Source organism: Massilia rubra, from assembly GCF_011682065.1.
Taxonomy (GTDB): domain Bacteria; phylum Pseudomonadota; class Gammaproteobacteria; order Burkholderiales; family Burkholderiaceae_D; genus Telluria_A; species Telluria_A rubra.
The window spans coordinates 1-89,772 of the sequence record NZ_VUYU01000028.1 but is presented as its reverse complement, the minus strand read 5'-3'; the positions used below and the strand labels follow the sequence as shown (position 1 = coordinate 89,772).

Below are 89,772 nucleotides of genomic sequence, written 5' to 3'. Positions count from 1 at the left end.
GTCGGCGCGATGAATGTTTTAGCGCGAGGACATCGCGTCTTAGCCTGTGGAGAGTCGGCGCAGTCAGGCCGCTCGATGAAGCAGGAACCCACCGAAGCGACCCGTAGATCATCACGCGGCGCCGTAGAAATCCCCTTCCTTTAGGGAGGGGAGGATGTCAAGTCCGGCCAGCGCGCACGCTTGCGCTGAACAGCGGCCTTGCCCACCGCGGCGGGTAAGCTGATCCTCCGGCATGCCGCCGCTGCAAGAAAAATAGCATCCACACCAGTCGTCTTCGTCATCATGTTGTCATTTATCACAACTATGATGAAATTTACTATGGAAGAATACTTTTTGCTAACATAGAACACCAACGTCCGTAGTCGGCATGACAATGACGACTCCACTCTACTCCCTTCAGGAAGTTTCGATGAAAAAGCCCGTAGCAACCATCCACGTTCCCGGCCGGCTTACCGTGCTGGCCGCACTGATGGCAGGTCTTGCCGTTCCCGCCATGGCGGCCTCGCCCGACCTCGTGATCAGCCAGTTGTACGGCGCCGGTGGCAATGCCAACACCACGTTCTTTACCCACGACTACATCGAAATCTTCAACCGCGGCAGCGCCCCGGTCACCGCCGAAGGGTGGAGCCTGCAGTACGGCTCGGCCACCAGCACCGGCGCCTGGAGCGGCAAGTCGGCCCTGCCGACCTTTACCGTCGAGCCGGGCCAGTACATCCTGATCCAGCAGCAGAGCGGCGGCACGGGCCAGCCTTCGCTGCCAACCCCGCTCATCGCGCCGCAAAGCGGTTTTAACATGTCGGGAACCACCGGCAAAGTGGCCTTGGTGCGCGACACCGTCACCTTGAGCGGCGCCACCCCGGCGGGCGCGAACATCGCCGACCTGGTCGGCTTCGGCACCGCCAACGGCGCCGAAGGCACGCGCGCGCCGGCCATGTCGGCCTCGCTGGCCTTGTTCCGCGCCAACGGCGGCTGCGCCGACACCGACGACAACAGCGTCGATTTCGCCACCGGCGCGCCGGCCCCGCGCACCAGCGCCTCGGCCCGCAATACCTGCGGCGCCACCGTGCCGCAAGCCAAGCCGATCGTGCCGGCCTGCCCGGCCAGCCTGGCCATCGAACAGGGTAAGCCGGGCGCGGTCTTGCTGCGCGCCTCGGATGAAGACAGTATCGTCAACGGCGCGGCGATCGCCAGCGGCGCCGTGCCCGGCATCAGCCTGGGCAGCCTGACGGCGGCCAGCGCGAATGGCGCGTCCGCCAGCGTCAACCTGCAGGCCGGCGCGACCCTGGCATCGGGCAGCTACCCGCTCGTGATTCGTTTCACCAACAATGCCGGCCAGGAAGCGACCTGCCCGGTCAATGTCAGCGTTTCGGGCGCGGCCACGATTCCGCAAATCCAGGGCGCCGGCGCGGCCAGCCCGTTCGCCAATGTCAGCGTGAGCACCGAAGGCGTGGTCACCCACAAGGTGTCGAACGGCTACTTCATCCAGGATGCCAACGGCGACGGCGATCCGGCCACCTCGGACGGCCTGTTTGTCTTCACCGGCGCCGCGCCGACGGTGGCGCTGGGCGACCTGGTGCGCGTGAAAGGCACCATCGTCGAGTACAAGCCGACCGGCGCGCTGCGCACCTACACTGAAATGAAGGATGTCACCGGCACCGATGTGCTTGGCGGCGGCAATAGCGTGACGCCAGTCAATATCGCTTTCGAGCCGGGCATCGACCTGGCGCGCTACGAAGCGATGCTGGTCAATATCACCAACACGCTGACCGTCAACCAGACCAGTTACCTGGGCGACCGCGGCGAACTGACCCTGTCGGTCGGGCGCCGCGAAACCGCGACCAACCGCTTCCGTCCGGGCACGCCGGAGGCGCTGGCGCTGGCCGCGTCGAATGCGGGCAACCAACTGGTGCTCGACGACAGCTGGTTCGTCGCCCCGCCGGCCGCCACCCCGCCGTGCGCCGATGTGGTGGCCTGCTCGGGCATTCCTTACCTCGGCCAGGATGGCACGGTGCGCGCCGGCGATACCGTCGACAAGCTCGTTGGCGTGGTCGACTTCGGCGCCATCGGCGGCGGCGGCACGGCTTTCAAGATCCAGCCGACCGCGGCGCCGTCGTTCACGCGCAGCAACCCGCGCCTGGCCGCACCGGAACTGCCGGTCGGAAATGTCAAAGTGGCCAGCGCCAACGTGCTCAATTTCTTCACCACCTTCCTCGACGGCGCCGACGCCTGGGGCCGCACGGGGCAGGGCTGCAAGGTCGGCTCGACCACGCGCGCCTCGAATTGCCGTGGCGCCGACAACATGCCTGAATTCGTGCGCCAGCGCGACAAGATCGTTAATGAACTGAAGGCCATCGACGCCGATGTGGTGGGCTTGATGGAAATCCAGAACAACGACGACATCGCGGTCGACTACCTGGTCAGGCAGCTCAACGCGGCCATCGGCGTCGACACCTATGCCTACGTGCCCAAGCCGGCCGCCACCGGCACCGATGCGATCCGCGTGGCCATGATCTACAAGCCGGCCAAGCTGGCGCTGGTCGGCGGCGCGCTGTCCGACGGCGACGCCGTCAACAACCGGCCGCCGATGGCGCAGACCTTCAAGGCCGGCAACGGCGCGAAGTTCTCGCTGATCGTCAATCACCTCAAGTCGAAGGGTGGCTGCGGTAGCGGCGCCAATGCCGACCTGGGCGATGGCCAGAGCTGCAACAACGCCACCCGGGTGCTGCAGGCGCAGCGCCTGTCCAGCTACTTCATTCCGCAAGTGGTGGCAAGCGCGGGCGACCCGGACGTGCTGGTCATCGGCGACATGAATGCGCACGGCTTCGAAGATCCGATCCACCTGCTCAACCAGGCCGGCCTGGTCAACCAGCTCGAGCGCTTCGTGCGTCCGGCCGGCATTCCTTACTCCTACGTCTTCGACGGCGAAAGCGGCTACCTCGACCATGCGCTGGCCAGCACCTCGCTCGACGCCCAGGTGGCCGGCGCCACCGAATGGCATACCAATGCGGATGAACCGACCGTGATCGACTACAACACCGACGCCAAGAGCGTCGCCGCCCAGGCCCTGTTCAAGAATGACGCCTTCCGCTCCTCGGACCACGATCCGGTGGTGGTCGCGCTGAACCTGGCGCCGACCTATGCCGACGTCACGTCCAGTTTCGGGGTGACGGGTTCCGGCCTGCGCGTGGATATCTTCAAAAATACCTTCAGCGGCACCCTGACCATCACCAACACCAGCAAGGCGCCGATTACCGGGCCGGTCCATGTTGTATTTTCTTCACTGACTCCTGGCGTAACTGTTGCTACACGGACTGGAATGTTGGGAACAGAACCATATATGACTGTTAACAATGGTACAATACCAGTTGGCGCCAAAGTCACCCTTTCCGTTGTTTACAGCAGTCCCGCCCGTAAAGGCGTTGGTTTCGTCACGAAAATTTTAAGTGGTTCACTCTAAGGGAAGAAGAATGTTCGATATCAAAAGAATCATCACGAAAGCATTGCTCGCTGTAACGTTTGCATTGGGTGCAAGTACTGCCTGGGCTATTCCGACCTATCACGTCAACATTGACTCCAGTCAATTTGTCGGCAAGGGCGGCGCCATGTTGCTTAGTTTCAATAGCAAGCAAGCTGCCACCTCGGCCTTTGCCGATGTGAGCAATTTTGGCGGGATCTTCGAGTATGAACTGAGCCGTAGTGGCGCTGTCACCGGCGCGATTCCCGGTATGGTCAATTTCGCCAACAGCGGCAATCTCAATTACCTGATGCACAAGGTAACGCTCGGCGGCATGCTCAGTTTCGACGTTACCTTCCATGGCGACTTCGAAACCATTCCTGGCTCGTTTGGCGCCTTGTTCGGCGTGGCGCTGGTCGATCTCGATACGGGCGACTATCACGGCGCTGAGAATAACCTGATCGAGTTCGATCTCAACCCGCCGTCGGACGATGGTGGCACGCCAACCATCAAGATCGACAATCCAACCCGTATCGTGACCGTGACCACGAACGCGGTTCCGGAACCGTCCGACCTGCTGCTGGTCATGACCGGCCTGGGCCTGGTTGCCTTCGTGCGTCGTCGCACCAGCAAGGCGACGCGCTAAGCGACGCGCAAGCACGCTTGAGGCGGGCCACGGTCCGCCTCCATAAATCGCACATTTTCCGGCAACGGCGAGTGTGCTTTTTTTTCGCCTGCGCGCCCCGAAAAACCTTGCTCTAAAGCATGCTAAATATCCCCGCGCCCGCTATGAAAGAATAGTTGTCGCAACCGTCGGCGGCATGGTAGCCTTGCACGCCAAATTGAGCATTGAGGAGTCGAACGGATGTTTGCAGCAACAAAAATCAACCACTCCCGGCGCACGCGCCACGCGGGCTTCACCCTGCTTGAATTACTCGTCGTTATCGTCATCATCGGCTTGCTCGCCGCTTACGTGGGGCCGAAGTATTTCGCCCAGCTCGGCAAGTCCGAAGTGACGGTTGCCAAGGCCCAGATCGAAGCGTTCGAAAAGTCGCTCGACACCTACCGCCTCGACGTCGGCCGCTATCCGACCACCGAAGAAGGCATGGCCGCTTTGCTGGTCGCGCCCGCCACCGCCGGCGCCAAATGGAACGGTCCTTACCTGAAAAAGGCCGTGCCGCAGGATCCATGGGGCCGCCCGTACCAGTACCGCGCGCCGGGCGCCAAGGGGGACTACGAAATCGTGTCGACCGGCAAGGACGGCCAACCCGGCGGCACCGGCGAAAACGCCGACATCACGTCCCAATAGTTTCCTGACCCCATGGTTTTACCTTTCTCCGCAAAGGCCTCATGCAGTTTGCTGTCCGTACCCTCGCGCCCGATCTGAGCATTAGCAGCCAGGTGGTCGACGCCCAGGATGAGGCCGATGCCCGCCGCCAGTGCGAGGCGCGCGGGCTGTTCGTCAGCGCGGTCGAACCGGTGCGCGCCGCCGGCCTGCGCCGTAGCCGCGGCGCCAGCCTGTCGCTGGTGCTGTTCAGCCAGGAACTGCTGGCCTTGCTGACGGCCGGCCTGGGCATCGTCGAAGCGCTCGAAGCCCTGCTCGAAAAAGAAACCAGCGTCTCGACCCGCAACGTGCTCGAACGCCTGCTCGGCGGCTTGCGCGAAGGCAAGCGCTTTTCCAGCGTGCTGGCCGACCAGCCCGACCTGTTTTCGCCGCTCTACATCGGCATCGTGCGCGCCGCCGAAGGCACCAGCGACCTGCCGCGTTCGCTCGCGCGCTACATCGATTACCAGCAGCGCATCGACGTGGTGCGCAGCAAGATCGTCAGCGCCGCCATTTATCCGGTGATCCTGTTGGCCGTCGGCGGCGGCGTGAGCATGTTCCTGATTACCTACGTGGTGCCGCGCTTTGCCGAGGTCTACCAGGGCGCCGGACGCAACCTGCCGTGGATGTCGCAGATGCTGCTCGGCTGGGGCCAGTTCGCCAGCGGCCACACCAGCGTGCTGCTGGGCGGCCTGGCCTTGCTGGTCAGCGCGCTGGTGCTGCTGTGGCGCCGCCTGGCCGGCAATGGCGGCCTGGCGCGCCTGGTCACGCGCCTGCCCGGCATCGGCGAACGGGTGCGCATTTACGAACTCTCGCGACTGTACCTCACGCTCGGCATGCTCAGCGAAGGCGGCATCACCATCGTCAACGCCATCGATACCGTGCAGGCCATGGTGTCGAGTTCGATGCGCGCTTCCTTGAGCGCGGCGCGCATCAGCATCGAGTCCGGCCTGCCGCTCTCAAGCGCGTTCGAGGCCAACAGCCTGACCACCCCGATTTCGCTGCGCATGCTGCGGGTCGGCGAGCGCACCGGCGACATGGGGCCGATGCTGACCCAGTCGGCGGCCTTTTACGACGGCGAAATCAGCCGCTGGATCGACCGCTTCACCCGCACTTTCGAACCCTTGCTGATGGCCGCCATCGGGCTCGTCGTCGGCGCCATTGTGGTGCTGCTGTATATGCCGATTTTCGACCTGGCCGGAGACATGTCTTGAGTACCGCCGTGCCGTCTCCCATTCTCGACCCAAGCCTGCTGGCCGCCGCGCGCGCGCGCAGCTTGCAGACGCAACGCCCGCTGGTGGCCGAACTGGAAGCGTCCAGCGGCCTGGACGCGCGCCAGATCGTCCAGGCCCTGGCCGACCCGTTTGGCTTGACGGTGATGGAAACGGCCGAGATGCTCAGCTGCGCCACCGCGTTCGACCTGCTGCCGCTGGCCCAGGCGCTGGCGCGCCACTGCGTGCTGCTGCGCGAGCCCGGCGGCCAGGTGCTCGGCGTGATCGCCGACCCGTTCGACGTCGACCTGCAAACCTGGCTGAGCACCCGCGCGCGCGCCACGCCCGCCGCGCCGCTGCATGTGCGCCTGGCGCTGCAAGCCGATATCCAGGCTTACCTGTCCAAGCAGGAAGAATCGGCGCGCGCGGTCGACACCCTGGTGGCCAACGTGGGCGACGCCCGGCGCGACGGCAAGACCGCCGCCGTGCTGTCGTTCGCCTCGGTGTCCGAGGCCGCCAGCCCGGCCGTCAAGCTGGTCAACTCGACCCTGTACGACGCGCTCAAGGCCGGCGCCTCCGACATTCACCTCGAAAGCACCGCCGGCGGCCTGGCCGTCAAGTACCGGGTCGACGGCGTGCTCGATCACGCCACCTCGGTCGGCGGCGTCGAAGTGGCCGAGCACATCATCTCGCGCCTGAAAGTGCTGGCCGAACTCGATATCGCCGAACGCCGCGTGCCGCAGGACGGCAGCTTCCGGGTCGAATCGGGCGGACGCGAAATCGACCTGCGCGTGTCCATCATGCCGAGTATTCACGGCGAGGACGCGGTGATCCGTATTCTCGACAAGCGCGCCATGATCGAAGCCTACGGCGCGCTCACCTTGGAGGCGCTCGGTTTCGACGCGGCCTCGCTGGTGTCCCTGCGCATGCTGGCGCAGGAAGCCTACGGCATGCTGCTCGTGACCGGCCCGACCGGCTCGGGCAAGACCACGACCTTGTACGCGGCCCTGACCGAAATCCATAACGGGCGCGAAAAAATCATCACCATCGAAGACCCGGTCGAATACCAGCTGCCCGGCATCTTGCAAATTCCGGTCAACGAAAAGAAGGGCCTGAGCTTTGCCAAGGGCTTGCGTTCGATCCTGCGCCACGACCCCGACAAAATCATGGTCGGCGAAATCCGCGACCGCGAAACCGCCGAAATCGCGGTGCAGTCGGCCCTGACCGGCCACCTGGTGCTCACCACCGTCCACGCCAATAACGTGTTCGACGTGTTCGGCCGGTTTACCCACATGGGCATCGACCCCTACGCCTTCGTCTCGGCCCTCAACGGCATTTGGGCGCAGCGCCTGGTGCGCATGAACTGCCCGCACTGCGCGGAACAATTCACCCCGAGCGACGCCGAACTCGATGCCGTCAACCTGGAACGCGCCGACGTGCACGACTATCTTTTCATGCAGGGCAAGGGCTGCGGCGATTGCCGTGGCACCGGTTACAAGGGGCGCCGTTCGATCGCCGAAATCCTCACCCTGAACGACGAAATCCGCGAACTGATCGTCGACAAGCGCCCGATCCGCCAGATCAAGGCGGCGGCCCACGCCAACGGCACCCGCAGCCTGCGCCTGGCCGCGCTCGACCTGGTCAAGCGCGGCGCCACCACGCTCACCGAAATCAAGCGGGTGACCCTGCATGCGTAGACGGCTCGGACAATCGCTGCGGGTCGGCATCGCGCCCGGCGCCGTCGCGCTCCTTAAAACCAGCCGCTTTGGCGGCAACGCGCCCGAATTGGTGGCCGAACTGGCCTTTGACGGCGGCAGCCATCCCGAGTCGATCGCCGGCGCCCTGCGCCTGCTGCTCGAAGGCGCCGGCAGCGCCAACTGGCCCGTCACCATCGTGCTGGCCGATGAACTGGTGCGCATCTGGCAGGTGACGCCGCCCGCGGGTGCTGCGCGCCTGGCCGACCTGGAAGCGGCCGCCGCGCTGCGCTTTCAAACGCTGTTCGGCGAGCCGACCGGGGCCTGGCAACTGGCCGCCGGCTGGGATGCGGCGCAGCCGTTCCTGGTCGCCGCGCTGCCGCGCCATTTGCTGGCGCTGATCGAACAGGTGTGCGCCGCCCAGCGCGCGCCGCTGGTGGAACTGGCGCCGCAATTCGTGGCCGGCTTTAACCAGTGGCGCGGCGCGCTCAAGGCCGGCGCCTGGTATGGCCTGGTGCAGCAGCGCGTGCTGACCATTGCCGCCATCGAGGATGGGGCGATCCGCGCCGTGCGCGCCGCCGCGTTGCCCGAGGGCGCCGATCTTGACTGGCTGGCCGCGCATGTGGCGCGCGAAGCGCTGCGTCTGAACCTGTCCGTGCCGGCGCGCCTGTGCATATCGGGACACGCGCCGGCCGCCTGGAGCAAGGGCGCCGCCCATCCCGCGCTGGCTTGCCATCTGCTGGGACAGGGGCAGGGCGCCGGCTGGTCCGACTGCGCGCGCCTGGCCGCCACCGGGAGTCGCTTGTGAAACCAGTGCGCATCGATTTCGCGCCGCCCTCCGTACAGCGCACCTTGCACCGCGCCGGTCCTGGCGCCTGGGCCGTGGCCGTGCTGGGGCTGGCGCTGTGCGCCGGCGCCGCCACCCTGGGCTTTCGCCTGGTAACGCAGCAGCGCGCCGACAGCGCCGAATTGAACGCGGCTCGCCTGCGTTCGCGCGCGCCGCTGGTGGTGGCGCCCGTGGTGCAAGGCCCGCGCATTTCGGAAGCGCAGGCGGCCGGCGTGAACGCCGCCATCCTGCAACTGAACCTGCCGTGGCGCGCCCTGTACGACGCCATCGCCGCCGCCACGCCGCCCGGCATCGGCATGCTGGCGCTGGAACCGGACGCGCGCAAACGCAGCCTGAAAATCACCGCCGAAGCGAAAAGCAGCGATGCCATGATCGAATACGTCGAACTGCTCAAACGCGAGGAACTGTTCGCCGGCGTGACCCTGATCCGCCACGAAATCAACGAGCAGGACCCGAACAAGCCAATCCGCTTCCAGCTCGAAGCCGAATGGGTGGCGCCATGAGCGCGCCGACCTTAGCCAAGCTGGCGCTGCGCGCGCGCCTGGGCGTGGCCGCTGGGGGGCCGTTTTTCTGCGGCGCTTGCGTGCTGCTGCTGGCCGGCGGCGCGGCCGTCGCCTGGCTGCTGCCGCAAGGCGCGCTGCAGGCGCAGCGCCACGCTGTCGCGCTCGGGCTGGCGCGCATGCCGCCACCGGTCGACAAGCCGGCGCCCGTCATCGCCAACGAAAACCTGGCCCTGTTCTATGCCACCCTGGGCGAGAAGCGCTACGCCGAACAGCAGGTCAAGACCCTGTTCGGCATCGCCGCCAAGAGCGGCCTGTCGCTCTCGCAGGGCGACTACAAGGCCGCGTACGACCGCAACGCGCGCCTGCATACCTATCAGGTGACCTTGCCGGTCAAGGGCAGCTATGGCGCCATCTGGAAGTTCACCATCCTGTCGCTGCGCGCCATTCCCTTTGCCTCGCTCGACGAAATCAGCTTCAAGCGCGACAACCTCGGCGAGCCGGCGCTCGAAGCGCGCGTGCGCATGACCTTTTACCTGCAAGATGCGCCGGGAGCGCCGCAATGAACCCACGCCACCTCGTCATGGGCGCTGCCGTGCTGGCGGCCGCCGGCCTGCTCATCTTCGGCGACAACAAGCCCGAATCGGACGTGGCCGAAGCGGTCGAACGCGGCGCGCCGAAGGCCGCCGTGGTCCGCGCAAGTAGCGTCGCCGCGCGCGCCGAACCGGCGGAACCTGCGATCCTGCGCCTGGCCGCGCGCGACACCCTGATCGGCGACGACGACGACGACGCCTTCGGCGCCGGCGTGTTCGGCAGCCAGAACCTGAACCCGCCGCCCGCCGCGCCGCCGGTGGACAACACGCCACCGCCGCCACCGCCGCCGCCAAGCGCGCCGCCGCTGCCCTTCGTCTTCATCGGAAAAGCGGTGAGCGAGGGCGCGTGGGAAGTGTTCCTCGCGCGCGGCGACAAGACCTATATCGTACGTAACAAGATGGTGATCGACGGCGTGTACCGGGTGGACGCAATCGCGCCGCCCACATTGACCCTGACCTATCTGCCTTTGAACCAGGTTCAACAGCTCAACATTGGAGTCTTCGACTGATGGCTAGTCACCGGATTGGCACACGTTGCCTGAATTTGCCACCCTGGCGCCGCCTTGCGCGCGCCGCCGCCGCGCCGCTGATCGTGTTGGCGTTAGCTGGCTGCGCCGGGCAGGCCGCTTACCTCGAAGGCAATTCGCTGGTCGAGAAAGATGAAATCGAGGCGGGCTTGATCAAGTACCGCCAGGCAGTCGACGCCCAGCCCGAAAACCCGGTCTTTCGCGCCGCCTATCTGCGCGCGCGCGACCGCGCCGCCACGCGCCTGCTCGACCAGGCCGACCGCGCGCTCGCCGCCGGCAGGCCGGCCCCGGCGCTGCAGGATTACCAGCGCGTGCTGGGGTTCGACCCGGCCAACGAGCGCGCCCGCGCCGGCCTGCGCCTGATCGAGATGGACCAGCGTCACGCCAGGGCGATGGAAGAGGCCACGGCCGCTTTCGAGCGCAAGGAATACGAGCCGGCGCGCGCGCGCGCCGCCGCGATCCTGATCGAGCGTCCGCAGTACGAACCGGCGCGCCAGCTGCTCTTGCAGGTAGCCGAAAAGACCGCCGCGCCGGTCGCCGAAACAGGCTTGTCCGCCGCCTACAAGACGCCGATCAGCATCGAGTTCCGCGACGCCCCGCTCAAGCAGGTGCTCGATGTGATCGCGCGCCGCTCGAACCTGAACTTCATCTTCGATAAGGACGTCAAGACCGACCAGAAGACGTCCATCTTCCTGAAAAACAGCACGGTCGAATCGGCCATCTACTACCTGATGGTGTCGAACCAGCTGGACTACCAGGTCATGGATGGCAATACCCTGCTGGTGTACCAGAACGTGGCCACCAAGCTCAAGGAATACCAGGAAATGACGGTCAAGACCTTCTTCCTGGCCAACGCCGACGCCAAGGTGGTGGCCAACACGCTCAAGACCATTTTGAAGTCGCGCGATGTGGTCATCGACGAAAAGCTCAACCTCGTGATCTTGCGCGACAACCCGGAAGCGATCAAGCTGGCCGCCAAGCTGGTGGCCCTGCAGGACGTGGCCGAGCCGGAAGTCATGCTCGAAGTCGAGATTTTGGAGATCAAGCGCAGCCGCCTGCTGGAACTGGGCGTCTCGTGGCCCACCACCTTGACCCTGGCGCCCCTGACCACGCCCGGCGGCGGGCCGCTCACGCTCGACACCGTGCGCGGGCTGGGGCGCGCCGACATTGGCCTGTCGTCGCTGTCGACCACGATCACCGCGCGCAAGACCGACGGCGACTCGAACACCCTGGCCAATCCGCGCATCCGCGTGCGCAACAAGGAAAAGGCCAAGATCGTCATCGGCGACAAGGTCCCGAACATCACCACCACCTTGTCGTCGGGCGGCGTGGCGAACGGCTTTTCGCAGGAGTCGATCACGTATCTGGATGTCGGCCTGACCCTGAACGTGGAGCCGACCATCTATTTGAATAACGAAATCGGCATCCGCGTCGGCCTGACGGTGAGCAGCCTGCTCGACACCATCACCACCGCCTCGGGCACCACGGCGTACCGCATCGGCAACCGCGAAGCGTCGACCATGCTGCAACTGAAGGATGGCGAAAACCAGGTGCTGGCGGGCCTGATCAACAATGAAGACCGCAGCAACGGCACCAAGATTCCGGGCGTGGGCAACCTGCCGGTGGTCGGGCGCCTGTTCGGGCGCACCGCCGACGGCGCCGACCGCACCGAGATCGTGCTGTCGATTACGCCGCATTTGATCCGCAACATCCAGCGTCCGCCGGCCAGCGCGTCCGAGTTCAGCGCCGGCACCGAGACCAGCTTCCGGCGCCGTCCGGACACGACGCCGCGCGCGCCGGTGGTCATGCCGCCGTCGCCAGGCGTGCGTGCGCCGACCCCGGCCCCGGTCCAGGCCCCGGCGATTCCGGAAGCGCCGGCCGCCGCCGTCACCCCGGTGCCGGTCCCGGAAACCACGCCCGCGCCGGAGCAATGATGGCGCAGGGGCGGGGCCGCGGCTTCACGCTGATCGAATTGCTGGTGACCCTGGCGATTCTGGCCCTGCTCGGCACCCTGGTGGTGCCGGTGACGCAAGTGACCATGCAACGCCAGCAGGAGCAGGAATTGCGCCGCTCGCTGCGCGAAATCCGCCAGGGGATCGACGCCTACAAGCGCGCTTACGACGAGGGGCGGATCGCGCGCGCCTTGAACAGCAACGGTTACCCGAAATCGCTCGATCAACTGGTCGAAGGCGTGCCCGATGTGCGTAGTCCCACCCGCGCCAAGATTTTTTTCCTGCGCCGCGTGCCGCGCGACCCTTTCAGCGCCAGCGGCGATGTGAATCCCGCCCAGACCTGGGGCAAGCGCAGCTACGCCAGCGAGGCCCTTGACCCGCGCGAAGGCGAGGACGTGTACGATGTGTATTCGACCTCGGACCGGGTCGGCCTGAACGATGTACCGTACCGCAAATGGTAAAGAGGATGCAAGCACGAATGCAAGCAAACCAAGGCCGCCCGGCGCGCGGCTTCACCCTGATCGAACTGCTGGTGGTGCTGGGCATTGTCGCGCTACTGCTCACGCTCGCGGTGCCGCGCTTTTTTCCGAGCATCGACAGCGCCAAGGATACGATCCTGGCCGACAACCTGCGCAACACGCGCGCCGTGATCGACCAGTACTACGCCGACACCGGGCGTTATCCCGATTCGCTGGAACAGCTGGTCGAGAAAAAATACCTGCGCAATATTCCCGTGGACCCGGTGGCCGACAGCAGCACCAGCTGGATCCTGGTGGCTCCCGAAGACACCACCAAGGGCAACCTGTACAGCATCAAGAGTGGGGCGCCCGGCAATGACCGCAACGGCAAACCGTATCTCGACTGGTAGGGCCGCGCCGCGCCGCCAGCGCGCGCACGGCTTTACCTATCTTGGGCTGATCATCCTGGTCACCATCATCGGCCTCGTTGGTGCGGCCAGCCTGAAAGTCGGCTCGCTCATGCAGCGCGCCGCCGCCGAAGAAGAACTGCTGGCCATCGGCGCCGCCTTCAGCGATGCGCTGCGCAGCTACGCCGCCGCCACGCCGCCGGGCCAGCCGCAGCAGCCGCCCACCTTGCAGGAACTGCTCAAGGACCCGCGCTTTCCCGGCATCCGGCGCCATCTGCGCAAGATTTTCGTCGACCCGATCACCGGCAAGGCCGAATGGGGTGTGATGTACGTGGGCGACAAGCAGGGCGTGCTGGGCGTGTACAGCCTGTCGGACGCGCCGCCGCTCAAGGTCGGCAATTTCGACGCGCGCTTTCTGAACATGGAAAACAAGAGCAAGCTGTCGGAGTGGAAGTTCACCTTGTCGACCTTGACCATGGCGCCGCAGGAGCCGATGGCGGTGCCCGGCCAGAACCAGCCTGGCCAGCCGGCGCCGCTGTTTCCGCCGGTGGAAGGCGCTGCAAAACCGGCGGACCAGATGTCGCCCGCGCCGGTTCCTGCGCCAGCCCAGGAACCGGCTGCGGACGCCGCCACGCCGCCGCCCGAGGAAGCGCAGCCTGAGAAGGCCGAGCCGCCGGCGGACAAGCCTGACGAACCGGCAGAGCCGCCGCAAGAAGATCAGTCGGGCAAGGAGAGTGCCGGGCAGGACGAGCGCCAGCGCGACGAAGGCCGCCGCAACGAGCCCAAACGCGAGATGTAAGCTTAACGCCCGCTGCGCTTGAAATCTTTGAAGCGGAAACCCAGCCCGAACAGCACCACAAAGTAGGCCAGGCCGCTGCCGGCAACGATGGCGAACAGCGACCCGGCGCGCAGCCATGGACGCGCTTGCAGCGCGGTCCAGTCGAGCTGGATCTTGCAGTAGTACGCGATCAGGCCCATCACGGCCACGGCGATGACCAGCTTGGCGAAGAACATGATCCAGCCCGGCTGCGGCACATAAATGCCGCGCTTGCGCAGCATGGTGTACAGCACGGCGGCATTGATGCAAGCGCCCAGGCCGATCGACAGCGCCAGGCCCGCCACTTTCAAATACGGCACGAACACCAGGTTCATCAGCTGCACCGCGACCAGCACGCCGATAGCGATGCGCACCGGCGTGCGCACATCCTGGCGCGCGTAGAACGCCGGGGTGAGCGTCTTGACCAGGATAATGCCGACCAGGCCGGCGCTGTACGCCATCAGCGGCATGGCCGAGGCGTGGACCGCCTTGGCGGTGAACGCGCCATAGTGGAACAGGGTGGCGATCATCGGTTCGGCCAGCATGGCCAGGCCGACCGAGGCGGGCAGGGCCAGCAGGAAGGTCAGGCGCAGGCCCCAGTTGAGCAGGGCCGAGTACTCGGAGGTATCGCCCTCGGCATTCGCCTTGGCGAGGCTGGGCAGCAAAATGGTGCCGAGCGCCACGCCCAGCATCGCCGTGGGGAATTCCATCAGGCGGTCGGCGTAGGTGAGGGCGGACACGCTGCCGGCGCCCAGGCGCGAGGCGATGCCGGTATTGACCAGCAGGCTGATCTGGGCGGCGGAGACGGCGAACACGGCCGGTCCCATCTTTTTGAGCATGCGGTGCACGCCGGGGTCGCGCAGGGCGGCGATGGGATTGATCGAAATGCGCGGCAGCATGCCGATTTTCATCAGGGAGGGAATCTGGATGCCCACCTGCAGCAGGCCGCCGACCACCACCGCGAAGGCCATCGCGTAAATCGGTTGCTCGAGGCGCTGGGCCAGGAACAGCGACGCCAGGATGAAGGAAATATTCAGCAGGACAGGCGTGAAGGCGGGAATCTTGAACTGGCGCCAGGTGTTGAGAATGCCGCTGGCCAGCGAGACGAAGGCCATGCAGATAATATAGGGGAACATCATGCGCGTCATGAAGACGGCGGCCTGCTCGGCCTGCGGCGTCTGCTTGGACGTGTCCATGATCCACATGATCAGCATCGGGGTGGCGATGATGCCGGCGATGGTGATCAGGAGGGTTGACCAGATCAGCACGGTGGCGACGCTGTCGACCAGCGGGCGCGTGCCCTCATCGCCGTGCTGGGTCTTGACGTCGGCCAGGATCGGCACGAAGGCCTGGGCGAAGGCGCCCTCGGCGAACATGCGGCGCAGCAGGTTGGGAATACGGAAAGCGACGTTAAACGCGTCGGTGAATTCCGAAGCGCCGAAGGCGCGCGCGAAAAGGCTTTCGCGCAGCAGGCCGGTGACGCGGGATAGCATGGTCATGCTGGAGATGGCAGCCAGGGTTTTGAGCAAGTTCATGGGCCGGGATTATAGCCCGGCAAGGGTGATGCGGACGGGGGTGGCCGACAAATGTTGATTTTTGAATTGCCCTTACCGGAACTTTTCGCTATAATCGAAGGCTGTACAGAATTCTGTTACGCAGACACTAATGTTTGGCAGGCACTGGTTTGACACACAAGGTGTAGAAAAAACACTGGTTTGACAGACGCTATTGTTTGCAAACGCAACTTGACCCCGATTTAGGAAATTCCATGGCAAATACCGCACAAGCACGCAAGCGCGCTCGTCAAGCAGTTAAGCAAAACGCTCACAATTCGTCGCAGCGTTCGACCCTGCGTACCGCTATCAAAGCAGTGCGCAAGGCTATCCAGGCTGGCGACAAAGCCGCCGCAGCGTCGATCTTCCAGGCATCCGTGTCGACCATCGACAGCATCGCCGACAAGAAAATCATCCACAAGAACAAAGCAGCGCGTCACAAGAGCCGTCTGGCTGCTGCTCTGAAAGCGCTGGCTTAATAGCCATCGCCGCCGGTGGACTTCGGTCCGCCGGTTGAGCTTGTGAGCATGTTCAAAAACCCGCCTGGCTTCGGCCCGGCGGGTTTTTTTCGTGTGCAGTTTCCAAGTCGCAATTCTTAAACCGGGGTCAGACCCCGGTGTTGCCTGCCTGGGGTCTGACCCCGGTTTGAGAATTGCGACTTGGAAACTGACTGATTCTCCTTTTTCGCCAAACCGGGCTTGTTTCTACACCGGGGTCAGACCCCAGGCAAGCAAAACCGGGCTTGTTTCTACACCGGGGTCAGACCCCCAACAAGCAAAACCGGGGTCTGACCCCGGCGTAGAAACAAGCCCGGTTCTGGCTACGCTTCAGATTTTCTTCATGTCCCCGGCCGGCACTTCCACCCATTCCCCCGGCATCAAGGGGTGCGTGGCCAGCGAAAACGGCCCGATGCTGCTGCGTACCAGCCGCAAAGTCGGCAATCCCACCGCCGCCGTCATCCTGCGCACCTGCCGGTTCTTCCCCTCCTGCAAAGTAATCGCGATCCAGCTGGTCGGCTTGTCGGCGCGCACCCGGATCGGCGGCGTGCGCGGCCACAGCCAGCCCGGTTCGGCAATCTGCACCGCCTTGCACGGCTTGGTGACAAAGTCGCCCAGGTCGAGCGGCGCCTGCAGCCGCGCCAATGCCTCCGCACCGAGCGCGCCGTCCACCTGCACCAGGTAGGTCTTCGCTTCCTTGTGGTCCGGATGGGCGATGCTGTGCTGCAGGCGGCCATCGTCGGTGAGCAGCATGAGCCCTTCGCTGTCGGCGTCGAGCCGGCCGGCCGGATAGATCTCGGGCGTGCGCAGGTAGTCGGCCAGGGTTTCGCGTCCGTCCTGGGCCGAGAACTGGCACAGCACCTGGAACGGCTTGTTAAAGAGAATGAGGGGCATAATTGAGTCGCTGGAAAGATGTTCGGCCCGCCGTTCGCCTGGCGGGCCATTTGTTAGTGTCGCAAAACCGTAGCGCCTAGTAAAATACTGGTGCATAATATGAAACGCGCGTCTTATGTCTTATAGAAGACTACAACTCTCGTCGTATTTATAGTAACCAATTCAGATTGCAGACCATGCCTGACAGACGCAACATTGTTGTCGCCTGCTATGCGTCCACTTCGGAGATCACGATGTATCAACATATCAAAGTACCTGCTGACGGCCAAAAAATCTCGGTCAATGCCGATTTTTCGCTGAATGTACCAGATAATCCAGTCATTCCCTACATCGAAGGCGATGGCACCGGCGTCGATATCAGCCCGGTCATGATCAAGGTCATCGACGCAGCCGTGGCCAAGGCCTACGGCGGCAAGCGCAAGATCAGCTGGATGGAAATCTATGCCGGCGAGAAGTCGACCACCGTGTACGGCCCGGACGTGTGGCTGCCGGAAGAAACCCTGGAAGTGCTGAAGGACTACGTTGTGTCGATCAAGGGACCGCTCACGACCCCGGTCGGCGGCGGCATCCGTTCGCTCAACGTCGCCCTGCGCCAGCAGCTCGACCTGTACGTCTGCCTGCGCCCGGTGCGTTATTTCACCGGCGTGCCTTCGCCAGTGCGTGAGCCAGAGAAGACCGACATGGTCATCTTCCGCGAAAACTCGGAAGACATCTACGCCGGTATCGAATACCAGCAAGGTTCCGAAGGCGCCAAGAAACTGATGGATTTCCTGATCAAGGAAATGGGCGTCACCAAGATCCGCTTCCCTGAGACTTCGGGCCTGGGCATCAAGCCAGTGTCGATCGAAGGCACCGAGCGCCTGGTGCGCAAGGCGATCCAGTACGCCGTCGACAATGACAAGCCTTCCGTGACGATCGTTCACAAAGGTAACATCATGAAGTACACCGAAGGCGGCTTCCGCGATTGGGCGTACGCACTGGCACAGAAAGAGTTCGGCGCCGAGCTGATCGATGGCGGCCCATGGTGCAAGTTCAAGAATCCGAAGACCGGCAAGGACATCATCGTCAAGGATTCGATCGCCGATGCGTTCCTGCAGCAGATCCTGTTGCGTCCGGCCGAGTACAGCGTCATCGCGACCCTGAACCTGAACGGCGACTACATCTCCGACGCGCTGGCCGCACAAGTGGGCGGTATCGGCATCGCGCCGGGCGCCAACCTGTCGGACTCGGTGGCCATGTTCGAAGCGACCCACGGCACCGCGCCGAAGTACGCAGGCAAGGACTATGTGAACCCGGGTTCGCTGATCCTGTCGGCTGAAATGATGCTGCGTCACATGGGCTGGCTGGAAGCGGCCGACCTGATCATCTCGTCGATGCAGAAATCGATCGCCTCGAAAAAGGTTACCTACGACTTCGCGCGTTTGATGGAAGGCGCGACCCAAGTGTCGTGCTCCGGTTTCGGCGATGTGATGATCGAGCAGATGTAAGATTGCATGAATGCCGCTGCGCCCAGGTGCGGCGCACACAGCCCCGTTCTCGCAGGAGAGCGGGGCTTTTTGTTGTGCGGCTTGCGGCGGCATGCATGGTGCATGCGTCACGTTTCACCCCCGCGCTGGCCTTTACGAGGGATCGCGGTGCACATCCTTGTAAATCAGCATATCGACCAGACGCTCCTCCTTGTCCGCATCGAAGCCGCAGCTCGCCTCGAAGCGCGCCGGATTCTCGTACGTCCCGAACAGCATGTCCCACCACACGATATCGCCGTAGTTGTTCTTGTGCCGTCCGTACTGATGGTGAATGCGGTGCATTTCCGGGCGCTGGAAGACGTAGCCGATCCAGCGCGGCGTGCGCACGCTGGTGTGATAAAAGAACTCGCCCAGCGCCGTGCAGAGGGTGTAATACGCGCCAGCCTCCGGCGACAGTCCCAGCAAGGTGTACACCAGCAAGCTGCCGATGACCGAGTTCACCAGCATTTCCCCCGGATGTTTATAGAACGAGGTAATCACCTCGATGCGGCGCGGGCTGTGGTGAATCTGGTGAAAATGCAGCCACAGCCAGTCGACTTCATGGCGCCAGCGGTGCCACCAGTAAAACACGAAGGTGGCGATGAAGTAGGCCAGCATCCCGCCCGCGACCGGGTTCAGGTAATGCGACAGCCGGAACACGGACACGGCCGACAGCCAGCGCTCCCAGCTGATCCCGGCCAGCACCACGATGCCCAATTGGGCCGCGTTGATCAGCAACACCCGCAGCGGCCAGGTGCGAATTTTCGGCAATGTCCAGCCGGGTATGATGCGTTCGAGGACGAAGCACGCCGCGAACACGGCGAAGATGATGGGTAGCATAAAGAACTCCTGTGCGGGTCGGGAAGGCAGTTTTGCACGCCCGGCTGCGATGTAAAGCCGGCATGCTCCCGGTACTGCCACACGGTGCCGTTGGTATCGCGCCACGATGCTGCGCTGCGCCCGCCCGGTGCTGGATATCCCCGTTTCCTGCCGCCTTGCGACGCCTGCGGCAGCCTTTTTTCGGCTTGCCAACCCGTGCCGATGCAGCCGTCATGCGCAGCGACATGCCCCGTGCATAGCTTCGCCATCCTCGCTTCCACAGCAATAATTAATTTTCAAAATGTTAATAATCTTTGACCAATACTTACGTTACACTTGTGTCGTTGTTGATATTTATGCAACGCATTCTGCATATTCGCACTCGTGGATGTGCTAACCAATACAAGGAAGAAAATGACAAGAGCAATTGGTAAACGTATGTGTGCGATCGTGATCGGTGGCGTGGTCGGCGCTGCGGCGCTGGCGGGCGGCGCCAGCGCCCAGAACGGCGGCGCTGCGCCGGGCCAGCCGGCTGGCGCTGCGGTGCTGCGGCAAGCCCCGGCGGCATTGCAGGCGCCGATCCGCAACGAAGCAGGTACCATCCGTTACATCGTCCTGTTCGCCGACACGGCCGCGCAGCGCTATTCGGCCAAGGCGCTCAGCGACCCGCGCTTCGGCGCCGAACACGACGGCAAAGTGATGCGCCTGCTGCACGAGGTCGAAGCCGCGCACCGGCTTACCGCCACCCATGCCTACAGCCACACCTTGCAGGGCTTTGCCGCCTATCTGACCGAACAGCAAGTGACGGCGCTCAGGCGCGATCCGCGCATCAAGTCGGTGTCTCCGGACATCGAGGCCGAGGCCAGCGCGAGCGCCGTGTGGACCGACGTGCAGGTCGGCGCCGGCACCTTGCCGTGGGGCGTGCAGGCCGTTGGCGGTAGCGCGGCCAGTACCGGCGCCACCACCGTATATGTGATCGACAGCGGCATCGCCAACCACGTGGACGTGCCGGTCAGCGCGCGCTGGAACGCCCCTGGCGCTTGCTCAATCGGCAAGTATCCGCATGCGACCTTCGTGGCCGGCATCATCGCCGCCAAGAACGACAACGCTGGCGTCACCGGGGTCAACGCGGGCGCCAAATTGGTCTCGCTGGCCTACGGCGACCCGACCTGCGCGGTGGGCAGCAACAGTTTTGCCAACGTGATCGCGGCCCTGGACGAAGCCAAGCGCCGCATCCTGGCCGAGGGACGCATGGGCGTGGTTAATCTGTCGAGCAATTTCCAGATGGTCAACCTGACACCCGACCGCATGCCGCTGGTCGCCGCTTTCCAGAAGAGCGTGCGCACCTTGATCACACCGGACAGCGCCAGCGGCTATCGCGGCGCGGTGTTCGTGCAGTCGGCCGGCAACCGCTACAACGACGCCTGCTTCTACAGCTTCAACGACAAGCTGCCGTCCGACGGCGCGCTGGTCGTTGGCGCGATCGACAGCAACGGCCAGCCGGCCCAGCCCCTCAACGGCAGCGGCGCCTTTGCGCCGCTCGACCCCAAGGGCGTGACCGAGATGGGTTCGAACTTCGGCGCCTGCGTCGATGCCTGGGCGCCTGGCAAGAACGTCAGGTCGACCTGGATGAACAGCTACGCATCGACCTACGTGGTCAGTTCCGGCACCTCGTGGGCAGCGCCCCACGTGAGCGCGCTGGCGGCGCGCCTGATCGAAACCACGCCCACCCTGCGCACGCCGGGCGAGGTGGAAAACGCGATCCGCGCGCGCCTGGTCAGCGGTGGTGCGCTGACCCAGGGCACGCCGTTGCGGGTGGCCAGCATCGCCGGCGCCGCGCACAAGGCCAAGCCGACTGTCGAATTCAAGATCGGCGGCCAGCGCTCGAGCCCCAACCCGGCCATGCTCGGTGTGGCGCCCAACCCGGCGCTGACCGCCGCCACCCCGTTCGAGTTGCGCTATGAGGCGCTGGGTGCGCAAAGCTGCGATATGCGTGCCTATGTCGACGGCAACCTGGTCGAGCAAAAGCTGGCCGGTCCGACCAGCTTCAATTGGGGCAACGTGACGCGCGCCCCGGGCGTGCACCGCTGGGATGTCGACTGCCGTTCCGCCAACGGCGAGACCAATAGCGCCAGTGCGTCGGCGCGGGTGGCGCGCGGCCTGGAGCCGGTCATCACGTTCAGCGTCGACGGCGTGCCGACGACCAATGGCGTGCCGCCTGTTTCAACCAGCGTCCCCGTCACCGTGTCCTACCAGGTGACGAACGCAACATCGTGCACCGCGCAGGCCTACCGCCGGCTCCCGGTGGAGTTCTTCGAAACGTGGTACGACAACAAAAACGCACCCACCTCGATGCGCTGGGCGCCGCTGACGCTGGTGAGCGGCGGCGAGTACTACTGGCGTGTCGTTTGCGTCAATCGCAATGCGCCGGGCGCGCCCGAGTCGCAGGAGAGCGTGGGACTGCAGGCCTTCTGATCGGTCGATGAGGCGCGCCGCCGCTGGCGGGCGGCGCGCCCGACGGCCAGAACGGTTTATGATCCGGAATCAAGATCAACTTTCCGGAGAATCCCGCCATGCCGACGATCAGTGCCTTCCAATACGTTCCTCCCTTCGCCCAGGGCGTGGTGCGCGATCTGCGCGTGCGCTGGGCGCTCGAAGAAGCCGGCCTGCCCTACGACGTTCGCCTGATCGGGCGGGCCGACCAGGGCGCGCCCGATTACCTCGCCTTGCAACCGTTCGGCCAGGTGCCGATGCTGCAGGATGGCGACTTTGCGATGTTCGAATCGGGCGCGATCGTGCTGCATATCGCGCAGCGCAGCGGCGCCCTGTTTCCCAAGGATGAAGCGGGCAGGGCGCGCGCCGCCAGCTGGATCTTCGCGGCCCTCAATACGCTCGAGCCGCCGATCCAGCAACTGGCCGCGATCGACCTGTTTTTCGCCGGCGAGGAGTGGGCCGGGCTGCGTCGCCCCGGCGCGCTGGACGACGTGCACGTGCGCTTGCGACAGCTGGCCGCGTGGCTTGGCGAGCGCGACTATCTCGACGGCGCCTTCAGCGCGGGCGACCTGATGATGACCACGGTGCTGCGCCTGCTGCGCCACACCACCATCATCGACGAGTATCCCACGCTCAAGGCCTACCAGGCGCGTTGCGAGGCCCGTCCCGCGTTCCAGAAAGCCTTGAGCGACCAGATGGCCGCCTTCGTACAGGCCTGATCAAGCGCTCTTGCGCAGCACCCACTGCACCAGTGTGTCGCCCTCGGCGTCGACGACGGTGGCGCCAGGCTCGAAGCCGAGTTTGCCGACCACGCGCAGCGAGGCCGTATTGCCTGGTGCGATCTGCGCCAGCACGCGCTCGACCGCGCCGCTGGCAAAGGCGATGCGCGCCAGTTCGGCCACGCCCTCGGTGGCGATGCCTTGCCCATGCCAGTCGGACGAGACGGCGTAGCCGATTTCGACCTGGCCGTCCTGTGGCTCATCCTTGAAACCGCAGGCGCCCACCACCATCTGGTCGCTCACGCGCAGCATGACAAAGGTGGCGCACCAGGCGGGGCTTTTGCCGGCCTCGATCAGCGCCAGCGCGCGCTGGGCGACAAAGGGGGGTGGCAGGGCGCCGGGGGCGGCGTGGGTGGTGAGGTGGCGTGGAATGCGCGCCGCGGCAAGCGTGCGCAGGTCGGCAAGGCTGAGAAGCTGTAAGATGATCGTCATGGAATGTGTAGCGGGGATAAAAAAGCCCCGCTCGAGAGCGGGGCTTTTTACATCGGTGAGTGCTTAAGCAGCCTGGATGTTGGAAGCTTGCTTGCCTTTAGGGCCTTGCGTGACTTCGAATTGAACTTTTTGACCTTCTTTGAGGGTCTTGAAACCGTTCATGTTGATTGCGGAGAAGTGCGCGAACAGATCTTCGCCGCCGTCATCTGGAGTGATGAAGCCAAAACCTTTGGAATCATTGAACCACTTAACTGTACCTGTTGCCATAAAAGAACTTTCAAAATTATAACCAATCACACGAGCCATAAAAGCAAGAAGCTTCTGCCCCCTCCTCAGCCTGCTCACTTCTTATCAACAAGTACATAAGTACAAGTCGATAACCGCATTGTTGGTTGAAAAAATATTCAAGTCAAGCGCTTTTGCATTGGAATTGCCAATTTCTTCACACTCTGCGAAAAAGCAACTCTTGATTTACCGAATTGGGGTCCCATCTGCGCATAGATCGGAAAACGCGTAAGATGGAAAACAAATGTACATGCCCTGATATTTACCCATAGCATCATCGTCGAAAGCATTAGAATAAGCGTATGGCCACTAAGCAAGATACCGAACAACTGCTGGAGCGGCAGACGGTCAAGCCGCCGCCGCTGTACCAGGTAGCACTACTGAACGATGACTACACGCCCATGGAGTTCGTGGTCGCCGTCATCCAGGAATACTTCAACAAAGACCGAGAGACGGCCACGCAGATCATGCTGTCCGTCCATCGTCATGGCAAGGGAGTGTGTGGCGTGTTTTCCAAAGATATAGCGTGTACCAAAGTGGAGTTTGTATTAACGCATGCGCGCAAGGCGGGGCACCCCCTGCAGTGCGTGATGGAGGAAGTATGATTGCGCAGGAATTGGAAGTCTCTTTACACATGGCCTTTGTCGAAGCTCGGCAAGCACGGCATGAATTCATCACCGTTGAGCATTTGCTGCTGGCGCTTCTGGACAACCCATCGGCCGCGGAAGTGCTGCGTGCCTGTGCCGTCAACATTGAAGACCTGCGCAAGACGCTGACCAATTTCATCGGCGACAACACCCCGACCGTGCCTGGCACGGGCGAGGTCGACACGCAGCCGACGCTTGGTTTCCAACGTGTGATCCAGCGTGCCATCATGCACGTTCAATCCGCCTCCAATGGCAAGAAGGAAGTCACCGGCGCCAACGTGCTGGTGGCGATCTTCGGCGAAAAAGACTCGCACGCGGTTTACTACCTGCACCAGCAGGGCGTGACCCGCCTCGACGTGGTCAACTTCATTTCGCATGGCGTGCGCAAGGACCAGCAGGTCGACTCGCAAAAAACGTCCGAAGGCGTGGAAGAGGCGCAAGTCGAAGGCCAGGCCAAGGAAAGCCCGCTCGACCAGTTCACGCAGAACCTGAACAAAGCCGCCGCCGAGGGCAAGATCGATCCCCTGATCGGGCGCGAGGACGAAGTCGACCGCGTGATCCAGATCCTGTGCCGTCGCCGCAAGAACAATCCGCTGCTCGTCGGTGAAGCCGGGGTCGGCAAGACCGCGATCGCCGAGGGCCTGGCCTGGCGCATCACGCAGGAAGAAGTGCCCGAAATCCTGCAGAATGCCATCGTGTATTCGCTCGACATGGGCGCGCTGCTGGCCGGCACCAAGTACCGTGGCGACTTCGAACAACGCCTCAAGGCGGTCCTCAAGCAGCTCAAGGAAACCCCGCACGGCATCCTGTTCATCGACGAGATCCACACGATCATCGGCGCCGGCTCGGCGTCCGGCGGCACGCTCGACGCGTCCAACCTGCTCAAGCCTGCGCTCGCCAACGGCCAGCTCAAGTGCATCGGCGCGACCACCTACACCGAGTTCCGCGGCGTGTTCGAAAAAGACCACGCCCTGTCGCGTCGCTTCCAGAAGGTCGACGTCAACGAGCCGACCGTCGAACAGACCATCCAGATCCTGCGCGGCCTCAAGTCGCGCTTCGAAGAGCACCACGGCGTGAAGTATTCGTCGTCGGCGCTCTCCACCGCGGCCGAACTGGCGGCGCGCTTCATCAACGACCGTCATTTGCCCGACAAGGCGATCGACGTCATCGACGAAGCCGGCGCGGCGCAACGTATCTTGCCCAAGTCGAAGCAGAAGAAAACCATCGGCAAGGCCGAGATCGAGGACATCATCGCCAAGATCGCGCGCATCCCGCCGCAAACGGTCAACCAGGACGACCGCAGCAAGCTCCAGACCATCGACCGCGACCTGCGCAACGTCGTGTTCGGGCAGGAGCCCGCCATCGATGCGCTGTCGTCGGCGATCAAGATGGCGCGCGCCGGCCTGGGCAAGACCGACAAGCCGATTGGTTCCTTCCTGTTCTCCGGGCCGACTGGCGTCGGCAAGACCGAGGTGGCCAAGCAGTTGGCCTTCATCCTCGGCATCGAGCTGATTCGCTTCGACATGTCGGAGTACATGGAGCGCCACGCCGTCAGCCGCCTGATCGGCGCGCCGCCGGGCTACGTCGGTTTCGACCAGGGTGGCTTGCTGACCGAAGCCATCACCAAGAAGCCGCACGCGGTGCTGCTGCTCGACGAGATCGAAAAAGCGCATCCGGATATTTTCAACATCCTGCTGCAGGTGATGGACCATGGCACCCTGACCGATAACAACGGTCGCAAGGCGGACTTCCGCAACGTGATCATCATCATGACGACCAATGCCGGCGCAGAGAGCCTGACCAAGCGCTCGATGGGCTTTACCGACTCCAAGGCGGCGGGCGACGAGATGGCCGACATCAAGCGCATGTTCACGCCGGAGTTCCGCAACCGGATCGACGCCACCATCAGCTTCCGCGCACTGGACGAAGAAATCATCCTGCGCGTGGTCGACAAGTTCCTCATGCAGCTGGAAGAGCAGCTGCACGAGAAGAAAGTCGAAGCCATCTTCACCGAGAAACTGCGCAAGTTCCTCGCGAAGAAAGGATTCGATCCGCAGATGGGAGCCCGGCCGATGGCGCGCCTGATCCAGGACATGATCCGCAAGGCGCTGGCCGACGAACTGCTGTTCGGCCGCCTGGTCAGTGGTGGCCGGGTCACGGTCGACATGGACGACAAAGATGCGGTCACGCTCGAATTCCCCGAGTCCGACGCCGCGCCTCCACCGGCGGCACCGGAAACGGTCGAAATCGAATAAGCACTGGCAGCAAGCAAAAAGCAAAAAGCCCGCAGACGATGCGGGCTTTTTTTATGTCCAGCGCGACAACAACGCCGGTGTCAGGTCTGACATTCGGACACGGCCTCGGCATTATTGCGGCAGGGCTCGTGTCCGTTTGTCAGACCTGACACCGGAATGCGGACACCGGAATGCGGGATAAACAAGCACTCTGCATATTGCATGCCAGCCAATGGCTGCGAACATCGTCCGGATTTTCTTCCACGAATGTCAAGCCGATTGCGCAAGTCTATTGCCGAGTCCGCCTGTTCCATTGACAAATGTCAAAGATATCGTTTTCAAAGCGCATCTAATAGCTATGTCGCCGCAATTTCATGCGGCCGTGAATAGACGAATGAAACAGGAGATCCCATGCATGCCGCAATAAGCTACGCCAGCACCGTGACCGAGCAGCTTCGCACAGCCGTGCACCCGATAGCCGGTGTGGCCACCGCAATCACCGCGTTCGTCGGTCGCGCCTTGCGCGGACCGGTGGATGAACCAGTCAGCATCGCCAGTTTCGCCCAGTTCGAGCGCCTGTTCGGCGGCTTGTGGGAGGGCAGTGCGCTCGGCTTCGCGGTGCGCGATTTCTTCCTCAATGGCGGCATGCAGGCCGTCATCGTGCGCCTGTACCGCGCGCCGGCGCCGGTCGACGGCGTGGCGCCCAGCCACGCCATCCTGCGCGCCGGCGCATTGACCCTGCAGGCGCGCGACCCCGGCACATGGGGCAACGCGCTGCAGGTGCGGGTCGACCATGAACTGCTCTCGGGCGACCCTGACAGTTTCAACCTGTCGGTGCGCGACAGCGGCACCGGCCAGGTCGAACTGTTTCGCAACGTCTCGCTCGGCGCGTCCCATCCGCGCCGGGTCGACCTGGTCTTGCGCAGCATCTCGCGCCTGGTGAGCGTGAGCGGCAAGCTGCCCGCCCAACGTCCCGCCAGCCATCCGCGCGCGCCGGAGCATGGTGACGCCTGGGAGTGCGGCGCCGCCAGCAACGCCGGCGTGATACAGGCCGACCGCGCCGCCGACGAACTGCCGCTCACGCTGGCGGACTTCATCGGCAGCGGCAAGATGGCGCGCAAGGCCGGCCTGTACGCGCTGGACCGGGCCGATTTGTTCAACCTGCTGTGCATTCCTCCTTACCTGGACCACGGCGGCGACCTGCTCGACGCGGGCGTGCACAGCGCCCTGATGGCAGAAGCGGGCGCTTACTGCGAACTGCGGCGCGCCATGCTGCTGGTCGATCCGCCGCCGGCCTGGCGCAGCGTCGACAACGCCCTCGAAGGCGTGGCCGCACTCGGCACCAGCAGCAGGAATGCGGCGCTGTTCTTTCCGCGCCTGCTGCAGCCGGTCGACCAGCGCGGCGGCCAGCTCACGCGGCTGGCCCCATGCGGCGCGGTGGCCGGCATCATGGCCCGCACCGACCAGCAGCGCGGCGTCTGGAAGGCGCCCGTCGGCATGGACGCCACCCTGATCGGGGTGCCGGAACTGAGCGTGCCGGTGTCCGACAGCGACAACGGCATCCTCAACCCGCTCGGCATCAACTGCCTGCGCAGCATGCCGGCGGCCGGGCGCATCGTGTGGGGCGCGCGCACCCTGCACAGCGACGACCCCGATGGCGCGCAGGGTAAATGCATCCCGGTGCGGCGCACCGCCCTGTATATCGAAGAAAGCCTGGTGCGCGGCACCCGCTGGGTCGCCTGCGAGCCGAACGACGACCAGCTGTGGGCGCAGGTTCGCCTGTGCATCCACGCCTTCATGGTCGGCCTGTTCCGCCAGGGCGCCTTCCAGGGCAAGGCGCCGCACGAAGCGTTTTTTGTCAGCTGCGGACCGGAGACCACCAGCGGCGACGATGTCGAGCACGGGGTGCTCAACATCACCGTCGGCTTCGCCCCGCTCAAGGCTGGCGAATTCGTGCTGGTGCACGTGCAGCAGGCGGCGGGGCAGGTGCGCAGCCACTGAGCGGTATGGTGGCGCCTGTCCGGCGTGAGCCGGTCAACAGGCGTTCAGATGGCCGCGAGCGCGGCGCGCAGGTCCTCGCGCAGGTCTTCCACGTGTTCCACGCCGACCGACAGGCGAATCAGGCCATCGCTGATGCCGAGCAGCGCGCGCTGCGCCGGCGGAATGGTCGCATGCGTCATCAGGGCGGGATGCTCGATCAGGCTCTCGACGCCGCCCAGGCTCTCGGCCAGGGTGAATACCTCGCAGCGTTCCAGGAAGCGGCGCGCGCCGGCAAGGTCGGTGTCGAGCTGGATCGAGATGATGCCCCCAAAACCATTCATCTGGCGCCTGGCCAGTTCGTGCTGGGGATGCGAGGCCAGGCCCGGATAGTAAACGCGGCCGACCTTTGGCTCTTTTTCCAGCCACGCGGCCAGGTCCAGGGCGCTGGCGCAGTGCCGTTCCAGGCGCAGCGCCAACGTCTTGATGCCGCGCAGGACCAGGAAACTGTCGAACGGCCCCTGGATCGCCCCCACCGAATTTTGCAGGAAGCCGATCTGCTCGCCCCACGCCGCCTGGTGCGGCTCGGCGCCGATCACCGCAATACCGCCGATGACGTCCGAATGCCCGTTCATGTACTTCGTGGTCGAGTGGACCACGATGTCGATCCCCAGTTCGAGCGGACGCTGGACGATCGGGCTGGCGAAGGTGTTGTCGCACACCGAGATGATGCCGCGCTCGCGGCAGATGTCGCCGATGGCTTTCAGGTCGGCCAGCTTGAGCATCGGGTTGGTCGGCGTTTCGACCCACACCATGCGCGTCTCGGGACGGATCGCCGCCAGCAGCTTGGCCGGATCGGTCAGGTCGACGTAGGTGAAGTCGTGGCCCGCGCTGCGCCGGCGCACGCGCTCGAACAGGCGGTAGGTGCCGCCGTACATATCGTCGCCGGCGATGATGTGCGAGCCGGCGTCGGCCAGTTCCAGCACGGTCGAAATGGCGGCCAGCCCCGAGGCGAAGGCGAACGCCTGGGCGCCGCCTTCCAGGTCGGCCACGCAGCGCTCCAGCGCCCAGCGGGTGGGATTGTGCGAGCGCCCGTAATCGAGGCCCTTGTGCACGCCGGGGCTCTCCTGCACGTAGGTGGAGGTGGCGTAAATCGGCGGCATGACCGCGCCGGTGGACGGATCGGGCGACTGGCCGCCGTGGATCACGCGCGTGGAGAGGTGTTTCTTGGTATTCGAATCAGTCACGGGTTTGTTCACGATAAGGTCCTGCGCAAGTGGTTGAGAAGGTCGAAGCGGGTAATCAGGCCATAAAAATGATTGTCTTCGCTGATCACGGCGGTCAGGCCGCGGTCGAGTATATCGCGCAGTTCGGCCATGCTGGCGGACGGACGCAGGGTTTGCAGTTCGGACGTCATGGTCGTGCCGACCGGGTCGCGAAAGCGCGTGGCGTCGCCCGTCACATGCAGCAGCAGGTCCGATTCGTCGACAATGCCGGCCAGGCGGCCATTTTCGATCACCGGCAGCTGCGCCAGGTCGGCGCTGCGCATGCGGTTGAAGGCCGTGAGCAGCGTGTCGGACGGCGCCACGGTCACCACGTCGCCATCGTCGAAGCGGCGGCCGATCAGGTCGCGCAGGTCGCCCAGGGTGGGGCGCTGCAGCAGGCCCTGGTCGACCATCCAGCCGTCGCTGTAGACCTTGGTGAGGTAGCGCGTGCCGGTGTCGCAGACAAACGTCACCACGTTTTTCGGCGTGGTCTGCGCGCGGCAGTAGCGTAGCGCGGCGGCCAGCAGGGTGCCGCTGGACGATCCGGCCAAGATGCCTTCTTCGCGCAGCAGCATGCGCGCGCTGCCGAAGCTGTCGGCATCGCTGATGGTGTAGGCGCTTTTCACGCGCGACAGGTCGGCAATGGCGGGAATGAAGTCTTCGCCGATGCCTTCCACCGCCCACGAGCCGGCGTCGTCGCGCAGCACGCCGGTGTTGATGTAGTCGGCCAGGATCGAGCCTTGCGGATCGGCCAGCACGAATTCCAGGTCCGGCTGCACCGTCTCGAAATAGCGCGACAGGCCGCTCAGCGTGCCGGACGAGCCGACGCCGACCACGATGGCGTCGAGATCATGGCCGGTCTGCTCCCACAGTTCCGGGCCGGTGGTGTTCTGGTGCGCCAGCGGATTGGCCGGGTTGTTGAACTGGTCGGCGAACCAGGAGCCGGGAATCTCGCGCGCCAGGCGCGCCGCCACATCCTGGTAGTACTCCGGATGGCCCTTGCCGACGTCGGAGCGGGTCAGGTGGATTTCGGCGCCCAGCGCTTTGAGGTGCAGGATTTTTTCGATCGCCATTTTGTCGGGCACGACCAGCACCACGCGGTAGCCTTTCAGGCGCGCCACCAGGGCCAGGCCGAGGCCCGTGTTGCCGGCGGTCGCCTCGACCACCACGCCGCCCGGTTGCAGGCTGCCGTCGGCTTCCGCCGCTTCGATCATGGCGCGCCCGATGCGGTCCTTGATGGAGCCGCCGGGATTTTGCGATTCGAGTTTGAGGAACAGGCGGCACGGGCCGGTGTCGATGCGGGTCACTTCGACCAGCGGGGTGTTGCCGATCAGGGAAAACAGGGCAGGCTGCGGTGCGGATGACATAAGAACCTCCGAAAGCCGGGCGTGGCAGCCTTGTGGGCAGCCGCTGCGGCGGAAAAAGGGCGGATCATAGGCGTGCGATAAGGGCAATGGAACGAATAATTCTATGCTTTGATATATGAATCCTGATCCGGTTTGCTCAAATGCGCTACGATTCTATACCTCGTCGTTCCCGCCCGGGCGGGAACCCGATTTCAGCTTGCGCCACAAGGTGGTGCGGCTGATGCCCAGGTGCGCCGCCGCCTCGTCGCGCCGGCCGCCAAAGCGCGCCAACACCTCGTCCACCGTTTCAAGCACGGGCGCCTGTACTGGCGGCGGCTGCATTGCCCGGCCCAGTTCCGGCGCCACCGACAGCACGAATGCCGGCGTCAGCGCCTGCAAGGGCTCGGCCGCCAGGAACAGCGCCACCCGCTCCATCAGGTTGCGCAGTTCGCGCACATTGCCCGGCCAGCCGTAGCGCTCGAGCAGCGGCGCGCAGCCCGCCATTTCCGCATGCAGATTGGGATGCGGGCGCGCGCCCAGCGCCGCCAGCGCATTCTTGAGCGACCACTCGGCCAGCCCCACAACGTCGCGCGCGCGCTCGCGCAGCGGCGGCAGCGACAGCCGCAGCACCGCCAGTCGGTAAAACAGGTCGGCCCGGAAGCGTCCCTCGCGCACCCGCTGCTCCAGGTCGCAGTGGGTGGCGCTGATGACGCGCACATTGATCGCGATCGGGCGCGTGCCGCCGACCCGCACCACCTCGCGTTCTTCCAGCACGCGCAGCAGGCGCGTTTGCAGCGGCAGCGGCATTTCGCCGATCTCGTCGAGGAACAGCGTGCCGCGGTTGGCCGCCTCGAACAAGCCCGCGTGGCCGCCACGGCGCGCCCCGGTGAACGCCCCTTCCTCGTGGCCGAACAGTTCCGATTCCAGCAGCGACTCGGCCACCGCGCCGCAATTGACGGCCACGAACGGCCGGTTTGCGCCCAGGCTGCGCGGGCTTTCGCGGTGAATCGCCTGCGCCACCAGCTCCTTGCCGGTGCCGGTTTCGCCTTCGATCAATACCGTGGCGGGCGAGCGCGCATACAGCACCACCGCCTGGCGCAAGGTCTCCATGGCTTGCGACTCGCCGCGCAAGTCGTTCAGGCCATGCCGCGTGCGCAAGGTGTCGGTGACCACCGGGCGGCGGCCGCTGTTCGATTCGAGCTGGGTCAGGCGCGCCAGTTCCAGCGCATCGTCGAAGGCCTGGCGGATCGACGCCGCCGAATACACGAACACGCCGGTCAGTCCCGCTTCTTCGGCCAGGTCGGTAATCAGGCCGGCGCCGACGATGGCTTGTATGCCGGCCGCCTTCAGGTCGTTGATTTGCGCGCGCGCGTCTTCTTCGGTGACGTAGGTGCGCTGGGCGATATGAAAGCCGAAGGTACTGGCAAATTCGGCCAGTTCGGGCAACTGCTGCTGATAGGTGATCACGCCAATGCGCTCGGCCACGCGGCGCGCGCGCGCCAGCGCCTGCATTACATCGAAGCCGCTGGCCTTGGCGATTACCACCGGCACCGACACGCGGCCCTTGAGGTAAGCCGCATTCGACCCGGCCGCGATCACCACGTCGCAGCGCTCGCTGGCCATGCGCTCGCGGATATGGCGCGCCGCGTCGTCGAAGCCCAGGTTGACCGGCTCGATCGACGCCAGGTGGTCGTATTCGAGCGTGATATCGCGGAACAGGTCGGACAGGCGCGAGACGGACACGGTCCAGATGACCGGCTTGTCGTTGGCGTCGGAAGCGGTACGGGAAGAGTAGGGCATGTTTCAATTTTACTCCAGTTGCGTTTCAGGTGTTTCACTGTGAAACGTAATGAAACATGCCAGGAATGGCGGGGCTTGTTTCAAATCCGCGCAAGGCATTGAATATAAAGATGTTTAGGGCGCGGCCTTGGGATGGTGGGGCGTGGCACGCCGCTTGCAATGCACCCAGCATGGCATTCCAACGCATCACCCGAGGAGAAAACGCAATGAGAGAATCACGAGGCGCGATGTTCCGCCGCGCAGTCCAGGAAGAGTCGCCCTTGCAGGTCGTCGGCACCATCACCGCCTACACTGCGCGCATGGCCGAGCAAACCGGCTACAAGGCCGTGTACCTGTCCGGGGGCGGCGTGGCCGCCAACTCGCTCGGCATGCCGGACCTCGGCATCAGCACCATGGACGACGTGATCACCGACGCCCAGCGCATCACCGACACCTGCGGCCTGCCGCTGATGGTCGATATCGACACCGGCTGGGGCGGCGCCTTCAACATCGCGCGCACGATCCGCCACATGATCCGCGCCGACGTGGCGGCGGTGCACATGGAAGACCAGGTCTCGGCCAAGCGTTGCGGCCACCGCCCGGGCAAGGAAATCGTCAGCAAGGAAGAAATGGTCGACCGCATCAAGGCCGCCGTCGACGCCCGTCATGACGAAAGCTTCGTCATCATGGCGCGCACCGATTCGCTCGCCGTCGAAGGCCTGAACGCCGCCATCGACCGCGCCTGCGCCTACGTCGAAGCGGGCGCCGACATGATCTTCCCGGAAGCGATCACCAAGCTCGAGATGTACAGCCAGGTGCGCGATGCGGTCAAGGTGCCGATCCTGGCCAACCTGACCGAATTCGGCGCCACGCCGCTGTTTACGCTGGACGAACTGCGCGCGCACAAGGTCGATATCGCCCTGTACTGCTGCGGCGCCTACCGCGCCATGAACGCGGCGGCCCTCAATTTCTACAAGACGCTGCGCGCCGAAGGCACGCAGAAAAACGTCGTATCGACCATGCAAAGCCGCATGGAGCTGTACGACTACCTCGGCTACCACGAGTACGAGCAAAAGCTCGACTCGCTGTTCGCCCAGGGTAAAGAAAAGTAATCACACAAATTTAGAAGAATCGCGGAGCCTCACATGACTGACATCACCACCCCGGCCGAAGCCGTCCCGTTCAAGCCGAAAAAATCGGTCGCCCTGTCCGGCGTCACCGCCGGTAACACCGCACTGTGCTCGGTCGGCAAAACCGGCAACGACCTGCACTACCGCGGCTACGACATCCTCGACGTCGCCGACAGCTGCGAGTTCGAAGAAATCGCCTACCTGCTGGTACACGGCAAACTGCCCAACGACGGCGAACTGCGTGGCTACAAGGCGCACCTGAAATCGATGCGCGGCCTGCCGCAGGCGGTCAAGAACGCGCTCGAAGCGCTGCCGGCGTCGAGCCACCCGATGGACGTGATGCGCACCGGCGTATCGACCCTCGGCTGCGTGCTGCCGGAAAAAGACGATCACAACGTGCCGGGCGCGCGCTCGATCGCCGACCGCCTGATGGCGTCTTTCGGCTCGATGCTGCTGTACTGGTACCACTTCAGCCACAACGGCCGCCGCATCGACACCGAAACCGACGACGACTCCATCGGCGGCCACTTCCTGCACCTGCTGCACGGCTTCAAGCCGCCGGAAGCCTGGGTCAAGGCCATGCACACCTCGCTGATCCTGTACGCGGAACACGAATTCAATGCCTCGACCTTCACCGCGCGCGTGATCGCCGGCACCGGTTCGGACATCCATTCGGCTATCACCGGCGCCATCGGCGCGCTGCGCGGACCGAAACACGGCGGCGCCAACGAAGTCGCGCTCGACATCCAGAAGCGCTACGAAAACCCGGACGAAGCCGAAGCCGACATCCGCAACCGCGTCGCCAACAAGGAAGTCGTGATCGGCTTCGGCCACCCGGTCTACACCGTGTCCGACCCGCGCAATAAAGTCATCAAGGAAGTGGCGCGTTCGCTGTCCGAAGGCGCCGGTTCGACCAAGATGTTCGATATCGCCGAGCGCCTGGAAACGGTCATGTGGGAAGTCAAGAAGATGTTCCCGAACCTGGACTGGTTCTCGGCAGTGTCGTACCACATGATGGGCGTGCCGACGGCGATGTTCACGCCCTTGTTCGTGATCTCGCGCACCTCCGGCTGGGCCGCCCACGTGATCGAGCAGCGCATCGACAACAAGATCATCCGCCCGAGCGCCAACTACGTTGGCCCGGACGACCTGACCTTCGTGCCGCTGGCCGAGCGCAAGTAAACAAGCAAGGATCTGACATGAACACGAACCACCGCAAAAACCTGCCGGGCACCAAGCTCGATTACTTCGACGCGCGCGCCGCGGTCGACGCCATCGCGCCTGGCGCCTATGACAAGCTGCCGTACACCTCGCGCGTGCTGGCCGAGAACCTGGTGCGCCGCTGCGACCCCGCGACCCTGGACGCCTCGCTCGGTCAACTGATCGAACGCAAGCGCGACCTGGACTTTCCGTGGTTTCCGGCGCGCGTGGTCTGCCACGATATTCTGGGCCAGACCGCGCTGGTCGACCTGGCCGGCCTGCGCGACGCCATTGCCCTGCAGGGCGGCGACCCGGCGCTGGTCAACCCGGTGGTGCCGACCCAGCTCGTGGTCGATCATTCGCTGGCGGTCGAATGCGGTGGTTTCGATCCCGACGCCTTCGACAAGAACCGCGCCATTGAGGATCGTCGCAACGAAGACCGTTTCGACTTCATCAACTGGACCAAGAAGGCCTTCAAGAACGTCGACGTGATCCCGCCGGGTAACGGCATCCTGCACCAGATCAATCTGGAGCGCATGTCGCCGGTGATCCAGGTGCAGGGCGGCGTGGCTTTTCCGGACACCCTGGTCGGCACCGACTCGCATACCCCGATGGTCGACGCGCTCGGTGTGATCGCCATCGGCGTCGGCGGCCTGGAAGCCGAAAGCGTGATGCTGGGCCGCGCCTCGTGGATGCGCCTGCCGGACATCATCGGCGTCGAACTGAGCGGCAAACCGCAGCCGGGCATCACCGCCACCGACACGGTGCTGGCGCTGACCGAATTTCTGCGCCAGCAAAAGGTCGTCTCGTCCTATCTCGAGTTCTACGGCGAAGGCGCCGCCCACCTGACCCTGGGCGACCGCGCCACGATTTCGAACATGGCGCCGGAATACGGGTCGACCGCCGCGATGTTCTACATCGACGAGCAGACCATCACCTACCTCAAGCTCACCGGCCGCGATGACGAACTGGTGAAACTGGTCGAGCTGTATGCGAAACACACCGGCTTGTGGGGCGCTACGCTTAACAACGTCGAGTACGAGCGCGTGCTGCGCTTCGACCTGTCGTCGGTGGTGCGCACCATCGCGGGTCCGTCCAACCCGCACAACCGCGTGCCGACCTCGGAACTGGCCGCGCGCGGCATCAGCGGCGTGGTCGAAAACGAACCGGGCCTGATGCCCGACGGCGCCGTCATCATCGCCGCCATTACCAGCTGCACCAACACCAATAACCCGCGCAACATGATCGCCGCCGGCCTGATCGCGCGTAACGCCAACAAGCTCGGTTTGACCCGTAAACCTTGGGTCAAAAGCTCGCTGGCGCCGGGTTCGAAAGCCGTCACCTTGTACCTGGAAGACGCCGGCCTGATGCCGGAACTCGAAAAGCTCGGCTTCGGTGTCGTCGCTTACGCCTGCACGACTTGCAACGGCATGTCCGGAGCGCTCGATCCGCTGATTCAAAAAGAAGTGGTCGAACGCGACCTGTACGCAACCGCCGTCCTGTCGGGCAACCGCAACTTCGATGGCCGCATCCACCCGTATGCGAAACAGGCCTTCCTGGCGTCGCCGCCGCTGGTGGTGGCCTACGCGATCGCCGGCACGATCCGCTTCGACATCGAAAAGGACGTGCTGGGCACCGGCGCCGACGGCAAGCCGGTCATGCTCAAGGATATCTGGCCGAGCGACGAGGAGATCGACGCACTGGTGGCGTCCAGCGTCAAGCCGGCGCACTTCCACAAGGTCTACATCCCGATGTTCGCCAAACAGGAAGACGACGGCGTCAAGGTCAGCCCGTTGTACGACTGGCGTCCGAATACCACCTACATCCGCCGTCCGCCGTACTGGGAAGGCGCGCTGGCCGGCGCCCGCACCCTGGCGGGCATGCGTCCGCTCGCGGTCCTGGGCGACAACATCACCACCGACCACCTGTCGCCGTCGAACGCAATCATGCTCGATTCGGCAGCCGGCGAATACCTGGCGAAAATGGGCCTGCCGGAGGAAGACTTCAACTCCTACGCCACCCACCGGGGCGACCACCTGACCGCACAGCGCGCCACCTTCGCCAATCCGACCCTGAAAAACGAGATGGTCAAGGTCGACGGCAAGGTCAAGGCAGGCTCGCTGGCCCGCATCGAACCGGATGGCACGGTCACGCGCATGTGGGAAGCGATCCAGACCTACATGGAGCGCAAGCAGCCCTTGATCATCATCGCCGGCGCCGACTACGGCCAGGGCTCGTCGCGCGACTGGGCCGCCAAGGGCGTGCGCCTGGCCGGCGTGGAAGCCATCGTGGCCGAAGGCTTCGAGCGCATCCACCGCACCAACCTGGTGGGCATGGGCGTGCTGCCGCTGGAGTTCCAGCCTGGCGAGAACCGCATCACCCTGGCGATCGACGGCAGCGAAACCTTCGACGTGCTGGGCGAGCGCACCCCGCGCGCCACGCTCACCTTGGTGATCAGGCACGTTTCCGGCGACGTGGTGGAAGTGCCGGTCATCTGCCGGCTCGACACGGCCGAGGAAGTGGCGATCTACGAAGCCGGCGGCGTGCTGCAGCGCTTCGCCCAGGACTTCCTCGAATCGACCGTCAAGGAGGCATGATGGCGCATCTGCCTCAAATCAGGATTCCCGCCACGTATATGCGCGGCGGCACCAGCAAGGGCGTGTTCTTTCGCCTGCAAGACCTGCCGCAAGCGGCGCAGGTGGCCGGCGCCGCGCGCGACGCGCTGCTGCTGCGCGTGATCGGCAGCCCCGACCCCTACGGCAAGCAGATCGACGGCATGGGCGGCGCCACCTCGAGCACCAGCAAGACGGTGATCCTGTCCAAAAGCGCCAGGCCGGGGCACGACGTCGACTACCTGTTCGGCCAGGTCGCCATCGACAAGGCGTTTGTCGACTGGAGCGGCAACTGCGGCAACCTGTCGGCCGCCGTGGGCTCCTTTGCCATCAGCGCGGGGCTGGTCGACCCCGCCCGCATTCCGCACGACGGCGTGGCGCTGGTGCGCATCTGGCAGGCCAACATCGGCAAGACCATCATCGCGCATGTGCCGGTGAGCGGCGGCGCGGTGCAGGAAACGGGCGACTTCGAACTCGATGGCGTCACCTTTCCGGCGGCCGAAGTGCAGCTCGAATTCATGAACCCGGCGGCCGACGAAGAGGGCGCCGGCGGCGCCATGTTCCCGACCGGGCACGTGGTCGACGACCTGGAGGTGCCGGGCCTGGGCACGCTCAAGGCCACCATGATCAACGCCGGCATTCCGACGATCTTCGTCAATGCGCAGGCGATCGGCTACAGCGGCACCGAGCTGCAGGAGGCGATCAACGGCGACCCCAAGGCGCTGGCCATGTTCGAAGCGATCCGCGCGCACGGCGCCGTGCGCATGGGTCTCATCAAGCATGTGGACGAAGCGGCCACGCGCCAGCACACGCCCAAGGTGGCCTTCGTGGCGCCGCCGGCGGCGTATGTGTCGTCGAGCGGCAAAGCGGTGGCGGCCGGGGACATCGACCTGCTGGTGCGCGCCATGTCGATGGGTAAGCTGCACCACGCGATGATGGGCACCGCCGCCGTCGCCATCGGCACCGCGGCCGCCATTCCCGGCACCCTGGTCAGCCTGGCGGCCGGCGGGGGAGGGCGTAACGCGGTGCGCTTCGGCCATCCGTCCGGCACCCTGCGCGTGGGCGCCGAAGCAACCCAGGTCGCTGGCGACTGGAGCGTCGCCAAGGCCATCATGAGCCGCAGCGCGCGCGTGCTGATGGAAGGGTGGGTCCGGATCCCCGGCGAGGCCTTGCAGGAGCCTTAACGGCCCTGTGTGAGCGTTTTGGCAAAGCGCCCACCCGCCCCGTGCGTGGTGGGCGTTTCTGTTTTTTTGGTTTTCCCGGTTTTTCCCGTAAATTGCGGCCAATTGTGGTTTATGATCAAGTTCTCCGTTGCCCATCACAGAGGCGGCGGACTTACGCCGTCGTGGGGACATGGATCGCTTATCAACCAAGCCTGATTTCGTCGCTGAAGCGCTCCAGTTAATCGGATCGCCCGCCTGTGCCTGCGACGCGGACGGCATCGTCCATGCCGCCAACGCGGCCTTGTGCGACCTGCTCGGCGCATCTCCCGTCGGCCTCCCCCTGCTTGACTTGTTCGCCCCGCCGGCGCGGCACGACGCCGCGCTGCGCCTGCGCGCGGGCGACGGCGCCGACCGCTTATGGGAAAGCGCGCTGCACGCGCACGGCCAGCCGATTGCGGTCCAGGTGCTGGCCAAGGCGCTGCCGGGCGGTGGCGCGACGTTCGTCTTTACCGACATCCGGCGCTACGACCGTGACCAGGCCGCGCTGCGCAAGACGGTGATGGAGCAAAAGGCCATCCTCGAAAACGCGGCGGTCGGCATCATCCTCAGCAAAAACCGCGAAATCCGCGAATGTAATATCCGCGCCGCAGAAATCTTTGGCTACACCGCCGATGAACTGATCGGCGCGGCCACCGTCACCGTTTTCCCCAGCGTGCGCAGTTACGAGCAAATGAGCGGCGAGGCCGGTCCACGGCTCGCCGCGGGCGGCTCGTACGCCGGCGAACTGCGCCTGCGCCGCAAGGACGGCGTGCTGCTCTGGTGCCGCCTGTACGGGCGCGCGGTCGATCCGCGCGACGAGTCGCACGGCACCATCTGGATCGTGGAAGACATCGACGAGCTGCACCAGAACGAAACGCGCCTGCGTCGCGCGCTGCTCGAAATGCAGGCCATCATGGACAATGCGCCGCTGGGCATCGCCTTCCAGCGCGACAACCGCATCCTGCGCTACAACCAGCAGTTCGGGCGCTGTTTCGGCTTTGCCGGCGAGACCGGGCTCGGACATGCGGCCGCCGAGCTGTTTGCGTCCGGCGCCGCCTACGAGGCGCTGCGACACGAAGCGCAGCCGCTGCTGAGCGCCGGCCATCCCTACCAGGCCGACATCGAGATGCTGCGCCAGGACGGCAGCGTGTTCTGGGCGCACGCCTACATCTACGCCATCAACGCCGGGCGCGGCAAGCAGGACACCATCTGGATCGTGGACGACCGCAGCGCGCAAAAGGCGGCCGAGGAAGCGACCCGCCAGGTGCTGCTGGAGCAGAAGGCGATCCTGGACAATGCCTCGGTTGGCATCCTGTTCAGCCGCAACGGGATCATGTTGTCGTGTAACCCGCGCATGGCCGAGATGTTCGGCTACACGCGCGAAGAGATGACCGGGCTGCCGGCGGTGGCGGTATTCCCGTCGCCCGAGGCGTACGACGAATTCGGCCTCGCCGCCGGGCCGGTGCTCGGTAACGGCCTGCCGTTCGAAAGCCCCGAATGCCAGTTCCGCCGGCGCGACGGCACCCTGTTCTGGTGCCGCGTGCGGGCGCAGACGGTGGACGCCGAACGGCGCGAACAAGGCACCATCTGGATACTGGAAGACGTGACCGAAGCGCGCCAGACCCTGGTCGAGGTGCAGGCCATCATGACCAACGCCTCGGTCAGCATTTTGTTCACCAAGAACCGCATCATCACGCGCTACAACCGCGGTTTTGCCGACATGTTTGGCTACCAGGGCAGCGAGGGACTGGGCCTGCCCGGCCGCGCGCTGTATCCGAGCGACGAGGTCTACGCCGCCATCGGCGCCGCGGCCAGCCCGCTGCTCTCGGTCGGCAAACCGTTTCATACCGAAGTCGGGATGGCGCGCAAGGACGGCAGCGTGCTGTGGGCGCAGCTGATCGCCTACGTCGTCAATCCGGCCGACCCGACGCAGGGTACGATCTGGATCATCGAAGACCGCACCGACGCCAAGCGCGCCGAAGAATCGCTGCGCAACGCGCTGCTGGAGAACCAGGCCATCCTCGACAGCGCGGTGCTCGGCATCGCGGTGGTCGAACACGGCATGAACCTGCGCTGCAACGCCAAGATGGAAGAACTGTTCGGCTACGGGCCGGGCGAAGTGGCGGGGCTGTCGGTGCGCGCCCTGTACCCGGACCGCGCCAGCTGGGACCTGGCGCGTGCCGAGACCACGCGCGACTTCCACGCCGGGCGCGTGCACATGGCCGAGCACCGGCTGGTGCGCAAGGATGGCAGCACCTTCTGGGCGCGCCTGTCGGGGCGCCCGTTCGACCTGGCGCATGCCACCGGGCGCTCGGTGTGGCTGGTCGACGACGTGACGGCGCGGCGCGAGGCCGGCGAAGCGGTGCGGCGCGCGCGCGACGAACTCGAAGTGCGGGTGCTCGAGCGCACCGCCGAACTGGCCGGCGCCAACGCCCTGCTGCAGGGCGAGATCGTGGAACGGCGCCAGGCCGAAGCGCGCGTGAACCACATGGCCTATCACGACAGCCTGACCGGCCTGCCCAACCGCGCCTTGCTGTCGGACCGGCTGAACCACGCCATGCTCGCCGTGAAGCGCTCCGGCGCCAAGCTGGCCGTGATGTTCATCGACCTTGACCGTTTCAAGACCATCAACGACTCGCTCGGGCACCTGATGGGCGACCGCCTGCTCAAGGAAGTGGCCGGGCGGCTGTGCCATGCGGTGCGCGCCAGCGACACCGTGGCGCGCCTCGGCGGCGACGAATTCGTGGTGCTGGTGCCGGGTATCGACGGGCCTGACGAAAGCAGCCAGGTGGCGCAGAAGATCATCGACGTGCTGGCGCTGCCGTTCCCGGTCGACGATCGCCTGCTGCACATCACGCCATCGATCGGCGTGTGCATGTATCCGGACGACGGCGACGATGTGGCGACCCTGATGCGGCACGCCGACGCGGCGATGTATCACGCCAAGGCGAACGGGCGCAATAATTACCAGTACTTCACCGAGCGCATGAACCTGGCGGCGGCGCAGCACTTCGAGCTTGAGAGCGCGCTGCGCGGCGCGCTCACGCACGGGCAGTTCGAGCTGTTCTACCAGCCGATCATCGACATCGGCACGCGCCGGGTGCACACCATGGAAGTGCTGCTGCGCTGGCGCCGTCCGGGGCACGGGCTGGTGCTGCCCGACCACTTCATCCCCATCATCGAAGAAAACGGCTTGATCGTGCCGATCGGCGAATGGGTGATGCGGCGCGCCTGCGAGCAGAGCATGGCGTGGCAGCGCGAGGGGATGACGGCGGTGCCGCTGGCGGTCAATTTATCGCCACGCCAGTTCATGCACCGCGGGCTGATCGAATCGATCCGGGGCGTGTTGGACGAAACCGGGATCGACCCGGCCCTGATCGAATTCGAAATCACCGAAACGGCGCTGATGCAGCATGGCGAACAGACCATGGAGATCCTGGGGCAGATCAACGGCATGGGCATCCGCCTGTCGATCGACGATTTCGGCACCGGCTATTCGAGCCTGGCCTACCTCAAGCGCTTCCCGGTCAAGAAGATCAAGATCGACCGCGCCTTCATCAAGGACCTCGAGAGCAGCACCGAAGACCGCGCGATCGTGGCGGCCATCATGGCGCTGTCGAACAGCTTGCAGTTGTCGGTGGTAGCGGAGGGCGTCGAAACCGAAGCCCAGTACGCGCTGCTGAGCGGGCATGGCTGCCAGTACGCGCAGGGCTACCTGTTCGCCCAACCCCGGCCCGCCGACCAGGCCCGCAAGCACCTCTCCAGTCACTAATTCCCCAAGCGGAATCAGCGTCTTCCTACAACCGGGGTCAGAGCTTTAATTAGAAATTCTTTCCCTTCACCAACGCCGATCGCCTTAAACATGAGCATTTTTTGGTCCGCACGGGCATACCCTCAGGCCCTTCGCGTTCTTCAGTTGCCGAACAGGATGAGATCTGGCTGGTGCGAGCAAAAACTTGCGAATTAAAGCTCTGACCCCGGTTTGCGGGTTGGGGGCGCAGATCCCGGTTAGGAGAGGTTTGTCAGTCCAGGGTGGCGATGACGGGGGCGTGGTCGGATGGTTGCTCCCATTTGCGCGGAATGCGGTCGATCGCGCACGCCGTGCAACGCTTGGCCAAGGCTTCCGACAGCAATATGTGGTCGATCCGCAGGCCTTTGTTTTTCTGGTAACCGAGCTGCCGGTAATCCCACCAGCTGAATGATTTATCGGCCTGTTCGAACAGGCGGAACGCATCGGTCAATCCCAGGTCGGTCAGCGCCGTCAACGCCGCGCGCTCCTTGTCGGAACACAGCACCTGGCCGGCCCATGCAACCGGGTCGTGCACGTCGCGGTCTTCGGGGGCGATGTTGTAATCGCCGAGGATCGCCAGGCCAGCGCCGGCGTGCGCGCGCACTTCCTCGGCAAGCCATTCGCGCAAGGATGCGAGCCAGGCGAGTTTATAGGCGTATTTGTCGGTCCCGACCGCTTGCCCATTCGGTACATAGGCGCAGATAAAACGCGTGCCGCCGATCGTCGCCGCGAGTATCCGTTGCTGCTCGTCCGGAAATATGGGATTGTTTCTTATAATGTCATCTAGTGGCAATTTAGATAATATTGCGACGCCGTTATAGGTTTTTTGACCGCTGAAGGCGACTTCATAGCCGGCAGCTTTAATTTCAGAAATCGGGAACTTATCGTCCGTCAATTTTGTCTCTTGTAAGCAAAGTACATCGACCGGATTTGCCTCCAGCCATTGCAGGAGGTGAGGAAGTCGTACTTTGAGGGAATTAACATTCCATGTTGCTATTTTCATAGGGGGTTCCAGAGCGCCATTGGTGCTAAAAACGCTTAGTATCGCGTTAAATGGTGCGTTCGTGCAAGAACATGCTGTTAGTTAACAAATTTGGCCATGTATGCAAGATGCATACGCTTGTGTTATCAACACTTTTATCGAAAAAATACCGTGGAGATGTTAAACTTTGTTGTCCCCGAGATTTAACCACTCGCAAGATGTAATTAGATGTAACAAGAGGCAGACAAAACAACGATTTTGGACTATTGTTACTCATGGGGAATAAAAAATTGCATTCTTATAACGCACGGGGTAATATACTTAAATCTGGTCGGTGGTGGTGAGAACCAACGGTCGGAACCCCTAGCGTGAAGAGTTACACGCCCTTAAAGTTTGTGACGGCTTCATGACACATTCTGCAAGGTGGTACTAGTTAAAACAATTCTGTTTTGATTAGTGTAGAAATGCGAAGACAGCATTTGTAAAGGATTAAAATGCGAAGTGCATTTGAAGCATGGGCGCAGCGCGATGGTCATATCGTTCGACGCCGAGAAGATAAACCCGATGAATATCTCGTGTTTGAAACACAACGTCGCTGGGTAATCTGGCAAGCGGCGCTGGCGCACGGCAAAACAGCCGCGGCGACAGCGAAGTATTCGGCGCAAAAGGCCGCCTCGAAAGAGTCGGCCGAACCGGTACGCGCAAGCGCACCGGCGTCGGATGAAACCGCAGTGCGTAACCGGGTTCTGAATGAGGTTCTTGATGCTTTTAGCGATCTCGACGATACCGCTGGTATCGAAGGTGTCCTGAAGGTCATCCAGGGCTTGAAGAAGAAGCAGAAAGCTCTGGCCGAAGACAAGACCGAGAGTTGATGCAATACCGGCACTACAAGGGTGGCCTGTACGAATTGGTGTGCGTGGCCACTCTTGAATCGGATCTCTCAGAGATGATCGTGTATCGCGCAGCGGACGGTTCATTATGGACGCGGCCGAAAGACGTGTTTTTTCAACTGGTCGAAGTCGACGGCATTCTGGTGCCGCGCTTTGCGCCGGTGCCCTAGTCTTGCCTGCCAACTGGAGTGCAAGCTCCAGCATCACCCTCCCGCACCACTCTCCAGGAATAACATTATGCGAATGATTCGCCTCGCTTTGAGCCTCGCGCTGTCCGCTGCCGCCGTTTGCGCCGCTGCCGAAACCGTGGGCTCGGTCGATACCGCTTTCAAGCTGATTGGCCCCGACCACAAGGTCGTGGTCGAAGTATTCGACGACCCGGTCGTCGGCGGCGTGAGCTGCTACCTGTCGCGCGCCAAGACCGGTGGCATCAAGGGCGCCGTGGGCCTGGCCGAAGACAAGGCCGAATCGTCGGTGGCCTGCCGCCAGGTCGGCCCGATCACCTTCAACGGCAAAGTGCCGCGCCAGGAAGAAGTGTTCAGCGAGCGTGCCTCGATCTTCTTCAAGCACGTACGCGTGGTGCGCATGGTCGACGCCAAGCGCAATGCGCTCGCTTACCTGGTCTATTCGGACCGCCTGATCGACGGCAGCCCGAAAAACAGCGTGACCGCGGTGCCGGTGCCGGCCAACCAGCCGATTCCGCTCAAGTAGTTTTCATCGGGTAGTATTCAGAAATCCTGGACGGCTGCCGTAAACAGGATGAACTACTACCTTGGATGAACGCGATGGCGATTTTTTTACGGACCGGCGCGCTGGCGTTGTTGGCCGCCCTGGGCGGCTGCGCGACGATCAGCGAGTCGAACCAGCAGACGTTGATGCTGCATACCATCCTGGACAACCGCGAAGTTGGCGGCGCCGGCTGCGTGCTGACCAATGACAAGGGGCGCTGGTTCGTCACGTCCCCCGGCCACGTGACCGTGCAAAAGAGCGCGGGCAATCTGTTCATCGATTGCAGGAAGGATGGCGTGGGTGCGGGGCAGGACCGGGTCGCGTCGAGTGCCAACGCCAGCGCCACCGTGGGCAACGCGGTGCTGACCGCGGGGCTGGGATACCTGCTCGACAAGCGCACCGGGGCCGGGTTCGATTACCCGGAAACGCTCACGGTGCTGATGCGCCGCAGCGGTGCGCGCGATTATCAGAACGATCCGCCGGAGACGGCGGGGACGGCGCTGCACTAGCGCGCGATAAAACAACGTCTTGCAAGGCCCCCAACTGCAAAACCGTCATTCCCGCGCAGGCGGGAATCCAAGGCGCCGTCGCTAAGCGTAGAGGCCTTGGATTCCCGCCTGCGCGGGAATGACGGTTTTGAGGGGGATGGTCTGACAGCGCACGCGGTCAGACAGCGTACGCTATCTCGCCGCTTACACGCGGTTGATCAGGAACGTCGACAACAACGGTACCGGACGACCGGTCGCGCCCTTCGCGCCACCCGATTTCCAGGCGGTGCCGGCGATGTCCAGATGCGCCCAGGTGTACTTGCGCGTAAAGTTCTCGAGGAAGCAGGCCGCCGTCACGCTGGCGCCGCCCGGCGTGCCGATGTTGGCCAGGTCGGCGAAGTTGGACTTGAGCTGCTCGTTGTAGACTTCTTCGATCGGCAGGCGCCATGCGGTGTCGCTGGCGGCTTTGCCGGCGGCCAGCAGTTCGCCGGCCAGCTTCTCGTGGGCGTCGTCGCTGCGCGTGAACAGGCCGGTGTTGTGATGGCCCAATGCCACCACGCAGGCGCCGGTCAGGGTGGCGATGTCGATCACCGCGGCCGGGTTGAAACGCTCGCAGTAGGTCAGCGCATCGCACAGCACCAGGCGGCCTTCGGCGTCGGTGTTGAGCACTTCGATGGTCAGGCCGTTCATCGACGTGACAATGTCGCCCGGCTTGGTGGCGCGGCCCGACGGCATGTTCTCGCAGGCGGCGATCACGCCGATCACATTGAGTTTCAGGCCCATTTCGCCAATCGCGCGGAAGGTGCCCAGCACCGAGGCGGCGCCGCACATGTCGTACTTCATTTCATCCATGCCGGGACCGGCCTTGATCGAAATGCCGCCCGTGTCGAAGGTGATGCCCTTGCCGACCAATACCACCGGCGCATCCTTGGCTTTGCCGCCCATGTGCTTCAGGACGATGAACTTGGGCGCTTCCTCGCTGCCGTTGGTGACCGACAGGAAGCTGCCCATCTTGAGTGCCTGGAGCTGCTTGCGGTCCAGTACTTCAACGTCGAACTTGTAGTCCTTGGCCAGCTTGCGCGCGGTGTCGGCCAGGTAGGTCGGGGTGCAGATGTTGGCCGACAGGTTGCCCAATTCCTTGGTCAGGTCCATGCCGTTGGCGATCGCAATGGCTTGCGCCAGCGCGGTCTTGACTTCGCCCGTGGCGTCGGTGGCCAGGGTGATCTTGCGCACGCCGGCCGGGGCCGGGTCTTTCTTGCTCTTCTGGCCATCGGTGCGGAAAACGCTCTCGTGGGCGGCGCAGACGATCGTGCGCACAGCCCAGGAAACATCACGCTCTTTCACATCCGTCATGGGTAATGCGATAATGGCGTCCGCGGCGCCGAGCGAGGCGAAAGCCTTGAGCGTCGCGTTCACTGCGGAAGTGAAGCTTTTTTCGCTGACCGTCTCGTCGTTGCCCAGCCCTACCAGCAGCACGCGCGCCGCGCCGGTGCCGGAAATACCGCGCAACAGCAAGGTCGAACCGGCTTTGCCGGTAATGTCGCCGGACTTGAGCGCAGCCGTGATGTCACCACCCTGGTCGAGGGCTTTTGCAGCCTGCGACAGTTTTTTGTTTTCGAATACCGCAACCGCGATGCAACCGGTTTTGGCCGACGTGATGGTGTTCTTTGTGTCGAATGCTTTTATGCTAAAGTCCATTTGAATCTCCGTTTCGTGTTTGTGACGCGCACTGCCTAACCTGTGATTATAACTTTCGAATGATCTTTCAACGCGCCTTGCAACGTGAATTAGCCAGTTCGGCCGGAACGACTTTCACGGTGCTGTTTTCCATCGTCGCCACCTGGACCCTGATCTCCATCCTCGGCAAAGCCGCGGGCGGAAAGGTGGGATCGAGCGACGTGCTGGCGTTGATCGCCTTCGCAACGCTGAATTATCTGCCAACTATCCTGACTCTCACCAGCTTTATTTCGGTACTTGCAGTCGTCACGCGCAGCTACCGCGACTCCGAGATGGTGGTCTGGTTCGCATCCGGCCTGTCGCTCACGCGCTGGATCCGTCCCATCCTCACCTTCGGCATTCCCATGATGATCCTGACCGGCGCCCTGAGCCTGTTCGTGACGCCCTGGGCCAAGATGAAAAGCACCGAATTCGTGCAGCGTTTTGAAAAGCGCGAAGACCTCAAGAAGGTCTCGCCCGGCCAGTTCAAGGAATCGTCGTCGAGCAACCGCGTGTTTTTCGTCGAAGGCGTCACCGGCGAATCGACCGTGGTGCAGAATGTGTTCGTCAACACGGTTGAAAAGAACATCAATTCCGTCATCGTGGCCAAGGAAGGCGTGATCGAGTCCGACGGCAAGGGCGGCCAGTTCCTGGTGCTCAAAAACGGCCGGCGCTACCAGGGCGTGCCGGGCCAGGCCGATTTTCAATCGATGGAATTCGGCCGCTACAGCATGCGCGTGGCCAGCAAGAACACCTCGATGGATGGCGACATCTCGTCGGACGCCATGTCCACCCAGGAGCTGCTCGAAACCCCGAACCGCTTCACCCAGTCCGAACTGCTGTACCGCATCGCCGCGCCGATTACCTGCCTGCTCCTGATCCTGCTGGCCATTCCGCTCGGTTTCGTCAATCCGCGCGCCGGCAGTGCGGCTAACCTGATCATCGCGCTGCTGATCTTCTTCACGTACATCAACCTGACCAAGCTGGCCGAGGCCAATGTCCGCCAGGGCAAGTCCGATTTCTACATGGCCTGGTGGCCGCTGCACCTGTTCGTCGCGGTTCTCGTGGTGGGCATGTTCGCGTGGCGCCTGAACGTCAACCACCGCTACCATCCGCTGGTGCTGTGGGCGGCCATGAAGCGCGGCCGGATCGATCATGCGGCGCCGGCGGGAGGCGCGAAATGAAGGTCCTTCAACGCTATTTCGCGGTCTCGATCGCGCAGGCCGTCGCCTTTGTGCTGGTCGCCTTCCTGGCGCTGAGCGCTTTCATGGACCTGACCGGCGAATTGCCGTCGGTGGGCAAGGAAGGCTACGCGATCCAGCACGCCTTCTTGTATGTGCTGCTGCGCGTGCCGTTCCATGTGTACGAGGTGATGCCGGTGGCGACCCTGATCGGCACCATCTATACGATGGCGCAGTTCGCGTCGAGCTCCGAGTTCACCATCATGCGCGCGTCGAGCATGTCGACCCAGATGGCGGCATGGATGCTGTTTAAGATCGGCTTCGTGTTCGTCATCATCACCTTCGTGTTCGGCGAACTGATTGCGCCGCGCACCGCGCCGCTGGCAGAAAAACTCAAACTGAGCGCGCGCGGCGCCACCGTGTCGCAGGAGTTCCGCTCCGGGATGTGGACCAAGGATATCGTGCGCAGCGAAGGCACCAAGGGGCTTGTCACCGGCTCGCGTTTTTTCAACGTGCGCCAGTTCCGCACCGACGGCCAGATGCTCGATGTGCGGCTGTACGAGTTCGATACCAACTTCCGCATGCGTTCGCTGATCACGGCGGCGCGCGCGGTCTTCACCGGTAACAGCACCTGGCGCCTGGAAGACGTGACCGAAACGCGCTTTACCAACACGCGCACACTGCCGCCGCCGGGCGGCAAGCCGGTGGCGGGCGCCGGCGCGCTGGGCAATTTTGGCCAGGAGACCAGCATGGTCGCCACCCGCAAGCTGCCGAGCATGGAGCTGGTGTCCGAGATCACGCCGAAAATCATTTCGGTATCGGCTTCCGACCCGGTGCGCATGTCGGCCACGGAACTGGCGATCTATACACGCCACCTGGCCGAGAACCGGCAGGAGACCGAGCGCTTCAAGATCGCGTTCTGGAAAAAGCTGTTCGACCCGCTGGCCATTTTCGTGCTGATGGCGCTGGCGCTGCCGTTCGCCTACCTGCACACCCGCAGCGGCGGCGTGAGCCTGAAGATCTTCATCGGCATCATGATCGGCGTCGGCTTCATTTTGATCAATAACCTGTTCGCCCACGTCGGGCTGCTCAGTAACATGCCGGCCGTCCTGACGGCGATCGCCCCGAGTTTGCTATTCCTGCTATTGGCGCTTGGGGCGCTATGGTGGGTGGAAAGACACTGATGACCCGCGCCCTGATCCTGTTTGCCCACGGCGCCCGCGCCGCCACCTGGGCCGCGCCGTTCGAACGCTTGCGCGAGCTGACCCAGGCGCGCGTGCCGGACGTTCCGGTCTCGCTGGCGTTCCTGGAATTGATGGAGCCGCGCCTGCCCGAGCGCGTGGCCGAACTGGCGGCGCAAGGCGTGACGGCGCTGACGGTGGTGCCGGTGTTTTTAGGGCAGGGCGGGCACTTGCTGCGCGACCTGCCGCTGATCGTCGAGCAGTTGCATCTCGATCATCCGGACATGCACATCACCGTCTCCGGTGCGGTCGGTGAAGACGCCAGCGTGCTGGCCGCGATGACCGACTTCTGCGTGGCGCAGCTGTAAGGCGTTCTTAACGCACCCGGCGCGTGGTCTCGCGCACCACCAGTTCGAGCGGCGGAATCTGCGCCATCACCGGTTCGCCGTTGATCAGCGCCAGCAGCGCGTTGGTGGCGATGCGGCCCATGTCGTACAAGGGCTGGCGGATCGTGGTCAGCGGCGGCGTGGTGTACGACGACCCCGGCAAGTCATCGAAACCGACCAGCGAAATATCGTCCGGCACCCGGATGCCCTTGCGGTACAGGCACAACCTGACCCCATACGCGCTCAGGTCATTGGCCGCGAACACCGCCGTGAACTGCTGGTTGGTCTCGAACAGGTGGTTCACCGCCAACAGGCCGCCGGACTCGTGGAAGTCGCCACCCACCACCAGCTTGTCGTCATACTCAAGATCGGATTCGGCCAGCGCGCGCTTGTAGCCAACCAGGCGCTCGTCGGCATCGCGGTGATGCGACGGGCCTGTAACGAAGGCGATGCGGCGGTGGCCCAGTTCGACCAGGTGGCGCACCGCCATGAAGGCGCCGTTTTCATTATCGAGCTTGAACCCGAGCGCGCTCTTGGTGCGCAGGTCGCGCCCGGTGGAGACGATCGGACGATGATTCGCAAACTGCAAAATGATGTCGTCTTCCAGGTGCCCGGCCAGCAGGATGATGCCGTCGACCTTGCGCGCCAGCAGGAGGCGGATGCGCTCCGTTTCCTCGACCGCATTCCAGTGGCCGCTCACGATCACCGAGGCGTAACCGGTGCCCTTCAAGCCATCGTCGACACCGCGCAGGGTCTCGTCGAAAAACGGGCTCGAAATATCCTGCACCACGATCCCGATGGTCATCGAGCGCCCCTTCTTGAGGCCCTGCGCCATCTGGTTCGGCGCGAAATGCATTTTCTCGATCGCGGCCATCACGGCGGCGCGCTTGTCGTCCGAGACTTTGGCGGTGCCGTTCAGGATGCGCGATACGGTGCTGGGCGAGACGCCCGCGTGACGCGCGACGTCGATCAGGGTGGAGGGTGGGGCAGCGTTGTCGTGGTCGGTCAAGGGATGGGTCCTGGTAGGGTGCGGAGCGGCTGTCACCGCGAGATTACCATAACTGGTACAACCCACGATATAAACAGCCGGCCAGAGTGTACACAGGCTAAGCGATTTTGAAAACGTTTTCAGTTGCTATTCGGCAGGATGACGCCGTGGAATTGCATCTGGCGCCAGCACCGTGGTGCGACGGAACTTGCTTGGTGCAGATGCTGGTGGGAAGATGGCTGGTATTTACTTAGGTGTAATTGTTTTTTCCCAGTTTCAATCTGTGTCGGTTCAGCTTCTCCATGAAAAAATACATCTTCGTCTTTTCCCTGATCTTTTTCTTTTTCGGCTCCGCGGCATTGCTGGACGACCTGGACAAACGCAAAGTCGAGCGTACCTACCGTGAGCAAGGCGAAATGGCGCGGGTGATGGTGTTCAAGAACATCGAAGAACGTTCGGCGGGAGACGATGGACAAGCCAGCAAGGCGGCGCGCAATGGCGTTGCCGTGGCCGATATCGAGTTCCGCACCGTGAGCGGCACGCGGGTGGCGGTGGCCAAATGGCCGATCAGCAAAGAGCTGCAGGAGCAAATCGGCAGCGGCGAGCGCATCGAGATTGAATATCTGCGCGACGACCCGCATACCCTGAGGCTGCCGGGCAAGAAGTACAAAGGGTTTGGCTGGATCGGCTATATCTTCTATATCGCGCTGACCCTGAGCGGGGCATGGCTGTTTTTCGGCCTGTTCAGAAGCAAGGCGTATAACTGAGCGCCCCGCCGTTCGGCCGCGCCGACCGGCGCGGGGCAAGCGTGCGCTTGGGGCAGCGCCGCCCTAGCGCGTGGCCGGGCGCGCTCCGCCCACGAAGCGCTTGAACAGGGTCGGGCGCGACGGGCGCGGAAGCGCCTGGTCGACCACCGCCGCCCACTGTTCCGACAACTGCTGGCAGGTTGCGCGCAGTACCGGATTCAAGTCGCCATGGCTGGCCAGCGCTTTCAAATGGCGCTCGATCACCGACGCCAGCTTCAGGCACGGCCCGGCTTGCGCGGCATTGGCGCTGTAATGCGACATCAGGTGCAGCGCGGCTGAGACCAGCAGTTCGGGCTGGGGCGGCGCGCCGTTCGGTGCGGTAACTGCGGGTCCTGCCATATCGATAGCGATAGCCATGCGTTGCTCCTGTTAGAAAAGGGGGGAGGCTGGCTGGCGGGTGCAACGCTGGCTGGCTGGGGGTTGATGGATCAGGCGGTCAGGATCAGCTTGCCAAGCCGGGTGACTCGCAATTCGTAGATTTTGCCGTCGTGTTCGATCTGGATCGACTTGCCCTGACGCAGCAGTTCCTGGCTGTTGACGCGCAGCGGAAGCGCAGGTGCGACAGGCGCCGGGATCACGCGCACGGGTTGTTGGGTGGTATTCATCGCTGCCTTTCAGTGAATGAGAACAATTCTCATTTAGATTATGGCCGATGTATCTCCCGATTGCAAGCGATAAGCTTCCAGGCTTTGCCTTAATAGCATGGGGGTCATGCCGGTCCAGCGTTTGAACGACCTGCGGAAGTTGTTTGCGTCATGAAATCCGAGATGGCGCGCGACCGCGTCGTTGTCGTGGCGCCCGCCGTGGAACAGGCGCAGGGCGACGTGGGCGCGTACCTGGTCGAGTTCGGCCTGGAAGTGGCTGCCGTGGCGCGCCAGGTGGCGTTTCAAGGTGGCGGGGCTGACGCCGAACTGGATCGCGCACTGTTCCAGGGTCGGCGCGCTGCGGATGTGCTCCAGCAGATAATCGTAGAGGGCGCACAGAACGCTGCGCTGGCCGCCGGCGTGGGCCGCGTCGACGCTGCGCCGCGCCACCGCCGCCGCCATCGCATTGGCGCGCGGCCACGGGCGGTCGAGCCAGGCCGCGTCGATCAGCATGGCGTCGAGGTGACAGTGAAAGCGCAGCTGTTCGCCCAGGTGCACCTCGTGCTGCTCGGTGTAGCGCGGCGGGGTGCGGTTGAAGCAGTAGCGCCACGGCAGGCGCTCGCCGCCCAGCCAGCGGCACATGGCGCTCATGGCGGTCATGTGCATCTCCACCAGGAAGCCGCGCTGCGCGCCGGCGCCGAAACTGTCGGTCCAGTACAGCACGGCGAGATCGCCTTCCTCGCGAAAACGCGGCGCCAGCAAGGGGCACAGCTGCATCTGGAAGCGCACCAGCAGGGCGATTGCCTCGCGCAAGCTGTGGGCCTGCATCAGCGCGTGGCTCAAGGCCCCGAAATGCCCGGGCAGCATCTGCTGGCCCAGCATGAAACTGGTCTCCGCGCTTTTCAGGCCGGCCGCCACGTTGGCCAGCAGTTGCAGATATTCGGTGGGGGTAATCGCTTGCTGCGCGTCCGGCGCCCGCAGGGCGTCCATGCCGGTGCCGGCCAGGATGGCGCGCGGCGCCAGCTCGCGCGAACGCGCGTAGTCCAACACCAGCGCCGGCTGGTGCTGCGCCACGATGCAGGCGTCGCCCGCTTGCAGGAGGCGGCTCACAAGCGTCTCACGCGGGCGCGGCGAAGCTGCTGGCGTCGTCCGCGGCAGGCGCCGGCTGCGGCATGCGCCGTTCCAGCGCGCGGTTGATTTCCTTGAGCAGTTGGCGCGGCTCGATATCGACATGGCGCACCGCGTAGCGCACCGTCACCTGCAGCGCCTCGCCGCTGCCGTGGGTGTGATGGCGCAGCGTCGCGACGGCGCGCCGCAACTGCTCGGCCAGTGCGCGCGCGCTGTCGCCATCGGTGGCCGGCAGCAGGATCGCGAAGCGGTCGCCCGCGTAGCGGCACAGCAGGTCGGTGCGGCGCAGGTTGAGCAGCAGGGTATGGGTCACCGCTTGCAGCAGGCGGTCGCCTTCGCGCTGGCCGTGGGCGCGGTTAATCAGGTGGAAGCTGTCGATATCGACCATCAGCAGGCAGCAATCCGCGCCGGTGCCGCGTTCGTGCTCGATGCGCAGCTGCGCGCGCAGGTAGTCGGCGTCGCCCACCTGCGTGAGCGGATCGAACGAGCGGTGGTCGCGGAACAGGCGTTCGCGTTTGTGCAGGTGCTCGTTGAGCATGAATTGTTCGCGTCGCCAGTCGAGCAGGCCGCAGGTGAGGGCGGCCATGCCGGCCAGGGTCAGGCCGCTCTCGATCACGTGGTTCCACAACTGGCCCTTGGGGACGCTGACAAATTCGTCGAGGCAGTCGGCGCAGGCGCCCAGCATCAGGCCGGCCAGTCCGGTGGCCAGCAGCGCGGTGACGCGGCCGGGCGGGCGCGAGCTCAATACCAGCACGAACCACACGCCGGCCATGAGCGCGATGCTCGCCTCGCTGGCGATATCGATCCACTTCCAGTCGGCCGGCGGCTTGGGCACGCCGGCGAACGCATACAGGAAGCAGCAGGCGAGAAGGGCCAGCGAGGCCAGGACGAGCGCAGTGCGGTGTGAGTGGAGCATGGGCGAAAGGCCAAAGCCTTGCATGAGGGTGATACGTGCCGATACTAGCCCGCGCGCGTGACAGGACGATGACAGGCGGGGGTGCAAACAGCGCAGCGGCGCCAGTCCGATCGGCTCACATCCTCCCGCCCCCCCCCGGTGTCAGGTCTGACATTCGGACACGGTCCCGGCTGTAGATAGCTGCTGGATTGTCCCTGCGGATCAGCTCGTGTCCGAATGTCAGACCTGACACCGGCGGGAGACACCGGCGGGGGAGGGGCATTTCAGCTCACCGGCTGCCGAAAAGGGCTGTATCGCCCGCGGCAGCGGGCCGCGTGTCACGAGATGGACATATTCGCTCTCTAGACTTCGCCCTGTTTTTCACCCATCCAACGGCGAACCTATGAACAGCGACAAACAACAACAGCGTCAGCGCGCAGCGGCGGGCAGTCTTCCGCGCCTGTCCCTCATTGCCTTCGGCATCCTGCAACTGTGCGGCGTTGTCGCCCACGCGGCCGACAACGCCGCCGGCGCCAGCGAAGCGAGCGCAATCGCGCTCGATACCGTCGTCATCGCCGGCCAGCGTTCGAGCATGAAGCGCACGCTGGCGGCCCAGCAGAAGGCCGACAACATCGTCAGCGTCATCAGCAGCGACGATATCGGCGGCCTGCCGGACAAAAACGCCGCGGAGGCGCTGGCCCGCCTGCCCGGCGTGGCGGTGCAGCGCGACCAGGGCGAAGGCCGCTACATCGTGGTGCGCGGCATGGGCCCCGATTACAACGCCGTCACCATCAACGGCGCTGCGGTGCCCTCGCCGGAAGCGGGCCGCCGCGCGGTCGCCCTCGACGTGCTGCCGGCCGGCCTGATTCGCTCGCTGGAAGTGTCCAAGACCCTCATGCCCGACCAGGATGCCAATTCGCTCGGCGGCTCGGTCGACGTCAAGTCGCTGTCGGCCTTCGACTTGCCCGGCAGCGCGCTGTCGTTCCAGGCGGGAGCGAGCCGCGACCAGAACACCGGCAAGACCAGCCCGAACGCCGGCGCCTTGTGGGCCGAGCGCTTTTTGGACGGCAAACTCGGGGTGGCGGCCGGCATCAGCGGCGAGCGCCGCAAGTTCGGATCCGATAATGTGGAAACCGGCGGCGCCTGGAGCAAGGGCAAGCTGTCCGGCCTCGAACTGCGCGACTACCTGCCGCAGCGCGAGCGCAATGCGCTGGCGGTCAACGTCGATTATCGTCCGCAGGCCGGCCAGTCGCTGTATCTGCGCACTTTTCTCAGCCGCTTTTCGGACGATGAAGTGCGCGATCGCCTCTCGGTCAGCAATATCGCCGGCGGCGCCGCCTCGCCCGACACGCCATTTACCGCGCGCGCCGAACGCCGCCTGCGCCAGCGCAAATACACGCAGCAGATCGGCTCCGCCGTCGTCGGCGGCGATCTCCGCGTCGGCGACTGGAAACTGGCCGCCTCTGGTGGCGCCAGCCGCGCCACCGAAGACACGCCGGAGAGCATCAACGATGGCCGTTTTCGCGCCAGCGCCAACGTGGCCGGCTTGCGTTTTTCCGGTACCGAGGCGCCCGCCCTGACCGGTCCCGCCAGCCTGGTCGACCCGGCCAGCTACAACCTGCAGGGCATCACCCTGCAGGCGCGCGACAGCCGTGACGCCGAGCGCCATGTGAAACTGGACCTGAGCCGCCGCCTGGCGCTGGGCGACGCCGCTGCCGACATCAAGGGCGGCGTCAAGGCCAGCCGCCGCACCAAGGATAACGACACCGAGCAGTGGGGCTACACCAGCAACAAGGCAAGCAGCGCTAATTACTGGGGCGCCGGAAGTGTGTCGATGAGCGGCTTTACCCAAGGCGCATTGGACTACCCGTTCGCCAACCTCGGACCGGGCCTCGACCCGGCGCTGGTGCGCGCGCGCGTGGCGGGCCTGGACCGCGCCGGCGCGCGCCTGCTGTCGGAGTCGAACCTGAACGATTTTTCGATGGACGAAGATATCGACAGCGCCTACGTGCAGGCCGGCGCCGACATCGGCAACTGGCGCTTGCTGGCCGGCGTGCGCCACGAGCGCACCAGCTTCGCGGCGCGCGGGCAGCAGGTGTCCGCTAACGGCTTGCAGTCTGTGTCGCGCAGCAGCGATTATGCGAACTGGTTGCCCAACCTGCAGGCGCGCTTCGATATCGACAAAGACACCAGCGTGCGCGCCGCCTGGACCAACGCCGTCGTGCGCGCCAATTTCAGCCAACTGGCGCCGGGCGTCAGCCTGGCCAGCAATACCGAAGCGGTGATCGGCAACCCGGACTTGAAGCCGCTCAAGGCGGCCAACTTCGACCTCGGGATCGAGCGCATGCTCGGCGCGGACGGCGCCATGTCGGCCTACGTGTATTCGAAGGACATCAAGAATTTCACCTACACCACCGACCTGGCGGGCAGCGGGACATGGGCCGGCTACACCACCGCCACCAGCTACGCCAACGGCGACAAGGCGCGCGTGAACGGTGTCGAACTGTCGTATTCGCAGTCGCTGCGCATGCTGCCGGCGCCGTGGAACGGGTTGATCGTCGGCGCCAACGCCAGTTTTAACGATGCCAAGGCCACCATAGGCCGCTTCGACAAGGCCAGCGGCGGCCAGTTGACGCGCGAGATCCGCCTGCCGGGACAATCGAAGCAGATCGTCAACCTGATGCTCGGATACGAAAGCGGCCCTGTGAGCACGCGCCTGGCGCTCAATCACAAGTCGGCCTACCTGCTCGAAGTCGGCGGCGACCTGCTCGACGCCTCGCAGGACCGCTACGTCGACGCCCAGCGCCAGGTCGATTTTTCGCTCGGCTACCAGATCAACAAGCGTGTGCAGCTGGTCTTCGAGGGCGTCAACCTGAATAATGAAACCTATTATGTATACCAGGGCAGCAAACCATACAACGTCCAGTACGAGCAGTACGGCCGCACGTACAAATTGAGCCTGAAAGCGAATTTTTTCTGATATGACCATGCACAAACACCTACTCCGCGCAGCCGCTTCGCTGTGCCTCCTCGCCGCCGCCGCGGCGCACGGCGCCGACCGCATCGCGCTCGATGGCGGCGGCTGGCTCTCGCTCGACAAGCACGCCTTGCAGCTGACCGATGCCACCGGCAAGGAGCTGGCGCGCCTTCCGATGCGCGCCAAGCAGCTCGACGCGCGCACCACCAACGGCAGCGGCATCGCCGTGGTGCTCGATGCCGAGACCCAGCACGCGCTGCCGATCCGCGTCGATGTCCGGCGCGGCGAGCTGGCGCGCCTGGCGCCTTTGCCGCAGCAGCCATTTGGCCTGGAGGGCCTGTGCCTGTTTCGCGACCAGCAGGGACTGGACTTCCTGTTCGTGGCGGCCAGGGATGGCCAGGCGGAGCAGTGGCTGATGCACGGGGCCACGCCGCAACTGGTGCGCAAACTGAGCATGCCGCTCGACGCCGGCCAGTGCAAGGTGGACGATGCGCGGCACACGCTGTATGCGAATGAGAAGGGCGTCGGCACCTGGGCCTATGAGGCTAATAGCGAGGCGATGCCGGCGCGCACTCTGCTCAAGGCCGGCGCGCGCCTGCCGGCGGGGCCGGCGGCGTCACCGGCGGTGGTGGTCGAACCGCGTGCGCAGACCATGCCCGTGGCGCGCCTGGGCGACGTGGCGGACGATCCGGCGATCTGGGTTCATCCGCAGGACGCGACCCGTTCGCGCGTGCTGGGCACGAACAAGAAGCAGGGCCTGATGGTGTACGACCTGCAGGGCACGCAGCAGCAGTTCCTCGATGTGGGCCGCTTGAATAACGTCGACCTGCGCCAGGGCGTGAACATGGATGGCAAGGTGCTCGACCTGGCCGTGGCCAGCCAGCGCGACGACAACAGCGTGGTGCTGTTCGGTTTCGATGCGGACGGCAAGGTGGTCGAGCTGACCCGCTTTGCGACCGGTTTCCCGGAGGTGTACGGGATCTGCCTGTTCCAGCCGCGCAGCGGTGGGCTGGAGGTGATCGTCAACGACAAGGGCGGGGCGTTCCGCCAGTTCCGCATCACGCGCAGCGGCGAGGCGTGGAGAGCCACGCTGGCGCGCCAGTTCAAGGTGGACAGCCAGCCGGAAGGCTGTGTCGCCGACGACCGCAACGAGCGTTTGTTCATCGGTGAGGAAAAGCGCGGCGTGTGGACCCTGGCGGCGCGCGCCGATCAGCCTTCCACGCGCAAGATGGTGCTCGCCGTGGGACGCGACTTGCACGCCGATGTCGAGGGCATGGCGATTTACGAAGGCGTGAAGGGGGCTTACTTGATTGTGTCGAGCCAGGGGGACAGCAGTTACGTGGTGCTCGATGCGCAAGCGCCGTACAGGGTGCGCGGGCGTTTCAAGGTGGGGTTCAACCTGGCCGAAGGGATCGATGGCACGTCCGATACCGATGGACTCGATGTGACATCGAAGAACCTGGGCGGTCCGTATGCGCATGGCATGCTGGTGATTCAGGATGGCTACAAGCGCCTGCCGGATGGGCCGCAGAACTTCAAGTATGTGAGTTGGGAAGATGTGGCGCGGGCACTGAAACTATAAGCACCGCCGTCCCTGTCGTTCCCGCCACCGCCACCGTCGGGGAGGCGTGAATGACGGAGACAGGGAATTCGCAGTTGGTTTGTTCTGGATCAGTTACCAGCGTGTGCAGGGTTTGACTGGACTGGCGATTGCGCTCAGAATTTCTTGACTCTCTTACTCTCTCCGGTATCCATCATGCTCAGTTCATTCCTGAAGCTGCTGCTCCGCGAAGTCTCCCTGCTCGCCCGGCACGGCCGCAATTCACTCATCGCACTGGGCAACGAACGTCGCGCCGCCATGCGCCTCGACCGTCTGGCCGACCGCCTCGCGGGAATGGGATACAAGATCGACATGCTGCGCAAGCGCATCGACGAAGGCCTCGACGAACCGCTCGACGCCGACGCCAGCCTGCGCGAAGCGCTCAGGGCATTGAAGGAAGATATCCGCACAGTGCGCAGCCAGCTGTATTCGCTGAGCGGGCCAGCGAGCTCGCAGCGCTTGCAGCGCGCTTTCAACCGCCTGTCGGCCATCGCCGAAAAAACCTATGCCGCAGCCGACAAGCTGCAATGGGAAATCGACGCGCTGGAACCGCAGGGATGCACGCAACAGGCGCCCGCCTGCAAGCGCTCAAGCGCTTAGTTGCGCGCCATCCTGCGCTGCGTCCAGGCTATCGCCGCCTTGCGCGGTATCGATCGGCTGGTTCTCGCGCAGCTTCATGGCGTCGCCCAGCATCACCAGCACCGGGCCATGCGCCGGACCCAGGCCATGGGCCAGGGTCGCCAGGGTCAGGCGCATGATGCGCTGTTCCGGGCGGCTGCAATTTTCAATCACCACCACCGGCGTATCCGGCCTGCGGCCCTGGTCCAGCAGGCGCTGGGCCGTTACGATGGCCTCGCGCCCGCCCATGTACTGCACCAGGGTGTCGGTATCGGGAATGACGGTCTGGCCATCGAGTTCGGGCGCGGTGCTGGACGTGAAAAACGCCACGCTGCGCGCCACGCCACGCTTGGTCAGCGGCTGCTTGGTCGCCGCCGCCGCCGCCACCGCGGTGGTAATGCCCGGCACGACTTCCACCTCGATGCCCGCTTCTTCCAGCGCGCGCAATTCTTCATCGGCACGCCCGAACAGCATCGGGTCGCCGCCTTTCAGGCGCACCACCAGCGCGTATTTATGCGCGCTGTCGACCAGTTGCTTGTTGATGAAGGCTTGTGCCGTCGACAACTGGCCGCAACGCTTGCCCACCGCAATCTTGAGCGCCCGCGGACACAGTGCCAGCATCTCGTCGGTCACCAGGGCATCGTGCAGCACCACGTCGGCCTGCTCCAGCAGGCGCGCGCCGCGCAGGGTGATGAGGTCCTGGGCGCCGGGGCCGGCGCCGATCAGATAGACTTTTCCGAGTGCTGACATGCTGTGTTCCTTTTGCTGGCGGGCGGCTGGCAAGCGCGCTGGCGGTTGATGACTTACGCGTCCAGTCGGATCATACCAGCGGCAACCGTCTGGTGAGTAACTTCATCGATCAAAATGAAGGCGCCCGTTGCGCGGATGTCGGCATAGGCGTCGGCCGCCAGCGGCTGCTGCACGGTCAGGCCGATGCGCGCGATGTCGTTCAGCTTCAGGCCATCGGCCGCGTGGCGCTGCTGCGTATTGATGTCGAGCAGGGTGTCGACGCCGGTGATCTTGGCCGAGGTCTGCTTGGTGCCATGCTTGATCCAGTACTTGCGGCGCATGTCGAGCGGCTCGTCCGACATCCAGCACACGTCCGCCTTGAGCGTCTTGAGCAGGGTCGCCGGCTGGTCGGCGCCGGCCAGCAGGTCGCCGCGCGAGATGTCGAGGTATTCATTGAGCAGCAAGGTAATCGACTGGCCCACCACGGCCGACTGGTGCGAGCCTTCCAGGGTCAGGATATCCTTGACGGTGGCGCTCTGGCCCGATGGCTGCACCACCAGCTTGTCGCCCACCTTGACCATGCCCGCTTCGATGCGGCCCATGTAGCCGCGGAAGTCATTCGCTTCGTGGCCGTTGTGACGCGCCACCAGCTGCACCGGGAAACGGAACGGCGCCGCGTGCGATTCGTCGTAGACCGAGAGCGACTCGAGCAGCGAGATCAGGGTCGGACCCTGGTACCAGCTCATTTTCTCGCTCGGCTCGACCACGTTGTCGCCGGTCAGGGCGGACAGCGGAATCGGCGTGATGTCCGTCAAGCCCAGGGTCGCGGCGAACTCCTGGTAGGCCTTGACGATGCGGTCGTACACCGCCTGGTCGTAATTCACCAGGTCCATCTTGTTGACTGCGACGACCACGTGCTCGATCTGCAGCAGGTGGGCGATGGTCGAATGGCGCTTGGTCTGGATCAGCAGGTCCACGCCGCCGTCTTCGCGCAGCTTGACCTTGGACACGTCGATCAGGATGATCACCGCGTCGGCGGTCGAGGCGCCGGTGACCATGTTGCGCGTGTACTGCTCGTGGCCCGGGGTGTCGGCGATAATGAACTTGCGCTTGGGCGTGGCGAAGTAGCGGTAGGCCACGTCGATGGTGATGCCCTGTTCGCGCTCGGCTTCCAGGCCGTCGGTCAGCAAGGACAGGTCGACCGCGTCGCCCACGGTGCGCTTGTGCTTCGAGCGTGACATGGCGTCCAATTGGTCGGCGAAAATGCCTTTGCTGTCGAACAGCAGGCGCCCGATCAGGGTGCTTTTGCCGTCGTCGACGGAACCGGCGGTGATGAAGCGAAGGAGACCGCGTTCGGTTGGGTTGTCAATGCGAGCGTTCATCAGAAGTATCCTGCTTTCTTGCGTTTTTCCATCGAGGCTTCGGAGGTCTGGTCGTCCATCCGGGTGGCGCCGCGTTCGGTGATCTGGGTGATGGCGGTTTCGGCGATGATCGCTTCGACCGTCGAGGCATCCGACGAAACAGGGCAGGTGCACGAAATGTCGCCCACGGTGCGAAAGCGCACCACCTGGGTTTCGACGGTTTCGCCATCGCGCGCCGGGGTCAGGTCGGTCAGCGGCACCAGCAAGCCATTGCGCGGGATGACCTGGCGCTCGTGCGCGAAGTAGATCGGCGGCAGCGCCAGTTTTTCGCGCTGGATGTAGAGCCACACATCGAGTTCGGTCCAGTTCGAGATCGGGAACACGCGCATGTTTTCGCCCGGGTGTACGCGGGTGTTATACAGGTCCCACAGTTCCGGGCGCTGGCCCTTCGGGTCCCACTGGCCGAATTCGTCGCGGAAGGAGAAGATGCGTTCCTTGGCGCGCGCTTTTTCTTCGTCGCGCCGCGCGCCGCCGATGCAGGCGTCGAATTTGTGTTCGGCGATGGTCTCGAGCAGGGTGACCGCTTGCGCCGCGTTGCGCGAATCGGTCAGCGGATTACGCAGGCGCACGGTGCCGCGCTTGATCGAGTCTTCGACCGAGCCGACGATCAGGCGTTCTTTCAGCTCCGCCACGCGGGCGTCGCGGAAGGTGATCACTTCGGCGAAATTGTGGCCGGTGTCGATGTGCACCAGCGGGAATGGGAATTTACCGGGCCGGAAGGCTTTTTCGGCGAGGCGCAGCAGCACGACCGAGTCCTTCCCGCCCGAGAACAGCAGGGCGGGGTTGGCGCATTCGGCGGCGACTTCACGCAGGATGTGGATCGCTTCCGATTCGAGCGCATCGAGGTGGCGCGCATTGACGTCGGTCAGTACGCGCGGGGTGTCGGTCAGTGTAGTCATGGTGGCTAGGCCTTTGTTTTTATGGTGGCTGAGGGGTGAGCCTCAAGCGGCCACGGATTTAATGCGAATCAGTTTTCCATCGACCATGTGCAGGCCGCATTCCTTGGAGTCCGGATTTTCCCACCACCAGCGGCCGGCGCGCACGTCTTCGCCCGGCTGCACCGCGCGCGTGCAGGGCGCGCAGCCGATCGAGGGAAAGCCCTGGTCGTGCAGCGCGTTGTAAGGCACGCCGTTGTCGCGGATGTAGTTCCAGACGTCGGTTTCGGACCAATCGGCCAGCGGATTGAACTTGACCATGCCGTGGGCGGCGTCGTCTTCCTGGATGTCGAGCTGCGCGCGGGTGCTCGATTGCGAGCGGCGCTGCCCGGTCACCCAGGCCTTGTTGCCGGCCAGGGCGCGCCCCAGCGGTTCGACTTTGCGGATGCGGCAGCACTCGCGGCGCATGTCCACGCTCTCGTAAAAGGCGTTCAGGCCGTGCTGCGACACATACGCGTCCACCGCTTCCGGCTGCGGTTTGAACAGCGCGATGTCGTAGCCGTAGGTATCCTTGACCTGGCCCAGCACCGCCAGCGTTTCCGGATGCAGGCGGCCGGTTTCGAGCGAGAAGATCCCGATCGGCAGCTTGGCCTTGAGGATCAAGTCGGTCAGGACCATGTCTTCGGCGGCCAGGCTGGAGGCGAACACCGCCGGCGAATACTCGGCGGCGATGCGCTCCAGGGTGGCGCGGGTGCTGGCGATGAGGGCTGAAATATCGGTCATGATCGCCTCAGATGCCGTAGCCGACGTCGGTGCTGTCGATGCGCACGTCGCGTTCGTGACGGCGGAACAGCGGCGCCTTGACGTCGACCGAGGCCTGGTACACCTCGGAAAAGTCGGTCAAGCCCTTGAGCGCGTCGTGGATATTGCGATCCGGGCGCGTGGCAAAGGCGTCGAAGCCGCAGCGCTGCATCTGGAACAGCTGGTCGCGCAGCACGTCGCCGATGGCGCGCAGTTCGCCTCGATAGTCCATGCGCATGCGCAGGTTGAAGGCGGTCGAGTAGCCGCGGCCATCGGTGAACTTGGGGAAGTCGATGGCGACCACCGCAAACTTGTCCAGGTCACCCCTGAGCGCTTCGGCGCGTTCGTCGGGCGCCAGCCACACGCCGATCTCGCTGCGCGAAGCGAGCGAATCGCGCTGCGCCTGCCATACCGCCAGCGGCACGATGACTTTGCCTTCCGGGACCACGACCGCGTCCGGCGCGTCGGCGGCGACGCCGGCATCAGGGTCGGCAACGGCCAGGCGCAGCACGCTCCAGTCGTCGGCGACGACCGCGCGCTGTTTGATGATTTCTTTGTGCGACTCAAGCATAGTGGTCTTCTCCAACCAGTTCGCCCGCCTTGATCGGCGTGGCATACACATGTTCCTTGAACGGGGCGACGCCCAGGCGCTGGGCGGTGTCCACGAATTTTTCGTCTTCGTGGCGCTCGCGCACGTACACCTGCAGCAGGCGGTCGATCACTTCGGGCATTTGCAGCGCCGAGAAGGACGGTCCGATGATCTTGCCGATGGCCGCGTTGTTACCCTGCGCGCCGCCGATCGAGACCTGGTACCACTCGCTGCCATCCTTGTCCACACCGAGCACGCCGATCGAGCCGACGTGGTGGTGGCCGCAGGCGTTGATGCAGCCCGAGATATTGAGTTCGATCTCGCCGATGTCGTGCTGGTAGTCGATGTTGTCGAAACGCTCCGCGATGGCGGCGGCGATCGGGAGCGACTTGGCGTTGGCCAGCGAGCAGAAGTCGCCGCCGGGGCAGCAGATAATGTCGGTCAACAGGCCGATATTCGGCGTCGCCAGGCCATGCGCCTTGGCTTCCTGCCACAGTGCGAACAGGGCCGACTGTTTTACGTCGCCCAGCACCAGGTTCTGCTCGTGCGTCACGCGCAGTTCGCCGAAGCTGTAGCGGTCCGCCAGGTCGGCCACGAAGTCGATCTGGGTCGCGGTGGCGTCGCCCGGCGGCACGCCGGTTTTTTTGAGCGACAGCAGCACGATGGCGTAGCCGGGTACCTTGTGCGGCTTGACGTTACGGGTCAGCCAGTTGCCGAAGGCCTTGTTGTCGGCGTGTTCGGCACGCACGTCGATATTGGCCAGGGTGTCGTACGCCGGCGGCGTGAAGTAGGCCGCCACGCGCGCCATTTCTTCGTCGGTCAGGGTCGATGCGCTGTCTTTCAGGTCGGTCCATTCTGCCTCGACCTGGCGCGTGAATTCTTCGGCGCCCATGGCTTTCAACAGGATCTTGATGCGCGCCTTGTACTTGTTGTCGCGCCGGCCGTAGCTGTTATAGACGCGCATGACCGCTTCGATGTAGGTCAGCATGTGGCGCCACGGCAGGAACGCGCGCACCACGCTGCCCAGGATCGGGGTGCGGCCCATGCCGCCGCCGACCATGACCTTGAAGCCGATCTCGCCGTCGTCGTTACGCACCACGGTCAGGCCGATGTCGTGCACGGCGATGGCGGCGCGGTCTTCCACGGCGCCGTTGATCGCCACCTTGAACTTGCGCGGCAGGGCGGCGAATTCGGGGTGGAAGGTGCTCCACTGGCGCAGCACTTCGGCGTACGGGCGCGGATCGATGATTTCGTCCGCCGCCACGCCGGCGTATTCGTCGGACGTGATGTTGCGGATGCAGTTGCCCGAGGTCTGGATGGCGTGCATCTCGACCGAGGCCAGATCAAGCAGGATGTCGGGCGTCTGTTCGAGCTCGATCCAGTTGAACTGGATGTTCTGGCGCGTCGTGAAGTGGCCGTAGCCGCGGTCGTACTTGCGCGCGATGTGGCCGAACATGCGCATCTGGCTTGATGACAGCAGGCCGTACGGCACCGCGATGCGCAGCATGTAGGCGTGGCGCTGCATGTACAGGCCGTTTTGCAGGCGCAGCGGTACAAATTCGGCTTCGGTCAGCTCATCGTTGATGCGGCGCTCCACCTGGCTGCGGTATTGCGCGATGCGTTCCCTGACGATGAGGTGGTCGTATTGGTCGTAACGGTACATATGTCATCCTGATATTTTTGGTGGGGGGCTCGCCAAACCTACTGCGCGGTGCCAGGTCTGCCCTGCGATGCTCACCGTACCTTCGTACGGCTGCGCTTCTCGGACAAACCTGGCGCCGCTCGCTACGGTTTTGCGAGCCCCCTTCGGCTTTCTAAGGGGTTTAGCCATGAGACTGTCCCCAAACTAGCCTCAATAGTAATAAACTCATCCTTTATTCCAAAGGACTAAGAATTTATTTGCTTATATGCGTATCCGGCATAAGCATTCTTATAAAATGCTGGTAGATATTTATTTTGAGTATCTTCCGGCCTACGAGAACAGCAATGAACCTTCATCAATTACGCTTCGTCCGTGAAGCCGTGCGGCAGAATTACAACCTGACCGATGCGGCCAAGGCCTTGTTCACGTCCCAGCCCGGGGTGTCGAAAGCCATTATCGAGCTTGAAGAAGAGCTTGGTGTTGATATTTTCACCCGCCACGGCAAGCGCATCCGGGGGTTGACCGAGCCCGGCCGGCTGGTGCTGGAGTCCGTCGAGCTGATCATGCAGGAGATCGACAGCCTCAAGCGCATCGGCAAGGAATACGCGGCCCAGGACAGCGGCAGTTTCACCATTGCCACCACGCATACGCAGGCGCGCTATACCTTGCCGAAAGTGGTGCAGGCCTTCATGCTCAAGTACCCCAAGGTACGCTTGTCCCTGCTGCAAGGCAACCCCCGCCAGATCGCCGAGATGGTCCAGCGCGACCAGGCCGACCTGGCCATTGCCACCGAGTCGATCGCCGGCATTGATGGATTGATCACCTTGCCTTGTTATCAATGGGAGCACATGGTGGTGGTGCCGCCCGACCATCCTTTGCTCAAATCGAAGGCCGTGTCGCTGGAAGAAATCGCCACCTACCCGCTGATTACCTACGACGCCGCGTTTGCCGGACGCAGCAAGATCGACCACGCTTTCGGGCTGCGCGGGCTCAAACCCGACGTGCTGCTCGAAGCCATCGACGCCGATGTCATCAAAACCTATGTGGAACTTGGCATGGGTATTGGTATCATAGCGGGCATGGCCTTCGACGCCGAGCGCGACAAGAACCTGCGCGCCATTCCAGTGGGGCACTTGTTCGGCATGAATATCTCGCGCGTGGCCGTCAAGCAGGGCGCCTATCTGCGCAGCTACATTTATACTTTCATCGAATTGCTGGCGCCGACCCTGAACCGCAAGCTGGTCGAGTCGGCCATGAGCGGCACCAAAGAAACTTACGAGCTGTAAAAGCCTTCACACCAAGAAAAATATGATCACCGAACAATCTGCACAGTTTTACGCCAAGAGCGCATCCAACCACGACCGCATCTACGACCGGCCGGAACGCAAGGACGACCTGGCCGCCATGCGCGGCCACGTGGCCGAGACCCTGCGCGGCCATACCGTGCTGGAATTGGCCTGCGGCACCGGTTACTGGACCGCCGTCATCGCCGACACGGCCGACAAGGTGGTCGCCACCGATATCAATCCCGAAATGATCGCGCTGGGCAAGCTGCGCGCGCTCCCAGGCGACAAGGTCGACTTCAAGGTGGCGGACGCCTGGAACCTGCCGGACGATATCGGCAGCTACACGGCCGTGTTCATTGGCTTCTGGTGGTCGCACGTCAAGCGCGAAGAGCAGGAACGTTTCCTGGCGCAATTGCGCAGCAAGGTCGGCGACGATATGTTCATCGTCCTGCTGGACGATGCGTATGTGGAAGGCAGCAGCGAAACCGTGGCGCGCACCGATATGGAAGGCAACACTTACCAGATCCGCATCGCGCCCGATGGCGAGCGCTACGAGATTCCCAAAACCTATCCCTCCGACAGCGCGCTGCGCAAGAAGCTCGCTTCCTCTGTGCGCGAAATCAAGATCGTGCGCCTCGAATACTACTGGCTGCTGACCTGCCGGCTCAAGTAAGTTAGGGCGATACCGCCTTGGGCGCGCTCGCCGCGCCCGGTGTCGCGCTGGCCGCGATCAGCAGCATTGCACAGCCGAGCCCGGCAAACGCGAGCGGCATGACGAAGATGGGCGCATCGCGCACCCGCCCAGGAAGCCACCCACGCTGAACAGCTGGCCTTCGCCCAGGCCGACATGGCCAGGAAGGCGGGCGGGTGGCAAGGCGTTGTTGCGCTCCGGTACCTGACATAATTTCTTTTGGAAAATGGTAGCGCTCAGGGCGCGGCGGCGCGCCGTACGCGCACGCCACGCGCCGCGAAGGCGTCAAACTGGCGCGCATCGATATCATGCTCGACGACCAGCTCGGTCAGGCTGGACGCCGCCAGCACCGCGTACGGCGCGGCGGTGCCGACCTTGTCGCTGGTGGTGGCGACCAGCACCGCTTTACTGAGGGCGGCAACGCGGCGCTTGAATTCGGCTTCCTCGTAATGGATGGCGCTGATGCCGGCCTGGGCATCGACCCCGCAAGCGCCCAGGATGTACAGGTCGGGGCTGATCAGTTCCAGGTCGCGCAGGGCGGTCGCGCCGATGCTGGCGCCGGTCTCGGCATGGATGCGCCCGCCAATGACGATCAGCTCGATCAGGGCCTTGTCGATCAGCGCGGCGGCAATCGCCGGGGCGTTGGTGATCACGGTCAGGCGCGCCTCGCCCAGCGCTTGGGCGATCGCCAGGTTGGTCGAGCCGGCATCGATGAACAGCACGCTGCCGGGCGCCACGCAGGGCGCGGCGGCGGTGGCCAGGCGCGCCTTGCGGTCGGCCTGGGCGCTGCGGCGCTGGGCCGGGGTGCCGCCCGGGGCGGCCGGCAGCGGCATGCGCAGGGCGCCGCCATAGACTTTCTGGCACAGGCCGGCGGCGGCCAGGTCGCGCAGGTCGCGCCGGATCGTGTCTTCGGACACTTGCAGCCACTGGGCCAGGTCGGGCGCCAGCACCCGCCCGTCGCTTTGCAGGCGTTGCAGGATCAGGGCATGGCGTTCCTGCAGGAGGAGGGGATCGGCGGGCATCGGGACAATCAGACAGGAATGAATGCGCACAAATATACATGAATGCGCATAAACGTGCAATTTGGCATAAAAAAACCCCGCAGGCTGCCAGGCAGCGTGCGGGGTGTTTGTTCAGCTAAACGCGGGTAAGCGCGTCAGTGAATTTAGAACGAGTGACGAACGCCGACCGAGAAAGCGCTAGGATCGGAACCCGATTGGCCTTTCAGTGCATCTGGAGTAACTTGGGCGCCAGCGGAGAAGATACCGAAGGCTGCTTTGTTGTTGTTGCGGATCGTTGCGTACGAAGTGTACACATTGGTGCGCTTCGACAGAGCGTACGAGTAAGCCAGCGAGTAGCCGTTGCCCTTGGCGCCGCCTTCGAGTTTGCTCTGCTGCAGGTTACCGTAGATCTTGTTGTCGCCGAAGGTGTACGACACGCCAGCATTGGCCTGCTCATACTTGTTGTTGTTACCGGTTGGGTTGGCAACCAGGTAGTTACCACGCACTTCGATCGCGCCAGCGGTGAAGCCTGCGCCGAAGATCATTTCTTTGTCGTCGCCCGAAGCCAGACGCTCGACCTGGTGGTAACCAGCACCGACGTAGATGTTGTTGGCTTTGTACTCAACTGCCAGGCCCATCAGATCCTGCGAAGGACCGGTTGCGGTTTCGCCCAGGCCGTAGCCGGCGGTGACGATCACGCCGCCCATCGAGTTCGATTTGTAGTTAACCGAGTTGCTGATACGACGGGTCAGACGACCACCGCCGAAGGAATTCAGGTTGGTGCCGTAGAAGCCCTGGCCGTTGATATCGCTTGCGTTAGCGACGTCAGCGATTGGGGTGTACTCGCGACCGATCATGACGGTACCGAAGTTGCCCTTCAGGCCAACGACCGAGCGGCGGCCGAACATGACTTCATCTTGCTTGCCGGTGTCGAGTGCGACGCCAGCTTCGATGTTGAATACAGCGCTCAGGCCCTTGCCCAGATCTTCAACGCCACGGAATCCGATACGGCTGGTCGACTGGTTGCCCGAGTTGACGACTGTACGGCTTCCGTTTGGAGCGCCCGTGTCTTCTTTAGCCAGCGCAGCGTCTGCAACACCGTAGATCGTGACGCTCGATTGAGCGGAAGCGCACAGGGGAATCGCAGCGGCCAGGACAACGGCCATCAGTTTGCATTGCATATAAATCTCCAAAAAGTTGCACAGATAAGGGTCGATTAACCAGGGATGCTCTTAATCGGACGTAATTATAGCTTCCACGTATGTCAAATCCATGACAAAGTGAAATGTGGCAAGAATGAGACAGTCTGGTTTTGCCCTGCAATAGGGCGTCAATACCCGGCAAATGCACGCTTCAGGTGCGCTTAATGGAAGCCGTGGGGAATGGTGCAATGCCGCATAACGCCCGCCGTTGCGGGCGATATGGGAAATCTCAGGCGGCCGGCGGGGGCAGCGGACGTGCCCGTTCCGGTGCGCCGGCGGCGCGCTCGTTGGCGGCCTCGTCGCGCGAACTTTCGGGCAAGGGCAACACGATATCGATCCGGGTTCCGGGCGGATCGTCGCCGCTGACGGTGATCTCGCCCTTCATTCCCCACACCCGTTCGCGCATGCCGATCAGGCCGAGCGACTGGGCTTTTTCCATGTCGGCCGCCTGGATGCCGCGCCCGTCGTCGCGGATCGAGACCAGCAACTGGCCGTCGATGCGGTATACATACATGGTCACATTGCTGGCCCCGGCGTGGCGCGCGATATTGGTCAGCGCTTCCTGGACGATGCGGAAAATGGCGGTGCTGGCGGCGTCGTCGAGGCGCAGCTCGGCTTCGTCGGCGAACAGCGAGCAAGCGATGCCGTGCCGTTCGACGAATTCGTCGCGCAAGCCCTGCAGCGCGAAATACAGGCCGCCTTCGTCGAGCGCGCGCGGGCGCAGGTTGGTGGCGATGCGGCGCAGCGAGGTAATCGCCGTGAGCAGGTTATCTTCCATGCCATTCATCAGGCGCTGGCCATTGCTGCTGGCGTCGGGTTCCTTTTGCAGCAGGTTCAGGTCCATCCGCAGCGAGGCCAGCAGTTGGCCGAGGTCGTCGTGCAGCTCGCGCGCGATGTGGGCGCGTTCTTCCTCGCGCACGGTTTGCAGGGCCGAGGACAGCTGGCGCAGCTGCGCATGCGAGCGCGACAGCTTTTCCTGCACCTGCTGGCGCTCCGTCACATCGCGCAGGATGATGGTGTAGATGGTGCGGTCGGCCTCGATCATGCTGGAAATGGAGCCTTCGAGCGGGAACGTTTCGCCGCTCGCGCGCACGCCCGTGACGGCGTAATCGGTGGCGCGGCGGCCGGCGCGGCCGGCCACGTCGCCGAAATAGGCGGGCGCGGCGTCGCCGGTGACGGTGGGCAGCGGCGCGATGAACTGCTGCAGCGGACTGCCCTGCATCTGCTCGATCGTGGTCGAGAACATCGCCGCGGCCGACGGGTTGGCCAGCACGATGGTCTGCGTATCGTCGGTGGAGATGATCGCTTCGCTCGCGTTCTGGATGATCTCGCGGCTGTGGCTGCGCGCAAAGCGCGGCCAGCGGTTATACGCGAACAAGCGCGCGAGGGAGTGACCGCCCAGCAAGCCGAGCACGAACATGATCGCACCCCAGCTCAGGAAGCGGGAAGAACGCTGTTGTGCCATGCGTGCCTGCCGTCAAAGGCCCGCGGGACGCGGACCGTGGGCTGATTATAAAAGCGGGCTTGGCGAGCGCCTTGAGGCGCGACAAACCGGACGCCAATGGGGGCGCAAACCCGGGCGCAGAACGGGGCGCAAAACGCGGTGCGGTGCGCGGCGGGGGGCGGAATGTCATGGCGGGTCGCAAGATGGTGCATGGAACGGAAAGCAGGCGCCGCGAGAGGCGCGGCGCTGGTTTACATTTGCTTGAACAGGTGCAGGAAGCTGCGGCTCACTTCGAGCTTGTCGCTCTTGCCTTTGATGAGCACCAGGTGGCGCCCGCGGATGTCGCGCGTGACCCCTTCGATGGCGTTGACGTTGACCAGGGTGGCGCGGTGAATCTGCCAGAACAGGGCCGGATCGAGCTCCTCGGCCAGGTCGCGCACCGGTTTGCGGATCAGCGCTTCGAAGCGCTCGGTCTGCACGCAGGTGTATTTTTCGTCGGAGCGGAAAAACAGGATGTCCTCGACCGGAATCATGCGCAAGTCCTGGCCGATGCTGGCCTGGATCCATTGCAGGTAGGTCGGCTTGGGCGCCGCCATTTTTTCGGCCAGCTGCGAGAGCATGGCGGTGACGCTGTCGTTGACCGCTTCCTTCGGCTTGGCCAGGCGCGCCTTGAGGCGGTCGATGGTCACCTGCAGGCGCTCGGCCTCGGGCGGCTTGAGCACGTAGTCGACCGCGCCGCGCTCGAACGCTTCGACCGCGTACTGGTCGTAGGCGGTGACGAACACGATATTGCTGCCGGCGCCGATCGCGCGCGCCGCTTCCATGCCGGTCTTGCCCGGCATGCGGATGTCGAGGAAGGTCAGGTCCGGCTTGAGCTGGCTGACCAGCTCGATCGCTTCATCGCCGTTCTTGGCCTCGCCGACGATGTCCAGTTCGGGCCATGCCTGGTTCAGGCGCAGGCGCAACTGGTCGCGCATCAGTCTTTCGTCGTCGGCAATAATAGCGGTAGGCATGGTGCGTTTCTGGTGAGAGGCAAGAGTGCCAATTATTCAACGAAACCGGGCTTTAATCAATCAATTCCTTGGCCAGTTTTCAACGGCTGCGCTTGCTTGTGCATTACTTCGATACCTGATAGGGCACTTCGATGGTGGCGATCACGCCGCTCGGCGTGTTGGCGGCGATGTGCAACTGGCCGGCGTCGCCATGGAGCAGCTTGAGGCGTTCGCGGATCGTCATCAGGCCCAGCCCGGTGCCGTCGCTGGGAAATACGCCGAAACCGACCCCGTCATCGCTGACGATCACGCGCAGCTTGTTGTGCGCCACCTCGGCCACGATGGACAGGGAGCCGCCTTCCGGCTTGCATTCGAGGCCGTGCTTGATGGCGTTCTCGACCATCGATTGCAGCATCATCGGCGGAAACGCCGCGCTGCGCAGGCCGTCGGGAATGCGCAGGTCGACCTGCAAGCGTTCTTCCATCCGCATCTTCAGCAGGCTCAGGTAAGCCTTGACCATGTCCGCTTCGCGCCCGAGGTTGGTGACCACGGCGTTGTCGCGCATCTGCGGCAGCACCGCGCGCAGGTACTGGATCAGGCTGCGCTGCATGGCCGAGGCGCGCGGCGGATCGGTCTCGATCAGGTATTCGACCGAGGCCAGGGTATTGAACAAAAAGTGCGGCTCGACCTGGGCCTGCATCATCTGCATGCGCGCTTCCGACAGCTGGCGCTGCATCGATTCGCGCTCGGCGGCGGCGTTCGCGGTCTGGGTCTCGGCTTCGGCGCGCTTCTTGCCGCCGACCAGCGCCTTGGTGGCGAACAGGGCCAGCACCAGCAAGGAAATGAAACTCTTGAACCAGGTCGAGGCCTGGCCGTGATACACCTTCACTTTTTCTTCGGCGGCATTTTCGACCGCCGCTTCGATCGCGCTCGACAAACCCTCGACGATCTGTGGCGGCAGCGCGACGCGCACTTCGCCGTCGGCGCCCGGCACGGAGGGCACCGGTGGAATGTCCGGCATGGTCGCGACGGCAGGCTTGCCCGTATGCGCGGCGGTGCCGGGCGGCTCGGACGGCTGCGGCGGCTCGGGCGGCTCGGGCGGCTCGGCCGCTTCGGGCGGCTCGGGCGGTTCGGCCGGTTCGGGCGGGACGCTGCGCTTTTTCGGCGGGCTGTAGCTGATGCCGCTGTCGTCGAAGATGATATTGCCTTCGCGCTTGTCGCGCTTGCGTTCCTGGCGCACCTCGACCACGTCCCCGCCCGAGAACAGTTCGTTTTGCAAGATCGACGCGGCAATCAGGGCCAGCGCCGCGAACAGGAAAAACTTCCACCACGATAGCTGGGTCACCCAGGTGGCGGTGGCGTCGAAGGCGCGGTGCAGCCAGGCCAGGACGGTCGCGATGGGTTGCTCGGGAGGGCGGCGTGCTTCCATGGTGAGTGTGTTCCGTTAGATTGTATAAAAACTGCGTGGTTTACAAGGGCGTGGGATTGCGTGACATTGTCGTAGCGACGAGTGTAACTGCTGCGCGCCTGTGCCCGCCGTAAAAAGCGCCTCGCGGCGCGCAATACTGATGAGATGTTGTCACTGTAGGACGCCGCCCGCCGCGCTGCGCGGCCTTTGCGACAGGCTGCATAATTGGGGGAACAAAGCGCGGGGGAACAAAGCGCCCAGCCGGGCCGGTGGGGCGCCAGGGCGCAGGCGGGGCGCCAAGGCGGTGCGCCGAGCGGGCGGCACGCGCGCGCTTTGTCGCGCCAGCGCCCCGCCAGCGCCGACGATCGCGCCGCAGCGGTCGGTTGCGCGGTATGATGAAGGATCGAACCGGTCGCGGCCGGCCCGCTGTTCCACCTGCCCAAGGGGATGTCTTATGTCTGCCGATGTGAAAAAATACCGTTTGATCACGCGTAGCGATTTCGATGGCCTGGTCTGCGCCGTCTTGCTCAAACACCTGGACCTGATCGACGATATCCTGTTTGTCCACCCCAAGGATATGCAGGACGGCAAAATCGTGGTCGGCGACGGCGACATCAGCACCAACCTGCCGTATGTGGCCGGGGTCCACCTGGCGTTCGACCACCACGCATCCGAAACGATCCGCAACAGCGGCGAGCGCGCCAACCACATCATCCATCCTGAAGCGCCCTCGGCCGCGCGGGTGGTGTACGACTACTACGGCGGCGCCTCGGCCTTCCCGGCTGCCTGGTACGACATGATGGCCGCCGTCGACAAGGGCGACGCGGCGCGCTTTAACCAGGAGGAAGTGCTCGATCCGCACGGCTGGGACTTGCTCAACTTCCTGATGGACGCCCGTACCGGGCTGGGGCGCTTCCGCGATTTCCGCATCTCGAACTACGCCCTGATGATGGACTTGATCGATTATTGCAAAAATCACAATATCGACGACATCATGGCGCTGCCCGACGTCAAGGAGCGCATGGAGCTGTACGTCGAGCACAACAGCAAGTGCAAGGAGCAGATCAAGCGCTGCGCCACGGTGCACCGCAACCTGGTCGTGCTCGACCTGCGCCAGGAAGAGACCATTTACGCCGGCAACCGCTTCATCATCTACGCCCTGTTCCCGGAAACGAACATCTCGATCCACGTGCTGTGGGGCCTGAAAAACCAGAACACCGTGTTCGCCACCGGCAAGTCGATCCTGAACCGGACCTCGCGCACCAACATCGGCGCCCTGATGCTCGAATACGGCGGCGGCGGGCACGAAAACGCCGGCACCTGCCAGGTCTCGAACGAACTGGCCGAGGAAGTGCTGGGCGCGCTGATCCAGCGCATCACCAGCGAGGGCTGAACGCGGGGGGCTCAGGCCGCCGGCGCCGCCACCAGCATAGCGTGCAAGGCATGCTCGGCCAGCGGGGCGCTGAAATACGTGCCTTGCAGCTCGTCGCAATGGTTGGCCCGTAAAAACTCCATCTGCAGCCGTGTTTCCACCCCCTTGGCGATGACGCGCGCGCCGAGGTCGTGGCCGACATCGATCAGCGCCTTGGCCATCGCGCCGCTGCGCGCGTCGGCCGTGATCTGGTGCACCGCCACCTTGGCCAGCTTGACGTGCGTGAGTGGCAGTTTTTGCAAGAAATTCAGGTTCGTCGAAGCGTCGCCAAAGGCGTCGAGCGAGCGCAGCACGCCCAGGTCGCGCAACTGCGACACCACTTCCACGCTCAGGTGCGCATTCGCGTTCAGGCTCTCTTCGCGCAATTCCAGTTCCAGCTGGGAAGGCGCAATCTTGTGGGTCGCCAGGATGCCGGCGATGTGTTCGGCATAATGGGGCTGGGAAAATTCGCGGACGGAGGCGTTGACCGCCACCGGCAGCGGGGCAAACCCGGCGCTGCCCATGCGCTGCATGAACAGGCAGGCTTCGTCGAGCACATAGTCGCCAATGGCCACGATCATGCCGCTTTCTTCGGCTTCGGGCAGGAAGGAGGCCGGCGCCAGCACCCCCAGTTCCGGATGGCGCCAGCGCAATAGCGCTTCCAGGCCAAGGATGTGCCCGCGGCGCAGGCAGATCTGGGGCTGGTACAGCAGGAACATTTCGTGGCGTTCGAGCGCGCCGCGCATGGCGTCTTCCAGCTTTTGCTTGGCCTGGGTGGTCGACTTCATGTCGGCCGAAAAGAAATGCACCTCGCCCGTCCTGGCCGCCTTGGCGTGGTACATCGCCACGTCGGCCGCGCGCACCAGGTCGAGCGCGCCGCTGCCATCATGCGGATACACGCTCACGCCGATGCTGCCGCCGACCGCGATATCGTTCGAATCGAAGCTGACCGGCTGCGACATGGCCACCCGCAAGCGCTCGATCATGCGCAGGGTGTAGCGCAGCGATGGCTGGTTGACCAGCACCAGCACGAACTCGTCGCCCGACAGGCGCGCCACCGTGTCGCTCTCGCGCACCGACGATTGCAGGCGCCGCGCCACCATCTTGAGCACCTGGTCGCCGGCCTCGTGGCCATGGCTGTCGTTGATCTGCTTGAAGCCGTTAAGGTCGATCAGCACCGTGGCCACCAGCGACTTGTTGCGCTGGGCCATGTGCAGCGCCTGTTCCAGCCGGTCCCACAGCAGGGTGCGGTTCGCCAGGCCGGTCAGCGCATCGTGGTTGACCTCGTGTTCGAGGTGGGCGGTGCGCTGCTTGACGGCCGTGACGTCGTTGATCACGCCGATGAAATGGGTGACCTTGCCGCGCCCGTCGCTGACCGGCGTGATGGTCAGGTCGTTCCAGAACAGCTCGCCATTGCGGCGGCGGTTGCGGAACACCACACTCACTTCGCGCCGCTCGCGCACGGCCGCGCGCAACTGGGCGCGTTGGTCCTCGTCCATGCCGGGCATGGCCATGAAACGCGCATCGCGTCCGATCACTTCCTCGGCGCTGTAGCCGGTGATGCGCTCGAAGGCCGGGTTGGCGTACTCGATCGGATTGTCCTTGCCGGCGCAACGTGAAATGACCAGGCCGCTGCTGGTGGCGTGCAGGGCGCGTTCGCGCAGGCGCAGGCGGTCTTCCTGGGCGCGCCGTTCGGAAATATCGAGCCCCATGCCGCACAGGTAATAGCGGCCGCGGCAGCTGATACGCGCGCCGCACAGCAGGTAGGGCGTGGCGCGGCCGAACTTGTCGAGATAGTTCGCTTCGACCATGGACGGGGCGCCGTGCTCGAACACGTTGCGGATCGTGGCCGCGATCAGGCGTTTTTCGGCCAGGTCGTACATGTCGAGCGCGTTGGCGCGGCGCACGTCGTCGGACGTCATGGACGTCACCTGTTCCAGCGTCTTGTTCCACAGCGCAAAGCTGCCATCCTCGCGCAAGACGTAGAAGGTGCCGGGAAGCACGTCGATGATGCTCGACAACGGCATGCGCCCGACCGCCTCGGAATCGGACTCGTCGCAGGCGCCGTCGAGCAGGGCCACCAGATGGGTGAGCGCGCCGTCGTTGCCATGCTGCGGCAGCAGGGTCAGGAAAATGGTGTGGACGCTGCCGTCGGCGCGCAGGAATTCGAGCTCGGAAGCATCGCAATCGCTGGGAAACTCGCTCCAGTGCTGGCGCCAGACGCGGCGGCCGTGCTCGCTGAGCAGCGCCGTCAGCGGCTGGTGCAAGGCATCGGCGGCGGCAATGCCGAGCACTTTTTCGCAAGCCGCGTTCCACGTAATGATATGGCCGCCCGCATCGATCAACAAGGCGGCATAAAAGGTGTTCTCGCGGTCAGGCATGCGCCTCTCCAATCGACCAATAATGGAGATTGGACCGGCCAACGCGCGGAAGGTTCGCCGCGAGCGGCGATTCAATGAAAGCGGCGGGCAGGCAGCCCGCCGGCAGAGATCAACCCAGCCTTACGCCAGCGCGATTTCCTGGCGTACCGGCAGGGCGATCTGGTTGTCGACGCTGAACTGGTAATCCTGGAACACATGCTCGGCCGACAGCATCTGGTAATTGCCGTCCGCCAGCTTGTGGGTCGTATCCTTGAGGCGATACGTATAGTGGCCGCAGGTCCAGCAATTGAAATTGCGCATGTGCGTGCACAGGCAGGTCTTGTCCATCACCACCACGGTCTTGCTGTCCGGATTGGCCAGCACTTCGCGGTTGTAGGCATTGATGTAGGAACAGTTACCGGTCGCATCAAGCAGATAACCATACGACTCGCAGCCCGGACGGATGCCCGCGCCGATCGCCGGGGTGCTCTTGAGCATGCGCATCGGATAACCGGTCGGCGAAATGCCGTTGACGACGATGTCGTCTTCGGTGGCGCGCACGTACTCCTGCTTGACCTTGTCCGGCAGGCCGCATTCGTGGGTGATGGTGAAGCGGGTCGCCACCTGCACGCCGGCGGCGCCTTTTTCGAGGAAGCCGGCCGCGTCGGTGCCGGTGAACACGCCACCGGCCGCGATCAATGGAATCTCAAGCTTTTCTGCGCGCATGTAGGCATGGATTTCATCCATGATGGTGTGCAGGTCGTACTCGGCCCAGTCCATCCCGAAACCGAGGTGGCCGCCGGCCAGCGGGCCTTCGACGATGATGAAGTCGGGCAGGCGGTCCAGCTTGGCGACCTTGCGCAGGAAAATCTGCAGCGCGCGCACGGACGAGACGATGATGCCCAGCTTGGCGTCGCGGAAACGCGGATGGTCGGCGATCAGGGCGAACGAGCCCAGGTGCAGGCCGGCCGACATGGTGATGCCGTCGATGCCGGCGTCGAGCGCGGCGGTCAGGCGCGTGCGCAAGGTTTCGCGCGGCGAATTCATGGTCAGCTTTTCCATGCAGTTCACGAAAATGAGGCCATCGCCGCGTTTCGCTTCCATGGTCGCGCCGACGTGGCGGCGCGTGGCGTCGGCCAGGCGCGACAGGTCGAACTGCACCACCGCCTTGTCCATATTGTTAATATTGAACTTATAGGTCTTGGTTTTGTCTTTCACGTAGCTGGTGTCGAACTTGCGGTCCGAGACATCCTCGACCATGGCATCGGAAATATGCCCGATCCCGCCCAGGCGCGCCGCTTCGAGTGCCAGTTCGGAGGTCGAAATATCGACCCCCATGCCACCGATCATGATGGGCACATAGTCCTTGTTGCCCAGACGCAGGCGGAAATCATCAACACGTTTCATTGCTATCCTTAGACTGCCAAGTTTACTGGTGCGCCGGCGCGGCCTGCGGGCCGCTTGCGCACCTACAATTCTACCCCAAGCGACCTTGGTGTTCTACGTTCCAGCGAGCAAAACCGGGACCAAGCGCCCCGGTTTGTTCATCAATTCCCGGCGCGAAGGGCCGGTTACTGTCGATTGAACGATAAAATCGATCAATCGCGGAAGTTATTGAATTCCAGCGGCATATCCGGCACATCCTTGCGCAGCATCGCCATGGCGGCCTGCAAGTCATCGCGCTTGGCGCCGGTGACACGCACCGATTCGCCCTGGATGCTGGCCTGGACCTTCATCTTGCTATCCTTGATGACCTTGACGATTTTCTTGGCGTCGTCGGTTTCGATCCCGTTTTTGATCTTGATGACCTGCTTGACCTTGTCGCCGCCGATTTTCTCGATCTTGCCCTCATCGAGGAAACGCACATCGACCTTGCGCTTGGCCAGCTTGTTGGTCAGCACATCGCGCACCTGCGAGAGCTGGAAATCGGAATCGGCGAAGGCGGTCAATTCGGCCTCCTTCTGTTCGACCTTGGCCGAGCTGCCCTTGAAATCGAAACGGGTGGTGATTTCCTTGTTCGATTGCTCGACGGCGTTTTTCACTTCAATCATGTCTGCTTCGGAGACGACATCAAACGACGGCATAATGGGATCCTTTTTACTTGCAAAATGTAGAATGCCGATATTTTAACGGACAACGGGGGCGGCGCCCCTGAACTGACCCGGTTTTTTCCCCTAAATGCCTCCAGAACGCTCATTCATGCCAACAGACCTCGTCATTTCGCCCGACTTTTCCCTCCGTAGCGTCAATACATTCGGTATCGACGCCCGCGCGCGCGCCTACCTGAAGGTGACGCAGGTCGGGCAACTGGCGCAGGTGCTGGCCGACCCGGTGCTCGCCGCCATGCCGCGCCTGCTGCTTGGCGGCGGCAGCAACATCGTGCTCACGGGCGACTTCGACGGCCTGGTGCTGCACATGGCCATCGCCGGGCGCGCGCTGGTGGGCGACACCGTGGGCGACACCGCAGGCGAGGACGGCGGCAGCGTGCTGGTGCGCGCCGGCGCCGGTGAAAACTGGCACGGCTTCGTGCAATGGACGCTCGCGCAGGGCCTGGGCGGGCTGGAAAACATGGCCCTCATTCCCGGCACGGTGGGCGCTTCGCCGATCCAGAATATTGGCGCGTACGGGGCCGAAGTCAAGGATGTGTTCCATGCGCTGACCGTGTTCGACGTGGCCAGCGGCGCCCTGCGCACGATGGACGCGGCGGCCTGCCGCTTCGGCTACCGCGACAGCGTCTTCAAGCATGCCGACGGGGCCGGGCTGGTGATTGTCGACGTCACCTTCGCGCTGCCGCGCGCGTGGACGCCGAACCTGAAGTATGCCGAGCTGGCGCAGGAACTGGCGGCAAGCGCTCTGGCGGCGCCGAGCGCGCAGCAGGTCAGCGATGCGGTGGTGGCGATCCGGCGCCGCAAGCTGCCCGATCCGGCGCAGATCGGCAACGCCGGCAGCTTCTTCAAAAATCCCGTGGTCAGTAGCGAACAATGCGCCGCCTTGCTGGCCGCGCACCCCGCGCTGGTGCATCACAAACAGGCCGACGGCGGCGAAAAGCTCGCGGCCGGCTGGCTGATCGACCAGTGCGGCTGGAAAGGGCGCAGCCTGGGCGCGGCCGGCGTCTACGAAAAACAGGCGCTGGTGCTGGTCAACCGTGGCGGCGCCAGCGGCGCCGAGGTGCTCGCGCTGGCGCGCGCCATCCAGGCCGATGTGCTGGCCCGCTTCGGCGTCTCCCTCGAAACAGAGCCCGTCTTCGTCTAGTGTCCATGCGCGCCAGGCCCGCGCCTGGCGAAAATGTTCAGAAAACATTATCTTTTTGGTTAATTCTGTTAAATAATGAAAGTGTGAGTGAAGCGCTTCCAATTTCGCTTTCCGCGATTGCCGGCGCTTCCTTGCCTGGGTGTCCGTTCACGGTGCGGCACAGCACTGGCGGGCCCCGGCCACTCAATCAGGAGACCAACAAGATGCGAGACACCTTACCTACCTTGATCCGGACGCTGCTGGCAGCGGCCGCCTGTGGCGCCATGCTGGCCGCCTGCGATGGCGACAGCGACCCGGCCAGGCCGGAGATCCCCACGCCGCCGCCGGTCGCCGTCGACGCGGTGACGCAGTACAGCGATTTTCCCAACGTGACCAGCGATATCAAGAAAGATCCGGCGATCGAGTCCGCCATCGCCGCCATCGTGGCGGGGATGAGCGTGGCCGAGAAAGTCGGCCAGATGACGCAGCCTGAAATCAAGAGCATCACGCCGGAGCAGGTGCGCCAGTACTACATCGGTTCGGTGCTGAACGGCGGTGGTTCTTTCCCCGGTAACAACAAGCTGGCCGCGCCGGCAGACTGGGTCAAGCTGGCCGACGCGTACTGGAAAGCGTCGATGGCCACCGATGCCAAGGTCAAGATCCCGGTGATCTGGGGTACCGACGCGGTGCACGGCCACAATAATGTGTTCGGCGCGACCATGTTCCCGCATAACATCGGCCTGGGCGCAGCCAACGATCCGGCCATGATGCGCCGCATCGGCGCGGCCGTGGCCGCGCAAGTATATTCCACCGGGATCGACTGGACCTTCGCCCCGACCCTGGCGGTGGTGCGCGATGACCGCTGGGGCCGCACCTACGAAAGCTATTCGGAAGATCCCTTGATCGTCACCAAATACGCGCGTGAAATGGTCAAGGGCTTGCAGAATGATTTCGCCGGCGGCGGCAACGTCATCGCCACGGCCAAGCACTTCATCGGCGACGGCGGTACCGATCTTGGCAGGGATCAAGGCGTCAACATGTCCAGCCGCAACGACATGATCAACATCCATGGCCAGGGGTATTACCACGCCCTCGGCGCCGGCGCCCAGACCGTGATGGCCTCGTTTAACAGCTGGGACAATGAGAGCCTGACTATCAAGGTCGGCAAAATGCACGGCAGCAAAGAGATGCTGACCGATGTGCTCAAGACCAAGATGGGCTTTGACGGCTTCGTCATCGGCGACTGGAACGGCCACGCCCAGGTGCCGGGCTGCAGCGACGGCGGCTGCCCACAGGCGATCAACGCCGGCGTCGACATGATCATGGTCCCGGACAAGTGGAAAGAGTTCATCGACAACACCATCGCCTCGATCAACAAGGGCGACATTCCGCTGGCGCGCATTAATGATGCCGTCACCCGCATCCTGCGCGTGAAATTTCGCGCCGGCATCATGAGCGCCAAATCGCCGCTGGAACGCCAGTACACCGACGCCAGCCGTCTGCAGCATCGTGCACTGGCGCGCGAAGCGGTGCAAAAGTCGCTTGTGCTGCTGAAAAACGACAACAAGGTGTTGCCGCTCAAGCGTGGTGACAAGATCCTGGTGGTCGGCAAAAGCGCCGACAGCCTGTCCAATCAAACCGGCGGCTGGTCGCTCACCTGGCAGGGCACGGCCAATACCAATGCCGACTTCCCGAACGCGGACAGCATCCTGGCGGCGATCAAGTCGGTGGCCGGCGACGCCAACGTGGTCTACAGCCCGAACGGCGCCGACGTCAAGCCAGCCGACTTCAAGGCCGTCATCGCCGTCATCGGCGAAACCCCGTACGCCGAAGGGGTGGGCGACATCGGCAAGAGCGGCACCCTGGAGCACGCGCGCCGCTATCCGGAAGACCTGGCCGTGCTCGATGCCGTCAGCGGCAAGGGCGTGCCGGTGGTCAGCGTGCTGATCACAGGCCGTCCGGTCTGGGTCAACAAGGAACTGAACCGCTCGAATGCGTTCGTGGTGGCCTGGCTGCCCGGCACCGAAGGCAAGGGTGTCACCGATGTGCTGTTCCGCAAGGACAATGGCGACGTCAATCTGGACTTCAACGGCAAGCTGTCGTTCTCGTGGCCCAAAACGGCGTGCCAGATGGCCAACAAGGGCGACGCCAGCTACGATCCGCTGTTTGCCTATGGCTTCGGGATGCGCTACGCGGACGACACCAGACTGGCTAAACTCGACGAAACGGCGCCCACCCTCGGTTGCGCCCAGGTCGCCGGTAACGGCAGCCAGGCGAGTAGCGACCTGGACGTGTTCCGCTCGGCCGACCAGGCGCCCTACACGACCCGCATCGGCGACCCGAGCGCGTGGTCGCTGCCGCTGGGCGCCGACTTGAACGCGGTCACGACCCTGCCCAACGTCAAAGCCGAGACCACCCAGATCAATGTCCAGCAGGACGGCAAGAAAATCACCTGGAGCGGCGCCGGCCAGTTTTACTCGCAAGCGGCGACCACGGCCGACCGTGAAAGCTACCTCAACGCCGACGCGGCCCTGGTGTTCGACACCATCGTGCACAAGGCGCCGGCCGGGGCCGTGAAAATGCGGGTGGACTGCAAGCACCCTTGCGCGGGCGAAGTCGACGCCACCAGTTTGTTCAAGGGCTTGCCGCTGGCGCTGAAGCGCACCGTGAAATTGCCGCTGTCCTGCTTCGCCGCCAAGGGCGCCGACTTCACCCTGGTCGATACGCCGTTCCTGGTCTACACCGAGAAGGCGTTTGCGGCCTCGTTCGCCAACATCCGCTGGGTGCCGGGCGCGGCCAAGGATGCCGACGCCGCCACCTGCGCCAGCCTGGTGCCGGAACCGGTGGTGTTCGGGCCGCCGCTGCCGGGGCCGACGTACGGCGTGTTCAGCGCGGGTGCGCTGACGGGCGACCTGGCGCTGACCACGTACTCGTCCAATGGCAGCCACGTCAAGGCCAGCATCACACAAGCCGATGGGCTGGACATGCGCTTCGCCGCCGACGGTGGCGACGGCCTGGTGATGATCACCGGCACACCTGTGAATTTGAGCAACTTCGCCGGCGGCACCCTGCAGTTCGAGATCAATGTCGGCAGCTATGGGGCCAATAGCGGCGGCCTGGCGGTCAAGATGGAAAGCCCGGGCACCAATTGCAAGTCGGGCGATTATGTCTTCGGCCGTCCGGCCCCGGGTGGCTGGACGCCGGTCTCGGTCAAGGTCAGCACGCTGATTGCGGCGGCCGATCCTTGCTTTGACCTGCGCAATATCGGCATGCCGTTCGGCACCTTGCCGAAGTGGGGCGATCAGCAGGGCGTGCAGTACAAGCTGCGTCAGATCCGCTTCGTGCAGTAACTGTCGTAATGAGAAACGGATGCCAGGTGTAATGCCGCTAGCTTGAGCTCCGTCATTCCCGCGCAGGGCTAGGCGCCCCCACGGCAATCCAAGGCACCGTCGCTCAGCAAAGATGCCTTGGATTCCCGCCTGCGCGGGAATGACGGAGCTTAGTTCTGTGGTAAGCGGAGTTAATTCAGCGGCGTTCAATCGGGTCAGCCGAAGTGGCAGACGTAGTCGAGCGTCTCGATGGTGTCGATCTCGAACGCCGTGTTGGCGCCGACGCTGAAGCGCTCGCCCGCGCCGTAATCTTGCCACGCGTCGCTGCCGGCCAGCTTGACCCGGCATTTGCCGGCGACGATTTCCATCACTTCCGGCGCCGCCGTGTTGAAGGTCAGCTGCGAGGGAAAAATCACCCCCACCGTTTTTTTGCTGCCATCGGCCAGCAACACCGTGTGCGAGACGCATTTGCCGTCGAAGTAGATGTTCGACTTTTTGCTGACGGCGACGTTTTCAATCATGCTCATGGACTTCCTTCTTCAGGTGGGGGGATCTCGGATTCGGCCACGCATACGCGGTTGCGCCCGCCCGTCTTGGCCGCGTACAGCGCCTTGTCGGCGCGCGCGGTCAGGTTGGCGGGGCTGTCGCCGCGCGAGGGCACCACGCTGGCCACGCCGATCGACATGGTGACGATGCCGCCGGCCGCCTGGGGATGCTCCATCGCCAGCCTTTCGAGGTGGCTGCGCACGGCGTCGGCCACCACTTGCGCACCGGCCAGGCTGGTTTCGGGCAGGATGATGGCGAACTCTTCGCCGCCATAGCGCGCCGCCAGGTCGGCCGGACGCTTGAGGTTTTCGGTCAGCACGGCCGCCGCTTTTTTCAGGCACAGGTCGCCCGCGAGGTGGCCGAAGGTATCGTTGTAGGCCTTGAAGCAGTCGATGTCGCACATCAGCAGCGACAGCGGCTTCTGTTCGCGCTGGCCGCGCTGCCATTCGAGCGTGATGACGTCGTCGAAACGGCGCCGGTTGGCGATCCCGGTCAGGCCGTCCAGGGCGGCCAGCTTTTGCAGTTCGATGTTCGCTTCGGCCAGTTTTTGCTGGCTCTCGCGCAGGAAGCGAAACGCTTCGTCGCGCTGCAGGCGGCTGGTGTGCGCCGCCGAGTGGTAGCGCACCCGCGCCAGCAGTTCCAGCTTGTCCGGCAGCTTGACCATGTAGTCGTTGGCGCCCACCGCGAAGCTGTGCGCCTTGAGCTTGGGGTCTTCCTTGGCCGAGAGCACGATCACCGGCACCTGGCGCAGGCTGTCGCGCTCGCGGTACTGGGCGATCAGGCCGAAGCCGTCGATGCCGGGCATGACCAGGTCTTGCAAAATCAGGGTCGGCTGCAATTGTTCGGCCGTCTCGAGCGCCAGCGAGGAGTCGAGCACGTAGTGGTATTCGATGTCGGCCTGGTCGGCCAGCATGCGCCGCACCGCCTCGACGATGATCGCCTGGTCGTCCACCATCAGGACCCGCACCTTGAAAACGGCCGGCTCCGGCATGTAGGGTTTGTTTACATCAGACATCGATAATCAGCTTTTCGGTAGTGCCGGCGCGAAGGTGGAGACTCAATTCCCGGCCAGTTTCGACCCAATTCTACTGCGCAATGCGCGCCCGATGTTTTCTAACGACAAAATTTGCTGCGCGGCATCGATTTCAGCGGCGGCGCGTGGCATGCCGTACACGGCGCTGCTGGCCTGGTCCTGGGCGATGGTGGCCTTGCCGGCCTGGCGCATGGCGAGCAGGCCGGCGGCGCCGTCGCGCCCCATCCCGGTCAGCAGCACCCCGGTCGCGTCGCCTTCCCAGTTGCGCGCCACGCAGTGGAAAAACACGTCGACCGAGGGCCGGTAGGCGTAATCGCGCGGCACGTCGTCGTAGTGCAGGCGGTGGCGCGCGCTCAGGACCAGATGGTCGTTGGTGCGGGCGACCTGCACGCAGCCCGCTTCGAGCGGATCGCCGTCTTCGACCACGCGCACCGGCATCAGGAGCTGTTCGCCGAGCCACTTGGAAAAGTGCGCCGCGAAGTTTTCGTCGATGTGCTGGACCACCACGATGGCGGTGCCGGGGGCCGGGTTCCAGCCGGCCAGGATCTTGGCCACGGCGATCGGGCCGCCGGTCGATGAACCGATGGCCAGCAGATGCTTGATCCTGGCGTCGGCGCGCTCGGGCACATGCGCGGGATGGGCTTCGGCGCCGCTCACGCGGATCAGTTTGCCGATGGTTTTGATTTTGTGCAGCAGTGCGCTATCGCCCCCGTCACCGCGCGCCAGCAGCGGCGTGGCGGTGACGTCGAGCGCGCCGGCGCCGAGGGCGCGGAACACCTGGCTCACATTGTCCTGCGGCTGGCCGGTGACCACCAAGATCGCGCACGGTGTTCTTTCCATGATCTGGCGCGTCGCTTCGACCCCGTCCAGTTCCGGCATGTTCAGGTCCATCAGGACCAGGTCGGGGCGGTTGTCGGCGCACAGGCGCACCGCTTCCAGGCCGGTGCGCGCGATCCACACCACCTGGTGCTCGCTGGTGCTGGCCACCACGCGGCGCAGCGCTTCGGCCGCCATGGCGACGTCGTTGGCGATCCCGATCTTCATAGGCCGGCCTCTCCGATCAGGTCGAACACGGCGTCGAGCAGGGTCTCGTCGTGGAAGCTGCCCTTGGTCAGATAGTAGTCGGCGCCGGCGCTCATGCCGCGCGCGCGGTCTTCGGGACGGTCCTTGTAGGAGACGATCATCACGGGCAGTTTGTACAAATGGATATCCTTCTTGACCAGGCCAACGAGTTCGATGCCGTCCATGCGCGGCATGTCGACGTCGGTGATTAACAGATCGTAGTCGCCGCTGCGCACCACGTTCCAGCCGTCGATGCCGTCAATGGCGATGTCGACCTGGTAGCCGCGCCCCTGCAGCAGCTTGCGTTCCATTTCGCGCACGGTGAGCGAATCGTCCACCACCAGGATGCGCTTGACCTTGCGTTTTTCGGGGCCGCCGCGCGCGCCCAGCTGGTGCAGGCCGCCTTCGTGCAGCAGTTTGTCGATCGACAGCAGCAGGTCCGGCACGTCCAGGATCAGGACCGGGGCGCCGTCGTCGAGCAGGGCGCCGGCGCTGATGTCGCGCATCTTGCCGAAGATCGGGTCGAGCGCCTGCACCGCCAGGCTTTGTTCGCCGCGGATCGCATCGACCACCAGCGCGTAGCGGCGCTGGGCCGCGCCGATCACCACCACCGGCAGCTCGCCCGCGCCGGCGCCGATCTGGCCCAGTTCCAGCACCTGGGCCGCCGACACCAGGCCGAGGTGTTCGCCGCCGAAGTCGAAGAACTGCTTGTTCTCAAGCGTGTGGATCTCGCTTTGCGGCACCTTGAGCACGCGTTCGACCTTGACGATCGGGATTGCGTAGGCTTCGCCCTGCACGTCGATCACCAGCGCGCGCACGATCGATTGCGTCAGCGGCAGGGTGATCAAGGTGCGAAAGCCGGCGCCGGGCACCGACTCGATGCGCACCGTGCCATTCTGTTCGCGGATCGTCTGGTGCACGATATCGAGCCCCACGCCGCGCCCGGAGATGGCGCTGGTGGTTTCCTTCAGGCTGAAGGCGGGCAGGAACAGGAATTCAATCAGCTCGGGCTGCGACATGGCCGCCGCCATCGTGGCGCTGGCCATCTTGCGCTCGACCACCTGGCGCCGGATGCGCTCGATGTCCACGCCGCGCCCGTCGTCCGCAATCTCGATACTGAGCATGCCGGCGCGGTGGCGCGCTTCGAGCACGATGGTCCCGAGCGCCGGCTTGCCGGCGGCGATGCGCTCGGCCTGGGTTTCCATGCCGTGGTCGACGGCGTTGCGCAGCATGTGGTTGAGCGGGCTTTCGATGCGCGCCAGGATGTCGCGGTCGACCAGCGTGTCTTCGCCTTCGATCACGAGCTGCGCCTCCTTGCCCAGGCTGCGCGCCAGGTCGCGCACCATGCGCGGAAAGGCTTGCACGCCGTCGCGGAAAGGGCGCATGCGCAGTGTCAATACTTCGTCCACCAGGTTTTTCGAGACCCCCAGCAGGCGCCGCTCGTAGCTTTCGATGTCGGCCATGTGTTCGAGCATGAACTGCTTGAGCGGATGGGCTTTCTGGCCGGTCAGGGCCGATTGCTCGATCAGGGCCTGGTCGCCGCCGCGCACCACCGCGTCGTGCAGTTGTTCGAGCGCCTGGAACAGGCTCGCCTGGTTGCGCTTGAAGCGCTGCAGCTGCGCGATGAACGGGTGCATCTGGTGGGCGTTGATGCGCGACTCGCTGGCCAGCGCCAGCAGGCGGTCGAAGTTCTGGGTCGCCTTGGGCGCGCCCGCGACCCGATGCGGCGCCGCTTCGTCGGGCGGCGCGGCCGGTTCCGGCAGCGCCACCGGCGGCGCGGCCGGAAGCGGGTCGGGCGGCGGCGCCGACGCGATCTGCGCAATGCCGGCGATGCTGTTCATGGTGGCGCCGATGCGCGCGCCGTGCTGTTCCAGCCAGGCCGGCAGGGCGGCTTCGTCCAGGGTCGAAAACTGCAGGATCAGGTCGACCCCGGCCAGCAGCACGTCGATGCGCGCGGGGGTGAGCTGCAACTGGCCGTGCTGGGCGGCGATGAAGGCGTCTTCCATGCCGTGCGCCAGCTGCACCACGACGTCCAGGCCGACGATGGCGGCGGCGCCCTTGATCGAATGGGCGGCGCGCATCATGGATTCGGTCGTGGCAGCGTCGCCGCCGCCGCGTTCCATGCTCAGGAGGCCGTCGGTGAGGACCTGGGTCTGGCCGTCCGCCTCCATGCGGAACAGGTCCAGCATCGAGAATTGACTGAGGTCGCCGCTGCCGCTGCTCATCGCAGTAACCTGTTCAGTTGGTGGCCGATCAGCGGCGCATCGAGCACGCCGATGCGCATCTCGCCGTGGGTCAGCACGCCGGTGATGAAGCGCTGCAGGCCCTTGTTGAGGGTGGCCGCCGGCGCGCCCACGCTGGCCGCGCCGTAGCGCAGGATGCCGTGCAGGTCGGCCACCGGCAGGGCGAAGCGCTGTTCTTCCCAATTGATGACGAGCAGGCGCGCGAACACATGGCGCCCGCCCTGTTGCGGGGCGTCGTTTTCGTCGATGCCGAGCAGGGTGGCCAGTGCGATCGACGGCGTCAGCGTGCCGCCGACGTTGACGATGCCGGTCAGGCCGCCGCCGCTGCGGTGCGGCAGCGAATGGCTGGCCGTCATCGGCGCGACCGAGGCCACGATCTGGGTCGGCAGCATCAGCCACTCGCGCCCGAGCCGGAACACCAGGCCCGAGCTATCGTGCTGGGCGCGCGCGGCCTGCGGCTGGCGCAGCAGGGCGGCCCAGTCGTCGCGGTAGGCGGCGTCCACCGGGCGCCGCATGCTGCGCCTGGCCGCGCCGGCGTAGACCTCGCAGTTGCGGCAGTGGACATGCTGTTCGAGCTTGGGGCAGCTCATGTCGCCGGCCACGCCGATGCTGTTCCAGCAATCCTGGTCGTCGAGCGCGTGCAGGGTGTCGGGGGCGCTGCTCATCGGAGCGCCTTGCGTGGCGCGCTGTCGCTGGTGCCGCCGTTACCATTGCCGTTACCGCGCTGGTAGATGCGCGCGGCGCGCTGCTTGAAGGCGCTCGCCTGCGCCCGGTCGCCGCTTTGTTCGGCCAGCAGGGCCAGGTGGCACAGCGCGTCGTAGTGGTCCGGCTTCAGATAGACGCAGCGGCGCCAGTAGTCGCCGGCGGCGTCCATTTTTTGTTCGCATTCGCTCACCATGCCGAGGATGAAATAGGCGTCGGCCGAATCGGGATCGGCCGCCAGCAGCTCGCGGCAGGCGGCGGCGGCGCCCTGCAAGTCGCCCAGGTCGGCCTGGCGGCGCGCGCGCGCCAGCAGGTCGGCAGGGGCCGTGCGCATGACCAGCTGCGTCGCAACCGGGGCCGGCACGCGCGACGGCCGCGTGGCGGCCGGCGGCGCCGGCGTGG

General features: G+C 64.2%; 75 protein-coding genes and 2 pseudogenes. 42 read left to right on the top strand and 35 right to left on the bottom strand.

Annotated features, from left to right (window positions below):
- The 14 genes and pseudogenes from F0185_RS35020 to F0185_RS28245 all read left to right on the top strand — a co-directional run.
- Positions 1-144, top strand: a pseudogene (locus F0185_RS35020) (RNA-guided endonuclease InsQ/TnpB family protein); the annotation flags it as partial.
- A 265-nt stretch (positions 145-409) separates the two neighbouring features.
- Complete coding sequence (locus tag F0185_RS28305) at positions 410-3,457, top strand: ExeM/NucH family extracellular endonuclease (RefSeq protein ID WP_229477234.1); 3,048 nt, start codon at positions 410-412, stop codon at positions 3,455-3,457.
- Positions 3,458-3,467: 10 nt separating this feature from the next.
- A complete protein-coding gene (locus F0185_RS28300) occupies positions 3,468-4,100 on the top strand; it encodes an NF038129 family PEP-CTERM protein (RefSeq protein ID WP_167230621.1) in 633 nt (210 codons plus the stop codon).
- Positions 4,101-4,319: 219 nt separating this feature from the next.
- On the top strand, positions 4,320-4,763 hold the full coding sequence (gspG, locus tag F0185_RS28295) for a type II secretion system major pseudopilin GspG (protein ID WP_167230618.1): 444 nt from the start codon (positions 4,320-4,322) through the stop codon (positions 4,761-4,763).
- Positions 4,764-4,804: 41 nt separating this feature from the next.
- Positions 4,805-5,992, top strand: a complete 1,188-nt coding sequence (locus F0185_RS28290; protein ID WP_167230615.1) for a type II secretion system F family protein — start codon at positions 4,805-4,807, stop codon at positions 5,990-5,992.
- Positions 5,989-7,686 carry a GspE/PulE family protein gene (locus tag F0185_RS28285; protein WP_167230612.1) on the top strand — a complete coding sequence of 566 codons (1,698 nt, stop codon included), beginning with the start codon at positions 5,989-5,991 and terminating at the stop codon, positions 7,684-7,686. The genes F0185_RS28290 and F0185_RS28285 overlap by 4 nt, the downstream gene beginning before the upstream one ends.
- Entirely contained in the window at positions 7,679-8,491 is an 813-nt protein-coding gene (locus F0185_RS28280; RefSeq protein WP_167230609.1) for a hypothetical protein, read from the top strand. The genes F0185_RS28285 and F0185_RS28280 overlap by 8 nt, the downstream gene beginning before the upstream one ends.
- A complete protein-coding gene (locus tag F0185_RS28275) occupies positions 8,488-9,033 on the top strand; it encodes a PilN domain-containing protein (RefSeq protein WP_167230606.1) in 546 nt (181 codons plus the stop codon). Before F0185_RS28280 ends, F0185_RS28275 begins: the two co-directional genes overlap by 4 nt.
- Positions 9,030-9,596: a hypothetical protein gene (locus F0185_RS28270; protein ID WP_167230603.1), complete on the top strand. Its 567-nt coding sequence runs from the start codon at positions 9,030-9,032 to the stop codon at positions 9,594-9,596. Before F0185_RS28275 ends, F0185_RS28270 begins: the two co-directional genes overlap by 4 nt.
- Complete coding sequence (locus tag F0185_RS28265) at positions 9,593-10,132, top strand: hypothetical protein (protein WP_167230599.1); 540 nt, start codon at positions 9,593-9,595, stop codon at positions 10,130-10,132. The genes F0185_RS28270 and F0185_RS28265 overlap by 4 nt, the downstream gene beginning before the upstream one ends.
- 35 nt (positions 10,133-10,167) lie before the next feature.
- Positions 10,168-12,084 (top strand): secretin GspD/PilQ domain-containing protein, encoded by a 1,917-nt coding sequence (locus F0185_RS28260; protein ID WP_229477233.1) that lies wholly within the window; start codon positions 10,168-10,170, stop codon positions 12,082-12,084.
- On the top strand, positions 12,084-12,563 hold the full coding sequence (locus F0185_RS28255) for a type II secretion system protein (RefSeq protein WP_229477232.1): 480 nt from the start codon (positions 12,084-12,086) through the stop codon (positions 12,561-12,563). The genes F0185_RS28260 and F0185_RS28255 overlap by 1 nt, the downstream gene beginning before the upstream one ends.
- A gap of 17 nt (positions 12,564-12,580) precedes the next feature.
- Positions 12,581-12,970 carry a type II secretion system protein gene (locus F0185_RS28250; RefSeq protein WP_229477231.1) on the top strand — a complete coding sequence of 130 codons (390 nt, stop codon included), beginning with the start codon at positions 12,581-12,583 and terminating at the stop codon, positions 12,968-12,970.
- Positions 12,936-13,766: a type II secretion system protein gene (locus F0185_RS28245; protein ID WP_229477230.1), complete on the top strand. Its 831-nt coding sequence runs from the start codon at positions 12,936-12,938 to the stop codon at positions 13,764-13,766. Before F0185_RS28250 ends, F0185_RS28245 begins: the two co-directional genes overlap by 35 nt.
- Positions 13,767-13,768: 2 nt before the next feature.
- Here F0185_RS28245 and murJ read toward each other — a convergent pair whose 3' ends face one another.
- Complete coding sequence (murJ, locus tag F0185_RS28240; RefSeq protein WP_167230591.1) at positions 13,769-15,319, bottom strand: murein biosynthesis integral membrane protein MurJ; 1,551 nt, start codon at positions 15,317-15,319, stop codon at positions 13,769-13,771.
- A 233-nt stretch (positions 15,320-15,552) separates the two neighbouring features.
- On the opposite strand from murJ, the gene rpsT reads away from it, so the two are divergent.
- Positions 15,553-15,816 (top strand): 30S ribosomal protein S20, encoded by a 264-nt coding sequence (rpsT, locus tag F0185_RS28235; protein WP_054267030.1) that lies wholly within the window; start codon positions 15,553-15,555, stop codon positions 15,814-15,816.
- 348 nt (positions 15,817-16,164) lie between these two features.
- Here rpsT and F0185_RS28230 read toward each other — a convergent pair whose 3' ends face one another.
- The gene (locus F0185_RS28230; protein ID WP_167230589.1) at positions 16,165-16,728 is read right to left on the bottom strand and encodes a pseudouridine synthase; all 564 of its coding nucleotides are present in this window, start codon (positions 16,726-16,728) and stop codon (positions 16,165-16,167) included.
- 233 nt (positions 16,729-16,961) lie between these two features.
- Here F0185_RS28230 and icd point away from each other — a divergent pair, with 233 nt between their 5' ends.
- Positions 16,962-18,215: an NADP-dependent isocitrate dehydrogenase gene (gene icd / locus F0185_RS28225; RefSeq protein WP_166890744.1), complete on the top strand. Its 1,254-nt coding sequence runs from the start codon at positions 16,962-16,964 to the stop codon at positions 18,213-18,215.
- Between the two features lie 132 nt (positions 18,216-18,347).
- Here the strand turns inward: icd and F0185_RS28220 are convergent, their stop codons facing one another.
- A complete protein-coding gene (locus F0185_RS28220; protein ID WP_167230586.1) occupies positions 18,348-19,073 on the bottom strand; it encodes a sterol desaturase family protein in 726 nt (241 codons plus the stop codon).
- Positions 19,074-19,466: 393 nt separating this feature from the next.
- On the opposite strand from F0185_RS28220, the gene F0185_RS28215 reads away from it, so the two are divergent.
- The gene (locus F0185_RS28215) at positions 19,467-21,527 is read left to right on the top strand and encodes a S8 family serine peptidase (RefSeq protein WP_167230582.1); all 2,061 of its coding nucleotides are present in this window, start codon (positions 19,467-19,469) and stop codon (positions 21,525-21,527) included.
- A gap of 98 nt (positions 21,528-21,625) precedes the next feature.
- A complete protein-coding gene (locus F0185_RS28210; RefSeq protein WP_167230580.1) occupies positions 21,626-22,264 on the top strand; it encodes a glutathione S-transferase family protein in 639 nt (212 codons plus the stop codon).
- Here F0185_RS28210 and F0185_RS28205 read toward each other — a convergent pair whose 3' ends face one another.
- Together F0185_RS28205 and cspE are read right to left on the bottom strand one after the other, a co-directional pair.
- Positions 22,265-22,756, bottom strand: coding sequence for a GNAT family N-acetyltransferase (locus F0185_RS28205; protein ID WP_167230576.1), 492 nt, complete (start codon positions 22,754-22,756; stop codon positions 22,265-22,267). It abuts the gene before it with no gap.
- A 63-nt stretch (positions 22,757-22,819) separates the two neighbouring features.
- Positions 22,820-23,023 carry a transcription antiterminator/RNA stability regulator CspE gene (gene cspE / locus F0185_RS28200; protein WP_010395943.1) on the bottom strand — a complete coding sequence of 68 codons (204 nt, stop codon included), beginning with the start codon at positions 23,021-23,023 and terminating at the stop codon, positions 22,820-22,822.
- A gap of 320 nt (positions 23,024-23,343) precedes the next feature.
- On the opposite strand from cspE, the gene clpS reads away from it, so the two are divergent.
- The 3 genes from clpS to F0185_RS28185 all read left to right on the top strand — a co-directional run bounded on the left by clpS (position 23,344) and on the right by F0185_RS28185 (position 27,923).
- Positions 23,344-23,646, top strand: coding sequence for an ATP-dependent Clp protease adapter ClpS (gene clpS, locus F0185_RS28195; protein ID WP_099881541.1), 303 nt, complete (start codon positions 23,344-23,346; stop codon positions 23,644-23,646).
- Positions 23,643-25,943: an ATP-dependent Clp protease ATP-binding subunit ClpA gene (clpA, locus tag F0185_RS28190; RefSeq protein WP_166897061.1), complete on the top strand. Its 2,301-nt coding sequence runs from the start codon at positions 23,643-23,645 to the stop codon at positions 25,941-25,943. Before clpS ends, clpA begins: the two co-directional genes overlap by 4 nt.
- Before the next feature lie 390 nt (positions 25,944-26,333).
- The gene (locus tag F0185_RS28185) at positions 26,334-27,923 is read left to right on the top strand and encodes a phage tail sheath family protein (protein WP_167230573.1); all 1,590 of its coding nucleotides are present in this window, start codon (positions 26,334-26,336) and stop codon (positions 27,921-27,923) included.
- Positions 27,924-27,967: 44 nt separating this feature from the next.
- Here F0185_RS28185 and F0185_RS28180 read toward each other — a convergent pair whose 3' ends face one another.
- The 3 genes from F0185_RS28180 to prpR form a co-directional block, all read right to left on the bottom strand.
- Positions 27,968-29,146: a trans-sulfuration enzyme family protein gene (locus tag F0185_RS28180; RefSeq protein WP_370664082.1), complete on the bottom strand. Its 1,179-nt coding sequence runs from the start codon at positions 29,144-29,146 to the stop codon at positions 27,968-27,970.
- An 8-nt stretch (positions 29,147-29,154) separates the two neighbouring features.
- Entirely contained in the window at positions 29,155-30,531 is a 1,377-nt protein-coding gene (locus F0185_RS28175) for a pyridoxal-phosphate dependent enzyme (protein WP_167230570.1), read from the bottom strand.
- A gap of 153 nt (positions 30,532-30,684) precedes the next feature.
- The gene (gene prpR, locus F0185_RS28170; RefSeq protein WP_167230567.1) at positions 30,685-32,310 is read right to left on the bottom strand and encodes a propionate catabolism operon regulatory protein PrpR; all 1,626 of its coding nucleotides are present in this window, start codon (positions 32,308-32,310) and stop codon (positions 30,685-30,687) included.
- A 206-nt stretch (positions 32,311-32,516) separates the two neighbouring features.
- Here prpR and prpB point away from each other — a divergent pair, with 206 nt between their 5' ends.
- From prpB to F0185_RS28145, 5 genes are all read left to right on the top strand, one after another.
- The gene (gene prpB / locus F0185_RS28165) at positions 32,517-33,401 is read left to right on the top strand and encodes a methylisocitrate lyase (protein ID WP_166897050.1); all 885 of its coding nucleotides are present in this window, start codon (positions 32,517-32,519) and stop codon (positions 33,399-33,401) included.
- A 33-nt stretch (positions 33,402-33,434) separates the two neighbouring features.
- Positions 33,435-34,601 (top strand): bifunctional 2-methylcitrate synthase/citrate synthase, encoded by a 1,167-nt coding sequence (gene prpC, locus F0185_RS28160; protein ID WP_167230564.1) that lies wholly within the window; start codon positions 33,435-33,437, stop codon positions 34,599-34,601.
- Between the two features lie 17 nt (positions 34,602-34,618).
- Positions 34,619-37,216, top strand: coding sequence for a Fe/S-dependent 2-methylisocitrate dehydratase AcnD (gene acnD, locus F0185_RS28155; protein ID WP_167230561.1), 2,598 nt, complete (start codon positions 34,619-34,621; stop codon positions 37,214-37,216).
- A complete protein-coding gene (gene prpF, locus F0185_RS28150; protein WP_167230557.1) occupies positions 37,216-38,415 on the top strand; it encodes a 2-methylaconitate cis-trans isomerase PrpF in 1,200 nt (399 codons plus the stop codon). The genes acnD and prpF overlap by 1 nt, the downstream gene beginning before the upstream one ends.
- Before the next feature lie 169 nt (positions 38,416-38,584).
- Positions 38,585-42,205 (top strand): sensor domain-containing protein, encoded by a 3,621-nt coding sequence (locus F0185_RS28145; protein WP_167230554.1) that lies wholly within the window; start codon positions 38,585-38,587, stop codon positions 42,203-42,205.
- A 250-nt stretch (positions 42,206-42,455) separates the two neighbouring features.
- Here the strand turns inward: F0185_RS28145 and xth are convergent, their stop codons facing one another.
- Positions 42,456-43,226, bottom strand: a complete 771-nt coding sequence (gene xth, locus F0185_RS28140) for an exodeoxyribonuclease III (RefSeq protein WP_167230552.1) — start codon at positions 43,224-43,226, stop codon at positions 42,456-42,458.
- A 473-nt stretch (positions 43,227-43,699) separates the two neighbouring features.
- Here xth and F0185_RS28135 point away from each other — a divergent pair, with 473 nt between their 5' ends.
- The 4 genes from F0185_RS28135 to F0185_RS28120 all read left to right on the top strand — a co-directional run bounded on the left by F0185_RS28135 (position 43,700) and on the right by F0185_RS28120 (position 45,333).
- Entirely contained in the window at positions 43,700-44,077 is a 378-nt protein-coding gene (locus tag F0185_RS28135; RefSeq protein WP_054267055.1) for a phiTE_015 family protein, read from the top strand.
- On the top strand, positions 44,077-44,265 hold the full coding sequence (locus tag F0185_RS28130) for a DUF1653 domain-containing protein (protein ID WP_166897035.1): 189 nt from the start codon (positions 44,077-44,079) through the stop codon (positions 44,263-44,265). Before F0185_RS28135 ends, F0185_RS28130 begins: the two co-directional genes overlap by 1 nt.
- A gap of 73 nt (positions 44,266-44,338) precedes the next feature.
- Complete coding sequence (locus tag F0185_RS28125; RefSeq protein ID WP_370664084.1) at positions 44,339-44,806, top strand: CreA family protein; 468 nt, start codon at positions 44,339-44,341, stop codon at positions 44,804-44,806.
- Between the two features lie 74 nt (positions 44,807-44,880).
- Positions 44,881-45,333: a hypothetical protein gene (locus F0185_RS28120; protein ID WP_167230546.1), complete on the top strand. Its 453-nt coding sequence runs from the start codon at positions 44,881-44,883 to the stop codon at positions 45,331-45,333.
- Positions 45,334-45,516: 183 nt separating this feature from the next.
- Here the strand turns inward: F0185_RS28120 and F0185_RS28115 are convergent, their stop codons facing one another.
- The gene (locus F0185_RS28115; protein ID WP_167230543.1) at positions 45,517-47,010 is read right to left on the bottom strand and encodes a leucyl aminopeptidase; all 1,494 of its coding nucleotides are present in this window, start codon (positions 47,008-47,010) and stop codon (positions 45,517-45,519) included.
- A gap of 59 nt (positions 47,011-47,069) precedes the next feature.
- Between F0185_RS28115 and lptF the strand changes: the two genes are divergently transcribed.
- The 3 genes from lptF to F0185_RS28100 are packed head-to-tail and all read left to right on the top strand — an operon-like array spanning position 47,070 to position 49,758.
- The gene (gene lptF, locus F0185_RS28110; RefSeq protein WP_167230540.1) at positions 47,070-48,212 is read left to right on the top strand and encodes an LPS export ABC transporter permease LptF; all 1,143 of its coding nucleotides are present in this window, start codon (positions 47,070-47,072) and stop codon (positions 48,210-48,212) included.
- Positions 48,209-49,393, top strand: a complete 1,185-nt coding sequence (gene lptG / locus F0185_RS28105; RefSeq protein ID WP_167230537.1) for an LPS export ABC transporter permease LptG — start codon at positions 48,209-48,211, stop codon at positions 49,391-49,393. Before lptF ends, lptG begins: the two co-directional genes overlap by 4 nt.
- Positions 49,393-49,758, top strand: a complete 366-nt coding sequence (locus F0185_RS28100) for a sirohydrochlorin chelatase (protein ID WP_167230534.1) — start codon at positions 49,393-49,395, stop codon at positions 49,756-49,758. The genes lptG and F0185_RS28100 overlap by 1 nt, the downstream gene beginning before the upstream one ends.
- A gap of 7 nt (positions 49,759-49,765) precedes the next feature.
- On the opposite strand, the gene F0185_RS28095 is transcribed toward F0185_RS28100, so the two are convergent.
- On the bottom strand, positions 49,766-50,785 hold the full coding sequence (locus F0185_RS28095) for a LacI family DNA-binding transcriptional regulator (RefSeq protein ID WP_187362671.1): 1,020 nt from the start codon (positions 50,783-50,785) through the stop codon (positions 49,766-49,768).
- Between the two features lie 281 nt (positions 50,786-51,066).
- On the opposite strand from F0185_RS28095, the gene F0185_RS28090 reads away from it, so the two are divergent.
- On the top strand, positions 51,067-51,531 hold the full coding sequence (locus F0185_RS28090; RefSeq protein WP_167230530.1) for a hypothetical protein: 465 nt from the start codon (positions 51,067-51,069) through the stop codon (positions 51,529-51,531).
- 63 nt (positions 51,532-51,594) lie between these two features.
- On the opposite strand, the gene F0185_RS28085 is transcribed toward F0185_RS28090, so the two are convergent.
- The 4 genes from F0185_RS28085 to F0185_RS28070 all read right to left on the bottom strand — a co-directional run bounded on the left by F0185_RS28085 (position 51,595) and on the right by F0185_RS28070 (position 54,198).
- Entirely contained in the window at positions 51,595-51,921 is a 327-nt protein-coding gene (locus F0185_RS28085) for a hypothetical protein (RefSeq protein WP_370664083.1), read from the bottom strand.
- A gap of 77 nt (positions 51,922-51,998) precedes the next feature.
- Entirely contained in the window at positions 51,999-52,175 is a 177-nt protein-coding gene (gene hemP, locus F0185_RS28080; protein WP_167230527.1) for a hemin uptake protein HemP, read from the bottom strand.
- Positions 52,176-52,208: 33 nt separating this feature from the next.
- Positions 52,209-53,264, bottom strand: a complete 1,056-nt coding sequence (locus F0185_RS28075; protein ID WP_370664081.1) for an AraC family transcriptional regulator ligand-binding domain-containing protein — start codon at positions 53,262-53,264, stop codon at positions 52,209-52,211.
- A gap of 7 nt (positions 53,265-53,271) precedes the next feature.
- Positions 53,272-54,198 (bottom strand): GGDEF domain-containing protein, encoded by a 927-nt coding sequence (locus F0185_RS28070; protein ID WP_167230521.1) that lies wholly within the window; start codon positions 54,196-54,198, stop codon positions 53,272-53,274.
- Between the two features lie 382 nt (positions 54,199-54,580).
- Here F0185_RS28070 and F0185_RS28065 point away from each other — a divergent pair, with 382 nt between their 5' ends.
- The 3 genes from F0185_RS28065 (at position 54,581) to F0185_RS28055 (ending at position 59,354) form a co-directional block, all read left to right on the top strand.
- Positions 54,581-57,157: a TonB-dependent receptor gene (locus tag F0185_RS28065; RefSeq protein ID WP_167230500.1), complete on the top strand. Its 2,577-nt coding sequence runs from the start codon at positions 54,581-54,583 to the stop codon at positions 57,155-57,157.
- Between the two features lie 7 nt (positions 57,158-57,164).
- Complete coding sequence (locus tag F0185_RS28060; protein WP_229477228.1) at positions 57,165-58,736, top strand: phytase; 1,572 nt, start codon at positions 57,165-57,167, stop codon at positions 58,734-58,736.
- Positions 58,737-58,910: 174 nt separating this feature from the next.
- Positions 58,911-59,354 (top strand): hypothetical protein, encoded by a 444-nt coding sequence (locus F0185_RS28055; protein WP_167230494.1) that lies wholly within the window; start codon positions 58,911-58,913, stop codon positions 59,352-59,354.
- Here the strand turns inward: F0185_RS28055 and cobA are convergent.
- The 6 genes from cobA to F0185_RS28025 are packed head-to-tail and all read right to left on the bottom strand — an operon-like array spanning position 59,343 to position 65,450.
- On the bottom strand, positions 59,343-60,122 hold the full coding sequence (gene cobA / locus F0185_RS28050; protein WP_167230491.1) for a uroporphyrinogen-III C-methyltransferase: 780 nt from the start codon (positions 60,120-60,122) through the stop codon (positions 59,343-59,345). The genes F0185_RS28055 and cobA overlap by 12 nt on opposite strands.
- Before the next feature lie 53 nt (positions 60,123-60,175).
- Positions 60,176-61,483, bottom strand: a complete 1,308-nt coding sequence (locus F0185_RS28045; RefSeq protein ID WP_167230488.1) for a sulfate adenylyltransferase subunit 1 — start codon at positions 61,481-61,483, stop codon at positions 60,176-60,178.
- Entirely contained in the window at positions 61,483-62,421 is a 939-nt protein-coding gene (gene cysD / locus F0185_RS28040) for a sulfate adenylyltransferase subunit CysD (RefSeq protein WP_167230484.1), read from the bottom strand. The genes F0185_RS28045 and cysD overlap by 1 nt, the downstream gene beginning before the upstream one ends.
- Positions 62,422-62,463: 42 nt before the next feature.
- The gene (locus F0185_RS28035) at positions 62,464-63,180 is read right to left on the bottom strand and encodes a phosphoadenylyl-sulfate reductase (protein ID WP_167230481.1); all 717 of its coding nucleotides are present in this window, start codon (positions 63,178-63,180) and stop codon (positions 62,464-62,466) included.
- A 7-nt stretch (positions 63,181-63,187) separates the two neighbouring features.
- The gene (locus tag F0185_RS28030; RefSeq protein ID WP_167230478.1) at positions 63,188-63,769 is read right to left on the bottom strand and encodes a DUF934 domain-containing protein; all 582 of its coding nucleotides are present in this window, start codon (positions 63,767-63,769) and stop codon (positions 63,188-63,190) included.
- Positions 63,762-65,450, bottom strand: coding sequence for a nitrite/sulfite reductase (locus F0185_RS28025; protein ID WP_167230475.1), 1,689 nt, complete (start codon positions 65,448-65,450; stop codon positions 63,762-63,764). The genes F0185_RS28030 and F0185_RS28025 overlap by 8 nt, the downstream gene beginning before the upstream one ends.
- Positions 65,451-65,773: 323 nt before the next feature.
- On the opposite strand from F0185_RS28025, the gene F0185_RS28020 reads away from it, so the two are divergent.
- On the top strand, positions 65,774-66,715 hold the full coding sequence (locus F0185_RS28020; RefSeq protein WP_166887971.1) for a CysB family HTH-type transcriptional regulator: 942 nt from the start codon (positions 65,774-65,776) through the stop codon (positions 66,713-66,715).
- Between the two features lie 22 nt (positions 66,716-66,737).
- Positions 66,738-67,388 (top strand): class I SAM-dependent methyltransferase, encoded by a 651-nt coding sequence (locus F0185_RS28015; RefSeq protein ID WP_167230472.1) that lies wholly within the window; start codon positions 66,738-66,740, stop codon positions 67,386-67,388.
- A 254-nt stretch (positions 67,389-67,642) separates the two neighbouring features.
- Here the strand turns inward: F0185_RS28015 and F0185_RS28010 are convergent, their stop codons facing one another.
- The 5 genes from F0185_RS28010 to F0185_RS27990 form a co-directional block, all read right to left on the bottom strand.
- On the bottom strand, positions 67,643-68,428 hold the full coding sequence (locus tag F0185_RS28010; RefSeq protein WP_167230469.1) for a DeoR/GlpR family DNA-binding transcription regulator: 786 nt from the start codon (positions 68,426-68,428) through the stop codon (positions 67,643-67,645).
- Positions 68,429-68,571: 143 nt separating this feature from the next.
- Positions 68,572-69,588, bottom strand: coding sequence for a porin (locus tag F0185_RS28005; RefSeq protein ID WP_167230467.1), 1,017 nt, complete (start codon positions 69,586-69,588; stop codon positions 68,572-68,574).
- Positions 69,589-69,838: 250 nt separating this feature from the next.
- On the bottom strand, positions 69,839-71,074 hold the full coding sequence (locus tag F0185_RS28000; RefSeq protein ID WP_229477227.1) for a PAS domain-containing sensor histidine kinase: 1,236 nt from the start codon (positions 71,072-71,074) through the stop codon (positions 69,839-69,841).
- Between the two features lie 230 nt (positions 71,075-71,304).
- On the bottom strand, positions 71,305-72,066 hold the full coding sequence (locus F0185_RS27995) for a LytR/AlgR family response regulator transcription factor (RefSeq protein ID WP_166887961.1): 762 nt from the start codon (positions 72,064-72,066) through the stop codon (positions 71,305-71,307).
- Positions 72,067-72,169: 103 nt separating this feature from the next.
- Positions 72,170-73,474: a sensor histidine kinase gene (locus F0185_RS27990; RefSeq protein WP_167230464.1), complete on the bottom strand. Its 1,305-nt coding sequence runs from the start codon at positions 73,472-73,474 to the stop codon at positions 72,170-72,172.
- 433 nt (positions 73,475-73,907) lie between these two features.
- Between F0185_RS27990 and F0185_RS27985 the strand changes: the two genes are divergently transcribed.
- Positions 73,908-74,846: an exopolyphosphatase gene (locus F0185_RS27985; RefSeq protein WP_167230461.1), complete on the top strand. Its 939-nt coding sequence runs from the start codon at positions 73,908-73,910 to the stop codon at positions 74,844-74,846.
- Between the two features lie 11 nt (positions 74,847-74,857).
- Here the strand turns inward: F0185_RS27985 and F0185_RS27980 are convergent, their stop codons facing one another.
- The 3 genes from F0185_RS27980 to F0185_RS27970 all read right to left on the bottom strand — a co-directional run bounded on the left by F0185_RS27980 (position 74,858) and on the right by F0185_RS27970 (position 79,308).
- A complete protein-coding gene (locus tag F0185_RS27980) occupies positions 74,858-77,245 on the bottom strand; it encodes a bifunctional diguanylate cyclase/phosphodiesterase (protein ID WP_167230459.1) in 2,388 nt (795 codons plus the stop codon).
- 120 nt (positions 77,246-77,365) lie between these two features.
- On the bottom strand, positions 77,366-78,631 hold the full coding sequence (locus F0185_RS27975) for a nitronate monooxygenase (RefSeq protein WP_167230456.1): 1,266 nt from the start codon (positions 78,629-78,631) through the stop codon (positions 77,366-77,368).
- 191 nt (positions 78,632-78,822) lie between these two features.
- Positions 78,823-79,308 carry a YajQ family cyclic di-GMP-binding protein gene (locus F0185_RS27970; RefSeq protein WP_167230453.1) on the bottom strand — a complete coding sequence of 162 codons (486 nt, stop codon included), beginning with the start codon at positions 79,306-79,308 and terminating at the stop codon, positions 78,823-78,825.
- Between the two features lie 115 nt (positions 79,309-79,423).
- Here F0185_RS27970 and murB point away from each other — a divergent pair, with 115 nt between their 5' ends.
- Both murB and F0185_RS27960 read left to right on the top strand, forming a co-directional pair.
- Positions 79,424-80,476 carry a UDP-N-acetylmuramate dehydrogenase gene (murB, locus tag F0185_RS27965; protein ID WP_167230450.1) on the top strand — a complete coding sequence of 351 codons (1,053 nt, stop codon included), beginning with the start codon at positions 79,424-79,426 and terminating at the stop codon, positions 80,474-80,476.
- A 203-nt stretch (positions 80,477-80,679) separates the two neighbouring features.
- A complete protein-coding gene (locus tag F0185_RS27960; RefSeq protein WP_229477226.1) occupies positions 80,680-83,805 on the top strand; it encodes a glycoside hydrolase family 3 protein in 3,126 nt (1,041 codons plus the stop codon).
- A 194-nt stretch (positions 83,806-83,999) separates the two neighbouring features.
- On the opposite strand, the gene ppnP is transcribed toward F0185_RS27960, so the two are convergent.
- The 6 genes and pseudogenes from ppnP to F0185_RS27930 form a co-directional block, all read right to left on the bottom strand.
- Positions 84,000-84,311 (bottom strand): pyrimidine/purine nucleoside phosphorylase, encoded by a 312-nt coding sequence (gene ppnP / locus F0185_RS27955; protein ID WP_167230447.1) that lies wholly within the window; start codon positions 84,309-84,311, stop codon positions 84,000-84,002.
- Positions 84,308-85,345: a diguanylate cyclase gene (locus F0185_RS27950; protein WP_167230444.1), complete on the bottom strand. Its 1,038-nt coding sequence runs from the start codon at positions 85,343-85,345 to the stop codon at positions 84,308-84,310. Before F0185_RS27950 ends, ppnP begins: the two co-directional genes overlap by 4 nt.
- Positions 85,346-85,387: 42 nt before the next feature.
- Positions 85,388-86,407 (bottom strand): chemotaxis-specific protein-glutamate methyltransferase CheB, encoded by a 1,020-nt coding sequence (cheB, locus tag F0185_RS27945; RefSeq protein ID WP_167230441.1) that lies wholly within the window; start codon positions 86,405-86,407, stop codon positions 85,388-85,390.
- Positions 86,404-88,650, bottom strand: a complete 2,247-nt coding sequence (locus tag F0185_RS27940) for a hybrid sensor histidine kinase/response regulator (RefSeq protein WP_167230438.1) — start codon at positions 88,648-88,650, stop codon at positions 86,404-86,406. The genes cheB and F0185_RS27940 overlap by 4 nt, the downstream gene beginning before the upstream one ends.
- Complete coding sequence (locus F0185_RS27935; protein WP_167230435.1) at positions 88,647-89,333, bottom strand: chemotaxis protein CheW; 687 nt, start codon at positions 89,331-89,333, stop codon at positions 88,647-88,649. Before F0185_RS27935 ends, F0185_RS27940 begins: the two co-directional genes overlap by 4 nt.
- Positions 89,330-89,772, bottom strand: a pseudogene (locus F0185_RS27930) (hypothetical protein); the annotation flags it as partial. The gene F0185_RS27935 and the pseudogene F0185_RS27930, both read right to left, overlap by 4 nt.

What these genes read in the sequence shown, in the direction of transcription:
- F0185_RS28305 (WP_229477234.1), top strand. Translation starts at nt 410, where the DNA reads ATGAAAAAGCCCGTAGCAACCATCCACGTTCCCGGCCGGCTTACCGTG.
- F0185_RS28300 (WP_167230621.1), top strand. Translation starts at nt 3,468, where the DNA reads ATGTTCGATATCAAAAGAATCATCACGAAAGCATTGCTCGCTGTAACG.
- gspG (WP_167230618.1), top strand. Translation starts at nt 4,320, where the DNA reads ATGTTTGCAGCAACAAAAATCAACCACTCCCGGCGCACGCGCCACGCG.
- F0185_RS28290 (WP_167230615.1), top strand. Translation starts at nt 4,805, where the DNA reads ATGCAGTTTGCTGTCCGTACCCTCGCGCCCGATCTGAGCATTAGCAGC.
- F0185_RS28280 (WP_167230609.1), top strand. Translation starts at nt 7,679, where the DNA reads ATGCGTAGACGGCTCGGACAATCGCTGCGGGTCGGCATCGCGCCCGGC.
- F0185_RS28270 (WP_167230603.1), top strand. Translation starts at nt 9,030, where the DNA reads ATGAGCGCGCCGACCTTAGCCAAGCTGGCGCTGCGCGCGCGCCTGGGC.
- F0185_RS28265 (WP_167230599.1), top strand. Translation starts at nt 9,593, where the DNA reads ATGAACCCACGCCACCTCGTCATGGGCGCTGCCGTGCTGGCGGCCGCC.
- F0185_RS28255 (WP_229477232.1), top strand. Translation starts at nt 12,084, where the DNA reads ATGGCGCAGGGGCGGGGCCGCGGCTTCACGCTGATCGAATTGCTGGTG.
- F0185_RS28250 (WP_229477231.1), top strand. Translation starts at nt 12,581, where the DNA reads ATGCAAGCAAACCAAGGCCGCCCGGCGCGCGGCTTCACCCTGATCGAA.
- F0185_RS28245 (WP_229477230.1), top strand. Translation starts at nt 12,936, where the DNA reads ATGACCGCAACGGCAAACCGTATCTCGACTGGTAGGGCCGCGCCGCGC.
- murJ (WP_167230591.1), bottom strand. Translation starts at nt 15,319, where the DNA reads ATGAACTTGCTCAAAACCCTGGCTGCCATCTCCAGCATGACCATGCTA.
- rpsT (WP_054267030.1), top strand. Translation starts at nt 15,553, where the DNA reads ATGGCAAATACCGCACAAGCACGCAAGCGCGCTCGTCAAGCAGTTAAG.
- F0185_RS28230 (WP_167230589.1), bottom strand. Translation starts at nt 16,728, where the DNA reads ATGCCCCTCATTCTCTTTAACAAGCCGTTCCAGGTGCTGTGCCAGTTC.
- icd (WP_166890744.1), top strand. Translation starts at nt 16,962, where the DNA reads ATGTATCAACATATCAAAGTACCTGCTGACGGCCAAAAAATCTCGGTC.
- F0185_RS28220 (WP_167230586.1), bottom strand. Translation starts at nt 19,073, where the DNA reads ATGCTACCCATCATCTTCGCCGTGTTCGCGGCGTGCTTCGTCCTCGAA.
- F0185_RS28215 (WP_167230582.1), top strand. Translation starts at nt 19,467, where the DNA reads ATGACAAGAGCAATTGGTAAACGTATGTGTGCGATCGTGATCGGTGGC.
- F0185_RS28210 (WP_167230580.1), top strand. Translation starts at nt 21,626, where the DNA reads ATGCCGACGATCAGTGCCTTCCAATACGTTCCTCCCTTCGCCCAGGGC.
- F0185_RS28205 (WP_167230576.1), bottom strand. Translation starts at nt 22,756, where the DNA reads ATGACGATCATCTTACAGCTTCTCAGCCTTGCCGACCTGCGCACGCTT.
- cspE (WP_010395943.1), bottom strand. Translation starts at nt 23,023, where the DNA reads ATGGCAACAGGTACAGTTAAGTGGTTCAATGATTCCAAAGGTTTTGGC.
- clpS (WP_099881541.1), top strand. Translation starts at nt 23,344, where the DNA reads ATGGCCACTAAGCAAGATACCGAACAACTGCTGGAGCGGCAGACGGTC.
- clpA (WP_166897061.1), top strand. Translation starts at nt 23,643, where the DNA reads ATGATTGCGCAGGAATTGGAAGTCTCTTTACACATGGCCTTTGTCGAA.
- F0185_RS28185 (WP_167230573.1), top strand. Translation starts at nt 26,334, where the DNA reads ATGCATGCCGCAATAAGCTACGCCAGCACCGTGACCGAGCAGCTTCGC.
- F0185_RS28175 (WP_167230570.1), bottom strand. Translation starts at nt 30,531, where the DNA reads ATGTCATCCGCACCGCAGCCTGCCCTGTTTTCCCTGATCGGCAACACC.
- prpR (WP_167230567.1), bottom strand. Translation starts at nt 32,310, where the DNA reads ATGCCCTACTCTTCCCGTACCGCTTCCGACGCCAACGACAAGCCGGTC.
- prpB (WP_166897050.1), top strand. Translation starts at nt 32,517, where the DNA reads ATGAGAGAATCACGAGGCGCGATGTTCCGCCGCGCAGTCCAGGAAGAG.
- prpC (WP_167230564.1), top strand. Translation starts at nt 33,435, where the DNA reads ATGACTGACATCACCACCCCGGCCGAAGCCGTCCCGTTCAAGCCGAAA.
- acnD (WP_167230561.1), top strand. Translation starts at nt 34,619, where the DNA reads ATGAACACGAACCACCGCAAAAACCTGCCGGGCACCAAGCTCGATTAC.
- prpF (WP_167230557.1), top strand. Translation starts at nt 37,216, where the DNA reads ATGGCGCATCTGCCTCAAATCAGGATTCCCGCCACGTATATGCGCGGC.
- F0185_RS28145 (WP_167230554.1), top strand. Translation starts at nt 38,585, where the DNA reads ATGGATCGCTTATCAACCAAGCCTGATTTCGTCGCTGAAGCGCTCCAG.
- xth (WP_167230552.1), bottom strand. Translation starts at nt 43,226, where the DNA reads ATGAAAATAGCAACATGGAATGTTAATTCCCTCAAAGTACGACTTCCT.
- F0185_RS28135 (WP_054267055.1), top strand. Translation starts at nt 43,700, where the DNA reads ATGCGAAGTGCATTTGAAGCATGGGCGCAGCGCGATGGTCATATCGTT.
- F0185_RS28130 (WP_166897035.1), top strand. Translation starts at nt 44,077, where the DNA reads ATGCAATACCGGCACTACAAGGGTGGCCTGTACGAATTGGTGTGCGTG.
- F0185_RS28125 (WP_370664084.1), top strand. Translation starts at nt 44,339, where the DNA reads ATGATTCGCCTCGCTTTGAGCCTCGCGCTGTCCGCTGCCGCCGTTTGC.
- F0185_RS28120 (WP_167230546.1), top strand. Translation starts at nt 44,881, where the DNA reads ATGGCGATTTTTTTACGGACCGGCGCGCTGGCGTTGTTGGCCGCCCTG.
- F0185_RS28115 (WP_167230543.1), bottom strand. Translation starts at nt 47,010, where the DNA reads ATGGACTTTAGCATAAAAGCATTCGACACAAAGAACACCATCACGTCG.
- lptF (WP_167230540.1), top strand. Translation starts at nt 47,070, where the DNA reads ATGATCTTTCAACGCGCCTTGCAACGTGAATTAGCCAGTTCGGCCGGA.
- lptG (WP_167230537.1), top strand. Translation starts at nt 48,209, where the DNA reads ATGAAGGTCCTTCAACGCTATTTCGCGGTCTCGATCGCGCAGGCCGTC.
- F0185_RS28100 (WP_167230534.1), top strand. Translation starts at nt 49,393, where the DNA reads ATGACCCGCGCCCTGATCCTGTTTGCCCACGGCGCCCGCGCCGCCACC.
- F0185_RS28090 (WP_167230530.1), top strand. Translation starts at nt 51,067, where the DNA reads ATGAAAAAATACATCTTCGTCTTTTCCCTGATCTTTTTCTTTTTCGGC.
- hemP (WP_167230527.1), bottom strand. Translation starts at nt 52,175, where the DNA reads ATGAATACCACCCAACAACCCGTGCGCGTGATCCCGGCGCCTGTCGCA.
- F0185_RS28070 (WP_167230521.1), bottom strand. Translation starts at nt 54,198, where the DNA reads ATGCTCCACTCACACCGCACTGCGCTCGTCCTGGCCTCGCTGGCCCTT.
- F0185_RS28065 (WP_167230500.1), top strand. Translation starts at nt 54,581, where the DNA reads ATGAACAGCGACAAACAACAACAGCGTCAGCGCGCAGCGGCGGGCAGT.
- F0185_RS28060 (WP_229477228.1), top strand. Translation starts at nt 57,165, where the DNA reads ATGCACAAACACCTACTCCGCGCAGCCGCTTCGCTGTGCCTCCTCGCC.
- F0185_RS28055 (WP_167230494.1), top strand. Translation starts at nt 58,911, where the DNA reads ATGCTCAGTTCATTCCTGAAGCTGCTGCTCCGCGAAGTCTCCCTGCTC.
- cobA (WP_167230491.1), bottom strand. Translation starts at nt 60,122, where the DNA reads ATGTCAGCACTCGGAAAAGTCTATCTGATCGGCGCCGGCCCCGGCGCC.
- F0185_RS28045 (WP_167230488.1), bottom strand. Translation starts at nt 61,483, where the DNA reads ATGAACGCTCGCATTGACAACCCAACCGAACGCGGTCTCCTTCGCTTC.
- cysD (WP_167230484.1), bottom strand. Translation starts at nt 62,421, where the DNA reads ATGACTACACTGACCGACACCCCGCGCGTACTGACCGACGTCAATGCG.
- F0185_RS28035 (WP_167230481.1), bottom strand. Translation starts at nt 63,180, where the DNA reads ATGACCGATATTTCAGCCCTCATCGCCAGCACCCGCGCCACCCTGGAG.
- F0185_RS28030 (WP_167230478.1), bottom strand. Translation starts at nt 63,769, where the DNA reads ATGCTTGAGTCGCACAAAGAAATCATCAAACAGCGCGCGGTCGTCGCC.
- F0185_RS28025 (WP_167230475.1), bottom strand. Translation starts at nt 65,450, where the DNA reads ATGTACCGTTACGACCAATACGACCACCTCATCGTCAGGGAACGCATC.
- F0185_RS28020 (WP_166887971.1), top strand. Translation starts at nt 65,774, where the DNA reads ATGAACCTTCATCAATTACGCTTCGTCCGTGAAGCCGTGCGGCAGAAT.
- F0185_RS28015 (WP_167230472.1), top strand. Translation starts at nt 66,738, where the DNA reads ATGATCACCGAACAATCTGCACAGTTTTACGCCAAGAGCGCATCCAAC.
- F0185_RS28010 (WP_167230469.1), bottom strand. Translation starts at nt 68,428, where the DNA reads ATGCCCGCCGATCCCCTCCTCCTGCAGGAACGCCATGCCCTGATCCTG.
- F0185_RS28005 (WP_167230467.1), bottom strand. Translation starts at nt 69,588, where the DNA reads ATGCAATGCAAACTGATGGCCGTTGTCCTGGCCGCTGCGATTCCCCTG.
- F0185_RS28000 (WP_229477227.1), bottom strand. Translation starts at nt 71,074, where the DNA reads ATGGCACAACAGCGTTCTTCCCGCTTCCTGAGCTGGGGTGCGATCATG.
- F0185_RS27995 (WP_166887961.1), bottom strand. Translation starts at nt 72,066, where the DNA reads ATGCCTACCGCTATTATTGCCGACGACGAAAGACTGATGCGCGACCAG.
- F0185_RS27990 (WP_167230464.1), bottom strand. Translation starts at nt 73,474, where the DNA reads ATGGAAGCACGCCGCCCTCCCGAGCAACCCATCGCGACCGTCCTGGCC.
- F0185_RS27985 (WP_167230461.1), top strand. Translation starts at nt 73,908, where the DNA reads ATGTCTGCCGATGTGAAAAAATACCGTTTGATCACGCGTAGCGATTTC.
- F0185_RS27980 (WP_167230459.1), bottom strand. Translation starts at nt 77,245, where the DNA reads ATGCCTGACCGCGAGAACACCTTTTATGCCGCCTTGTTGATCGATGCG.
- F0185_RS27975 (WP_167230456.1), bottom strand. Translation starts at nt 78,631, where the DNA reads ATGAAACGTGTTGATGATTTCCGCCTGCGTCTGGGCAACAAGGACTAT.
- F0185_RS27970 (WP_167230453.1), bottom strand. Translation starts at nt 79,308, where the DNA reads ATGCCGTCGTTTGATGTCGTCTCCGAAGCAGACATGATTGAAGTGAAA.
- murB (WP_167230450.1), top strand. Translation starts at nt 79,424, where the DNA reads ATGCCAACAGACCTCGTCATTTCGCCCGACTTTTCCCTCCGTAGCGTC.
- F0185_RS27960 (WP_229477226.1), top strand. Translation starts at nt 80,680, where the DNA reads ATGCGAGACACCTTACCTACCTTGATCCGGACGCTGCTGGCAGCGGCC.
- ppnP (WP_167230447.1), bottom strand. Translation starts at nt 84,311, where the DNA reads ATGAGCATGATTGAAAACGTCGCCGTCAGCAAAAAGTCGAACATCTAC.
- F0185_RS27950 (WP_167230444.1), bottom strand. Translation starts at nt 85,345, where the DNA reads ATGTCTGATGTAAACAAACCCTACATGCCGGAGCCGGCCGTTTTCAAG.
- cheB (WP_167230441.1), bottom strand. Translation starts at nt 86,407, where the DNA reads ATGAAGATCGGGATCGCCAACGACGTCGCCATGGCGGCCGAAGCGCTG.
- F0185_RS27940 (WP_167230438.1), bottom strand. Translation starts at nt 88,650, where the DNA reads ATGAGCAGCGGCAGCGGCGACCTCAGTCAATTCTCGATGCTGGACCTG.
- F0185_RS27935 (WP_167230435.1), bottom strand. Translation starts at nt 89,333, where the DNA reads ATGAGCAGCGCCCCCGACACCCTGCACGCGCTCGACGACCAGGATTGC.